Origin of the sequence: Streptomyces sp. NBC_00234 (assembly GCF_036195325.1) — a bacterium.
Taxonomy (GTDB): domain Bacteria; phylum Actinomycetota; class Actinomycetes; order Streptomycetales; family Streptomycetaceae; genus Streptomyces.
On the sequence record NZ_CP108101.1, the window covers coordinates 6,233,759 to 6,349,101 of the forward strand.

The 115,343-nt window shown below is 70.4% G+C and carries 89 protein-coding genes (2 of these 89 running past the window's edge); 40 read left to right on the top strand and 49 right to left on the bottom strand.

Features of this window, described 5'->3' with window-relative positions; translation table 11 throughout:
• On the bottom strand, positions 1 to 738 hold the 5' end (the start) of the coding sequence (locus OG230_RS27450; protein ID WP_328906394.1) for a sensor histidine kinase. The gene continues 2,001 nt to the left of window position 1, outside the view; only the first 738 of its 2,739 coding nucleotides appear in the window; its start codon is at positions 736 to 738; the stop codon falls past the left edge of the window.
• A 369-nt stretch (positions 739 to 1,107) separates the two neighbouring features.
• Between OG230_RS27450 and OG230_RS27455 the strand changes: the two genes are divergently transcribed.
• The 7 genes from OG230_RS27455 to mnhG all read left to right on the top strand — a co-directional run bounded on the left by OG230_RS27455 (position 1,108) and on the right by mnhG (position 8,177).
• On the top strand, positions 1,108 to 1,539 hold the full coding sequence (locus OG230_RS27455) for a (4Fe-4S)-binding protein (RefSeq protein WP_328906395.1): 432 nt from the start codon (positions 1,108 to 1,110) through the stop codon (positions 1,537 to 1,539).
• A gap of 154 nt (positions 1,540 to 1,693) precedes the next feature.
• Entirely contained in the window at positions 1,694 to 4,594 is a 2,901-nt protein-coding gene (locus OG230_RS27460; protein ID WP_328906396.1) for a Na+/H+ antiporter subunit A, read from the top strand.
• Positions 4,591 to 5,211, top strand: a complete 621-nt coding sequence (locus tag OG230_RS27465; RefSeq protein WP_328906397.1) for a Na(+)/H(+) antiporter subunit C — start codon at positions 4,591 to 4,593, stop codon at positions 5,209 to 5,211. Before OG230_RS27460 ends, OG230_RS27465 begins: the two co-directional genes overlap by 4 nt.
• Positions 5,208 to 6,863, top strand: a complete 1,656-nt coding sequence (locus OG230_RS27470) for a Na+/H+ antiporter subunit D (RefSeq protein WP_328906398.1) — start codon at positions 5,208 to 5,210, stop codon at positions 6,861 to 6,863. The genes OG230_RS27465 and OG230_RS27470 overlap by 4 nt, the downstream gene beginning before the upstream one ends.
• Complete coding sequence (locus OG230_RS27475; protein WP_328906399.1) at positions 6,860 to 7,489, top strand: Na+/H+ antiporter subunit E; 630 nt, start codon at positions 6,860 to 6,862, stop codon at positions 7,487 to 7,489. The genes OG230_RS27470 and OG230_RS27475 overlap by 4 nt, the downstream gene beginning before the upstream one ends.
• A complete protein-coding gene (locus OG230_RS27480) occupies positions 7,486 to 7,827 on the top strand; it encodes a monovalent cation/H+ antiporter complex subunit F (protein ID WP_328906400.1) in 342 nt (113 codons plus the stop codon). The genes OG230_RS27475 and OG230_RS27480 overlap by 4 nt, the downstream gene beginning before the upstream one ends.
• The gene (gene mnhG, locus OG230_RS27485; RefSeq protein WP_328906401.1) at positions 7,824 to 8,177 is read left to right on the top strand and encodes a monovalent cation/H(+) antiporter subunit G; all 354 of its coding nucleotides are present in this window, start codon (positions 7,824 to 7,826) and stop codon (positions 8,175 to 8,177) included. The genes OG230_RS27480 and mnhG overlap by 4 nt, the downstream gene beginning before the upstream one ends.
• An 18-nt stretch (positions 8,178 to 8,195) precedes the next feature.
• Here mnhG and OG230_RS27490 read toward each other — a convergent pair whose 3' ends face one another.
• Genes OG230_RS27490 through OG230_RS27505 form a run of 4 tightly spaced genes read right to left on the bottom strand, consistent with a single transcriptional unit; the run spans position 8,196 to position 11,868 of the window.
• On the bottom strand, positions 8,196 to 9,398 hold the full coding sequence (locus tag OG230_RS27490; protein ID WP_328906402.1) for an ABC transporter permease: 1,203 nt from the start codon (positions 9,396 to 9,398) through the stop codon (positions 8,196 to 8,198).
• Positions 9,395 to 10,144, bottom strand: a complete 750-nt coding sequence (locus OG230_RS27495; protein ID WP_328906403.1) for an ABC transporter ATP-binding protein — start codon at positions 10,142 to 10,144, stop codon at positions 9,395 to 9,397. Before OG230_RS27495 ends, OG230_RS27490 begins: the two co-directional genes overlap by 4 nt.
• Positions 10,141 to 11,355: a peptidoglycan-binding protein gene (locus OG230_RS27500; protein WP_328906404.1), complete on the bottom strand. Its 1,215-nt coding sequence runs from the start codon at positions 11,353 to 11,355 to the stop codon at positions 10,141 to 10,143. Before OG230_RS27500 ends, OG230_RS27495 begins: the two co-directional genes overlap by 4 nt.
• Before the next feature lie 3 nt (positions 11,356 to 11,358).
• Positions 11,359 to 11,868 carry a hypothetical protein gene (locus tag OG230_RS27505; protein ID WP_328906405.1) on the bottom strand — a complete coding sequence of 170 codons (510 nt, stop codon included), beginning with the start codon at positions 11,866 to 11,868 and terminating at the stop codon, positions 11,359 to 11,361.
• A 249-nt stretch (positions 11,869 to 12,117) separates the two neighbouring features.
• On the opposite strand from OG230_RS27505, the gene OG230_RS27510 reads away from it, so the two are divergent.
• Entirely contained in the window at positions 12,118 to 12,771 is a 654-nt protein-coding gene (locus OG230_RS27510; protein ID WP_328906406.1) for a response regulator transcription factor, read from the top strand.
• A gap of 11 nt (positions 12,772 to 12,782) precedes the next feature.
• Positions 12,783 to 13,949, top strand: coding sequence for a sensor histidine kinase (locus OG230_RS27515; protein WP_328906407.1), 1,167 nt, complete (start codon positions 12,783 to 12,785; stop codon positions 13,947 to 13,949).
• A 44-nt stretch (positions 13,950 to 13,993) separates the two neighbouring features.
• Here the strand turns inward: OG230_RS27515 and OG230_RS27520 are convergent, their stop codons facing one another.
• Positions 13,994 to 16,159, bottom strand: a complete 2,166-nt coding sequence (locus OG230_RS27520) for an ABC transporter ATP-binding protein (protein WP_328906408.1) — start codon at positions 16,157 to 16,159, stop codon at positions 13,994 to 13,996.
• 86 nt (positions 16,160 to 16,245) lie between these two features.
• Here OG230_RS27520 and OG230_RS27525 point away from each other — a divergent pair, with 86 nt between their 5' ends.
• Positions 16,246 to 18,087 carry a S9 family peptidase gene (locus OG230_RS27525; protein ID WP_328906409.1) on the top strand — a complete coding sequence of 614 codons (1,842 nt, stop codon included), beginning with the start codon at positions 16,246 to 16,248 and terminating at the stop codon, positions 18,085 to 18,087.
• A 37-nt stretch (positions 18,088 to 18,124) separates the two neighbouring features.
• On the opposite strand, the gene OG230_RS27530 is transcribed toward OG230_RS27525, so the two are convergent.
• Both OG230_RS27530 and OG230_RS27535 read right to left on the bottom strand, forming a co-directional pair.
• A complete protein-coding gene (locus OG230_RS27530) occupies positions 18,125 to 19,189 on the bottom strand; it encodes a cupin domain-containing protein (RefSeq protein ID WP_328906410.1) in 1,065 nt (354 codons plus the stop codon).
• A gap of 169 nt (positions 19,190 to 19,358) precedes the next feature.
• Complete coding sequence (locus OG230_RS27535; protein WP_328906411.1) at positions 19,359 to 19,505, bottom strand: hypothetical protein; 147 nt, start codon at positions 19,503 to 19,505, stop codon at positions 19,359 to 19,361.
• Positions 19,506 to 19,785: 280 nt separating this feature from the next.
• Between OG230_RS27535 and OG230_RS27540 the strand changes: the two genes are divergently transcribed.
• Complete coding sequence (locus tag OG230_RS27540; RefSeq protein WP_328906412.1) at positions 19,786 to 20,595, top strand: helix-turn-helix domain-containing protein; 810 nt, start codon at positions 19,786 to 19,788, stop codon at positions 20,593 to 20,595.
• Here OG230_RS27540 and OG230_RS27545 read toward each other — a convergent pair.
• Positions 20,589 to 21,080: a DUF6069 family protein gene (locus tag OG230_RS27545; protein ID WP_328906413.1), complete on the bottom strand. Its 492-nt coding sequence runs from the start codon at positions 21,078 to 21,080 to the stop codon at positions 20,589 to 20,591. The genes OG230_RS27540 and OG230_RS27545 overlap by 7 nt on opposite strands.
• Before the next feature lie 174 nt (positions 21,081 to 21,254).
• On the opposite strand from OG230_RS27545, the gene OG230_RS27550 reads away from it, so the two are divergent.
• Positions 21,255 to 21,989 (top strand): CDP-alcohol phosphatidyltransferase family protein, encoded by a 735-nt coding sequence (locus OG230_RS27550; protein ID WP_328906414.1) that lies wholly within the window; start codon positions 21,255 to 21,257, stop codon positions 21,987 to 21,989.
• Here OG230_RS27550 and OG230_RS27555 read toward each other — a convergent pair.
• Positions 21,958 to 22,404 (bottom strand): adenylyltransferase/cytidyltransferase family protein, encoded by a 447-nt coding sequence (locus OG230_RS27555; protein WP_185297793.1) that lies wholly within the window; start codon positions 22,402 to 22,404, stop codon positions 21,958 to 21,960. The two genes, OG230_RS27550 and OG230_RS27555, sit on opposite strands and share 32 nt — an antisense overlap.
• Positions 22,405 to 22,558: 154 nt before the next feature.
• On the opposite strand from OG230_RS27555, the gene OG230_RS27560 reads away from it, so the two are divergent.
• From OG230_RS27560 to OG230_RS27570, 3 genes are read left to right on the top strand one after another with little or no spacing between them, the layout of a single operon-like run.
• Positions 22,559 to 23,821: a glycosyltransferase gene (locus OG230_RS27560; protein WP_328906415.1), complete on the top strand. Its 1,263-nt coding sequence runs from the start codon at positions 22,559 to 22,561 to the stop codon at positions 23,819 to 23,821.
• A complete protein-coding gene (locus OG230_RS27565; RefSeq protein WP_328906416.1) occupies positions 23,818 to 25,494 on the top strand; it encodes a lipopolysaccharide biosynthesis protein in 1,677 nt (558 codons plus the stop codon). Before OG230_RS27560 ends, OG230_RS27565 begins: the two co-directional genes overlap by 4 nt.
• A complete protein-coding gene (locus OG230_RS27570; RefSeq protein ID WP_328906417.1) occupies positions 25,491 to 26,735 on the top strand; it encodes a hypothetical protein in 1,245 nt (414 codons plus the stop codon). The genes OG230_RS27565 and OG230_RS27570 overlap by 4 nt, the downstream gene beginning before the upstream one ends.
• On the opposite strand, the gene OG230_RS27575 is transcribed toward OG230_RS27570, so the two are convergent.
• The gene (locus OG230_RS27575) at positions 26,704 to 28,167 is read right to left on the bottom strand and encodes a hypothetical protein (RefSeq protein ID WP_328906418.1); all 1,464 of its coding nucleotides are present in this window, start codon (positions 28,165 to 28,167) and stop codon (positions 26,704 to 26,706) included. The two genes, OG230_RS27570 and OG230_RS27575, sit on opposite strands and share 32 nt — an antisense overlap.
• Before the next feature lie 109 nt (positions 28,168 to 28,276).
• Between OG230_RS27575 and OG230_RS27580 the strand changes: the two genes are divergently transcribed.
• On the top strand, positions 28,277 to 29,437 hold the full coding sequence (locus OG230_RS27580; protein ID WP_328906419.1) for a glycosyltransferase: 1,161 nt from the start codon (positions 28,277 to 28,279) through the stop codon (positions 29,435 to 29,437).
• A 1-nt stretch (position 29,438) separates the two neighbouring features.
• Here OG230_RS27580 and OG230_RS27585 read toward each other — a convergent pair whose 3' ends face one another.
• Genes OG230_RS27585 through gmd form a run of 5 tightly spaced genes read right to left on the bottom strand, consistent with a single transcriptional unit; the run spans position 29,439 to position 37,015 of the window.
• Positions 29,439 to 30,266: a glycosyltransferase family 2 protein gene (locus OG230_RS27585; RefSeq protein WP_328906420.1), complete on the bottom strand. Its 828-nt coding sequence runs from the start codon at positions 30,264 to 30,266 to the stop codon at positions 29,439 to 29,441.
• Entirely contained in the window at positions 30,263 to 30,964 is a 702-nt protein-coding gene (locus OG230_RS27590; RefSeq protein WP_328906421.1) for a hypothetical protein, read from the bottom strand. Before OG230_RS27590 ends, OG230_RS27585 begins: the two co-directional genes overlap by 4 nt.
• Complete coding sequence (locus tag OG230_RS27595; protein WP_328906422.1) at positions 30,964 to 33,171, bottom strand: LamG domain-containing protein; 2,208 nt, start codon at positions 33,169 to 33,171, stop codon at positions 30,964 to 30,966. Before OG230_RS27595 ends, OG230_RS27590 begins: the two co-directional genes overlap by 1 nt.
• A 44-nt stretch (positions 33,172 to 33,215) precedes the next feature.
• The gene (locus OG230_RS27600; protein ID WP_328906423.1) at positions 33,216 to 36,005 is read right to left on the bottom strand and encodes a LamG-like jellyroll fold domain-containing protein; all 2,790 of its coding nucleotides are present in this window, start codon (positions 36,003 to 36,005) and stop codon (positions 33,216 to 33,218) included.
• On the bottom strand, positions 36,002 to 37,015 hold the full coding sequence (gene gmd / locus OG230_RS27605; RefSeq protein ID WP_328906424.1) for a GDP-mannose 4,6-dehydratase: 1,014 nt from the start codon (positions 37,013 to 37,015) through the stop codon (positions 36,002 to 36,004). Before gmd ends, OG230_RS27600 begins: the two co-directional genes overlap by 4 nt.
• Positions 37,016 to 37,126: 111 nt before the next feature.
• Between gmd and OG230_RS27610 the strand changes: the two genes are divergently transcribed.
• The gene (locus OG230_RS27610; protein WP_328906425.1) at positions 37,127 to 38,110 is read left to right on the top strand and encodes a GDP-L-fucose synthase family protein; all 984 of its coding nucleotides are present in this window, start codon (positions 37,127 to 37,129) and stop codon (positions 38,108 to 38,110) included.
• A 58-nt stretch (positions 38,111 to 38,168) separates the two neighbouring features.
• Here the strand turns inward: OG230_RS27610 and OG230_RS27615 are convergent, their stop codons facing one another.
• Positions 38,169 to 39,716, bottom strand: a complete 1,548-nt coding sequence (locus OG230_RS27615) for a sugar transferase (RefSeq protein ID WP_328906426.1) — start codon at positions 39,714 to 39,716, stop codon at positions 38,169 to 38,171.
• Positions 39,717 to 40,036: 320 nt separating this feature from the next.
• The gene (locus tag OG230_RS27620; RefSeq protein WP_328906427.1) at positions 40,037 to 40,918 is read right to left on the bottom strand and encodes an alpha/beta hydrolase; all 882 of its coding nucleotides are present in this window, start codon (positions 40,916 to 40,918) and stop codon (positions 40,037 to 40,039) included.
• 154 nt (positions 40,919 to 41,072) lie between these two features.
• Here OG230_RS27620 and OG230_RS27625 point away from each other — a divergent pair, with 154 nt between their 5' ends.
• From OG230_RS27625 to OG230_RS27635, 3 genes are all read left to right on the top strand, one after another.
• The gene (locus OG230_RS27625) at positions 41,073 to 43,154 is read left to right on the top strand and encodes an AfsR/SARP family transcriptional regulator (protein ID WP_328906428.1); all 2,082 of its coding nucleotides are present in this window, start codon (positions 41,073 to 41,075) and stop codon (positions 43,152 to 43,154) included.
• 47 nt (positions 43,155 to 43,201) lie between these two features.
• A protein-coding gene (locus OG230_RS27630; RefSeq protein WP_328906429.1) for an IS5 family transposase occupies positions 43,202 to 44,031 on the top strand; the annotation gives its coding sequence in 2 pieces (ribosomal slippage) (positions 43,202 to 43,538 and positions 43,538 to 44,031; 831 coding nt in all).
• Positions 44,032 to 44,259: 228 nt separating this feature from the next.
• Complete coding sequence (locus OG230_RS27635) at positions 44,260 to 45,384, top strand: NAD(P)/FAD-dependent oxidoreductase (protein ID WP_328906430.1); 1,125 nt, start codon at positions 44,260 to 44,262, stop codon at positions 45,382 to 45,384.
• A gap of 324 nt (positions 45,385 to 45,708) precedes the next feature.
• Here OG230_RS27635 and OG230_RS27640 read toward each other — a convergent pair whose 3' ends face one another.
• Together OG230_RS27640 and OG230_RS27645 are read right to left on the bottom strand one after the other, a co-directional pair.
• Positions 45,709 to 46,905 (bottom strand): glycoside hydrolase family 26 protein, encoded by a 1,197-nt coding sequence (locus tag OG230_RS27640; RefSeq protein ID WP_328906431.1) that lies wholly within the window; start codon positions 46,903 to 46,905, stop codon positions 45,709 to 45,711.
• Between the two features lie 156 nt (positions 46,906 to 47,061).
• Positions 47,062 to 48,345: a cytochrome P450 gene (locus OG230_RS27645; protein WP_328906432.1), complete on the bottom strand. Its 1,284-nt coding sequence runs from the start codon at positions 48,343 to 48,345 to the stop codon at positions 47,062 to 47,064.
• A 161-nt stretch (positions 48,346 to 48,506) separates the two neighbouring features.
• On the opposite strand from OG230_RS27645, the gene OG230_RS27650 reads away from it, so the two are divergent.
• Positions 48,507 to 48,992: a tyrosinase family oxidase copper chaperone gene (locus OG230_RS27650; RefSeq protein WP_328906433.1), complete on the top strand. Its 486-nt coding sequence runs from the start codon at positions 48,507 to 48,509 to the stop codon at positions 48,990 to 48,992.
• A gap of 19 nt (positions 48,993 to 49,011) precedes the next feature.
• Positions 49,012 to 49,872, top strand: coding sequence for a tyrosinase family protein (locus OG230_RS27655; RefSeq protein ID WP_328906434.1), 861 nt, complete (start codon positions 49,012 to 49,014; stop codon positions 49,870 to 49,872).
• 82 nt (positions 49,873 to 49,954) lie between these two features.
• Here OG230_RS27655 and OG230_RS27660 read toward each other — a convergent pair whose 3' ends face one another.
• The 10 genes from OG230_RS27660 to OG230_RS27705 all read right to left on the bottom strand — a co-directional run bounded on the left by OG230_RS27660 (position 49,955) and on the right by OG230_RS27705 (position 61,851).
• Positions 49,955 to 50,278 (bottom strand): chaplin, encoded by a 324-nt coding sequence (locus tag OG230_RS27660; RefSeq protein ID WP_328906435.1) that lies wholly within the window; start codon positions 50,276 to 50,278, stop codon positions 49,955 to 49,957.
• Positions 50,279 to 50,397: 119 nt separating this feature from the next.
• A complete protein-coding gene (locus OG230_RS27665) occupies positions 50,398 to 51,546 on the bottom strand; it encodes a GNAT family N-acetyltransferase (protein ID WP_328906436.1) in 1,149 nt (382 codons plus the stop codon).
• Positions 51,546 to 52,223: a YveK family protein gene (locus OG230_RS27670; protein ID WP_328906437.1), complete on the bottom strand. Its 678-nt coding sequence runs from the start codon at positions 52,221 to 52,223 to the stop codon at positions 51,546 to 51,548. The genes OG230_RS27665 and OG230_RS27670 overlap by 1 nt, the downstream gene beginning before the upstream one ends.
• 61 nt (positions 52,224 to 52,284) lie before the next feature.
• Positions 52,285 to 53,397 carry a glycosyltransferase gene (locus tag OG230_RS27675; protein WP_328906438.1) on the bottom strand — a complete coding sequence of 371 codons (1,113 nt, stop codon included), beginning with the start codon at positions 53,395 to 53,397 and terminating at the stop codon, positions 52,285 to 52,287.
• Positions 53,394 to 54,206 carry a polysaccharide deacetylase family protein gene (locus OG230_RS27680; protein ID WP_328906439.1) on the bottom strand — a complete coding sequence of 271 codons (813 nt, stop codon included), beginning with the start codon at positions 54,204 to 54,206 and terminating at the stop codon, positions 53,394 to 53,396. Before OG230_RS27680 ends, OG230_RS27675 begins: the two co-directional genes overlap by 4 nt.
• Positions 54,196 to 55,977 (bottom strand): murein biosynthesis integral membrane protein MurJ, encoded by a 1,782-nt coding sequence (gene murJ, locus OG230_RS27685; protein ID WP_328906440.1) that lies wholly within the window; start codon positions 55,975 to 55,977, stop codon positions 54,196 to 54,198. Before murJ ends, OG230_RS27680 begins: the two co-directional genes overlap by 11 nt.
• A complete protein-coding gene (locus OG230_RS27690; RefSeq protein ID WP_443051391.1) occupies positions 55,974 to 57,359 on the bottom strand; it encodes an O-antigen ligase family protein in 1,386 nt (461 codons plus the stop codon). Before OG230_RS27690 ends, murJ begins: the two co-directional genes overlap by 4 nt.
• Positions 57,360 to 57,361: 2 nt before the next feature.
• Positions 57,362 to 58,858: an exopolysaccharide biosynthesis polyprenyl glycosylphosphotransferase gene (locus OG230_RS27695; protein ID WP_328906441.1), complete on the bottom strand. Its 1,497-nt coding sequence runs from the start codon at positions 58,856 to 58,858 to the stop codon at positions 57,362 to 57,364.
• A complete protein-coding gene (locus OG230_RS27700; RefSeq protein ID WP_328906442.1) occupies positions 58,855 to 60,000 on the bottom strand; it encodes a glycosyltransferase in 1,146 nt (381 codons plus the stop codon). Before OG230_RS27700 ends, OG230_RS27695 begins: the two co-directional genes overlap by 4 nt.
• 405 nt (positions 60,001 to 60,405) lie before the next feature.
• On the bottom strand, positions 60,406 to 61,851 hold the full coding sequence (locus OG230_RS27705; RefSeq protein ID WP_328906443.1) for an MFS transporter: 1,446 nt from the start codon (positions 61,849 to 61,851) through the stop codon (positions 60,406 to 60,408).
• A gap of 328 nt (positions 61,852 to 62,179) precedes the next feature.
• On the opposite strand from OG230_RS27705, the gene OG230_RS27710 reads away from it, so the two are divergent.
• Positions 62,180 to 64,237 (top strand): phosphocholine-specific phospholipase C, encoded by a 2,058-nt coding sequence (locus tag OG230_RS27710; RefSeq protein WP_328906444.1) that lies wholly within the window; start codon positions 62,180 to 62,182, stop codon positions 64,235 to 64,237.
• Positions 64,238 to 64,285: 48 nt separating this feature from the next.
• Here the strand turns inward: OG230_RS27710 and OG230_RS27715 are convergent, their stop codons facing one another.
• On the bottom strand, positions 64,286 to 66,667 hold the full coding sequence (locus OG230_RS27715; RefSeq protein ID WP_328906445.1) for a discoidin domain-containing protein: 2,382 nt from the start codon (positions 66,665 to 66,667) through the stop codon (positions 64,286 to 64,288).
• A gap of 190 nt (positions 66,668 to 66,857) precedes the next feature.
• Between OG230_RS27715 and OG230_RS27720 the strand changes: the two genes are divergently transcribed.
• The gene (locus tag OG230_RS27720; RefSeq protein WP_328906446.1) at positions 66,858 to 67,109 is read left to right on the top strand and encodes a hypothetical protein; all 252 of its coding nucleotides are present in this window, start codon (positions 66,858 to 66,860) and stop codon (positions 67,107 to 67,109) included.
• 110 nt (positions 67,110 to 67,219) lie between these two features.
• Here OG230_RS27720 and OG230_RS27725 read toward each other — a convergent pair whose 3' ends face one another.
• The gene (locus OG230_RS27725) at positions 67,220 to 67,423 is read right to left on the bottom strand and encodes a cold-shock protein (protein ID WP_037908938.1); all 204 of its coding nucleotides are present in this window, start codon (positions 67,421 to 67,423) and stop codon (positions 67,220 to 67,222) included.
• Positions 67,424 to 67,654: 231 nt separating this feature from the next.
• Positions 67,655 to 68,458, bottom strand: a complete 804-nt coding sequence (locus tag OG230_RS27730; RefSeq protein WP_328906447.1) for an inositol monophosphatase family protein — start codon at positions 68,456 to 68,458, stop codon at positions 67,655 to 67,657.
• Between the two features lie 239 nt (positions 68,459 to 68,697).
• Here OG230_RS27730 and OG230_RS27735 point away from each other — a divergent pair, with 239 nt between their 5' ends.
• A complete protein-coding gene (locus OG230_RS27735; protein WP_328906448.1) occupies positions 68,698 to 69,255 on the top strand; it encodes a GlcG/HbpS family heme-binding protein in 558 nt (185 codons plus the stop codon).
• A gap of 85 nt (positions 69,256 to 69,340) precedes the next feature.
• Here the strand turns inward: OG230_RS27735 and OG230_RS27740 are convergent, their stop codons facing one another.
• Positions 69,341 to 69,934 carry an NADPH-dependent FMN reductase gene (locus OG230_RS27740; RefSeq protein WP_328906449.1) on the bottom strand — a complete coding sequence of 198 codons (594 nt, stop codon included), beginning with the start codon at positions 69,932 to 69,934 and terminating at the stop codon, positions 69,341 to 69,343.
• 112 nt (positions 69,935 to 70,046) lie between these two features.
• Here OG230_RS27740 and OG230_RS27745 point away from each other — a divergent pair, with 112 nt between their 5' ends.
• The 3 genes from OG230_RS27745 (at position 70,047) to OG230_RS27755 (ending at position 73,726) form a co-directional block, all read left to right on the top strand.
• Positions 70,047 to 70,883 (top strand): helix-turn-helix domain-containing protein, encoded by an 837-nt coding sequence (locus OG230_RS27745; RefSeq protein ID WP_328906450.1) that lies wholly within the window; start codon positions 70,047 to 70,049, stop codon positions 70,881 to 70,883.
• Positions 70,884 to 71,127: 244 nt separating this feature from the next.
• The gene (locus OG230_RS27750) at positions 71,128 to 72,519 is read left to right on the top strand and encodes a glycosyltransferase family 4 protein (RefSeq protein ID WP_328906451.1); all 1,392 of its coding nucleotides are present in this window, start codon (positions 71,128 to 71,130) and stop codon (positions 72,517 to 72,519) included.
• A gap of 262 nt (positions 72,520 to 72,781) precedes the next feature.
• Positions 72,782 to 73,726 (top strand): NmrA/HSCARG family protein, encoded by a 945-nt coding sequence (locus OG230_RS27755; protein ID WP_328906452.1) that lies wholly within the window; start codon positions 72,782 to 72,784, stop codon positions 73,724 to 73,726.
• A gap of 146 nt (positions 73,727 to 73,872) precedes the next feature.
• On the opposite strand, the gene OG230_RS27760 is transcribed toward OG230_RS27755, so the two are convergent.
• Positions 73,873 to 75,402 (bottom strand): helix-turn-helix domain-containing protein, encoded by a 1,530-nt coding sequence (locus tag OG230_RS27760; RefSeq protein ID WP_328906453.1) that lies wholly within the window; start codon positions 75,400 to 75,402, stop codon positions 73,873 to 73,875.
• Between the two features lie 168 nt (positions 75,403 to 75,570).
• Positions 75,571 to 76,380 (bottom strand): MBL fold metallo-hydrolase, encoded by an 810-nt coding sequence (locus OG230_RS27765; RefSeq protein WP_328906454.1) that lies wholly within the window; start codon positions 76,378 to 76,380, stop codon positions 75,571 to 75,573.
• Positions 76,381 to 76,692: 312 nt separating this feature from the next.
• On the opposite strand from OG230_RS27765, the gene acnA reads away from it, so the two are divergent.
• A complete protein-coding gene (acnA, locus tag OG230_RS27770; protein WP_328906455.1) occupies positions 76,693 to 79,407 on the top strand; it encodes an aconitate hydratase AcnA in 2,715 nt (904 codons plus the stop codon).
• 87 nt (positions 79,408 to 79,494) lie between these two features.
• Here the strand turns inward: acnA and OG230_RS27775 are convergent, their stop codons facing one another.
• Positions 79,495 to 79,911, bottom strand: a complete 417-nt coding sequence (locus OG230_RS27775; RefSeq protein WP_328906456.1) for an FxLYD domain-containing protein — start codon at positions 79,909 to 79,911, stop codon at positions 79,495 to 79,497.
• 374 nt (positions 79,912 to 80,285) lie between these two features.
• Between OG230_RS27775 and OG230_RS27780 the strand changes: the two genes are divergently transcribed.
• Positions 80,286 to 80,903 (top strand): histidine phosphatase family protein, encoded by a 618-nt coding sequence (locus OG230_RS27780; RefSeq protein ID WP_328906457.1) that lies wholly within the window; start codon positions 80,286 to 80,288, stop codon positions 80,901 to 80,903.
• A 114-nt stretch (positions 80,904 to 81,017) separates the two neighbouring features.
• Here OG230_RS27780 and OG230_RS27785 read toward each other — a convergent pair whose 3' ends face one another.
• Positions 81,018 to 84,872: a GH92 family glycosyl hydrolase gene (locus tag OG230_RS27785; RefSeq protein ID WP_328911555.1), complete on the bottom strand. Its 3,855-nt coding sequence runs from the start codon at positions 84,870 to 84,872 to the stop codon at positions 81,018 to 81,020.
• An 848-nt stretch (positions 84,873 to 85,720) separates the two neighbouring features.
• Between OG230_RS27785 and ngcE the strand changes: the two genes are divergently transcribed.
• The 9 genes from ngcE (at position 85,721) to OG230_RS27830 (ending at position 97,976) form a co-directional block, all read left to right on the top strand.
• On the top strand, positions 85,721 to 87,127 hold the full coding sequence (ngcE, locus tag OG230_RS27790) for an N-acetylglucosamine/diacetylchitobiose ABC transporter substrate-binding protein (RefSeq protein ID WP_328906458.1): 1,407 nt from the start codon (positions 85,721 to 85,723) through the stop codon (positions 87,125 to 87,127).
• Positions 87,128 to 87,134: 7 nt separating this feature from the next.
• Positions 87,135 to 88,190, top strand: a complete 1,056-nt coding sequence (locus OG230_RS27795; protein WP_328906459.1) for a carbohydrate ABC transporter permease — start codon at positions 87,135 to 87,137, stop codon at positions 88,188 to 88,190.
• Complete coding sequence (locus OG230_RS27800; protein ID WP_328906460.1) at positions 88,187 to 89,059, top strand: carbohydrate ABC transporter permease; 873 nt, start codon at positions 88,187 to 88,189, stop codon at positions 89,057 to 89,059. The genes OG230_RS27795 and OG230_RS27800 overlap by 4 nt, the downstream gene beginning before the upstream one ends.
• 265 nt (positions 89,060 to 89,324) lie before the next feature.
• Positions 89,325 to 90,524, top strand: coding sequence for an ROK family transcriptional regulator (locus OG230_RS27805; RefSeq protein WP_328906461.1), 1,200 nt, complete (start codon positions 89,325 to 89,327; stop codon positions 90,522 to 90,524).
• A 120-nt stretch (positions 90,525 to 90,644) separates the two neighbouring features.
• Positions 90,645 to 91,754, top strand: coding sequence for a substrate-binding domain-containing protein (locus tag OG230_RS27810; RefSeq protein WP_328906462.1), 1,110 nt, complete (start codon positions 90,645 to 90,647; stop codon positions 91,752 to 91,754).
• A 287-nt stretch (positions 91,755 to 92,041) separates the two neighbouring features.
• Complete coding sequence (locus OG230_RS27815) at positions 92,042 to 92,830, top strand: ATP-binding cassette domain-containing protein (RefSeq protein WP_328906463.1); 789 nt, start codon at positions 92,042 to 92,044, stop codon at positions 92,828 to 92,830.
• Positions 92,827 to 94,113 (top strand): sugar ABC transporter permease, encoded by a 1,287-nt coding sequence (locus OG230_RS27820; RefSeq protein WP_328906464.1) that lies wholly within the window; start codon positions 92,827 to 92,829, stop codon positions 94,111 to 94,113. The genes OG230_RS27815 and OG230_RS27820 overlap by 4 nt, the downstream gene beginning before the upstream one ends.
• Before the next feature lie 206 nt (positions 94,114 to 94,319).
• Positions 94,320 to 96,233, top strand: coding sequence for a 1-deoxy-D-xylulose-5-phosphate synthase (dxs, locus tag OG230_RS27825; protein ID WP_328906465.1), 1,914 nt, complete (start codon positions 94,320 to 94,322; stop codon positions 96,231 to 96,233).
• A 261-nt stretch (positions 96,234 to 96,494) separates the two neighbouring features.
• On the top strand, positions 96,495 to 97,976 hold the full coding sequence (locus OG230_RS27830) for an amino acid permease (protein WP_328911556.1): 1,482 nt from the start codon (positions 96,495 to 96,497) through the stop codon (positions 97,974 to 97,976).
• Positions 97,977 to 98,066: 90 nt separating this feature from the next.
• On the opposite strand, the gene OG230_RS27835 is transcribed toward OG230_RS27830, so the two are convergent.
• Positions 98,067 to 99,161 carry an LCP family protein gene (locus OG230_RS27835; RefSeq protein ID WP_328906466.1) on the bottom strand — a complete coding sequence of 365 codons (1,095 nt, stop codon included), beginning with the start codon at positions 99,159 to 99,161 and terminating at the stop codon, positions 98,067 to 98,069.
• A gap of 430 nt (positions 99,162 to 99,591) precedes the next feature.
• On the opposite strand from OG230_RS27835, the gene OG230_RS27840 reads away from it, so the two are divergent.
• Positions 99,592 to 100,629, top strand: a complete 1,038-nt coding sequence (locus OG230_RS27840) for a hypothetical protein (protein ID WP_328906467.1) — start codon at positions 99,592 to 99,594, stop codon at positions 100,627 to 100,629.
• Between the two features lie 69 nt (positions 100,630 to 100,698).
• Here the strand turns inward: OG230_RS27840 and OG230_RS27845 are convergent, their stop codons facing one another.
• From OG230_RS27845 to OG230_RS27890, 10 genes are all read right to left on the bottom strand, one after another.
• Complete coding sequence (locus tag OG230_RS27845; RefSeq protein WP_328906468.1) at positions 100,699 to 102,681, bottom strand: glycosyltransferase; 1,983 nt, start codon at positions 102,679 to 102,681, stop codon at positions 100,699 to 100,701.
• Positions 102,678 to 104,315 carry a stealth family protein gene (locus tag OG230_RS27850; protein WP_328906469.1) on the bottom strand — a complete coding sequence of 546 codons (1,638 nt, stop codon included), beginning with the start codon at positions 104,313 to 104,315 and terminating at the stop codon, positions 102,678 to 102,680. The genes OG230_RS27845 and OG230_RS27850 overlap by 4 nt, the downstream gene beginning before the upstream one ends.
• A 92-nt stretch (positions 104,316 to 104,407) precedes the next feature.
• A complete protein-coding gene (locus tag OG230_RS27855) occupies positions 104,408 to 105,430 on the bottom strand; it encodes a Gfo/Idh/MocA family oxidoreductase (RefSeq protein WP_328906470.1) in 1,023 nt (340 codons plus the stop codon).
• Entirely contained in the window at positions 105,427 to 106,554 is a 1,128-nt protein-coding gene (locus OG230_RS27860) for a DegT/DnrJ/EryC1/StrS family aminotransferase (protein ID WP_328906471.1), read from the bottom strand. Before OG230_RS27860 ends, OG230_RS27855 begins: the two co-directional genes overlap by 4 nt.
• Positions 106,555 to 106,563: 9 nt before the next feature.
• A complete protein-coding gene (locus tag OG230_RS27865; protein WP_328906472.1) occupies positions 106,564 to 108,378 on the bottom strand; it encodes a stealth family protein in 1,815 nt (604 codons plus the stop codon).
• A 304-nt stretch (positions 108,379 to 108,682) separates the two neighbouring features.
• Positions 108,683 to 110,812 carry a 3-hydroxyacyl-CoA dehydrogenase NAD-binding domain-containing protein gene (locus OG230_RS27870; protein ID WP_328906473.1) on the bottom strand — a complete coding sequence of 710 codons (2,130 nt, stop codon included), beginning with the start codon at positions 110,810 to 110,812 and terminating at the stop codon, positions 108,683 to 108,685.
• Entirely contained in the window at positions 110,809 to 112,029 is a 1,221-nt protein-coding gene (locus OG230_RS27875) for a thiolase family protein (RefSeq protein ID WP_328906474.1), read from the bottom strand. Before OG230_RS27875 ends, OG230_RS27870 begins: the two co-directional genes overlap by 4 nt.
• A 325-nt stretch (positions 112,030 to 112,354) precedes the next feature.
• Positions 112,355 to 113,629, bottom strand: a complete 1,275-nt coding sequence (locus tag OG230_RS27880) for a ribonuclease D (protein ID WP_328906475.1) — start codon at positions 113,627 to 113,629, stop codon at positions 112,355 to 112,357.
• A 119-nt stretch (positions 113,630 to 113,748) separates the two neighbouring features.
• Positions 113,749 to 114,411, bottom strand: a complete 663-nt coding sequence (locus tag OG230_RS27885) for a helix-turn-helix transcriptional regulator (RefSeq protein ID WP_033300087.1) — start codon at positions 114,409 to 114,411, stop codon at positions 113,749 to 113,751.
• Positions 114,412 to 114,766: 355 nt separating this feature from the next.
• Positions 114,767 to 115,343, bottom strand: partial view of a DUF3000 domain-containing protein gene (locus OG230_RS27890; RefSeq protein WP_328906476.1) — the 3' portion only. Its footprint extends 83 nt past the window's final position; only the last 577 of its 660 coding nucleotides appear in the window; its start codon lies beyond the right edge, outside the window — the gene reads right to left on this strand; it ends in the stop codon at positions 114,767 to 114,769.

The following is a 115,343-nucleotide window of genomic DNA, read 5'->3' on the forward strand; positions in this document are numbered from 1 at the left end:
CTCGGCGCCGAGCTCGACGAACCCCCGGGCGTCCGGGGCGGCCGGACGCAGGATCTCCTTCTCGGCCTGCGTCTTGGCCTTCCAGGCCGCGCTGCCGGTGATCTCCTGCCACATCTCCTGCTCGTCCTGCGGCAGGTAGGGGAGCACCTTGGTGGTGGACTGGAAGGACTGGCCGGAGACCGCCTCGCGGATCTGCTGGAGGTCCTCGGAGCTCAGTCGGCCCTTCGGCCACCCACGGGCCAGGATCGCGTCCGAACGGGAGATCATCTCCTTGGTCCAGAAGAGGTCCACGAGCGGCTGGGACAACGTGGTCACCTGGCCGTTGTCCACGTGGCTGAGCGCGGCGAACAGCTTCAGGTCCACGGCGATCAGGTCGGTGTAGTAGTCGTAGACGGCCTTCTGCCGGTCGCTGCCGCCCTCGTCGACGAGGGCGCGCCGGTCGGGCAGCCGGTCGATCGAGTCCCGGGCCAGACCCACCGCCTCGCGGATCTCGGCCGGGGCGTCCTCGGTGGTCACGTCCGAGAGCGATCTGAAGGTGCGGATCGCCTCGTCGGTCAGCACCCGCTGGCGCCGCAGCGCCTCGGTGGAATCCCCGGGGCGGGCCAGAGCCTCGGCGCTCAGCCGACGCTCCTCCTGCAGGTTGTAGTAGACGATGTTGGACGGCTGTCCGGCCTTCTCGGCCAACTGTCCCTGGGCCGCCTGACGCTGGAAGTCCAGGAATGTCTGGCCACTGGTCACGGCCCAGAGGGCGGCCAGGGCGACACCGGGGACTACGGCCAGTACGAGGAGGGCTGTCCGCAGCGACAGTGTGGTCGAGTCGGTCCGCCGTGACGCGCGCGTGCGCAGGGCAAGCTCCTTGACGTGAGGCCAGCCTCACGACTGGTCAAATCCGGTGAGAACTTCGACACATGGATATTAGTCACACTGCAAAAAAGAAAAGAAAGTGGGCTCACATGTGCAACACGACACGCCCACAACTTCTGCACCAACCTCCCGGGATGTCGGCTTTGCTCAAGTCGCGGGGTGTGGGTTCCGGGGAGAGGCTGGAAGGGTCCGTACGGAAGTGCGGAGCACGGAGCCCCCACGAGCCGCCCCAGGAGATCCGCGGTGACCAGCGAACCGCCCCCGCCCCCTGCGACCAGGTCGTACGACGGTGAAGGCATCACCGTCAGCTACGACGCCCACCGCTGCCTGCACGCGGCCGAATGCGTACGGGGGCTGCCGTCCGTCTTCGAGGTGGGGCGCAAGCCGTGGATCGTGCCGGGGGACGCCTCCGCCGACGAGATCGCCGAGGTCATCCACCGCTGTCCCAGCGGTGCCCTCCAGTACCGCCGCAGCGACGGCCTCCCGGACGAGGTCCCCGATGTGCCGACGCAGGTGTCCCTCCACTCCGACGGCGTACTCCACCTGCGCGGAGACCTCGAAGTGGCCACCCCCGAAGGTCCCCGCCGGGAGACCCGGGTGATGCTGTGCGGCTGCGGCAGGACCGGGAACACCCCGTACTGCGACCACAGCGGGGACTGCGCCCGGCACATTTGACCCTCCCCGCACGGGCCCCGGACGGCAGACGGAAACCGAACCGGAAGCGGACTCGAACCGGGGCGGGCGCGGCGCGGCGTACGGGTGAACAGGGCTGGGCGATATATCTGTAATCAGTGCCCTTTGCCCCGGAACCCGCCCAGGACCCCGCTTCATGACCGCGCTGATCGTCTGCCACTTCGTACTGGCGGCCTGCGCGGGCCCGTTGGTGCGCCGGCTCGGCAGACGGGCGTTCCTCGTGCTCGCGCTGCCCCCGGCCGCCGCGACGGTCTGGGCGGCCTTCCGGTGGGACGGCGCCGCCGACGGGCGATCGGTCACCTGGGCGTGGCAGTGGATCCCGGCGTACGACGTCACGGTGGCCCTGCGGCTGGACGCACTCGCCGAACTCATGGTGCTGCTCGCGGCCGGCATCGGCACCCTGGTCCTGCTCTACTGCGCGTCGTACTTCGCCGACGACGCCCCGGGCCTGGCCGGATTCGCCGGGAACCTGCTCGCCTTCGCGGGCGCCATGCTCGCCCTCGTCCTCGCCGACGACCTGATCACGCTCTATGTGTTCTGGGAACTGACCACGGTCTTCTCCTTCCTGCTCATCGGATACGGCAGCGAGCACAAGCACAACCGCCGTTCGGCGCTCCAGGCCCTGACCGTGACCACGTTCGGCGGCCTCGCGATGCTCGTCGGCTTCCTGATCATCGGTCAGGCGGCGGGCACCTACCGGATCTCCACGATCGTCGCCGATCCGCCCGAACCCACGCTCGCCGTCTCGGTCGCCGTGGTTCTGGTGCTGTGCGGCGCCCTGTCCAAGTCCGCGATCTGGCCGTTCTCCCTGTGGCTGCCGAACGCGATGGCCGCGCCCACCCCGGTCAGCGCCTATCTGCACGCCGCCGCGATGGTCAAGGCCGGGATCTACCTGGTGGCGCGCCTCGCGCCCGGCTTCGCCGACGTCCCGGTCTGGCAGCCCGTCGTGCTCGTGCTCGGCTCCGCGACCATGCTGCTCGGCGGCTGGCGCGCCCTGCGCCTGCACGACCTGAAACTCGTCCTCGCCTACGGAACCGTCAGCCAGCTCGGCTTCCTCACCGTGCTCGCCGGAGCGGGCTACCGCGACGCGGCACTCGCCGCCGCCGTCATGATCCTGGGGCACGCCCTGTTCAAGGCCCCGCTGTTCCTCGTGACCGGCATCGTCGACCACGCCACGGGCACGCGCGATCTGCGAAGACTCTCCGGCGTCGGCCGGGCGCTGCCCCAGGTCTGCGCCGTGGCCGTGCTCGCCGCCGCCTCCATGGCGGCGCTTCCCCCGATGCTGGGCTTCGCCGCCAAGGAGGCGGCCTTCGAAGCCCTGCTGAACGGAGACACGGCGGACCGGTGGGCGCTGGCCGCCACGGTCGTGGGCTCGGCGCTGACCACCGCGTACACCGTACGGTTCGTCTGGGGGGCCTTCGCCCGCAAGCCCGGCGTCGCCGACACCCCCGTACACCGGGTCGGCGCGGCCTTCCTCGCGCCGCCCGCCTTCCTCGCGCTCTGCGGGCTCGTGCTGGGCCCCGGCGTCGGCTGGACCGACCGGCTCCTCGCCGCGTACGCGGACACCTTCCCGCCCACCGCGCACCCGTACCACCTCGCCCTCTGGCACGGCTTCGGCACGGCTCTGCTCCTGTCGGCGCTCGCCTGGGCGGGCGGTGCCGTGCTCTTCGCGCGGCGCTCCACCGTCACCCGGATCTCCCGGCGGATCGCGTGGCCCACGGCGGACAGCGTCTTCGGCCATCTCCTCCTCGGCCTGGAACGCCTGGCCCTCCAGGTCACCGGCTTCGTCCAGCGCGGCTCGCTCTCCGTCTACCTGGCCACCACCCTGGCGGTGGTGCTGGCCGGACAACTGGCCGTCCTCGCCACCGACCGGCCCTGGCGCGGGGCGCCCGCACCGCGGCTGTGGGACGTGCCGCTCCAGGGCGCCGTGGCGGTGCTGACCTGCGGCGCCGCCCTGTTCTGTCTGACGGTGAGCCGCCGGATGAAGGCCGTGGTCCTGGCGGGACTGACCGGCTACGGCGCCGCGCTGCTCTTCGTCGTCCAGGGAGCGCCCGACCTGGCACTCACCCAGTTCTGCGTCGAGACCGTGTCGATGGTCGTGTTCGTCCTTGTCCTGCGCAGGCTGCCGGTGCGCTTCGAGGAGTCGGTCAGTACCTGGCGGCGGGCCGTGCGCATTCCGCTCGCGCTCGCGGCGGCGGCGACCGTCGGCGTGGTCCTCTGGGTCGCGGCAGCGGCACGCACCGCGGAACCGGCGGGCGCCGCGATGGTCGAGGAGGCCGCCGACCACGGGCTGAAGGACGTCGTGGCCACCATCCTCGTCGACCTGCGCGCCTGGGACACGATGGGGGAGTCCGCCGTGCTCGCCGCCGCGGCCGTCGGGGTCACCAGCCTGATCTACCGGCACCGCCGCAGCGAGGGACCGGCGTCGCCGCGGGAGCCGCAGGGCCGCACGGCCTGGTCGCTGTCCGCCTCCCGGCTGACCGGACTGCCCCAGGGCGACGAGGCGGCCCCCGAACGGAGCTGGCTGGCCGCCGGGGCGACGCTCGCGCCCGAACACCGCTCCGTCGTCCTCGAAGTGGTGGCGCGGCTGCTCTTCCACCCCATCCTGATCCTGTCCGTGTACCTGCTGTTCTGCGCCGAGAACATGCCGGGCGGCGGATTCGTCGCCGGGCTCGTCGCCGGGGTCGCCCTCATCACCCGCTATCTGGCGGGTGGCCGGTTCGAACTGGCCGAGGCGGCGCCGCTCCAGCCCGGCCTCTTCACCGGCCTCGGCCTGGTCATCTCCACCGGGGTCGCGCTGCTCGGTCTCGCCAAGGGCACGGTGCTGCTCGCCTGGACGTACCACGGCCGCCTGCCCGTGTTCGGCGACTACCACCTCGGCTCGACGGTGCTCTTCGACTTCGGCGTCTACCTGCTGGTCCTGGGAGTGGTGCTGGACATCGTGCGCGCACTCGGCGCCAAGATCGACCGGCAGATCGAACGGGCCGCCCTCGCCCTGGCCCCGGCGGACAGCCCGGCGGGAGGCACCGGCCGATGACCGTCAGCGCCTCGCTCCTCGTCCCCGCCGTGGTGCTCTGCGCGGTCGGCGGCATCCTGATGCTCACCCGGCCGCTCACCCGCATCCTGCTGGGCGCCGTGATCGCCGGGAACGGCATCAACCTGCTCGTCCTCGCCGCCGGCGGATCGGCCGGCCGGGAGCCCCTGCTCTACGGCGTCCCCCTGTACCAGGTCACCGACCCGCTGCCGCAGGCCATCGCGGTCACCGCCATCGTCATCACCCTCGCCACCACCGCGTTCCTCCTGGCCATGGCGTACCGCAGCCACCAGCTGACCGGCACCGACGAGGTCCACGACGACCTGGAGGACCGGCGCATCGCCCTGCGCACCGAGGTGATGGGGCAACGGGCCCAGCTGCGCGCGGAGTTCCGCGACGGTGCCGAGCCCACCCCGGGGGAGCGCGCCCGCTACCGGGAGGAGCACCGGCGCCTGCGCGCGAAGCTGCGCGCCGACCGTGCGCTGCAGGCCCGCGGCCGGGACGCCTCGGGCAACCTCTGGCACGACGTGCTCGGCGCCGACCCGGAGGACTACGCGGCCGAGCAGGCCGGGCAGCAGGGTGCCGCCCCCGACCGACCCGACCCAGGAGCCACCGGATGAACACGCTCGTCCCGCTGCCGGTGCTGCTGCCGCTCTGCGCCACCGGCCTCAGCCTCGCCTTCGGCACCCGCCTCAAACGCTTCCAGCGCATCATCAGCGTCACCGTGCTCAGCGCGGTGCTCGCGCTCTCGGTCGCCCTGATGATCGCGGCGGACCGCTACGGTCCGCTCTCCGTCCACCTCGGCGACTTCGCCCCGCCGCTCGGCGTCACCCTGGTCGCCGACCGGCTGTCAGGGCTGATGCTCACCGTCTCCTCGGCCGTCACGCTCTGCGTGCTGGTCTACTCCCTCGGCCAGGGCATGGCCGACCGGGACGAGGAGACCCCCGTGGCCGTCTTCCACCCCGCCTACCTGATCCTCGTCGCAGGGGTCTCCTGCACCTTCCTCGCCGGGGATCTGGTCAACCTCTACGTCGGCTTCGAGATCATGCTCGTGGCCAGCTTCGTCCTGCTCACCCTGGGCGGCACAGGGCCCCGCGTCCGCGCGGGTTCCACCTACGTGATCATCTCGCTGTTCTCGTCGATGCTGTTCCTGATCGCCATCGCCGCGACGTACGCCGCGACGGGCACCGCCAACTTCGCCCAGCTGGCCGGCCGGATGACCGACCTCCCGCTCGGTGTGGAGACGCTGATCCACGTCATGCTGCTCACCGTCTTCGCCGTCAAGGCCGCGGTGTTCCCCCTCGCCGCCTGGCTGCCCGACTCCTACCCCACCGCGCCCGCCCCCGTCACCGCCGTCTTCGCCGGCCTCCTCACCAAGGTGGGCGTCTACTGCATGCTCCGTACGGAGACCCTGCTCTTCCCCGGCAACCGGCTCGGGAACCTGCTGATGGTGGCCGCGCTCGCCTCCATGGTCATCGGCATCCTGGGCGCCGTCGCCCAGACCGACCTGAAGCGGGTGCTCTCCTTCACCCTCATCAGCCACATCGGCTACATGGTCTTCGGTATCGGTCTCGCCACCCTGGAGGCGTACGGCGGCGCGATCTTCTACGTCGCCCACCACATCACCGTGCAGACGACGCTGTTCCTCGTCGCGGGGCTCATCGAACGCCGCACCGGCACCACGGAACTCACCCGGATCGGCGGCATCGCCAGGGCCGCCCCGGTGCTCGCCGTCCTCTTCTTCGTGCCCGCGATGAACCTGGCCGGTATCCCGCCGCTGTCCGGGTTCATCGGGAAGCTGGGCCTGATGCGGGCCGGTGTCGCCGACGGCAGCGTCCTGGCCTGGATCCTGGTGGCCGGGTCGGTGCTGACCAGTCTGCTGACGCTCTATGTGATGGCCAAGGTCTGGAACCTGGCGTTCTGGCGGGCCGCCCCGCCCGGTCAGGCGGCCGACGGCACGGTCCTGGAGTCCGACGACGACTCCGACGACGACGATGCCGACGCGGGCCCCGACCGGATGCCGGGCACCGGTGACGAGGGAGTGCGGGGGCGCTACCAGCCGGCCGGCCGCGCCGTGGCGGCCACCCTGCACGGACGGGCGGTCACCACCACGACCCGGCTGCCGCACACGATGACGGCCGCGACCGCGGGAGCCGTCGCCCTCGGGCTGGCGTTCACCGTGCTCGCCGGACCGCTCACCTCGTACACCGACCGGGCGGCGGCCGAACTCCTCGCACGGACCCCCTACGTCCAGGAGGTGCTCGGCCGGTGAAGCGGATGCTCACCCTGTCCTACCGCAACAAGGAACTCCCGCCCTTCAGCTGCGAGTTCGGCGAGCGTCGGCGCGTGCTCGACCTCCCGCTGATCGCCTGGCTCACCCTCATCTGGGTGCTGCTCTGGTCCACGCTGAGCTGGGCGAACGTCATCACCGGGCTCGTCGTGTCGGTGGCCGTGTGTCTGGCCTTCCCGCTGCCGAGGGTCGACCTCGGCCTGAGGCTGCACCCGTGGGGCATCCTCTGCCTCGCCGCGTACCTGCTCTACGACATGTACACCTCGGGGGTGCGCGTCACCCGGCAGATCTTCGACGGGGAGGCCCACCAGGCCGCCGTCATCGGCGTCCCGCTGCGCTGCCGCAGCGATCTGATGCTCGCCGCGACCGCCGTCGCCGTGTCCAACGTGCCGGGCGGCTCCATCGTCGAGGTGCGCCGCGCGACGGCCACCGTCTTCCTGCACGTACTCGACGCGGACCGGCCCGCCGCACTGGACGCGGCGAGACGTTCCGTCTGGCGCATGGAGGAGCTGACGGTACGGGCCTTCGGCACCCCCGACGAGATCGCCCGCGTCGGAGCACCACCGCCCGAAACCACACGCCCCGGCCCCGGGAGGGATACGGCATGAGCGCTCCCGAGACCGTCGACCGGGTCCTGATGACGGCCGCCGTCGTGATGATCGTCGTCGCCGGGATGCTGCTCCTGATCCGCATCCGGCGCGGACCCTCCATGCTCGACCGGGCCATCGCGCTGGATGTGTGCGCCGCCCTGATCATCGCGGGCCTCGGCGCCAAGTCCGCCTTCTCCAGGGACCCGTACTACTTCCCCATCATGATGGTGCTGGCCTTCCTCGGCTTCACCGGCTCGGTGGGCATCGCCCGCTTCATCGCCGTACGCGACCGGCCGGTGCGCCACGGGACTCCTCCGCCTCCCGCTCCCGCCGGAACGAAGGAGGGGACCGGATGAGCCTCTGGCTCCAGATCGTCGACACCACCGGCGCCGTGCTGGTCCTCCTCGGCGCGGCGATCTGTCTGCTCGGCGTCATCGGCATGCTGCGGCTGCCCGATGTCCTGTCGCGCAGCCATGCCGCGACGAAGCCGCAGACCCTCGGCATGCTGCTCGTGCTGATCGGGGTCGGGCTGCGGCTGCGCAGCGGCATGGACCTGGCCACGCTCGGCCTGATCGTCTTCTTCCAGATGATGACCGGCCCGGTCGCCGCCCACCTGGTGGCCCGCTCCGCCTACCGCACGGGCCAGATCGACCACGAACAGCTGCTCTTCGACGAGCTGGACGAGCAGCTGACCGAGGAGCGCTGACCGGGCGGACGCCCGGCATCAGACCGTACTCAGCGCCTCCGTCGGGGTGAGGCGGGCCGCGCGCGAGGCCGGATACAGGCCCGCCACCGTGCCGATCAGGGCGGCTGCGCCGACACCCGCCAGCAGTACGCCGGTCGGCATGACGACGGGCCAGCCCTGGGCCACCGACCAGCCCGCGGTGATCAGCGCGCCCAGCAGTACGCCGACCGCGCCCCCCGAACCCGACAGGGCCACCGACTCGGCGAGGAACTGCAGCCGGATCTGGCCGCGCGCCGCTCCCAGCGAGCGGCGCAGACCGATCTCCGGGCGGCGCTCCAGGACCGAGATCACCATGGTGTTCGCCACCCCGACACCACCGACGAGCAGCGCGACCGCGCCCAGCCCCAGGAACAGCGAGGTGAAGGCCGACTTGGCCGCCAGCTGCGCCTCCAGGGCGTCGGACGGCCGGCTCACCCGCACGTCCTGCGGGCTCTGCGGGTTGGCCGTGGCGGCGAGGACCCCGCGGACCGCCTCGACCGACTCGTCGGCGGAGCGTTCGTAGAGCGTGGTCGGATGCCCGTCGAAGGCGAACAGGGTGCGGGCGGCCTCCCAGCCGACGAGTGCGGACCTGTCGATCTCCGGTGCGAGCGCGACCGGTTGGAGCAGCCCGGTCACGGTGAACCAGCGCTCTCCGATGTACACCTGACGCCCCGTCCGGTCGATGCCCAGACGTTCGGCGGCCACCGAGCCGAGCACGACCGCCGGATAGCGCCCGGTCGCCCCGTTGAGGAAGCTGCCGTCCCTGACCGTGCCGCCGACGGTCGCCAGCAGGTCGTCACGGGCCGCGGCCACCCCGATGCCGCCCCCGGCCAGCGGATCGATGCGGTCGGTGCGGCGCACCGTGACTCCGGACAGCTGGCCGGTGGCCGTGACGGACTCGACCGGTCCGATCCGTTCGACCATCTCCACCGCGTTCAGGGGAAGTTCGGCGTCCTGTCCGAACAGGTCGCGGCCGGGGGACACGGTCAGCAGATTGGTGCCCAGGCGGCTGATCCGGTTCATCAGATCGGCCTGGCCGGCGTTGCTGATCCCGAGCACCGCGACCATCGCCGCGATACCGATGGCGATGCCCAGCGCGGACAGCACCGCCCGGGTCGGCCGGCTGCGGATGCCGACCAGGCCGACGCGCAGGATGTCGGCGGGCAACAGCCTGACCGACGGGGGGAGTTCGGAGGGATTCACCGGGACACCTCCCGCACCGGGGGTTCCGTGGCCGAGTCCTCGCGAATGCGGCCGTCCAGCAGCTCGACCCTGCGCGGGAGTTGGTCCGCGAGAGCGGAGTCGTGCGTGATCACGACGATGGTGGTTCCCTGTGCGTTCAGATCCCGCAGCAGCGACAGAACACCCGCGCCGGCCGCCGAGTCCAGATTCCCGGTCGGCTCGTCGGCCAGGATCACCGAGGGGCGGATGGCGACGGCCCGCGCGATGGCGGTCCGCTGTCGCTCGCCCCCGGACATCTCGTGCGGCTGATGCCAGAGCCGGTGGCCCAGGCCCACCCGGCGCAGGGCGGCGATCGCGAGCGTGCGCCGCCTGCGCGCCGTGATGCCGTGGTAGAGCAGGCCCTCGGCGACGTTGTCGACGGCGGACCGGCCGGGGGAGAGGAAGAACTGCTGGAACACGAAGCCGATCCAGCGCGCACGGACGGCCGACAGCTTCCGGTCGCTCAGTCCGGCCACGTCGTGGCCGCGCAGCAGCACCCGGCCGCTGGACGGCCGGTCCAGGGTGCCCATCAGATGGAGCATGGTCGACTTACCGGAACCGGAACGCCCGACCACGGCCAGGAGTTCACCGGACCGTACGTCGAGACTCGCCTCGCGCAAGGCCCGCACCCCGCCCGGATAGGACTTCGAGACCGCCTCCAGCCTGATCACCGGGGCGTCGTCGCCCGCGCCCGCCCCGCTCGGACGCGCCGCGCCTGCGTCGCTCATGTGCGCGGCACCTCCACCCGCATGCCCTCGGCCAGTCCGCTGCCGGACACCTCGACCTTGCCCTGGGCGAACGCCCCGAGCCGCACGGGAACCAGCCGGCCCCCCGGCGTCTCGACCGCGTACCCGCCCTCGGCGAGCGCCAGCAGGGCCGGGACCGGGACGGCCAGCACGTCTTCACGGCGGTCGCTGGTGAAGTCGACGGAGACCGGGGCGCCGTCCAGCGCACCGACGTCCCCGGGGCGGGAGAGGGTGACCCGGACCGCGATCGTGGCGTCGCGCGTGGCCGTGTCACCGGCGGCGTTCTCGCTGCGGTCGCCGCTCTGCGGGGCGCGGGCGACGGTGCCGACCCGGGTGACCTCGCCCTCGGTGCTCGCCCCGCCCGGCAGCTCGATGCGGACGGTGGCGCCCTTCCGCGCGAGCTGCTGCTGCGCGACCGGCATGTCGACGGTGACGATCCGTTCCGTACCGGAGAGCGTGAGCAGGGGGCCCTCCGCGGGGGCGCCGATGATGCCGAGCGTCTCCGTCACCCGCACGGGGCCCGGCTCGACGAGCGCGTCGCCGGGCGAGACCGTGCCGGTCTCCTCGCGGCCGAGCGCGTCCTGCCAGCGGCGTACGGCGTCGGCGGTGCCCGGTGAGTAGTGGTCGTCGTCGGCGAGCTCGTCGCCGTGGCCGAGCTTCTTGAGGTTGCGTTTGAGCACCCGTACGTCGGGGCCGTCCGCGACGCCCGACGACAGCTCACGGAACAGCGGTGTGCCGCCGTAGAACAGCGGTACGGAGATCCCTTCCACGGCGTACGCCCGGTCGCCGCGCTCCAGGGTGTCACCCACGTCGGGCAGCCAGGTGACCATGGAGCGGCCGGTGCCCGCGACGGTGTACCGGCCGTCGTACCCGAGTGTGCCGTCGACCCGTTGTGTCTGGACCAGGTCCGTCCGGGTCACGGTGGCCGTCGCGGTGCGGGTGGTGGCGGCGCCCGACGCGGAGTCGTCGTCCCTGCCGAGGAGGCCGACGGCCCCGCCGCCCGCCGCCAGGACGACGAGCGCGGCCGTGACGAGGACGACCGGCCGGCGCCGCCGGCGCGGGGGACGCTCGTCCTCGGAGCCTTCGATGTCATCGGTGCCCGTCGACGGCGCCGGCACGTAGCCGTGGCCCGCTCCAGGCGGCCCGGCCGTGAAGACGTCCGTACCGGGCAGTTGTCCGGCCTCGTTGCTCATCCGTCACCCCCCGGCCGAGGGCGAGGCCGTGCCCGCGCCCGCTCCGACGGCCGACCGGCAGGCGGTGATCGCCTCGCGCGCCTCGGGGCTGCCCGCGGCCCCGCTCAGCTGGAGCGGCTTGCCCGGTTCGGGGTCCGCGACATCCAGTCCCTTGCCCCGCAGGCACTCCGCCAGCTCGACGGCCCGGTCCTGGGCCGTGCTGTCGGTGCCGTCCTTCGCCCCGCCGCCGAGCAGCCGCTGACACTCGGCGAGCGCGGCCTGCGTCCTGCTGTCGCCCTTGGTGCCCGCCGGGAGCTGTACGTTCTCCTCGCCCGGGGCCGGGTCGGGGATCTCCACGCCGTTCTCCCGCATGCACCCGGCGAATGCCACGAGCTGGTCCTGACGGCTGCCGGTGGGAGCCGCAGAGGCCGACGAGGTCTTCTCCGGATCGTTCCCGGCACTCGCGACGTCGGGTGAGCCGGAGCCGCCGCCGCACGCGGCGCACGCCAGCGTCAGTACCGCGGCCAGGGCCATCGCCCGCACCCGTCCTCGTCCGCGCCGCCCGGCTGCCCGCCCCGATGCCGTTCCCTGAGTGATGACTGCCACTGTGCTCCGTCCCTTCCTCGCCCCTGCGGGGCTCCGCACGGCCCCGGCGGCTGCCGGTGCCTGCACAGATGTACCGAGGGCGTGGTTGCGCCGCCGTCTCCGACCGTGCATACGGTGGCGAAACACCGGGACGGGTATCACGGAGGTTCCGATGACACGGGTGGACAGGGGACGCGGATGCGGGTGCTGGTGGCGGAGGACGAGGCGATGCTCGCCGAACTGGTCGCGGAGGGCCTGCGGCAGTACGGGATGGCGGTCGATGTCGCCCTGGACGGTGACGCGGCCCTGGAGCGGCTGTTCGTCAACGACTACGACGTCCTCGTCCTCGACCGCGACCTGCCCGGCACGCACGGCGACGACGTCTGCCGGCAGGTCGTCGCCTCTCCCGCCCGTACCCGCATCCTGATGCTCACCGCTGCCGGGCAGACCGGCGACCTGGTGGGGGGCCTCGCCCTCGGCGCCGACGACTATCTCGCCAAGCCGTTCGAGTATCCGGAACTGGTGGCACGGGTCCAGGCGCTGGCCCGCCGCGCCACCCGGGCGGTGCCGCCCGTCCTGGAACGGGCCGGAGTCACGCTCGACATGCCGCGACGGCAGGCGTTCCGTGACGGCCGCTACCTGCGCCTCTCTCCCAAGGAGTTCGCCGTGCTCGAAGTGCTCCTGGCGGCCGACGGCACGGTGGTCAGCGCCGAGGAGCTGCTGGAGCGGGCCTGGGACGAGAACGCCGACCCGTTCACCAGCGCGGTACGGATCACGATGAGCAAGCTCCGAGCGAAACTGGGCGAACCCTCGGTGATCGAGACCGTGCCGGGTAGTGGCTACCGGATCTGAAGGAGCTCGCGATGCCGGAACCCACCGCACCCCCGCGCCGCCGCAGGCGCTCGGTACGGCTCCAACTGACCGCCCTTTACAGCGCGTTGTTCTCCGTCACCGGACTGCTGCTGCTGGGTCTCACGTACATCCTGTTCCGGGAGCGGATCGGCGCGACGACCGTATTCGTCGTACCGAAGAGCGAACTTCCCTCCGGCGCCGTCACCAGACTCACCCCCAGTCAGCTCGCCGCCGTCGCCTCGCGGCTGCGCGACAGCGCGCTGGAACAACTGCTGCTGATGTCGTTGATAGCCCTCGTCGTGATGCTGCTCGTCTCCGTGGCGCTGGGCTGGTGGATCGCGGGGCGGGTGCTGCGCCCCCTGCACACGATCACGGCCGCCGCGCAGCGGCTGTCCGCCGCCAACCTGCATGAGCGGATCTCGCTGGCGGGCCCGGACGACGAGCTCAAGGATCTCGCCGACACCTTCGACGCGCTGATGGACCGGCTGCACGCGGCGTTCGACGCACAGCGCCGCTTCGTGGCCAACGCGTCCCACGAACTGCGCACCCCGCTCGCCGTGCAGCGGGCCGCGATCCAGATCCGGCTGGGCCGGGCGGGTCCGGACGATCTGCCGCGTATCCAGGAGGAGTTGCTGGAGACGAACCGGCGCAGCGAGCGTCTGATCGAGGGGCTGCTCACCCTCGCCACCAGCGACCGGGGCCTGGACCGGCACGAATCGGTCGACGTGGCGCGCGTGGCAGCGGAGGCCGTCGGCCAGTGGCGCCCGGCCGCCGCCGATGCCGGCCTGCGGGTGGAACTCGACCTGCGGCCCCTGCCGGTCGTCGGTGATCCGGTGCTGCTGCACCAACTCGTCTCCAACCTCGTCCAGAACGCCGTCCGTCACAACGTGCCGGACGGCACCCTCTCGCTGACCACCTCGCCGCGGGGCGGGCTCGTCGTCCGCAACACCGGCGCCCTCGTCCCGCCGGCGGAGGTACCGGGACTGCTCGAACCGTTCCGGCGCCTCAGCCGCGCGGGCTCCGGAGCCGGCCTCGGCCTGTCCATCGTCCGCTCGATCGCGCAGGCGCACGGCGGGACGGTCGAACTGGACGCACTGCCCGGCGGCGGACTGGAGGTCCGTGTCCGGCTGGCCACGAGAGCCGCAACCCCCGCCGCCCCCCAGCCGTTGCCGGCATGAGCGGGAACGGGCGAGGCGGAGACCGGCGACGGCGGCCGGGACACCTACCGGCCCGGGGCCCGGTGGCCGTTGCCCGGCCCCTTCGCGGCGAGCGCGGCCTCGATGGCGGCGGCCTTGGCGCCGGCAGCGGCTCCGTTGGCTCCGCCGGCTACGCCACCGGGGCTCCCCGCCCCGTTCTCCCCGGCGGACGCACCGCTGTCCGAGGTGTACGCCGACGCCTGGAGCGCGAAGAGCCGGGCGTACGAGCCGCCCAGCCGCATCAGCTCGTCATGGGTGCCCTGCTCGGCCGGACGGCCGTCCTCGATCAGCAGGATCAGATCGGCGTGCCGCACGGTGGAGAAGCGGTGCGAGATGTACACCGTGGTGCGCCCGTGGGCCAGCTCCCGCAGCCGCGCGAAGAGTTCGTGCTCCGCCTCGGCGTCGAGCGCGGACGTCGGCTCGTCCAGGACCAGCAGCGGGGCGTCGCGCATGAACGCCCGCGCGAGGGCGACCTTCTGCCACTCCCCGCCGGACAGCTCCACCCCGGTGTCGAACCACTTTCCGAGCGCGGTGTCGTACCCCAGGGGAAGACGTTCGGCGAGCGGCGCCGCCCCGCCGCGCCGGGCCGCCTCCGCGATGCGGTCCCGGTCCTCGGCCCGGTTCATGTCGCCCAGCCCGATGTTCTCCGCGAAACTGGCCTGGTAGGAGACGAAGTCCTGGAACATGGCGGCGACATGGCGCCGCAGCTCGTCCGGGTCCAGCTCCCTGATGTCGGTGCCGTCGAGCAGAATGCGCCCCGAGTCGGGCTCGTACAGCCGGCACAGCAGCTTGATCAGCGTCGACTTCCCGGCACCGTTGCGGCCGACGACCGCGAGGGTGGTGCCTGGCGGGATGTCCAGACTGAGACCCGACAGGGCCGGGCGGTCGGCACCCGGATAGCTGAACGTCACGTTCTCCAGCACCACATGGCCGAGCAGCGGCGAGGGCATCGGGGCCGTCGGCCGGCCCGAATCCGCCCCGGCCGGCGGGGCGTGCGTGGGGACGGCGAGCAGTTCGTACAGCTTGCGCAGATAGAGATTGTTCTCGTACATGCTGCTGACACCGCTGAAGATCCCCTGGATGGACGCCTGTACCGAGGTCGCGGCCGAGGTGTAGAGGATCAGGTCACCCAGGCTGAGCCGCCCCTGGGCCGCCTGCACCGCGACGTACAGGAAGGTCAGCGAACCGACCAGGGTGGTCAGCGTCGACCATGCGTTGCCCATGAGATAGCGGGCGACGACGACCCGGCGCAGCCCCCGGTAGGCGGTCGCGCCCAGGAGCCGGAAGCGCTCCGTGAGGAACGGGCCGAGGCCGTAGACCTTGACCTCCTTGGCGTACGCGTCCGTGGACAGCAGCCGCGACAGGTACTCCATGCGGCGACGGATCGGCGAGGACCAGAGCGTCACCATGAAACTGCGCATGCTGTAGCGGGAATCGGAGACGAACGCGGGCACCGGGGCGAGCAGCGCGGCCAGGGCGACGACGGGCCCGAGGCCGAAGAGCAGCCCGACCATGCTCAGGAACGTCACCCCCATCTGGAGCAGGTGGAAGGCCCCGCCGATCATGGTGACGGGGCGGGTCGACGCCTCCTGCTGGGCCTGGCGCAGCAGATCGTACGAACGCGAGTCCTCGAAGAAGGCCAGCGGCAGCCGGCCCGCGTGCTCCATGACCTGGAGCTGCACGCTCTGGGACGCCTTCTCCTGGAGCAGTTGCTGCGCGATGCTCCGCACCGCGGTGGCCAGCGCGCTGAGGGCGTAGATCGCGAACTGGAGCCCCGCCAGCACGGTCAGCGCCCCCACCGTGGTGAGCACCGGCAGATGCAGGGTGGTACCGGGCAGTGGAAGGTCGAGGCCGATCCGGTCCGGCCGGTCGCCGGAGTGGATGGCCGCGCCCTCGACCACCGTGTTCACCAGCAGCCGGCCGGTCATCGCCACGGCGGCGGGAACCAGCCCGATCAGCACGGTCGCCACCCCGAGTGCCGTGGTCAGCAGCGGACTTGCCCGCCACACCAGGGCGATCACCCGGCCCAGACCCAGCACCGTGTCGGCCGCCGAACGGGCCGTCCGGCGCAGCCGCGCCCGTACGCCGCGCGGCGGGCGCGGAGCCTCCGGCTCGGGGAAGTCGGCGGGCCCGGTGAGGCCGCTGCCCCCCGTCGACGCTGCACCGCGCGCCGTGAACACCACCTGCTCCATCAGGACGTCCCTCCCTCTCCGGCGCCGTGTACCGGACTCCGTACCACCGCCCACGCATCCACGACCAGGACAGGACGGGCCCGCCCATGACTCAGCCCCCGCTCATCCCGCGCGCCGTGCTCTTCGGGAACCCGGACCGGATGAGCCCGTCGCTCTCGCCCTGCGGACGGTTCCTCGCCCATCTCGCCCCGGACGGCCGGGGCGTCCTCAACGTGCACGCGGGACCCTGGCGGGAACGGGACTTCCGGCCGGTGACGGCGGACACGGGGCGCGGCGTGCGGGCCTTCGCCTGGTCCGGCGACGGCCGGGGCCTGCTGTACGTGCAGGACCGCGACGGGGACGAGAACACCCACCTGTACGTCGCCGATCCGGCGGGGCGGGAGCCGGTCCGCGACCTCACCCCGTACGAGGGGGTGCAGGCCCGCATCGTCGCCATCGACCCGCGCTTCCCGGACCGGGTCCTGATCGGCCTCAACCTCCGCGACCGGTCCCGGCACGACGCCTACCGGCTCGACCCGGCCACCGGGAAGCTCGAACTCGCCGCCCGTGACGAGGGGTTCACCCGCTGGGTGGCCGACGACCGGCTGCGGGTACGCGGAGCGGTCCGTGCGGAGGAGGACGGCTCCGCCGTGCTGCTCGTCCGCGCGGAGGAGGACGCCCCGTGGCGGGTACTGCACCGCGTCGGCCAGGAGGACGCCCCGGCGCTGCGGCCGTTCGGATTCACCACGGGAGGCCGCCATCTGCTGCTGTTCTCCTCGCTGGGCTCCGACACCGCGAGGCTCCTGCGGCTCGACACCGTGACAGGGGAGTCCGAAGTCCTCTACGAGGACCCGCAGTACGACATCGAAGGGGTCGGCGTGCACCCGGTCACCGGGCTGCCCCAGTTCGTCCTCGTACGGCGCGAACGCAACGACATCGAGGTGCTGGACCCGTCCCTGGCCGCCGACTTCGAGGTGCTGCGGGCCGCCGCTCGCGGGGATGTCACCGTGCTCGGCAGGGACCTGGCGGACCGGCACTGGCTGGTGCAGCACAACGCCGACGACCGGCCGGCCGGCTATCGCGTCCTGCACCGGGAAACGGGCCGGACCGACTTCCTGTTCAGCCACCTCCCGGCTTTGGACGGCCACCGGCTGGCCCGGGTGGAGCCCTTCTCGTTCCGCGCCCGCGACGGACTGCGGGTGCACGGCTACCTCACCTTCCCGCCCGGTGCCGACCGGCCGCTGCCCGCCGTGCTGTGCGTCCACGGCGGACCCTGGACCCGAGATCTGTGGGGCTACCGGTCGGAGGCCCAGTGGCTGGCCAACCGTGGCTACCTGTGCGTCCAGGTCAACTTCCGCGGCTCCACCGGCTACGGCAAGCGGTTCACCAACGCGGGCGACCGCGAGTGGGGCGGCCGGATGCAGGACGACCTCCAGGACGCGGTCCGGCACACCGTCGCGCTCGGCCACACCGACCCGGACCGGGTCGCCGTGTACGGCGGCTCGTACGGGGGGTACGCGGCGCTCGTCGCAGCGGCGTTCACCCCCGACGACTACCGCTGCGCGGTCGCGGTGGCCGCCCCGTCCTCGCTGACCACCTTCATCGAATCCGTACCCGTCACCTGGGGTCCGATGGCGGCCATGCTGCGCCGTCGCGTCGGCTCGCCCGAGACGGAGCGCGATTTCCTGCGGTCCCGGTCTCCGCTGTCCGTCGCGGACCGCATCCGCGTTCCGCTCCTGATCGGCCAGGGGGCGAGGGACCCGCGGGTGCGGAGCGAGGAGTCCGAGCAGCTGGTGGCCGCGCTGCGGCGCAACGGCGTCCCGCATGAGTACCTGCTCTTTCCCGACGAGGGGCACGGCTTCGTGCGGCCCCGGAATCGACTGGCGTTCTACGCGGCGGCCGAACGGTTCCTTGCCCGGCACCTCGGCGGCCGGTACGAGGAGGTCTGACCGCGGGCGGCCGGTCCCGGACACCCGCGGTACGACCTCAGACGAGCGTGAGCAGACCTTCCTGCACCAGTCGGCGGACCAGGACGAGCCGGCCCTCCACATCCAGCGCGCCGGTCACCTGCCGTGCGGTGAACGCCGTCTCGGCGGCGAGCAGATAGCGCAGCTCCGGTTCGATGCGTGCGGGGAGCCGGACGACCTTGCCGTGGAACTCCAGGCTGAGTCCGGAGCCGTCGTGCGACAGCGACCACAGCAGTTCGGCCCTGCGCCGGACCTGGGTGTCCGGGCCCATGGTGCGCAGCCCCTCCAGGTCCAGCAGATGGCCGTCGAGTACCGGCTGCCGTCCGACCAGCGCCCGGCTCGCCGCGCGCTCGACGAGGTCCGCGGGCTGGACCGCCGTCGCGACCGAGGTGAGCAGTCCGGCCAGAGCCGCGGCGGCCTCCTCGCGGAGTCCGGGATCGAGGGCGAAGCCGGGCGGCAGTGATCGCCGGTAGCGCGGATCGCTCTCGATCGCCTGGTCCAGCGCGTCCTTGAGCACCGTCGACCAGAGCACCGGCAGCACGCCGAGCGTGATGTGCAGGGACGCCTCCTCGTTGGAGGTCGCGTCGTGCACGGTGCCCCGCGGCATGTACATCAGGTCGCCGGCTTTCAGATCGAACTCCCGCACCGGGGCCCCGGGCCCGTCCGCGGGCCGCCGGTAGTGCCGGTTCTGCAAGGGCAGCACGTCCGGCGATTCGTACAGCCGCCAGCGCTTCGAGCCCCACACCTGGAGCACGAAGACGTCATGGGTGTCGTAGTGACTCGTCAGTCCCTGCGCACCCGCCGGTGTCAGATAGGCGTTGGCCTGGAAGCCGGCACTGAACTCGCCCGACAGCTTCCGGCACAGCCGCCCCAGCGGCTCCCACCGCTCGTGCAGGAACTTGAAGACAACAGTCGACCCCTTGCGATAGAGGTCGTAGAGAACTTCGAGACCGTTGCTCGGTCCGCCGGGTCCGGAGGCCGCCATTTCCACCAGCGGAATCTCTTGCCCGTTGACCACGACCTTGAGTTCCGAGGAACGCACACTGGACGTCGAAAGAATGTGGTCGACATCGCGGAACGTCAAGGGGTCGGCATAGTAATCAGGATCGTCACGATGGATGACGAGGGGCTTTTTCTCCCAGAATTCACGCTTGAAGTCCAGGGCGTCGAAGGGGGACAGGAGACCGGAGAGGCCGAGCGAAGGCTGCGCCTGGGGCGCAGCCTTCCACCCGCCGTGATCCACGGCCATCAGGTCAGATCACCGGGTCGGACGGGTCATTGTCCGAAATGACCAGCACCGGGTCGGTGGGGTCGTTGTCCGAGATCACGAAATCCGGCGTCGCGATCGGCGACGGTGCGACCTCGATTTCATCCGAATGCAATGAACTGCGGTCTTCCATTTTCCCTCCCGTGTCTTCGAGCGGTGTCATCCAGCAGCCCGGAACGAGTGCTCCGGGGCGGCTCGATATTGGTCAGTCCGAACGGTCGGTGTCAACGCCGTGCCGTGACCTGTCCAATTCGCTTCCCTACCCGTCCAGGGCCGGTGGGTAAGAATTTCCATGACATTTTTTACGCGGCGTTCCGGGACAAATTTCACGTGCGTCCGGGCGGGCGGAGACATCGTTGAAACGTGTGATCGTCTAAACCGGTGGCGGGACCCCACACGGAGGAGGCGGATCGGTGAGTCGTCACGCGAGTCCAGAGCAGCGACGCCGGGCGGTGCTGTCGGTGCTGTCGGGTGACCCGGTGTCCGACGTCGCACGGCGCAACGGCGTCTCGCGTCAGACACTCCACAACTGGCGCAGGAGATACGGCACGGCGGGCGACGCCGGGCTCGCCGACCGCTCGCAGCGACCGCACGCCAGCCCGGCGCGCCTCGACGCCACCGTGGAGGCGCTGATCTGCTCCCTGCGCGAGCAGCACCCGGACTGGGGCGCTCAGCGGTTGAGGGCAGCACTGGACCGGCTCGGCGTCGGGAAGCCGCCCTCGCGGACGACCGTGCACCGGGTGCTCGTACGCAACGGATTCCTGGCCGGCCCCGGCCACCCGGCCACCCCGGTACGCGAGGCGTCCGGCGGGGCCGCCCGGGGCGGGGAGCCGTCCGTCCGGGCTGCGCCGGGGGAGGAGTGGCTGGAGGATCTGCTCGGCGCCGCACGGGAGTTGGTGGACCGGCTGGACCGGGCCCTGGGCGTTCTGGCGGCGGAGGCCGGCCCGGACACCGGGAGTTGCGCGCTGTGCCCGCCCGAGCTTCCGGTGGACCGGGCAGCCGCACCGGGACGGCCCGGCGGCGTACGGGTGTTCCGCACGCCGTCCGTCAGCCTGTTCGCGCAGCCCGGCCCGCACCCCGCGTCAACTATGTACCGGGCCGGTTCCGCCCTTCCGCGGGCTCCCGAACTCGCCAGGCTGGTCTGCTCGTTGACCGAAAGAGCCCCTGAGGGGAGGTCGGTCGGCAGTGGAACCGTCAGGCAGTCACGGAGCCTTGGTCAGTAGCCGTCTCCACGGGCCGCGCTGCGCGCCGCGGCGGTCAGCAGCGAGCCGATGGCGATCCCGATCACGAGATACAGCGTCGCCGAGCCGATCTTGGCGTCCATGGGAAGGGACGTGGTGAACGGCAGCAGCACCAGCACCGCCGTCGCCAGCGTGATGATCCAGGCGAAGAACGTCCCCGGCTGCGGCGTCGCCAGCATCAGCAGATGCAGCAGCCCGGTGGCGGCAAGTGCCGCCAGCGCGGCCCCCATCGCCAGCAGCCCGGTCGACGCGTCGCCCATCATGCCGTCGCCCTCGGGCGCGAAGACGGGCACGCCCAGCACGCCGCGTACCAGCAGCACCCCGACCACGGCGGTCAGCGCGGCGACGACCGCGGTCATCACGCCGCCCGCCCACAGCCGGCCGGCGTCCACGCGCGGCCTGCGCGGCTCCGGGCGGTAGTAGCCGGTCTGCTGCTGCGGCTGCCCGTACCTGTGCTGTTCGTCCACGGCCGGTGTCTCCCCTTTGGTAACCGAATTCCGATCGTGGAACGCGTGACGGGGGAGCGCGAGCGGAGCCGGTCCGTACGGGTGAGAGGGCCCGGGCGGCCCAATGGCGAACAGCGCCCACGGGAGGGATCTCCGCGTGCCATGATGCGGACACCGCTGGACGCTGGGGGGCGTATGGGAAGCACAGGTACGGCGCTGCGCGCATTGCGCGGCGCGCAGAAGACGGCCAAGGGCGTATCGCTGTACTCGCGGTATGTGAACCGGCCCGCAGGGCGGGTGCTGGCGGCGGGGGCCTACCGGGCGGGGTTGTCACCCAACCAAGTCACCCTGATCAGCGCGGCGTTCACCTTCGCCGCGATCCTGGCGGTCGCTCTCGCCGAACCCTCGTGGGCGCTCGGCCTGGCCGTCTGGGCGGGGCTCGCGGTCGGCTTCGCCTTCGACTCGGCGGACGGCCAGCTCGCCCGGCTCACCGGCAGGGGCGGCCCCGACGGTGAATGGCTGGACCATGTCGTCGACTGCGCGAAGATGATCCTGGTCCACACGGCCGTACTGGTCTCGTTCTACCGCTTCGGCGAACTGCCGTCCGAGGGGTGGCTGTTGCTGCCGCTCGGCTTTCTGTTCGTCGCGGTGCTGACCTTCTGCGCGGGACTGCTCCGCGAGCAGCTCGGCAAGGCGGCAGCCGCGGCCCGCCCGGCCCCGGCGGACGGGGCGGCGGCCCCGGTCTCCCGGGTGCGGGCCGTGGCGCTCCTGCCGGCGGACTACGGGGTGTTCTGCCTCGTGTTCCTGCTGTCCGGCGCACCCGACGCCTTCCTGGTCGGGTACGCCGTGCTCGCCGCCGTGCACGCACTGTTCCTCGTGGCGTTCCTCGGCAAGTGGTTCAGGGAGCTGACAGCGCTCCGGGCGGGCTGACCAGGACGTCCAGCGCCCGGCGCAGCTGGGTGCTGGACGTGTGCACGGTGTACGGGAAGTAGACGACCTCCACGCCGACTTCGGCGAAGTCGCGCTCCAGCCGGAGCCCCTTCTCCGTGCCCCGCCAGTCGTCGCCCTTGAAGATCACGTCGAACCGGACCTGCTGCCAGGTCTCGACCTTGTCCGGCACGGTCTCGACGAACGCGGCGTCCACGAAGCGGACGCTCCGGACGATCTCCAGCCGCTCGGGCAGAGGGATCACCGGCTTGTGGCCCTTGGCAAGAGCGGCCATCTCGTCGGAGACCACCCCGGCGACCAGGTAGTCGCACTGACTGCGCGCGTGCCGCAGGATGTTCAGGTGTCCGACATGGAACAAGTCGTACACTCCCGGCGCATATCCGACTCTGTGCACCATCCGCTGTCTCCCCCCGGAAATATCGGTATCGGTGTAGATCTCCAACGACCTTACTGTGAAGAACACTTGTGCAGGCCGTGAACGGATAAGCTCGAACCCGGGGCTGTTCCTTGGGGGGAGCAGTGGCTGTTCCGGGGGGAAGGCGACCGATCCGATGTCCGCTGCCGAAGATCACACGACGTTCGAGGACCGCAGACTGCTGGTGGTCTCGACCAACTACGCACCGGAGCTGACGGGCATCGGCCCGTACGCCACCCAGCTCGCCGAGCACTGGGCCGCGTCGGGGGCCGGGGTCCAGGTGCTCACCGGCATGCCGCACTACCCCTCCTGGCGGCTCGACGAGCGCTACCGGGGGGTCTGGCGGAAGCACGAGACCCGCGCCGGAGTCGACGTGCACCGGCGCAGACACTATGTGCCGCCCCGTCAGACCGCGCTGCGCAGAGCCGCGTTCGAAGCCACGGTGCTGGCCCACGGCCTCCTGTCCCCGCCACCCGGCCGCCCCGACGCCGTGATCGCCCAGATGCCGAGCCTCGCCGGGGGCGTCATCGGCGCCCGCATCGCCCGCCGCCACGGAGTGCCGTACGTCCCCGTCGTCCAGGACCTGATGGGCGCCGCCGCGGCGCAGAGCGGCATCCGGGGCGGCGGCAGGGCGGCGTCCCTCGCCGCGGCGGCCGAGCGGTACGCGCTGCGCGACGCGGCCCTCGTCGGCGTCATCCACGAGACCTTCGTACCCGGCGTCACCGCACTGGGCGTCGACCCGGGCCGCATCCGCATCGTGCCCAACTGGACGCACGTGGAGCCCCCTTCGGCCGACCGCGCGGCAACCCGCGCCCGGCTCGGCTGGCCCGCGGGCACCCCGGTGCTGCTGCACTCCGGGAACATGGGCCTCAAGCAGGGCCTCGACGTCCTCGTCGGCGCGGCCCGGCTCGCACCGGACATCCGGGTCGTCCTGATGGGCGACGGCAACCAGCGCGAGACGCTCCGTGCCCTCGCCGGCCCGCTGCCCAACATCGACTTCCTGCCGCCCGCCGGCGCCGAGGAGTTCACCGACGTCCTCGCCGCCGCCGACGTCCTCGCGGTGACCCAGCGGGCGTCCGTGCTCGACATGAGCGTGCCCTCCAAGCTCACCTCGTACTTCGTCTCCGGGCGGCCCGTCGTCGCCTCCGTCGCCGACGAGGGCGGCACCGCCGACGAGGTACGCCGCTCGGGCGCCGGAGTCCTCGTCGCCCCGGAGGACCCGGCCGCACTCCTCGCGGCCGTACGCAAACTCACCGAGGACGCCACCGCGGCGGACGCCCTGGGCGCACAGGGCCCGCGGTACGTCGCACACCACCTGGGCCGCGAAGCCGGGCTCGCCCGCTTCGACGCCCTGCTCACCGAGGTCCTCGGGAACGCGCAAGGGAGACCACAGCGATGACGCATCCGATCCGCGCCCTGGAGGACCAGGACGAACCGGCGCTGCTGCGGGACCAGTTCCGCCAGCTCCTGCGCTACCGCACCCTCCTCGCCGTAGGCGTCGTCGTCGGGCTCATGGGCGGCGGCTACCTCGCGCTCAGCGGCGAGGAGACCTACACCGCCACCGGCGTGGTGCTCGTCCGCTCCGCCACCGCCGACCCGTTCGCCACCGGCGCTTCGGCGGACAAGGGCATCAACATCGGCTCCGAACGACAGACCGCCGTCAGCGACACCGTGGGCGAACTGGCAGCCAAAGCCCTGGCCGAGGAAGCCGACCCGGTCGACGCCGGTGACCTGTTGGCCGGCCTCCAGGTCACCAACCCGCCCAACACGCTGACCCTGCGCTTCTCCTACACGGGAGACACCCCCGAGCAGGCCAGATCACGCGCGGAGGCCCTCGCCGACGCCTACCTCGAACACCGCAGACAGCGCACCGAGGACAGCATCGAGAACATGGCCGAGGGCTACCGGGCCCAGCTCAAGCCGCTGGAGGAGAAGCGCGACCTGCTGGAGCAGCAGGTCGGCGCGAGCGAAGCCGACGACGTGAGCAGCGCCCGCGCCAACCTGATCGTCTCCATCTCCGAACTCAGCCGCAAGATAAGCGAGTTGCGGGCCCTCGACACGACTCCCGGCTACCTCAACCAGAAGCCCGTCGCGCCGCGGCAGCCCACCGGAGCGGGCCTGCCCCTGCTGCTCGGCCTCGGCGGCGTGGTGGGACTCGCCCTGGGGCTGCTCCTGTCCTGGGTACGCCTCGTCTTCGACCCCGCCGTACGCTCCACCCGCGAGCTCGTCCGCTCCCTCGGCGCCCCGCTGCTCGGCACGCTGCCCCGGGAACGGGGGGCCTCCGACAGCCTCCTCGCCATCGGGCGCAGCGGCAGCAGACTCGCCGAGGAGTACCGGGCCGTGGCGTTCCGCCTGGCCTACGACCCCGCGTTCGCGGAGAGCCGCCGCCTGCTGGTCACGGCGCCGCGCGGGGACAACGCCGCCGCTGCGGGCGCCGCGGCGAATCTGGCCGCGGCCTTCGCCGAGATGGGCCGCGACGTCCTCCTCGTCGAGGCCGACCTGCGTACACCGTCGCTCGCCCGCGAGCTGGGTTCGGCGGCGCACGAGGCCCGGCCGCCCCGCTGGGCCGCCGACGACGACGGCACCTGGCCCTCGGGCAGCCGCTCGAACGTGGACGTGCCGGGCTCCGGTGCCTTCACCCTCGTCGCCGGCCGGCGCGTCGACAACGTCCCCCGGGCCCTGACCTCCGCCCCCGTCGGCCGCATCGTGGCCGAGGGCGACCGCCCCGGCACCGTCGTCATCGTGCTGGCCCCGCCCGTCCTCGCCTACGCCGACGCCGTCGCCCTCGTCGACCGGGTGGAGGGCGTCATGATCGTCTGCGACCCCCGCGAGGTGCACCGCAGCGACGTGGAACGCATCCGCGAGATCATCAGCGCGTCCGGCGGCTCGGTGCTCGGGGTCCTCCTGCACCCGGGCCGCGGACGCCTCGGCGCCAAGGAGCGCAAGAAGTCCCCGAGGCGGCGCAGCGGCCCGGCCGCCAGGCCGGACGGCCACGACGACCCGGAGACCACCGGCGACCCCGCGGAGACGCTCGGCCTGCGTGCCTTCAACGCACCCGCCGGACGCCGGTGAAGTCACGTACCGCGATCGTCTGCTCGGTCGCGGACCAGGGGGTCACCGCCCTCACCAACATCCTGGTGCTGGTGGCGGCGGCCCGGCTCTCCACCGTCGCCGACTTCGCGCGCTTCTCCGCCGTCTACCTCGTCTTCACCGTCCTGCTGGGCGCGTCCGGCGCCTATACCGGGCAGCCCCTGGTGCTGCGACGCACCGAGAGCGACGGCACACGGGGCGCCTGCCGGTCGGCCGTCGTTTTCACCCTGGTCGCCGCCTCGGCGCTCGGCGCGCTCCTCGCCGCCGTCTGTCTGCTCGTCCCGGGGGACACCGCCCGCGCCCTGATGATGCTCGGGCTCGTCCTGCCGGTCGTCCTCGGCCAGGACGCCATGCGCTACGCCTTCTCCACCCTGCGCCTGCCGCATCTCGCACTCGGCAGTGACGCGCTGCGACTGGCCTGTGTACTCGGCTCCCTGGCCGTGCAGCCGTACGGGGCCGGAGCGGCGCGCCTCGTCACGGTCTGGGGGCTCTCCGCGCTCCCCGCCCTGCTGCTCTCCGCCGCGCTGCTGCACCGGCGGACCAGGGGGACCCCCCTGCACGTGCGTCCCCTGGTGAAGCGCGGGCACCTCGGCCGGCGGTTCGTCGTGGAGTTCGGCGTCGGCAACGCGACGGCCCAGCTGTCCGTGCTGGGCCTCGGCGCCGTGGGCAACCCCCTGGTGGTGGGTGCGCTCCGCGGGGCGACCACCCTCTTCGGGCCGCTGAACGTGCTGTACACCTCGGCCACCAGCTTCGGCCCCCCGCTGCTGGGCCGGCTCGGGACCCGGCGGCGACAGGTGCGGGCCACGGCGGCACTGGCCGCGGTCCTCGCGGCGACCGCCGCCCTGTGGGCCACCGCGCTCGCCCTGCTGCCCGACGCGGCGGGACGCCAACTGCTCGGCGACACCTGGCCCACGGCCGCGGCGCTGCTGCCCGCGACCGGCAGCCAGTACGCGGCGATGGCCGTCGGCACCTGCGGGCTGCTCAGCCTGCGGATGCTCGACCCGCGCACCACCCTGTCCATCCAAGTGGTGTTCTCGCTGGCCGCCGTGGCCTTCCTGGCCGGCGGCTACGCCCTGGCCGGTGTCACCGGCGCCGCCTGGGGCCTGTGCCTGGGCTCGGCCTGCAAGGCGGTCGCCACCTGGACGCGCGTGATGCGGCTGCGCGGCGCGGAGACGGCGGACCGGGAGACCGTCAGCGCGAGCGCTGTTCGCTCCGGCTCGTGAAACTGGTGACGAGCAGCAGGCACAGCGCGGCGATGGCGAACTTCCCGGCGGACTGCAGCAGCGGGCCGCGCAGCAGGATGAAGGTGTACCCCGCGACGAGCGGCACCGCGATCGCCAGCACACTGCCGGGCCCGGGCCCCGCCCTGGTCACAGCGACCGCGTACCTGCGGTCCGTACGGGCGGCCCCGTAGCCGATCAGAGCGAGCCCGCCGGCCATCCCGGCGGCACCGAAATCGACCCAGAACTCCGTCCACAGCGGGGCCGAGAGGTTGGTCATCTTCATCCCCATCCACTGACCGACCCGGACCCCCGTGTCCTCGGGCTTGCCGCTCCACACCGCGCGCGGCACGAAGAAGAGCCCGGAGCCCGCCAGTTGGCGGCCGTAGGTGTGCCCCCGGGTGTCGACCCAGGAGATGGTGTTGGCGAACATCACCGTCTGGTCGTAGTCCTTGGTGGCAAGCGGCTCGAAGACGGACGCCGACTGCACCGGCTTGTAGCCCTCGTCGTCGTACCGGAACCGGTCCGCGTACGGGAACAGCACCAGCGCCCCCACCACGCCCATGGCGAGCACCGAGCGGTACATCGCCGCGCTGCTGGGGAACGCGGTGAACAGCAGGGAGACGAGCACGGTGAGGAACCAGTAACGGGCGTTGGAGATAGGGTTGTTCACGATCAGGTTCAGCCCCGCCAGGGCCACCCACACCAGCACCGTCGAAGGCGAGCGCCGGGCCCTTCGGGAGGTCGCCAGACGGCGGGTGTAGAACAGCAGGGCGATGAGGGCGGGGACGGTGCCGAAGCCCTTCAGGAACGCCGACCCCACATTGGACTCGGTGGACACGACACCGCTCTCGGCCACCGTGGCGCTGATCTCCTGCCGGCTGCTGAAGAAGATCGCGGGTCCGCCGAGCTTCAGGATGTAGTAGCCGCCGGCCGCGAAAGCGATCACCACCAGGAGCGCGAGCCGGCCCCGGTGCGCCGTCGGACCGACCCTGCCCCGCGCCCCCGAGCGCCGCCGCAGGGGCCGCCGCGAGGCCAGCAGCGCACCGAGATCGAAGGCGGCGCAGCCCAGCAGGATCAGTGCGATGGCCGACACCAGGTCGGACCGCGGGCCGACCATCGGGGTCGGCGTCTGCCCGATGACGGCCTGGGCGAGCGGCGCCACGCCCATGGCGATGTAGACGAACATCCAGAAGACGCCCTGGAGCAGCCGCCGCCCGGTGGACAGGATCATCGTGGCGAGCCGGGCCCCCGCATAGCAGGTGAGGACGAGCTGCAGCCAGAACGCGTTGTCGCGGACGCCGGTCCCCGGCTGGGCGACGATCACCGCCGGAAGGAAGCAGACCAGGCCGAGGATCATCGGGACCGCGAGAGCCCGGGAGAGCATCGCCCACGACATGGGCTTCGCGACGGACTCGACCTGCACGGACGTCATGCGCTCCCCGCTCCGTGGACCGACCTGTGAACACTCTAACGAATCAACGCACTTGGGGGGATGCCATGACTAGTCTGTGCATAGTCGGCCGAGGTTGAGGGGGACCCTGGTGAAGATCCTGCACGTCGTCACGCTGCACACTCCGGACCACGCGTTCGGTGGCCCGACGAGAGTCGCGCTCAACCTGTCGAAGGTGCAGCGCGCCCACGGCGACGATGCCCGGATCATGGCGCTGGGCGACGGCTTCGAGGGCGAACTCCCCTCCACCGTCGAGGGAGTTCCGGTCCATCTGTTCCAGGCCCGCCATGTGCTCCCCATGTTCGAGGTCAGCGGCATCACCTCCGGTGCGCTGCTGCTGGCCGCGCGCCGCATGATGCGCGGCGCGGACCTCGTACACGTCCATCTGATGCGCGACCTCGTGACCCTGCCCGCCGCCCTGCTCGCCCTGGCCACCCGCACCCCGCTCGTCGTCCAGACGCACGGCATGGTGGACCCGACGGAGAAGCGCGTGGCCCAGCTCACCGACCTGCTCGGGGTCCGCGCGGTGCTGCGCGGCGCCGACGCCGTCCTGTATCTGACGGAACAGGAACGCCTCGACGTGAACGCCGTCGCGGCCCCCGTCCCGCTCACCCGCACCGTACGGCTGGTCAACGGCGTCCGCCCGCAGGAGCGCAAGCCCGCCCGCGAGCCCGGCCGGCCCCCGACGGTGCTCTTCCTCGCCCGCGTCCAGGAGCGCAAGCGCCCGGAGGACTTCGTCGCCGCGATGCCGACGGTCCTGGAGAAACACCCCGACGCGCGCTTCGTCCTGGCGGGCCCGGACACCGGGGCGCTGGCCGGCACCCTCGCACTCGCCCGCAGGCTGGGGGTGACGGACTCGCTCGACCACGTGGGCCCCCTCGGCCACGAGGAGGTCCTCGCCGCCGGACGGCAGGCCGACGTGTACGTACTCCCCTCGATCGAGGAACCCCTGGGCGTCTCCGTCCTCGAAGCGATGTCCGTCGGCACGCCCGTCGTCATCACCCGCACCTGCGGACTCGGCCCCGACGTCGCGCGGGCGGGCGCCGGCCGGGTCGTCGACAGCCGGCCCGGCGAGGACGCCGCCAACGCGGAGAAGGTCGCGCAGGCCGTCCTCGAACTCCTGGAGCCCGGGGCCAACGAGCAGGCCGGAAAGGCCGCCTGGGACCTGGTCGGCGAGCACTTCACCATCGAGGCCGTGACCGGAACCCTCCGGCGGACCTACGAGGACGTGGTCCGCCGGAGTCGCCGGTGACTCACCCGGTGCTTCCCTCACGGGACTTCAGCGCGATCTGCCACCGGTAGAAGCTCATCGCCAGCGCGAAGTCGAACCCCGCCCGCCCGTCCAGGAAGCCCCGTCGGTAGACGTACATGTAGGCGAACGACACGAGGGGCTTGAACGGCGCCTTGTGGAAGAGCTGGCCCTGGCGGGACTTCACCTTCCGCACCTGCTCCTTGACGTCCGGGTGGTGCTCCAGCCACGCCTCCCAGTCCGAGTAGCGGTTGTGCCGCTCGAACCAGGCGGTGACCGGGTCGAGGTCCTGGTGCTCGATCGGGTTGGCCAGCGACCCGCTCGTGGGGGCGACCGGCTGGTAGTGGCCCTCGACCTCGCCGATGCCCGGCGCGTCGAGGTCGCCGACCTCCGGATAGTGACAGCGCGTCCGGTCCGTCAGGGACCGCTTGCGGATGGTGTATCCGTGCCGCAGCCGCTTCCCGGAGAACCAGTAGCCCAGCGGTATGTCGTACGCCGCGGGCTTGTCCGTCGCCGGGTCGGAGAAGATCTCCCGCAGCTCCGCCAGCAGCCCCGGGCTGAGCCGTTCGTCGCCGTCCAGGAGCAGGATCCAGTCGAGGTCGGTGCGGACGTGGTCCAGGCACCACTGCTTCTTGCGGGGATGGCCGCCGTCCCAGGTGTACGTGACCACCTCGGCCCCGCACTCCTGGGCGATCTTCACGGTGTCGTCCGTGCTGTGGGAGTCCACCACGACGACCGCCTCGAAGTGGCCGAGCACCGATTTCACCGCCTCGGCGATGTTCAGCCCCTCGTTCTTCGTGGGGATCGCGACCGCGATCGGCAGCTTGCTCATCCGATGTCTCCTTCGGGCAGCCAGGCATAGCAGCCTGTGGAGGTGAAGGTGCGGGCCGTGCGGGGCACGGTGATCCGCGTCGGCTTCCCGGTGTCGGAGGAGCCCGACTCCAGGCTCTTTCCGGACCCGTCCTCGATCTGCCAGGTGCAGTCCTTGGTCGGGGCGGCCGAGCGGTAGCGGCCCGCCCGGAGGGACTTCTCCGTGTGGGTGCCGTCGGCATAGCCGAGGGCCGCTTCGTCCACCAACTCCTGGTACTGGGTGCACAGATGGGCGACCGCGGGCTTCGCATCGGGGATCTCGTCCGTGACGATCGCCCCGACGGCCGTGTCGCGGTCGACCTTGACGAGGTAGCGGAGCTTGTCGCAGGTCTCCTGCCCGGTCTGGAGCACCGCGGCCGGGTCCATGCCCTCGGGCACCCGGTCGACCAGGAACTCCTTCTGCTTCTTGGTGAAGGAGCCGGTGGCCGGGGTGATCCGGTCGGCGGGCACCTTGGGCGCTTCGCCGGTCTCCTCGGCGGAGGCGTCGGGCCCGGGTTCTTCGGTGGCCCCGGCCGACGGTCCGGCGACGGGGGGCCCGGAGGCCGCGGGGCTCTTGGCACCCGCGGCCTCCGGCCCGTTCCCCTCGGCGGACGAGCCGCAGGCGGCCAGCGCCGCCGTCAGTACGACGACGGCGGCGCCGGCCAGGAACGGATGCTTCATCAGCCCGTCCTCAGGGCGTAGTGCGCGCTGACCTGGGAAGCGCTCAGCGCGGTCGGGTAGACGGCGGTCTCGTCGAGCTGCCCGGCGAGGAAGTTGCTGGTGGGACGGTTCGGCCAACTGCTCAGGTTGTCCCCGCCGACCCGCCAGTACCCCGGGTAGTTGTCGTTGCCGGTGTACAGGAAGTTCGACGCCCGCACCTGCCCGTCCACGTAGAGCGCCATACCTCCGGTGCCCTGGGTGGCGACGACATGGTGCCAGTTGCCGTCGTTGTAGGCCCCGAGCGAGGTGACCGTCCTGGTCCCGCCGCTGTAGACGCCGAACACCAGCCGCCCGTCGTTGCGCATGTACACGTGCCTGTCGTACGAGGAGCTGTTCTGCATGACCCGGTTGCCGAAGCCGATGATCCTCCCGCCCCGGGTGGTGGTGGTCTTGATCCAGGTCTCCACCGAGAACCGGGCGGGCGCCAGGCGCACCTTGTTGCTGTACGCGTAGTCGGCGGTCCCGTCGAATCCGATCGCGGTCGAATCGCCAGCGACGGCGGCCGGGGTCTGCCGGTAGGCGGGCCCGTTGCGCAGGAAGCCGTTGTCCAGACCGGCTCCGGTGTCCGCGGCGAGGGTCGAGGCCCCCTCGTCGTAGCGCCAGTACAGCGAGGCCCCGTCGCTGAGGACCCGCGCCGGATACGCCTCGGCCGTGGCCGCCACCGTCGCGGACTGGGCCGGGGACTTGGCGCTGGTGTTGGTGCCGTCGCTCGCGGTGATCCGGTACGAGTGGGTCTCGCCCGGGGCCACGTCGGTGTCCGTCCACCTCAGCTGCGGCCGGTCCCAGAAGACGGAGTAACCCGTGGTGGTGTGGATGGGGGTGGTCGCCCCGTCCTTGTAGATCCGGTAGGTCAGTTCGCCGTCGTCGGTGTCGAAACTGGTCTGCCAGTTGACGTCGATCTTCCCGGCCGAGACGGTGGACAGGCTGACGTTGGGCACCCACGGGGCGCCGGTGTCGGGACCGTCGGCGAACCGGGTCAGCCCCTGCTGCGCCACGCCGTTGACCGTGGTGAACTCGCCGCCGACCCAGAGGTAGTGACGGCCTCCGCTGTCCGTCTGGGACATCACCCGCGGCCCGACCGGTTCGCCGATGCCGTCGTTGGTGTCCGGGAACCACGGCAGCAGCTTCGGATCGTCGACTGACTGGGCCAGCAGGTGCTTGCGCGGCTGGTCGGGGAACGCGCCCATGCTGGAGCAGTCATGGGCGTGGCTGCCGCTGTACAGCACACCGGAGTGGACCAGTACGGACTGGGTGGCACCCAGGCAGGTGTCGCGCCAGCGCTGCTGGAAGTCGTCCAGATCGATGGCGATCCGGCCGTCGAAGACACCGCCCCCGGTGCCCTCGTTGGCGGTGTAGAACCCGGTGGCGTCCGTGGTCAGGTCCTGCACCGTGGAGGTGTTCGGAATGAAGCCGGGGTAGCTCTTGGTGAGCGCCCCCGTGGTGGCGTCGACCACGGCCAGCGCGTGCGAGGTCGTGCCGTTGACCGTGAAGAAGTCCCCGCCGAGCAGGACGTGCTGCCCGTCCGGCGTCACGTCGACGGCGCGGGCCACCTCGTCCGCGTTCGCCGTCCACGGCAGCAGATCGGCGCCGGTGGTGACCGCCGCGAACTTGTTCCTGGTCTGCCCGTCCACGCTGTTGAAGTCACCGCCCAGATAGACGGTGTCGGTGGTGACGGCCAGGGCCCGTACGGTCGCCGAGACGCCGATCTTGAAGTCCTGGCGCGGGGTGCACGTCGCGGTGTCGATCGCCGCGATGTTGCTGACCCCGACGCCGTTCACCGCCCCGAACTGACCGCCCGCGTACAGGGTGTTGCCGTCCGGGGAGAGCGTCAGCGCCCGTACGGTGGCCGTCCCGGAGGAGAGCGTGAACGACAGGGTGCACCCCGTCGGCGCACCGGTCCCCGCGTCGAACGCGGCGAAGTTCACCGCGGGCTGCTCACCTGTGCCGGGTGCGGCGTCCGGCGGCCGGACGGTGGAGAAGGTGCCTCCCGCGTACACGACACCGTCGGTCGCGGCCATCGACCAGACGATTCCGTTGGTCTGCCAGGTCGTGAGGTCGTCCGCGGTGATCGACACCGGTGGGGTCAGTGCGGCTGCCGGTGAGGCTCCGGCCGCTGTGGCGGTCAGGGCTCCGGTCAGCAGGCACAGCGCGGCGGATGCGGCTCGCATCCGGCCCCGTGGCCCCGCTGATCTCTGCCCCGTACTTCCGTTCATCATTCAGCTCCGAAGGTGAGAACGAGCTGCGGCCGGTAGGCCGCGGATGATGCCTCGCTCGACCAGATGCGCAGACTGTCCGTCCCGCTGCTGGTCAGGGCGAGTGAGTAGGCGGAGCCCAGCGCTCCGCCCAGTGCGGACGCGTTCAGGTCCACCGAGTAGTCGGTGGAGACCGAGGCCGCGTCCGTGATGGTCCCCAGCACGGACGCGGAGAGCGCCGGCCGGGTGTTGTAGGTGACCGCCGACTCGGTCCAGGCGCCGGTGACCGGTACCAGGGTGTGGCTGTCGGTGGAGCCCGCCGTCGAATCCGACGAGGTGCGGAAGTCGAGCCGCGCTCCGGTGAGGACCTGTCCGGGCGGGGCCGCGGGCAGGGTGTAGCGCAGATAGGCCAGATACGGCGTGCTGCCGCGTGAGGCGAGCTGGGTGTCGTTGTACGTGGTGTTCGCCGCCACCCCGTTGACGTACGCGTCCTCGGTCGGCGTGAGGGTGACCGTGGAGCCGGTGGGCGGGGGAGTGCTGTCCGCCAGATCGTGGTGGGCGGCCACCTGGGCGGCGGTCAGTGCCGTCGGGTAGACGGCGGTGTCGTCGACCTGACCGGCGAGGTAGGTGCTCGCGGGCCGGTTCGGCCAGGCGTTGCTCATGGCGTCGCCGCCGACCCGCCAGTAGCCGTTGTACGAGCGGTTCCCGGTCGCCGGATTGGTGCCGACGGCCACTCCGTCCACGTACAGCACCATGCCGGCCGGGCCCTGGGTGGCGACGACATGGTGCCAGTCGCCGTCGTTGTACGAGGCCCCTGTGGTGATGGTGGGCCGGGTGGCGCTGCTCCCGATCTGGACGCCGAAGGCCAGGCGTCCGTTGCTCGTCAGATAGACGAGCTTGTCGGAGATGCTGCTGGTGTGGCCCTGGGCGGTTCCGACGCGGTTGCCGTACCCGACGAGCAGACCGCCGCTCGTCGAGGTGGTGCGGAACCACGTCTCGATGGAGTAGGGGGTGGGCGAGGTGTAGCGGTGCATCCGGTCGCTGTACACGTACTCGTCGCTCCCGTTGAGCGAGAGCGCCGCGGAACCGGCCACGGCAGAGGGGGTGGAGCGGTACGTGGGTGTGTTCCCGTACACCCCTCCGTTGTCGGCGGCCGAGGCATCGGCGGCGAAGGCCCCGCCCGCCTCGTCGTAGCGCCAGTACAGCCCTGCCCCGTCCGCGAGCACCCGTTCCTGGTACGGCGAGGCGGAGGAGGCGGCCGTCACGGAGGCGGTGGCGGACAGTCCGCTGGTGTTGGTGCCGTCGCTCGCCGTGATCCGGTAGCTGTACGTCTGTCCGGCCGTCACGTTCGTGTCGGTGAACGTCAGCTGCGGCCGGCTGTAGAACAGCGAGGAGCCCGTCGTGGTGTGCACGGGAGTGGTCCCGCCGTTGCGGTAGACCCGGTAGGTGAGCAGGCTGTCGTCCAGATCGTGACTCGAACGCCAGCTGACCTTGACCTGACCGGCCCGGGGTGCGGACACACTGACCGCGGGGGCGGCGGGCGCCCCCGTGTCGGGGCGGTCGGCGAACCGGGTCAGGGCCTGCTGCGCCACCCCGTTGACCGTGGTGAACTCGCCGCCCACCCACAGGAAGTCGCGGCCGTCGCGGGTTGCGACGGTCAGGGCCCTGGGGCCGACGGGCTCGCCGATGCCGTCGTTGGTGTCCGGGAGCCAGCCGAGCAGCGCCGGGTCGTCGACGGACTGCGCGGTGAGGTGTTTGCGGGTCTGGTTGGGGAAGCCGCCCATGGTCGAGCAGTCGTGGACGTGACTGCCCGCGTACAGGACGCCCTTGTAGACCCGCAGCGCCTGGGTCGCACCCTGGCAGGTGTCCCGCCAGCGCTGGTCGAAGGAGTCGAGCTCCATGGCCAGCCGGCCGTCGAAGGACGCGCCGCCCCGGCCCTCGCCCGCCGCGTACCAGCCCTCGGAGGCCGAGTCGGTGACGATGTCCTTGATGACGGCGGTCGACGGGATGAAACCGCCGGAGTAGGCGCGGGTCAGTGCGCCGGTGGAGGCGCTGGTCACCGCGAGGGCGTGAGAGTCGGCGCCGCCGACGGTGAAGAAGTCCCCGCCGATCAGCGCGCTCTGCCCGTCCGGGGTCGCTTTCAGCGCCCGGCCCGGGGCGTCCGCATCGGGGTTCCACCCGGTGAGGACCCCGGCGGCGGTGACCGCGCCGAAGAAGCGCCGGGTCTGGCCGTTGACGGACTGGAAGTCGCCGCCCGCGTAGACCGTGCCGTTCGGGGCGACGTCGAGCGCCCGCACGGTCGCGCTGAAGTCGGCCGAGAATCCCGGACGGGTCCGGCAGGTCGCCGTGTCGATGGCGACCAGGCCGTTGGCGCTCGCACCGTTGACCGCGCTGAAGTAACCGCCCGCGTACAGCGTGGACTTGTCGGGCGACACCGCGAGCGCGCGCACGGTCGCCGTACCGCTGCTGCGGGTGAACGAGAGCGAACAGCCGCTCGGCGCACCGGTGGCCGCGTTGAACGCCGCGAAGTTCACGGCGGGCGTCGTGTTGCTCCCGGCGGGAGCGCCGGCCGGACGGACGTTGGAGAACGTGCCGCCCGCGTAGACGACCCCGTTCGCCTCGGCCAGTGCCCAGACGATGCCGTTGGTCTGGTACGTGGACAGGTGGTCGGCGGTGAAGCCGACCGGCGGCGTCAGCGCGGCGGCCGGGGGCGCGACGGCCCCCGCCGCCGACAGCACACCGGAGGCGAGGGCGAGCACCGCGGCGAGCGCACCCCAGCGGCTGCGCCCGATGCGGCCCGGCGCACTCATCGGTGCACCCGGGCGACCGCGCCGCTGAGCTGGTCGTCCAGCCGGCGGATGTCCGCGTCGACCATGATCCTGGCCAGCTCCTGCGACTTCACGGCGGGCTTCCAGCCGAGCAGTTCCTCGGCCTTGGACGCGTCCCCGATCAGCGCGTCGACCTCGCTGGGACGCTCGTACTTCGGGTCGTAGCGCACATGCTCCCGCCAGTCGAGCCCGGCGTGCTCGAAGGCACACTCAAGGAACTGCCGGACGCTGACCCCCTCACCGGTGGCGACCACGTAGTCGTCCGGGGTGTCGCACTGGAGCATCCGCCACATCGCGTCCACGTACTCGGGGGCGTACCCCCAGTCCCGTACGGCGTCGAGATTGCCGAGGTGCAGGCGGTCCTGGAGCCCGGCCTTGATCCGGGCCACCCCCCGGGTGATCTTCCGGGTCACGAAGGTCTCGCCGCGGCGCGGCGACTCGTGGTTGAACAGGATGCCGTTGACCGCGAACATCCCGTACGCCTCGCGGTAGTTGACCGTCGCCCAGTACGCGTACACCTTCGCGACGCTGTACGGGCTGCGCGGGTGGAACGGCGTCCGCTCGTTCTGCGGCGGCGGGTTGGCGCCGAACATCTCGGACGACGAGGCCTGGTAGACCCGGGCGTCGATGCCACTGGCGCGTACGGCCTCCAGGAGCCGGATGGCGCCGAGCCCCGTGACGTCACCGGTGTACAGCGGTGCGTCGAAGGAGACCCTGACGTGCGACTGCGCCCCCAGGTTGTAGACCTCGTCGGGCTGTATGTCGCGCAGCAGGTTCACCAGCGCGACGCCGTCGGCCAGATCCGCGTGGTGGAGCACGAACGAGCGGCCGGCCTCCTCCGGGCCCTGGTAGATGTGGTCGATCCGCTCGGTGTTGAAGCTGGACGAGCGGCGGATCAGGCCATGGACCGTGTACCCCTTCTCGAGCAGCAGCTCGGACAGATACGAACCGTCCTGGCCGGTGACGCCGGTGATCAGCGCGGTCTTCCCCACGGTTCCCCCCTTCTGGTCGCCTGAGAGGCGGTTGTTCACCGAAATTTCGGAGTTTGAGTGTTCTGCGACAAAAGGTCACTGACGCGCAGGGGTCCTGGCAGAATCCGAGCCATGACGACTGATCTCCCCGGCCCTCCCCAGGAATCCGTCCGCCCCCTGCTACGACCCGGCTCCCGCATATTCGTCGCGGGCCACCGCGGTCTGGTCGGCTCGGCGCTGGTGCGCCGCCTCGCGGCCGACGGCCACGAGGTGCTCACCCGCGGCCGAGACCTACTCGATCTGCGCGACAGCGCGCCGACCGAGGCGTATCTGCGCGACGTCCGTCCGGACGCCGTCGTACTGGCCGCCGCCAAAGTGGGCGGGATCATGGCCAACAGCACCTATCCGGTGCAGTTCCTGGAGGACAACCTGCGCATCCAGCTCAGCGTGATCGCCGGGGCGCACGCGGCCGGAACCGAGCGGCTGCTTTTTCTCGGCTCGTCCTGCATCTATCCCAAGCACGCCCCGCAGCCCATCCGCGAGGACTCGCTGCTCACCGGCCCGCTGGAGCCGACGAACGAGGCGTACGCGCTGGCGAAGATCGCCGGAATCACCCAGGTCCGCTCCTACCGCAGGCAGTACGGCGCCGCCTACATCAGCGCCATGCCCACCAACCTCTACGGCCCGGGCGACAACTTCGACCTGGAGACGTCCCACGTCCTGCCCGCCCTGATCCGCCGCTTCCACGAGGCCAAGCGGGACGCCGCTCCCGAGGTGACCCTCTGGGGCTCGGGCAGCCCCCGCCGCGAATTCCTGCACGTCGACGACCTCGCCACCGCCTGTGTCCGGCTGCTGGAGTCGTACGACGGGGAGGACCCCGTGAACATCGGCTGCGGAGACGACCTGACGATCAGAGAACTGGCCGAGACCGTACGTGACGTGACGGAGTATCAGGGACAGATCGCCTGGGACACGTCCAAGCCCGACGGCACCCCGCGCAAGCTCCTGGACGTCTCCCGTCTCACTTCCCTCGGCTTCAAGCCGCAGATCCCGCTGCGCGACGGCATCGCGCGCACCTACGCGTGGTGGCTCGGACAACTGCCCCCGCAGGAATGAGGATTCCGGCCGGTGGCCGGCGTGTTCCCGGGCTCCTCGCATGTGTTCCCCGGCCACGTCAGTAGGCCCCGCGGCCATCGGTGACGGCGCGCACGGTGCGGGCGAGGAGCCCCATGTCCGTGGCCACCGACCAGTTGTCGACGTACCAGAGGTCGAGCGAGACGGTCTCCTGCCAGGACAGGTCCGAACGCCCGCTGACCTGCCACAGGCCGGTCAGACCCGGTTTGACCGTGAGCCGCCGGTGCTCCCGCTCGTCGTAGCGGGACACCTCCTCCGGCAGTGGCGGACGGGGGCCCACCAGCGACATGTCGCCCCTCAGTACGTTGATGAGCTGCGGCAGTTCGTCGAGCGAGGCACGGCGCAGTGCCCGGCCGACCCGGGTCACCCGCGGGTCGCTGCGCATCTTGAACATCGGACCCTCGGCCTCGTTCGCCGCGCTGAGCTGCGCCTTGCGCACCTCGGCGTCCGCCACCATCGTGCGGAACTTCCACATGGTGAAGGGCCTGCTGTGCTGGCCGTGGCGGATCTGGCGATGGAAGACGGGACCCGGCGAGGTGAGCCGGACCGCCATCGCGATCACGAGAAGCAGCGGCGCCAGGGACAGCAGCCCGAAAGCGGCGCCGGCCCGGTCGACCAGGGTCTTGACCGCCGGCTGCGGCCCGCTGCGCAGCGGCGGGGCGATGTGCAGCAGGGTCAGCCCGGCCACGGAGGACAGCCGTACCCGGCTCGCCGCGGTCTCCGACAGCTCCGAGAGCACGCACAGCGGTAGTCCGCTGTCGTGCAGCCCCCATGACAGCCGCCGGAGCCGCTCGTCCGCGAGCTGCGGCCCGGGAGCCACCAGCACGAGATCCGCGTCGTGGGCGAAGGCGCCCCCCAGCACGGTCGAGAGGTCGTCCTCGGCCGGAGTGGCGGCGAGCCGGCCGGGAACCGGCGCCTCGCAGCTCAGCGGGGCGGTCCCCACCGGTATGGCGGCGGCCACCGTGTAGGTGTGGTCCTTACGGGAGTTGAGCAGGTTCACCGCCCGGTCCACGCCCGCCGCGTGGCCGACCACGAGCACGCGGCGCACCGCGAGCCGCCGCCGCGCGGACGACAGCCACTGCCGCAGCCACGCCACGAGGAGCGACACCGCCAGGCCGGGAACCAGGGCCACCACCGCGATCGCCGGGTCGACCGACTCACCGGACACGGTGAGCAGGACGGCGAGAACCCCCACGAGCAGCAGCCAGTCACCGGCGGTGGCCGGGCCGCCCCCGCCGGATCCGGGAAGCCGTTCCGTGTACCGGCCGCGCGCACCGCGTACGGCGGCCCAGGTGACTGCCGAGAGAACCGCCGTGATCAGCGGTGCCGTCTGGCCGCCCAGGTGGTGGACGAGCCAGGCCGGACCCCCCAGGCCGAGCACGTCGGCCAGGACGACGAGCGGCAGATGCCGGCCCGTCCGTTTCCTGCTCCGTGGCCGTTCGGCGTGCGGAGGCTCCGCGGTCGGAGTCCTCCACAGCTGCTCCAGGGCCGCATTCCGGTTCCTGGACGCTGCGGTGCGTGGTCGTGGCGCACCTGCCAGTCCGACGTGCCCGGATATGTCTGTCTCAGGTATTTCGACATGCCCCATGAACCCCCCAGCCCAAGTCGCATCCCCACAAACGGGGCGCATCCGTCGATCCCGTGGACTGACGGATGCGCCCTCGCTCGGTGCACGATATCCACACACGTGCCATTTCGCTGGAGTTCCAGTGAAGTTCAGACAGGTCGGATGGTTCCCATCTCAGCCGGTTCCGGCCGGGAACTCAGCTTCTGTGCACGCCTGTTCGGCTTTCCAGTGGTTCGGCAAGCGCTTGTCCGCCGGACGAACCGGGGCGTAACTGGCCCACTGAGGTGCGGTTTTGGGGGAACGTGAGCAGGAAAGTCCTTGAAGATGTCGCCTGTTGGGAATCAGCGGTCGGCGAGCGCCCGGATCTCCTCGGCGATCGGCTTGGGGTCCTCCTCGGCCATGAAGTGGCCGCAGGAGACCGTGCGGTGCCGGAGGTCGTCGGTCCAGGCGCTCCACAGGCCCTGGGCGTGGTAGCCGAGTGCGGCGCCCCAGTCCTGCTGGAGGACGGTGACCGGCATGGCCAGCTTGTTGCCCGCTTCGCGGTCGGCGGTGTCGTGGTCCACGTCCACGCCGGCCGAGGCCCGGTAGTCCGCGACGATGGAGGGCACAGCCGCCGCGGACGCCGCGAGGTAGTGGTCGCGGACCTCGGCGGGGATCGCGTCCGGGTCCTTCGTCCAGGCGTCGAGGAAGGAGGCGAAGAAGGTGTCGGCGGCCCCCTGGATCATCTCCTCCGGCAGGCCGGGGGCCTGTGCCATCAGGTAGAGGTGGAAGCCGACCGCAGCGGAGACTCCGTGCAGGGCGTCCCACATGTCCAGGGTGGGCAGGGCGTCGAGGAAGAGGGCGCCGGAGACCGTCTCCGGGTGGTCCATCGCGGCGCGGAAGGCGACGAGGGCGCCGCGGTCGTGACCGGCCAGAGCGAACCGGTCGTGTCCCAGCTCGGCGGCGAGGCGCACGACGTCCCGGGCCATGGTCCGCTTCGAGTAGACCTCGGGGCCGGTCTCGGCGGGCTTGTCGCTGGCACCGTAGCCGCGCAGGTCGGGACAGACGACGGTGTGGTCGGTGGCGAGGTCGGCGGCGACGTGCCGCCACATCAGGTGGGTCTGCGGAAAGCCGTGCAGCAGGACGACCGGGGTGCCCGCGCCGCCGACGGCGGCGTTCAGGGTGACGCCGTCGTCGACGCGCACGCGGTGCTCGGTGAAACCGGGGATGCTCGGGGTTGTCACAGAGGCTCCTGTGGTTCGTGGCAGAGTGGACGTTCCGGACCTTGCGGCCCGGGTCTTCCGGGGGCGTCACCCAGGTTGCGGGCCCCGGATCAGCGATCGATGAGCGAACACGCGGTACGCCCGGGGACGGCGCCGCCCGCGAAAGGACCCTGTCGTGGGCGTGCGGTTCGGACTGCTGGGACCGGTGGCAGCCTGGGACGCAGACGGCTCGCCCCTCCCGCTGGGCGCGCCCCGCCACCGGGAGGTGCTCGGACGGCTGCTGGTGGCCCGGGGCCGGGTGGTACCGGTCGGCCGGCTGGTGGCGGACCTGTGGGAGGACGAGCCTCCGGCGGGTGCGGTGGGCGCGGTCCGCACGTTCGTGGCGGCGCTGCGCCGTTCCCTGGAACCCGGCCGCCCTGCCCGGCAGCCGTCCCGGCTGCTGGTCACCGACGGCCCCGGCTACGCACTGCGTGCCGGCCGGGAGGCGGTGGACGCCTGGCGGTTCGAGGACACCTGCGCGCGGGCCGCCGAGGCACCGCCCCACGCGGCCGTCGCCCTCTGGGACCAGGCGCTCGCCCACTGGCGGGGGCCGGTGCTGGCCGACTTTCCCGGCGCCGCGTGGGCCGCCGCCGAACAGGCCCGGCTGGAGGCGCTGCGCCTCGACGCGGTCGAGCGGCGCGCCGACGCCCTGCTGGCCACCGGCGCCGCCCGGGACGCCGTCGCCGACCTGCGCGCCCATGTCGCCGCCCACCCCGGCAGGGAGGACGGCTGGGTCCTGCTGGCCACCGCGCTCGACCGTGCCGGACGGCGCCGTGAGGCGCTGGAGACCCTGAGCCGTGCCCGCGCGGCCCTCGCCGGAGCGAGTGGTCGATACGGGCCCGGAGGCGCCCTGGCCCGCGCCGAGGCCCGCATCCTCGGCAGCACCACCGGCTCCGCGACCGAACCGGCCGGAATGGCCGACGGCGTCTGGGACCGGGCCGCGGCCTCCTGGGACCGCTCGGTGCCCGCCCGGTCCCGGGCCCGGCTGCACGCCACCGCCGGCCTGCTGCGCGACCTCGCGGTGACCGGCGCCGACGGCCTCGGGGAAGCACACCGGCACCGACGGGATCTGGTCACGGCGGCCGAGGCGACCGGCGACGCGGAACTGGCCGCCCGGATCATCGGCTCCTACGACGTCCCGGCGGTGTGGACCCGCGCCGACGACCCCGACGGCGCCGGCGAGCTGTCCCGGTCCGCCGCCCGGTCCGCCGCCCTGCTCGGCCCCGACGGGCCCGCGGCGCTGCGCGCCCGGCTGCTGTCCGTCGTGGCGGTCGAGTCACGGGGCGATGCCGCCGCCGACGCACCGCTCGCCCGTGCGGCCGACGCCCGCGCCACCGAACCGTGGCGGCAACGCGCCGAACGCGCCGCCGAGGAGGCCGTCCGGCTCGCCCGGCGCCTGGGCGACCCCGCGCTCCTGGCCTTCGCCCTCAACGGCGCCTTCATGCAGTCGTTCGCCGACTGCGGGTCGGCTGCCCACCGGGACGCCCTCGGCACCGAACTGACTCGGCTGGGCGTCGACCACCAGTTGTCCGATCACGAGGTGCTGGGCCGCCTCGTCCGCCTCCAGGCGCTCGCCGGACTCGGCGACCTCGCGGAGGCGGACGCCGAGGCCGAGGAGATCGACCGGCTCGCACACCGCAACGAACGGCCGCTCGCCGGAGTCTTCACCGCCTGGTACCGGGCCCTGCGCACCTGCGAGACCGACGGCTGGCCGGCCGCTCGCCCCCAGTACGCGCAGGTCCTGGCACAGACCGCCGACTGCGGCATGCCCGGCCTCACTCAGGGAGCAGCCGTCCTTGTGGCGCTGGTCCCGGTCATGCGGGGTGACGTCCCGCTCGACCCCGAGGACTTCGCCCACCTCGACGCAGGCCCCTACCGGCCATGGCTGGACCCCTTGCTGCTGGCCGCCTCAGGCGCCACCGAACAGGCTCGCCAGGCACTGACGACGGTTCCCCGGCCCCCGCACGACCTCCTCCAGGAGGCGCTGTGGTGCGTGCTCGCCCGTGCTGCCGAGTCCGTGGGGCACCTGCCCGTCCTGCGCCGCGCCCGTGAGGAACTCGCCGCCGCCCGGACGGAGTCCGCCGGCGCCGGCAGCGGCCTGGTCTCCTTCGGCCAGGTCACCCGTCACCTGGAGGCGGCCGACGCGGTCCTCGGCGTGCGGGCCCCTTCGTCCACGGGGACGGCCGAGGACGGCATCCAAGAACTCCTAACGAAATGATCTTCGAGGTGGTTGGATCACTTCGGGAACGTTGATCGGAGTGCGGGGTGGCTCGGTCGAAGCTGTGGGAAGTCGATGACGAGTTGTGGGCGGTGGTCGAGCCGCTGCTCCCCAAGGTTGAGCGCCGGGCCCGGCATCCGGGACGGAAGCGGCATCCGGACCGGCTGGTGTTCCAGGGCGTTTTGTTCGTCCTGCATACCGGGATGGCCTGGGAACACCTGCCGCAGGAGCTCGGCTTCGGCTCGGGCATGACGTGCTGGAGGCGCCTGGCCGAGTGGACCGAGGCGGGCGTGTGGCCCCGGCTTCACGAAGAGCTACTGGCCAAGCTGCGCAGCACGGGCGCCCTGGACTTCTCCCTGGCGGCGGTCGACGGCTCCCACATCAGAGCGTTAAAGGGGGGCCCAAGACGGGACGAAGCCCTGTTGACCGGGGCAGGACGGGCAGCAAGCACCACCTGATCACCGACGCCACCGGCATCCCGCTCGCCGTCACTCTGACCGGTGGGAACCGCAACGATGTCACCCAGCTCATCCCACTGCTCCAGGCAGTGCCGCCCGTGCGGGGCAAGCGCGGCCGGCCTCGACAGCGCCCCGACGTCGTGCTCGGGGACCGCGGCTACGGCCATGACAAGTACCGGCGCCTGGTCCGTGCGCTCGGCGTGAAGCCACTGATCGCGCGACGCGGCACCGAACATGGCTCAGGTCTCGGCACTCAACGCTGGGTTGTCGAGCGTGCCTTCGCCCACCTGCACTGGTTCCGCCGGTTGCGGATCCGCTGGGAGATCCGCGACGACATCCACGAAGCCTTCCTCACGCTGGGATGTGCACTCATCTGCTGGCGACGCCTGTCACAGCTGGCCCTGGTAGCCCTTACCTGACCGATGAGCACGGTCAAGGAACTAGTTGGCTTGCCTCCCATCTTCGCGTGAGGTCACCCTCGACAGTGGGATGAAGCCGTCGGGAAGCACGTCCAGCAGGTTCAGCACGCGGGCTTCCGGGGTAAGACAGGCTGTTCCACAAGGTCAGCCTCACATAGTGGGTTCCGTCGGGCGCCGCGTGCTGGCGGTTGGAGTTTGCTATGCCCGTGATCTGGGGAGGGGGCGTTCGTGCGGATCGGATCCATGAAGCGGCCTGAACGTGTTGCTGTCATCGGAGTGGGCATCCTCGGATCCAGTGTGGGCTGGAACCTGACTCGACACGGCGTCAAGGTGGTCTTCATCGACGCGGGTCAGCCGGGCGAAGGCGTCACCAACTGGTCTTTCTCGTGGGTCAACGCCAGCAACAAGACTGTGCGCAAGTCCTACTTCGACCTGAACGTCGCGAGCATGGCGGCTTACCAAGAGCTCGCCAGAACCATCGGGCCGGACTCGTGGTGGTATCCCCGCGGCCACCTGCGCTGGGCAGACGATCCGGCGGCGGAGGCGAAGCTCCTGGAAACAGCCGAGCTGCTGACCAGCTGGGACTACCGGGTCGAGGTGAGCACGGGGACCGAGGTACGCCGCCGCCTCGAACCTGCTCTCGCCGTGCCCGACGAGGTTCCGGTCGTGTTCTATCCCGACGAAGCCTGGGTGCACGGACGTCATCTCGTCGGCCGCCTGGTCGGCCTGGCCGTCGCAGCCGGCGCCGAGCACCGATTCGGCACTGCGGTCCGTGACATCGGCACCCGTGCCGACGGGGCCATTCGGACAGTCGTTCTGTCCGATGGGAGCCATCTGGACGTCGACGTCGTCGTGAACGCAGCGGGCCCCAGCGCATCCCACGTCGCCGGGCTCGTCGGACGGCATCTGCCGATGCGCTGGGAACCCGGCGCTGTCACGCGGATCGAGTGTGTTCAGGTCCCGGTTCACCGCCCCATGCACGCGCCTCACATTGAGATCCGTCCTGACGGAGATGCTTCGGTGGCTCTCCACAGCCGCGAGATCGACGCGCTCATCGACACCGGCGAAGATCCAGCGGAACTCGCACGGCTGCTCCACGAATCGGCGCGACGCGTCGTTCCCGACCTCGGCAACTCCCGCATCACCCAGACACGGGTATCCAACCGGCCTATCCCAGCCGACGGATTCCCCTCGGTGGGAGCCCTACCCTCTGTGCCGGGCTACTACGAGGCCGTTACCCACAGCGGAATCACGCTCGGGCCGGTCATCGGCGGGCTGCTCGCTGCGGAGATCCTGAGCGGGAAGAGGGATGAGATGCTTGCGGACTTCCGCCCGGAGCGGTTCATCCCGTGACGAACCAAGCCCGGTGCTGGTCGGCCCACTGCCATACGAACCGCTGATCACGATCATGTCCGATCATCCGGCCACGTTGCCGTTGCGACGCCACGCGGCTCGAATCCGTCGCGCTCAGGGGCGATGGGACGCCAGGCAGGATCCAGCGGCTCGTTGCCGCTCGGCAGCGCATGTGTCGGACCGAGCCTTCGCCGCTGCCGGGCCTCAGGGTGACGGACGAGCCTGCCGTCTTCCGGACACCACTTCCTAGCGGGTGATGGGGACGATCCCGTGTCGGAGTTCTAAGGGCGGCGGCCCGGGACGGCCGCCGCCCGACGAACCGACCTAGTAGCGCACGCAGAACTTGCGGTCCGTCACCCAGCGGCCCAGCCAGTCGCTCAGCGGGACGGTGATGCACCACTTCCGGGAGTTCGGCTCGGGCGTGGGGACGGTCGGCGTGGGCTTGTCCGGCTTCGGCGTGGGCCAGGTCGGCCTCGTGGGAGTCGGCGTCGGCGTCGGCGTCGGGTCCGGGTTCTGGTTCTGGGTCAGCATCGTCCGGTACGTCCGGGAGGACTCGGGGTTGTCCGCGCACTGCCACACGCCGTGGGGACAGTAGTCCGTGATCGTCTGGTACACCGGGTCGTGTTTGTCGATCCATTCGAGCATGCGGCGCATGTACTCGGGATTGTCGCCGTTCCGGAACAGGCCCCATTCCGGAAAGGAGATCGGCTTGTTGTGCTCGGCCGCGAAGTCGACGTGTTTCTGGAGACCGTAGGGTCCGTTCACCTGCTCGTCGAAGGTCCGGCCCGGCGGCTGGTCGTAGGAGTCCATTCCGATGATGTCGACCACGTCGTCACCGGGATAGCACTGCGTCCACGGAACCGCGTCCAGGCCCCTGCTGGGCGCGAAGTCGAAACGGAAGTCCTGCCCGGGAACGGCACGCATCGCGGCGACGATGCGTTTCCAGTACGCCTTCCACGACTCGGGGTCCGGACCGCAACGATGCGTGTACGTAGTGCCGTTCATCTCCCAGCCGAGCACGATCACCGTGTCCGGAATACCCAGCCGGACCAGCCGCTCGGCCAGCCTGCGGAAATGGTGGTCGTAGTCACCGGCGGCGCCGGCCCTCAGCAGGGTGCGCACCTCCGCATCGCCGACCCGTTCCTCGTTCCGCTCCTGCATCGGCACGTTGAGGACGAACATCCGGTCCCGGTCCGCCTTCCGCCAGGCCGCCCAGGACCGCAGGAACTCGGGGCTGCCCTCGATGTTCGACCAGAGATCGCCCGGCAGGTAACTGTGCCCCGCCCGCAGCTCGGTGCCGCCCAGCCAGCGCGACAGCTCCTTCGTTCTCCGTACGCCCTCGGGGCCGTAACCGACGTAGGCACCGTGTGCGGTGGTGCCGTCAGGGCCGGGCGCTGCGGGTGGAGCTCCGTCGGTGGTGTCCGATCCGGACGGGAACTGTCCGACGATTCCACCGGCGACGAGGAGACTGAGCGCAGCCGTCCCGACGCAGATATTGATGAGACGGCGCTGTGCGGACACGGCTCCTCCTTCTTTCCGGTCTTTCATCCGACCAGTTCGACAATAAGGAGACATGTTCCGCATTGGGTGGTTCAGGCACTCGGAAGTGGGCCATTCGCGAAGTATCGCGATGTAGGCCGGGCCGTTCGGGTGAAAGCCGTTGTCTGCGGGGGCCGGTCAGCGGCGGTCGAAGGAGAAGGGCAGTGAGCGCACCCGGTTGTCGAAGTTCGAGTCGACCAGCAGGGGGTCCCCGACCGTCGCCGGAATGTCCAGCCGCGTCAGCAGTTCCCCGAAGAGCGCCTTCATCTCCAGCCGGGCCAGATGGGCCCCGATGCAGTGATGCGGGCCGCCCCCGCCGTATCCCAGATGCGGATTGGGGGTGCGGGTGATGTCGAAGACGTCGGGGTCGGTGAACACGGCCTCGTCCCGGTTGGCCGAGGCGTAGAACAGCACGACCTTCTCGCCGGGTCGGTACGTCCGTCCGCCCAGGGAGCACGCGGTCGTGACCGTCCTGCGGAACTGGATGATCGGCGTCGAGTGCCGGACGATCTCGTCGACCGCGCCGTCGATGTACCGGTCGAAGTCCGAGTCCAGGAGCGCCCGCTGCTCCGGGTGATGGGCCAGCAGGTACATCCCGTGCGCGATCGCGTTGCGGGTGGTCTCCACGCCGGCCACGAGCAGCAGCGAGAAGAAGGAGCCGAGCTGGCGGGAGGTCAGTGCCTGCCCGTCCACGTCCGCGCGGACCAGGGCCGAGATGAGGTCGTCCGTGGGATTGCGGCGCCGCTCGCGGGCCAGCTTCGCCATCACCAGCTGCATGCGGGCCAGCGAACGCAGACCGCGCCCGGGAATCCGCAGCCGGGCCCGTCCTTGCCGCCGCACCCCGACGTACTCCGAGGCGTGGTCGATCTGTTGGGAGATCTCGGGCCGGTAGCGCTCCGGGATGCCCATGAGGTCGCAGATGACTTCCAGCGGCAGACGGGAGGGCGCCGAAGGCATGAAGTCGGCGGGGCGCTCCGCGATCACCTCGTCCACCAGGCGGCGGGCCAGCACGCGGATGTTCTCCTCGGCCCCGGCCAGTAGCCGCGGGGTGAAGGCGCGCGAGATGATCCGCCGCAGTGCCGCGTGCTCCTCGCCGTCCATGTTGACCATGGAGTTGCCGAAGACGGCCTTCGCCCAGGCGGCCGGCTCCGGAGTCGTCACCCCCGGGGCGCTGGCGAAGTGCTGGGGCTGCCGGCTGGCCGCCTTGACGTCGGCGTGCTTCACCAGCGCGTAGAACGACTCGCCGGCCCCGGTGCGCGAGCCCGTGCGGGACGTGAACCTCGCCGGAGCGTCCAGTTGCCGCAACAGCGCGAACGCTTCCAGCCGGGCGGGACGCGGCAGCGTCCAGAACGAGGGATCGGCGAGATCCACGTCCTCCAGCCGCAGCGCATGGTCCCTGTTTCCCTGCCTGGGAACACTCATTGCACAACCTCCACATTCCAGGACGGCCATGTTGGCGTGATCCTGGACAAAGGGTGTGATCGGCGCGCCGCTCGGACGAGAACTGTTCCGCCGGTGTCTCGTTGTCAACGTCGGATACGTCATCGCCTCGGAAGAGTGGACGAAAGGCAGGTGTGCCCACCATGGGCCAGACCACGGACACGGGAGGTGCGGGGGCCGGACCGCGCAGGCCGTCCCGCCGGATCGTGCTGCGTACCGCCTTCACGGTGGGAGTGACCGCGGGCACGGCCGCCGTGCTCGCCCCCGTCCTCACGGGAGACTCCGAACCGGTACCCCCGTCGGCGAAGTCCGGTGGCACGGAACCGGAGCGGTTCGCCGAGATGTACCGCGGCCGGGAGATCCGGGGCACCGCGACGGTCATGGCGCCGTTGGGCGGGCCCGGCGGCACGGTCCGCGCCGCGGGCGCCGGAGCGCCTGACGCCGTACCGCACGTCGAGGTACGCGTGGACGGCAGGCCGCTGCACATCATGCGGCGCGCCGACGGCAGTTACGTGAGTCACGCCAACCACTACGAGTCGTTCCCGACGCTGCTGGCCACGGCTCGCGCCGCGGTCGACGAGATCGGGTCCGCACGACTGTCCGCGGTCCCGCCGCGGCACAGCGTCTGAATCGGGAGGACCAGCACGGGTGTACAACCGTAAGAACCAGCGGAATCTCACGCGCACCGAGAAGCGGCGTCTGGTCGGAGCGATCCTGAAACTCAAACGCTCGGGACGGTACGACGAATTCGTCGTCCTGCACCGGGAGTTCTACGTCACCGACGGCGAGGACCGGCCGCGTCCCGCCCATATGACCCCGTCCTTCTTCCCGTGGCACCGCAAGTACCTCCTGGAGTTCGAGGCGGCTCTGCAGGACATCGACCCCGGGGTGTCCGTCCCGTACTGGGACTGGACGACGGACAACACCCCGAGCGCCTCGCTCTGGGCGGAGGACCTGCTCGGCGGCAACGGCAGGGCCGGCGACCGCCAGGTGATGACGGGGCCGTTCGCCTACGGGGCCGGGAACTGGACCGTCAACGACGGGGTCACCGAAAGTCCCTTCCTCACAAGGAACTTCGGCCGACCCTCGTCCCCCGTCACCCTGCCGGGCAAGGACGAGGTGTCCAGGGCGCTCAAGGACCCGGTGTACGACGCCGAGCCGTGGAACAGCGTCAGCACGAGCGGATTCCGCAACCGGATCGAGGGGTGGGGCATCAGAGGTTCGCGCGGAGTGAGCAACCACAACCAGGTACACCGCTGGGTGGGCGGCCTCATGGCGGGCGCCGCCTCGCCGAACGACCCGGTCTTCTGGCTGCACCACGCCTTCATGGACCTGCTCTGGACGCGGTGGCAGAAGGCCCACCCCCGGTCCGCTTACGTCCCCGGCAGGAGGAGCGGGAGTTCCGACCGGGACCGCTCCCGGGTCTTCGGCCTCGACGAGCCCATGCCGCCCTGGGACGTCACGCCTTCGAAGCTCCTTGACCACTCCCGCGTGTACCGCTACGTCTGAGCCGGCCGCCCGGCACATGGAAAAGCGGCTGGGCCTCCCCTCCGGAGCAGGAGGAGGTCCAGCCGCTTTCCGCGGTGCGGAATCAGCCGCCGTAGCCGTAGTCGCCGTGCCCGTGGTCTGCCGGGCCCTCGCCGTAGCCGTAGTCGCCCGGGCCCTCGTGGCCGCCGGAGGCGTTCACGCAGGTGTTGCCGAAGGCCGGGTTGAGCAGCCCGATGACGTTCACGGTGTTGCCGCAGAGGTTGACCGGGACGTGCACAGGCACCTGGACGGCGTTGCCCGAAAGGACACCGGGGGAGTGGGCGGCGACGCCCTGGGCCCCGGCGTCGGCGGCAGCCATGCCGGCGCCGCCGGCGATGAGGGCGCCGGTGCCCGCCATGACAGCGGCTGCCTTCGAGATACGCGACATCAGTTCTCCTTGTGAGGTGGTGAGGTGTGCCACGGAGCGTGGGACCCCGTATGACCTGACAACGTAAAAATCGACAGACGGTAACGGATAGGCACAAAAGTCGTAACCCGGGTGCGGTATCACCGTCCGAGGACAGGGAGTGCGGTAAGCCGGTCGTGCCAGTCGCGAGCAGCGGGGAACCGGGTCTTCACGGTCTCCGCGGCCAGGTCCCGCGCACCCAGCTGCGAGACCCGCAGCCGCAGCAGCGGATCGAGCCCGGAACGGGCCAGCAGCAGACGCTGGTTGACGACGGGGACCGGCTCCCAGTGGTTCTTGTACTGCTCCGAGCCACGCAGCAGGCTCAGCACCCCGCGCCCGGTATCGGCCGCCTGCTGGGCCACTTCGCGCAGCAGCATCGTCGCCACGTCCACCTTCCGCTCCCTGAGCGAGGGGTGGGCCCCGTACAGATATCCACCGGTGAGACGGCCCGACTGGAGCGACATGTTCACCGCCACGACCTCGCCGTCCAGCAGGAACTCCGTGAGGGCGGCGTCGCCGTCACGGACCATCCGCCGGGTGGCCCGCACCAGGTGCGCCGAGAAACGCGGCCTCAGATGCTCGGGGTTGACCCCGCGGCCGGTCCACTGGAGTTCGTGAAGGCGCAGCAGACGGCCCACCGCGCCGGGCACGTCGAGCGCGGGCACGGGGCGGCACTCGACCGACAGCGCGTCGATCTTGCGCAGCTTCGCCCGCACCCGCTGGGCCCGCGATCCCGGCAGCCGCTGGAGCAGCGTGCCGATCGGCTCGGCGGGCAGCTCCATGCAGGTCGAGTCGTCGAGCCGGGTGCGCGCCCCGGTCCACTTCTCGTAAAGGAGTTGGGCCGAGGCGTCGGGCCGCACCTCCCGCAGGTCGATCACCGCGTGTCGCGCCGCCCGGTCGAGCCCGCGCTCCAGGGCCACGAGCGCGTCCTTCGACTGCTCCTCGTCGACGAGCACGTCGAAGAAGTCGGAGATCGCGCCGCCCATCGGCACGAGCAGCGGCATCGGACGGTGTACGAGCATCAGCGGAGCGGCGCCGATCAGCCGGCCGTCGCGGCGGGCCAGGACGATGCGCAGGCGGCCGGTGTTCCCGTACGACAGCCACCACGAGTGCAGCCACGCGTGGCTCTGGAACGGTGTGGCGGTGCGGCAGCGGCGGTGCAGGGCGTCCCAGTCCTCCGCCAGCGCGGCGAACTCCCCGAGGTCGCGGCAGAGCGTGACGGTCAGGCCGTCCCTGCGCCCGGCGCTCATCACACGAGCTCCCGTTCGTCCGCGACGGCCGGCTCGGCCGTCGCGTGCGCCGGAGCCGGTACGTGTGCCTCGGCACTCCTCCTCGACGGACGCGGGCGTACGAGCAGCACGAGACCGCCGAGGAGCCCGCCCGCACTCGCGCCGACGGCCGTCCCCAGCGGGGCGGACGGCGAGACCGGCTCGTCCGGGGGGACGGCGTGGCTGAACTTGATGATCTTCACCCCGGTCTCCTTGGCCACGTGCCCGCTGCTGACGATGACCGCCTCGACGACGGCGTTGGCGATCTCCGCCGCCCGGCGCGGAGATTCGGACGTACCCGTGACGGCGATCATCGGGGAGTCGGGAGAGGTCTCCGACTGCACCTGCGCACGGAGTTCCTTCACGGACTCACCCGCGGCACCGTGCGCGTAGGCGAGGCTGGAGTCGCTGGTCGCGAGCCGGCCGTAGGACTGGGCGAAGCCCAGCGCGGCGGCGGAGTCGGTGCCCTTGTCGGTGACGGCCATGGCATAGCCCGTCGCCGAGTACTGCGGGGTGGCGAGCAGGCCGTAGGAGAGACCGCATGCCGCGCCCAGCAGGACGCAGGCGGGCAGCGGCCACCAACTGGGCAGCTGGGGAAGGGAACGCAGCCGGCTGAACCGTCCGGGGACGGCGGGCCGCTGCTCGGGCGACTCGGTCATGAGAGTGCTCTCTGTCGGAGGAGGGTGGCGAGGAGTACGGGGAGCGGTGACGGACGGACCTTCAACGCCCGCTCAGGGCACGCTCGTAGACGTCCATGAGGTGTCCGCTGCTCCGTCTGATGTCGTAGTGGCCGACGGCCGGGGGCGGCGGCAGCCGCTGCGGTCCCACCCGCAACCGCTGCCGCAGGACCGCCGTCAGCTCCTCGGCGTCGCCCGAGATGCGGGTGGTGCCCGAGGACTGGTCGGCGGGGAGGTCCTCGACGGCGGGGCACGCGGCGTGCAGCACCGGCAGCCCCGCGGCCAGCGCCTCGACGACGGCGAGGCCGAAAGACTCCTCGCGGGAGGTCGAGACGAAGGCGTCCATGGCACTGAGCAGCGCCGGTACGCCGGGGCCCGGGCCGGACCGCCCCGCGTCGCACTCGCCGGGCAGGTGGACCCGGCCGGCCGCGCCGAGCCGCTCCGCGAGAGCGATCAGCCGGCCGCGCTCCGGCCCGTCCCCGGCCAGCAGCAGCCGGGCGCCGGGCAGCGCCGCGACGGCCCGGACCAGGACGTCGAAACGTTTGCCCGGGACGAGCCGGCCGACGCCCCCCACCACGAAGGCGTCGGCGGGAATTCCCAACAGCGCACGGGCGGAGCGCCGTTGCCCCTCGTCGAACCGGAACAGGTCCGCGTCGATCCCGTTGGGCACGAGGTGAATCCGTGCCGCGGGCACACCCCAGTCGCGCAGCCGTCCCGCGACGGTGGACGAGACGGCCACGGTGGCGGAGCCGAGCCGCTCCGTCCTCAGGTAGAGCGCGCGCGTCGAGCGGGTGAGGGGACGCCCCTCGATCTCCGCCGCGCCCAGCGAGTGCTCGGTGGCGATCGTCGCGCGGACCCCGGCCAGCCGGGCGGCGATACGCCCGTAGACGCAGGCCCGGTAGAGATGGGTGTGGACGAGGTCGTACTTTCCCCGCCGTACGAGACCGGCCAGCCTCGGCAGGGCCGCGAGGTCACGGTTCCCCTTCATCCCGAGATCCGTGACGCGTACGCCGTCGGCGCGCAGCCCCTGGGCCACCGCCCCGGGGTTGGTGAGCGTGACGACATCGCACGCAACCGGCAAGTGGCGCAGCAGCAGGCGCAGTTGCTGTTCGGCTCCGCCGATCCCGAGCCCGGTGATGATGTGCAGGGCCCTCATCGGCGTTCACCGGAAGCGGCGGTCGCCGCCCGGGCCAGCCGCTCGGGCGCGGGGTCCGACCGGTGCCGCAGCCGGTGGCGCAGGTCCTTCGCCCCCAGGCGCATCCCACGGTCGGCGTGGCTGATGTGGGTACGGGGCAGGGTGAACGGTCCGAGCAGCGGGCCGGGGTCGATCGCGCAGCCGTAGCCGTATCCCGCCTCGCGCACCGACGCGGCCACCCGCTCGTCGACCGACCCGTACGGATAGCAGAAGCCCTCGGGGGCGGCACCGGTGATGTCGTGCAGCAACTCCCGGCTGTCGCGCGTCTCCTGGCGCAGCGCGGCGTCGTTGAGTGTCGTCAGGTCCCGGTGGAGCAGGCCGTGCGAGCCGATCTCCATCCCCGCGTCGGCGGCGGCCCGGATGTCCTCGGCGGTGAGCAGCGGTTTGAGGGGGCCCGGCCGGTCCCACTCGTTGGAGCCGCCGAGCCGGCCGGGCAGGACGAACACGGTCGCCGAGAAGCCGTGGCGGCGCAGCACCGGCAGGGCCTCCTGGGCGAAGTCGGCGTATCCGTCGTCGAAGGTCAGTCCCACCAGACCGCGACGGCCTTCGGCGTGCGTGCGCAGCAGCGTGCCGATGCCCACGCCGGTGTAGTGCCGGCGCCGCAGCCAGGCCAGCTGCCGGTCGAGCCGCTCGGGGGAGACGGTGATGCCGTAGGGGTCGGTCGTCCGCTCGCACACCGAGTGGTACGTCAGGATCCAGGGCTGGGGACAGGCGGGCGGCCGGAGCCGGGAGGAGCGCGAGTCGGTGGGAGCCGATGGGTCAGCGGCCATGAAGCAACCTCCGTCGGATGAGGGTCAGCAGATGGACGACTTCCGGAGCTCGGAACACGAGCCCGGCCAGGAGGAACAGGACCGGCACGAGGACGCAGCCGCCGGCCACGCTCAGGAGGGGATCGGACACCAGGGGCGCCGCCAGCCACCCCGCGGCCCCGGCCACCGCCGCGGCGGCGGCAAGCCGGACCAGCGAGAGGGTGACCTCCCGGACCCGGATGGTGACCACGCGCGTACCCAGCCCCATGAGGAGCAGCATCGCGGCCGTGCTGATCCCGATGGCGTTGGCCGCCGCGATGCCGTTGACACCGAGCCGGTGGGTCATGGCGAATCCGGCGCCCGTGGTGACGAGCAGACCGGTGCCCATCGCGAAGACCGGGAACCAGGTGGGCCGCCCGGCCGAGAAGTACGGCCGGCTCAGCGCCCCCACGAGGGAGTGGCCGAGGAGCCCGAGCGCGTACACCCGCATGGCATCGGCCGTCGCCCGGGTGTCCAGGGCGTCGAACGCCCCTCGCTGGAAGAGGACTTCGACGATCTGGGGTGCGTATCCGAGGACCATCGCGGTCCCGGCGAGCACGACCAGGCCGGCCAGCGCGAGGTCGCGCTCGACCCGGTCGCGGGCCTTCTCCCGGTCGCCGTTCGCCATGGCCTGGGCGACGACGGGGAAGGTCACCGTGCAGATCATCAGCGAGAGCACCATCGGCATCTGCGCGACCTTCTGCGCGTAGTTCAGATGCGAGATGGCACCGGCCGGCAGCGAGGAGGCGAGGAACCGCTCCACCAGGACCTGCGCCTGACGGCTCACCACGAAGATCACGACGGGGGCCAGGACCGTGGCGCCCAGCAGCGGGGGAGCCGCCCCGGCGAACCGCCGCCTCCCGGCCGTCTGCGGTCCCCGCCCGGTACGTGGCGTCCGCGACGGGACGAGCCGGACGAAGGCGGGGAGCTGGGTCAGGATCATCAGGACACTGCCGACCGCGACACCGGCCGCTGCCGCGCGCACGCCCCAGAGGGAGTGCAGGGCGAAGGTCATGCCGATGATGCCGACGTTGTACGCCACGTAGACACCGGCGGGCGGCAGGAAGCTGCGGTGCGCGCGCAGGGCCGCGCTGAGGTAGCCCGTGATGCCGAAGGTGAGCACGGTGACGGCCGTCATCCGTGTGCAGTCCACGGCGAGCCGGGGATCGCTCAGGCCGGGAGCCAGGATTCCCACGACCCACGGAGCGCCCAGCGCCAGCAGCGCGGCGGCGCAGGCCAGCAGCGCGAACAGCCGGGGCAGGGTGGCCGAGATCAGCTCACGTACGGGGTCGTCCGCCCCAGGGCCCTTCCGCCGCCCGTTGGCCGCCGCCCGGCGGGCCAGCGCATGGCTGAACGCCGGGACGAGCAGCAGGGCCATCCCGTCCTCGATCAGCACGGTGGCGGCCATCTCGGGCACGGTCCAGGCGATCAGGAACGCGTCGCTCGCACCGCTCGCGCCGAAGAGGTGGGCGATGGCCTGGTCGCGTACGAGGCCCAGCACGGCCCCGGCCACGGTCAGCCCGGCGGTGACGGCCGCGGCCCGGGCGAGGAACCGGCCGAGCCCGGGGGTCTCCCCGCTGCGTGCGGGCGCGGGCACCCGGTCCGACGGGGCGGGAGGGCCGGGGGGAGGTTCCGGAAGAGCGGGGGAAGGAGGGCGGGCGGCGGCTTCCGGGAGCGCCTCGGCGGGCGGGCCGAGGACGGACTCCGGGAGCGCCTCGACGGGCGGGCCCGATCCGGTACCGGTGTTGTTCACGCGGCTCGCGCCCTTTCCGGCCCGGTCAGCGCCCACCAGGCGGCCAGACCGATCACGATTCCGGTGAGTACGGTCGAGGGGCCGCCGATGTCCGCGTACAGGAAGTCGACGAGCTGCCAGATCATCAGCCCGGCCGCGACGAGCCCGCAGTCCACGGCCGTCTCCCTGCGCCCCCGGCCGACGACCAGCCGGTGCACCCCGCCGACGAGGACCGCGAGCCAGCTGCCGGCGAGCGCCGTCAGCCCGATCAGCCCCTGCTCGCCGAGGACGAGCAGATACATGTTGTGCGGGGAGAGCAGCGGCTGCTTGCGGAACTCCTGGCCCGCGCCCGCGGTGTCGCTGCCCGCGGAGAGCGCGATCGAGGCGTGCCCGTCGCGGTGCGCGGGGAAGCCCTTGAGGCCGACGCCCGCGGCCGGCTCCTCGCGCCACATGCTCGCCGCGGCTGCCCACATGGTGTACCGGTCGGTGACCGACTGGTCGGGGGTACCGGTCACCTCGGTGATGCTGGTGAGCCGTTGGGAGACCATCTCGGAGCCGATGCCGAAGCCGCCTACGAGGACGACGCCGGTGGCGGTGAGCACGGCGAGGGCGCGAACGGCCGGGCGGGGACCGGTCAGTGCGATGAGGGCGAGCGCCGCGAACGCCGTGGCGATCCACGAGCCCCGGCTGAAGGACAGCACGAGGGCCACGAGCAGCACGACGGTCGCGCCGAGCGCGCAGGGGCGCAGCCACCGGGGGGCGCCCTGGGGCGCGCGGAGCACGTACGCGGAGGTCACGAGCAGACCGAAGGCGACGACCGTGGCCATTCCCATGATGTCGCCGGGGCCGAACGTGCCCACGGCGCGGATGTCCTCGCCCATGTACGAGGCGCCCGAGGCGGTGGCGTACTGGTGAATGCCCGTCACGCCCTGCACGAGCGCGAGGAGCACGAGGGCGCCGACGACGATCCGGAAGCCCTGGGCGTCCCTGATCAGCAGGCACACGGCAGCCGGTACCAGCACGAAGACCTGGAGGTAGCGGACGAACCCCGGCAGCGCGGCCGAGGGGTCGGCGGCGGTGACCGTCGCCACGGCGAAACCGAGCGCCGGCAGACCGAGGACCAGGGCCGCGGCCGGTGTCAGCGGGCGCTGCCGGAGATACAGCAGCCGGACCAGGCAGACCAGGACCGCGAGCCCCGAGGCGAGGTCGGCCGGACGCATGGCCGGGTCGTCGCCGGTCCCCGCGTCCGAGACCGGAAGGGCGAGCAGCAGCACGGTCACGATCAGCGGCAGCAACGGCCACTGCCGCGTCCACCGTCTCGCCCGCGCGGTGCCGGAGACCGTGTGGTCCCGCGGACGCGGAATGGTGGCGACGGCGGCTTCGGCGGTCCGGGTGGCGGCCACGGTCAGCTGCCTCCCGGACGGAACAGGGAACCGGCCGTGCGGGCGAGGACGCATACGTCCTGCCAGAGCGACCAGGTCTCGATGTAGCGGTTGTCGAAGCGGGCCCGGTCCTCGATGGACGTGTCGCCGCGCAGCCCGTGCACCTGGGCCAGTCCCGTGATGCCGACGGGCATCCGGTGGCGGCCTCCGTAGCCGGCGTGCAGACGGCTGAACCTGTCGACGAAGTAGGGGCGTTCGGGGCGCGGTCCGACCAGGCTCATGTCCCCGCGCAGCACGTTCCACAGCTGCGGCAGCTCATCGAGGGAGGTGCGGCGCAGCAGACGGCCGACGCGGCTCATGTTCCGGTCGGCGGACACGTTCCACCGGGTGGCGGACTCGTGCGCGTCGGCCGGCCGGATGGTGCGGAACTTCAGTAGGACGAAGGGCTGTTCGTGCCGTCCGATACGTTCCTGACGGAAAATCACGCCGGGGCCGTCGGAGATCCGGACGGCGAGGGCGCAGACCGCCAGCACCGGTGCCGCCGCGAGCAGGGCGAGCGCGGCCAGCAGGGCGTCCATGGCCCGCTTGGCCGCGTAGGACACCGGCCTGCCGCCTCCGTTGTGCAGGGCGTACGCGGCGAAGCCCCACAGGTGGTCGGGGCGAGCGGCGGCCCGGTGGGGCGTGAAGGCGCCACCGGCGGGACCGTTGATCAGCCACATCCGGCAGCCGTGCCGGGCCAGGAGCGCGAACAGGGCCTCGCCGTCGCGGGCGGCTCCCGGGGCGACGGTGAAGACGGCGTCGCGCACGCTGTTCTGGATGACCGCACGGCCGACGTCCTCCAGGGTGACCAGGACGGGCAGGGGAGCGGTGCCGGGCGGCGGAGTCGCGGAGGCGTCGGCCCCGGGGATCGCGGGATCGACCCGGCCGACCGGCCGGAGTCCGTACTCGGGGTGCTCGTGCAGGGCGGCCGTGACCTGGTGGGCGATCGGGCCGTGGCCCACGACCAGGGCCGACCGGGGGTTGCGGGCCGCCGCGCGGAGCCTCGACCGGTGGGCCAGGGCGCGGGCGGCGCAGCACAGCAGCGTCTGGGTGACGACCGCGAGGCCCAGCGCCGTCCAGCTGATCGCGTGGCGCGGGTCGTACGCGGTGAGGATCTCCGCGGTGGCGAACCACTGGATCAGACCGAGACCGAGGAGCGCGGGCAGTTCGGCCAGGGTGGACGTGGAAAGCCCCGGCCGGTACAGCCCCCGGTGGGCGTGCAGCAGGAGTTGCATCACGACCTGGACCGCGAGGACGGCCGGTGGCCACGGGGTCGCGGGCAGCACGGCCAGTGTGAGCCCCAGGGCCAGCCCGTCGGCGGCCAGCAGCCGTCCCGCGGGCCCGTATCCGCGGAAGCGGCGTCCGGTGCGCCGGGACGGTGCGCGTCCGGTGCCCCGCCGTGGGGGATGGACGGTGGAGGCCGTGGGGGGTTCGGCCGTTGCCTGGGCAGCGCGGGGTGCGGGGGCTCTCTCCGTAGTCATGGCTCGGTGCGCTCTCTCGTCGTGGGCCGGGACAAGCCGACAAGTTCCTGATAAATGCGGTGGACGGCTCCGGCGGTCTTCCGGACGTCGAAAACGGATCGCGTGTGGGTCCGGGCGGTACGGCCCAGCTCGTCCCTCAGCGCCGGATCGGTCAGGAGGGCGGTGAGTGCGGCCGCGAGGGCCGCCGGGTCCTCGGGGGGTACGAGGCAGTGGGCCTCGTGGCCCGGGGGCAGGCTCTCCCTGGCCCCGTTCACGTCGGACATCACGACCGGCCTGCCGCAGGCCATCGCTTCGAGGGGAGCCAGCGCCATTCCTTCCCACCGGGACGGAAGCACGAGCACGTCCGCGGCGTGGATCCACGGGCGGACGTCCTGACTCGCCCCCGTGAACACCACGTCGGCGGGGGCCGCGTCACGCAGCTGCCGCTCGTAGGGTCCGTCGCCGACCAGGACCAGCCGGGCGCCCCTGACGCGCAGCTGCTGCCAGGCCCGCAGCAGCACGTCCTGACCCTTCTGCCGGCTGAGCCTGCCGACGCACACGACCAGCGGCGTCGCCGCGTCCATGCCGCCCGGCAGGGGGAGTGCGGCGCGGGCCGCCGCACGTTCCGCCGGGCCTCCGGGACGGAAGTGCCCGAGGTCGATGCCGTTGTGGATCACCGAGCACCGGGCCGCCGCGATGCCCGCTTCCTGGCCCGTGCGGCGCTCGGACTCGCTGACGCACAGGATGTGGTCGCTCCACCGGGCCCCGAACCGCTCCCACCTGACGGCCAGTTGGGCGGTCCGACCCTCGACGGCCTCGAAGGACCAGGCGTGCGGCTGGAAGACGGTGGGGACACGGCTCCGGACCGCGAGCCGCCCCGCGAGGCCCGCCTTCGCGCTGTGGGCGTGGACGATCTGAGGACGGCACTGCCGGACGAGCCTGCCCGCGGTGGCCACCTCCGTGGCCAGCCCGGGACCGGGGTCGCGTACGGCGGGCCAGGCGAGCACTTCGGCTCCGGCCGCCGCGGCCCCCGCCGCCAGCGGCCCCTGGGGCGGACAGGCCACCACGGGCCGCAGTCCTGCTCCGGCCTGCGCCCTGACGAGGTCCGTGACGACGCGCGCGACTCCGCCCTCCACCGGCTGTACCAGATGGAGAACCGTCAATTCTCTTTCTTCAGAAAAGCTCTTTTGCCGCACGCATGGCTCTCTTCTCACGTGCCCCCCGAAGGACGGGCCCGAAATGGCGCCGACGGCAGGGAATATTAAGGACTGATCAAGTGGGTAAAGCAGAAGTGCACTTTGACAGACAGTTCACCAGAAAACACGCCAGACTCGCTCATAGGGCCGTCTGGGGCACCCCCGTTTGGCAGCTTGCTCTGACCCCCTGTCAGTAACGATCGTGGGCCGCATAAACGCGGCCGACTGGGGATATTTTTACGTTCGCTCATATGCTCGACGAACAGGAATTCCCCCACCTCGTCCATTCGAATGGGGGAAAGGAACAGACGCAGGTCCGGCCCGCACCTGAATCGGTGCGGGCCGGACCTGCGTGATGCGGACGGAGAGGGGTTATGCCTTGACGGATGCGCCGTGGGTGTTCGGCGAGGAGTCCTGCTCCGTCTCCGGCGCGGACCGCCCGCCGCCCCGCATGAGCACCAGGGTGAGCAGCGCCCCGGCGAGTGCGATGACCGCGGCGCCCGTGAAGGCGGAGGCGAAGCCCTCGGTGAGGGCCGGCAGGTCACCGAGCCGGCCGGCGCCCTGGGAGGTGGCCAGTGCGGTGAGCGCGGCCAGCCCGAGAGCCGAGCCGACCTGGTACGTCGTGTTGACGATGCCGGAGGCGAGGCCGGCCTGTTCCTGCGGGGCGCCGGACATGGCGGCCATCATGGCCGGGATGTAGGCGAGCGACATGCCGAGGGCCGCGACGAGCGAGGCCGGCAGCACGTCGATCAGGAAGGTGCCGGTCGGTTCGGCGGCCGACAGCCACAGGAGTCCTGCGGCGAGGACGAGGAGTCCGCCCGCGATGAGGGGCTTGGCGCCGAAGCGGCCGAGGAGCCGTGCGGTGATCGCGGTCATGAAGATCATGAGCAGCACGGTCATGGGGAGCAGGGCCGCACCGCTGGCGAAGGCCCCGTATCCCAGCACCTGCTGGAGGTAGAGGTTGAGGAAGTACCACATCGGGATCCACGCGGCACCGAGCAGGGCCATGGCGACGTTGGCGGCGCCGAGGCCCGGGGTGCGCCAGATACTCAGGGGCATGAGTGGGGTGCGGGCCGAGCGCTGGATCACCAGGAAGAGGGCCAGCAGCACTGCGGCGCCCAGGAGTTGGAGCACGGTCTGGGTGCTGCCCCAGCCGGTTTCGGGGGCGCGGACCAGGGCGAAGACGGCGAGGGCGAGTCCCGCGGTGACGGCGGTCGCGCCGAGGACGTCGACTCCGCCGCGCCTGCCGGGTACGGCGGGCAGGAGGCCGGTGGCGAGGAGGGTGGCGACGCCGATCGGGACGTAGATGATGAACACCCAGGGCCAGCTGGCCCATTCGGTGAAGACGCCGCCCAGGAAGACGCCCGCCGTGCCGCCGGCGGGGGCCGCGGCCCCGTAGAACGCGAGAGCCTTGCCGAGCTCCTTCGGGCTGTGGCCGAAGAGCATCATCAGCAGGGTCATCGAGGCGGGTGCGATGAGGGCGCCGCCGACGCCCTGGACGGCGCGGCCGACGATCTCGGTGGTGGCGTCGCCCGCTGCCGCGGCGACGACCGATCCGGCGATCAGGATCAGCCAGCCGCCCGCGAACACCTTGCGGGCGCCGAGCAGGTCCGACAGCCGGCCGCCGAGGAGCAGCAGGCCGCCGAACGCGATGACGTACGCGTTGAACACCCACTGCAGATCGCCCTGGGAGAAGCCCAGGTCGCGCTGCATCTCGGGGAGGGCCACCCCGATGATCGAGGTGTCCATGATGACCATGAACTGTGCGGTGGCCAGCACGGCGAGTGCCCACCAGCGCCGGGGATCGACGGTTGACATGTCCCTACTCCCTCTGTCGGGGATACCCCAGGGGGGTATGGATGAGTGCTGCGACATGTATACCCCCACCCCGTATATCTGGCAAGCGCGCGACGGGTTTGCCGGGCATGGACTTCTCGGTCGGCTCCATGGACTCTTCGGTGCCCGCCGCCACCCGTACCGGGCCGTCCCCTAAACTGACGCGCCGTCATGAGGCGTCTGTTGCCTGCCGTTCTTGCCGCATACGGCGCCCCGTGGCCCTGACGACGCCCGGACGCCCCTTCAGCCAGCTGCCCTTGGAACCGCCACAGAAGGCTCTGCCCCCGACTCCGAAGAGGTCCTCACCCGCATGCCTGAACTCAATCGCCGCCGCTTCCTGCAGATCGCAGGCGCCACCGCAGGTCTGTCGGCCCTGCAGGACAGCATCGCCCGCGCCGCCGCGATCCCCGCCCGGCGTGTGGCCGGCACCCTGGCCGATGTCGAGCACATCGTCGTGCTGATGCAGGAGAACCGTTCCTTCGACCACTACTTCGGCTCGATGAAGGGCGTACGCGGATTCGGCGATCCGCGTCCCACGGCACTCCCGGGCGGGAAACCGGTCTGGCACCAGCCCGACGGCTCCAAGGAGGTGCTGCCCTACCGTCCGGACGCCGACGACCTCGGCATGCAGTTCATCGCCGGTCTCAACCACGACTGGGCCGGCGGCCACAGGGCCTTCAACAACGGTAAGTACGACCAGTGGATCCCCGCCAAGTCCGCGGGCACCATGGCGTATCTGACCCGTGAGGACATCCCGTTCCACTACGCCCTCGCCGACGCCTTCACGGTCTGCGACGCGTACCACTGCTCCTTCATCGGAGCCACGGACCCCAACCGCTACTACATGCTGACGGGGCACACGGGCAACGACGGCAAGGGCGGCGGCCCCGTCCTCGGCAACGAGGAGGCCGGGTACGGCTGGACGACGTACCCCGAGCGCCTGGAGCAGGCCGGAGTCTCCTGGAAGGTGTACCAGGACATCGGCGACGGCCTGGACGCGGCCGGATCATGGGGCTGGATCGACGACGCCTACCGGGGCAACTACGGTGACAACTCGCTGCTGTACTTCGACAAGTACCGCAACGCCGTGCCCGGCGACCCGCTGTACGACAAGGCCCGCACCGGCACGGACGTATCGAAGGGCGACGGCCTCTTCGACGTGCTGCGCGCCGACGTCGGCGCCGGGAGGCTGCCGCAGGTCTCCTGGATCGCGGCGCCGGAAGCCTTCAGCGAACACCCGAACTGGCCCGCCAACTACGGCGCCTGGTACATATCCCAGGTCCTGGACGCGCTGACCTCCGACCCCGAGGTGTGGAGCAGGACCGCCCTCTTCGTCACCTACGACGAGAACGACGGCTACTTCGACCACCTCGTCCCGCCGTACCCGCCCTCCTCCGCCGCCCAGGGCCTCTCCACCGTGAGCACCGCGCTCGACCACTTCGGCGGGAACATCCGGTACGCCGCCGGTGCCTACGGCCTCGGCCAGCGGGTCCCGATGATCGCCGTCTCGCCCTGGAGCACGGGCGGTTACGTGAACTCGCAGGTCTTCGACCACACATCGATCATCCGGTTCATGGAGCGCCGCTTCGGGGTGAGCGAACCGAACATCTCGCCGTGGCGGCGCGCCGTCTGCGGCGACCTCACCTCGGTCTTCGACTTCGGTCTCAAGGACACGACGCCCGCCGCGCTCCCCGGCACCGAGGGCTACCGCCCGCCGGACGGCGACCGGCACCCCAGCTACGTACCGAAGCCGCCCGCCGTCGGAGCCCTGCCCGTCCAGGAACGGGGCTCGCGCCCCGCCAGGCCGCTGCCGTACACCCTGGTGTCCGACGGCACGGCGATCCCCGCGACGGGCCGGTTCACGCTGTCCTTCGGAGCGGGCGCACAGGCCGGTGCCTGCTTCCACGTCACGTCCCCGAACCGCACCGACGGACCGTGGACGTACACCGCGGAGGCCGGGAAGACACTCTCCGACACCTGGAACACGAGCTACTCGAAGGGCGTGTACGACCTCTGGGTGTACGGCCCCAACGGCTTCCTGCGCACCTTCCGCGGACCCGGCACGACCGCGGGTCCCGAAGTGACCGCACGTCACGACAACGTCGCGGGCACGGTGGTGCTCACCATGACGAACCCGGGCGCCACCGCCGTCAACCTCACCCTGAGCAACGCCTACGGCGGCGCCACGCAGACCTTCAAGGTGGCCAAGGGCGCCACGGTGACCCACACCGCCGATCTGCGGGCGAGCGCGCGCTGGTACGACCTGACCGTCGTCTCCGACGGGAACAGCACCTTCCGGCGACGGTTCGCCGGACACGTCGAGACGGGCGCCCCGGGCGTCAGCGACCCGGCGATCATCACCGGCTGACCGGCGCTCCTGCCCGGGGGCGTCCCCGGGCAGGAGCGGGCCCGGCTCTCAGCCGCGCACCTCGAAGCGGTACAGCGAATAGCCGTACGTCGTCTGCCGTGCGACGCCCCGCATCCGGACATGGCGGGCGGTGACGGGCGCCGGGAGTTCCACGGTGTCGACGCCCGCGGTGGTCCGGCCGCGCCGCTCGGCGACGGTGCGCCACTGCGTACCGTCGTCCGAGACCTGGAGGTCGTAGTCGCGGCCTGCCGCCGCCTCCCAGTCGAGCACGATGCGGCGAACCGGCTGCGGCGCACCGAGGTCGACGGCCAGCCACTCGCTGTCCGTGTACAACGACGCCCAGCGGGTGCCGGGATCCCCGTCGGTCGCGTTCGCCGCCGTGAGGGTGCCGGTCTCCTCCGACGACGCGCTGGTCGCCCGCCCGCGCGCAAGGTCCGGGATGTCGAAGACCTCCACCGACCAGAGGGTCCAGCGGACCCTGCCCGTCTCGCGCCCGCGCACGCGCACGAAGCGTGCCCGGGTGGCCTCGAACGCCAGCGTGTCCCGGCCCGGCCGGCCCAGGTCCCGGCGGCTCGCGGCCGTACGCCACGTGCCGCCGTCGTCCGAGACCTCGATGTCGTACGAACGCCCGTACTCGGGACCCCAGTCGAGCCGCACCCGCTGCACGTCGCGGACCTGTCCCAGGTCCACGCGCAGCCAGGGCCCGCCCTGCTCGGCCCCGCTGGTCCAGCGGGTGACCGGGCTGCCGTCGGTGGCGTTCCCGGCGTACGCCCCGGAGGAGGCGGTCGCGGCGGCCCCGAAGGACACCTGCTCGGGTTCCGGGAGCGTCGGGGTGACCGTGGTCAGACCGGGGCCGAGCGCACCACGCCGCAGCTGTGTGGTGAAGTCGGTGTACGACAGGCTCGCCGCGGCCCCGCTCCACATCTTCTGGCCGAGGATGCCGAACGTCTTCTCCACCAGGCCGTGGACTTCCTGCTGGGTGTACGTGGCGTGCACCAGATCGTTCCAGACCGCCGACATGGCGCCGCGCAGCTGCGGGTGGCCGGGGGTCAGGCTCTCCTGGCCGGGGAAGACATGGGGCGCCCACGAGTCGTACAGGAAACGGCCGTCGAGACCGCGCGGATGGTAGTACGTGGCGAAGGGGACGATGTAGAGCAGGGAGTCGTTGGTGTTGACGATCTCGTAGCCGTCCGCCGTCGCGGCCTTCGGCCCGTACCAGCCGTTGTTCCAGCTGTGAATGGTGACGTCCCGGTCGTACGCGCTCGTGTCCCCGGTCATCTCGCTGAGGCTGCCCCAGGCGCGCGGATGCTTGCCCAGCGAGCGCAGATGGGCGGCCATGCCGTTGAAGTACGCGCGGTAGTGCGACTCCGGACCGGTGTACTCGTCGGCACCGTAATGCACTTCGGGGCTGCGGAACCACGGAGTGAACTCGTCGAAGACCTCCTTCATGAAGGTCATCGTGTCCGGGTTGCCCAGGTCGAGATGGTCGCTGTTGGCACCGCCGAGACCGATGTCGGGGCGCACGCGCACGAAGGAGCGGGCGTGGGCCGGGGCGTCGATCTCCGGGGTGAGGCGCACGGCGTGCAGCGCCGCGGTGTCCTCGAAGGAGTCCCAGTCCGCACGTGCGTAGGAACCGTCGGGAGCGGCGAGACCCTCGAACGCGGGGTTGTCGCTGCGCAGCCTGAAGGCGTCGTACGCCTTGCTCCAGTCGCCCCCGGGCGGGCGTATCTCGTTGTCGTTCAGATGGAGTTGGAGTTCGTTGAGCTTGAACCAGCCCATCACCCGCAGGTAGTCGCGGACGAAGCCGGGCGTGAAGAAGCGCCGGCCGACGTCGAGCATGAAGCCGCGCAGCGCGTAGTCGGGCCAGTCCTGCGCGGTTCCGGCCGGGACGGTGCGGCGCTGTTCGTCACGGAGCAGGATCTGGAGCAGTGACCGGGTTCCGTAGTACACGCCGCTGTACGCGGGGGCGGTGATGGTCACGAGATCCTCGGTGACCTCGAACGCGTATCCCTCCCGCTGGTACCGCTCGCCGCCCCTGTCGTGCCGGGCGCCGGGGTCGAGCCGCAGGAGGACGTCGCCCTCGGCGGTGCTCGCGGTGATACGCGCCGCCGCCGGCCGGATCCCGGTGACGTCGGCGATGTCCTGGGTCAACTGCCGTGCGAGCGGCAGCAGTCGCTGGGCATCCTCCGGGGCGACGACCACCCGTGAGGACCCGGTGAGCCGGAAGACCCCGGTGCCCCCCGCCCACTCCTGCAGAGCGGGCGCGACGACCGGCCGCGGATTGACGCCCTGCACGGACCCGCCCCGGTCCGGGACGCCGTCGGCGGCGTACGCGGAGAGGGCCATGGGGCCGACGGGGAGCGCGGTCGCGGCCATCGCTGTGACGACGCTCCGGCGGGAGGGGCGTGGAAGGGGTGAGCTCTTGCTCATGCGTGGTCCTCCTGGGGGACGCCATGAGGTGGGAGTCGTTCCTGTCAGCAGTGGACTACACCACTTGACCCACCTGTGGGGCAAGAGGATCGACAGACCCCGGCCCACGGACGGGGCCCGCTCCCGATGACGTACCTTCCGGATTCCTGCCATGAGGGCCCCCGCCTCCTACCAGAGACGAGACCGCACCATGTCCGAACCCACCACGGAACCCGCGGACCAGCCACGGCTGCGGCACGTGGGCATCGCCGTCGTCGCCACGGCGGCCGAGCACGAAGCGCTGATGGACCGGATCACGGACGTCCTGTGCCCCGACCCCGATCACGAAGGTCCCTGCGCCCTCCCCTGGGCGATGAGCAGCGTCGACGGCGACTCCCTGTCCCGTCGCAGGCGCCGAAGCCTCCTGGAATCGATCGAGGACACGAATCCGACAGGGGGTTGAACGCGCACTGCCCGAAGAACACATCGGCCTGCCCCGTCCGGAGCGGCCGGGTGCCCGGGCGAGCGGGCCCCGCGGATCTGATGCGCGGAGCCCGCTCGGATCCCGGGCGGTCAGGCGGGGGTGATGTTCTCCGCCTGCGGGCCCTTCTGGCCCTGAGTGACGTCGAAGTTCACCTTCTGGCCTTCCTGGAGCTCGCGGAAGCCCTGGGCGGCGATGTTCGAGTAGTGGGCGAACACGTCAGGGCCACCGCCGTCCTGCTCGATGAAACCGAAGCCCTTTTCCGCGTTGAACCACTTCACGGTTCCACTGGCCATTTTTGTCCTCCAAGCAGACACAGAAATCGGCGCCCGCACCGTACGGGCACCGGAGAGGTGATCGTCTTGGTTCTCAGAGACGTCGAACAGCAGAACGCCCGCGAACTCGCGTTCACGGGCAACCGCACCTTCTGAACCACGACAGCTGGACCCGACGCTACACAGCCGACCGGCCCATACGGTGAGCGACGCCCCGACCGTTGTGGCAGTCACCTGCCAGGAGCAAAAGAATTACGTGGCTTCCCGGCCCCGGATCATCGACATCAGCAGCCCGTGGGTCTCGGCGTCGGCGGCCACGACGAGTCCGCGGCCCCCCGGTCCGGCCGGGGCCCCGTCGATCCCCGTGACCACACAGCCGGCGGCCCGGCACAGCGCGATCCCGGCGGCGAAGTGCACGCTCCCGGACAGGTCGCCGCCATCGGTGACGTACGCGGCGCGTTTGCCCGCCGCGACCCAGGCCACCGCCAGCGTTGTGGACACGACGCGTGGCCGGAACCGCTCGACGAAGCCGGGGTGGGCCAGCAGATCCACCGCCCGGAAGCCGGGAGCGCCCGGGAAGGGCGGGTCCAGATTGACGTCCACCAGGCCGGTGGCCGAGGTGGGCACCAGCGGTGCGTCGGTCCCGTTCCGCCGTACCCGGGCGGTCTCTCCGTCGGTGAAGAAGACTTCGTCGGCGAACGGGTCGGCCACGGCCGCCGCCCCGTCGCGCAGGGCCACGTTGACGGCCACGAGCATGGAGCCGACCGCGTAGTTCAGCGTGCCGCACAGGGGATCGACCAACCACTGGCGCACCGCCCCGGAGGCGCCCTGCTGCCCGCCCTCCTCGCCGAGCACCGCGTCGTCGGGCCGGGCTGCACGGATGACGCCGAGGATCGCCTTCTCGGCCTCGACATCGGCGGTGGTGGCGAAGTCCCCGGCACCCTTGTCGATACGGGTGAGCCGACGGCCGTACATGCCCCGCACCACGTCCGCGCCGGCCCGTACGGCGGCTATCGCGATCTCGGTGTCGTCCCGGCCTGCGTTTGAGGTGATCATGCCTGAAGGCTAGGGCCTGTCGTAGCTGCGGTCAGGCCCGTGACCACCGGGATCCCCCCGTCGGGGAGAAGGCCGCATCATCCGATCGGCTGACCCCCGTGTCGTCCGCCGGGGCAGCCGGGGAGAGCTTGTAGGCCGACCGGTTCGGGCGGGAAACGGGCCCAGGATGGAGTGCAGAGCGGGAACGCAGAGAGCTTCCCGAGCCCCCACCGGGCGTCAGCCCCAAGGAGCCGTTGACCATGAAGAAGATGTCGCTGCGTACCCGCGTTCTGACCGGTACCGTCGCTGCCGCCGCCCTCGGCGCCGGTACGTTCGGCGCCGTTTCCGCCAACGCCGCCACCCCGGCCGCCGCCCCCGGCGCGGCCGTCAAGGCCGACGCGGCCAACAAGAACGTCATGCAGACGAGCCACCTGACGGTCGAGGCCGCCACCGAGGCCGCGCAGGCGACGCTCGACGCCGCGAAGAAGGAGAACCAGCGGGTCTCCGTGGCCGTCGTCGACCGCAACGGCAACACCATCGTGACGCTGCGCGGCGACGGCGCCGGCCCGCAGTCCTACGAGGCGGCCGAAAAGAAGGCGTTCACCGCCGTCTCCTGGAACGCCCCCACGTCCGAGCTGGCCAAGCGCCTGGAGTCGGCCCCGACGCTGAAGGACATCCCCGGCACCCTCTTCCTCGGCGGCGGCGCCCCCGTCACCGCCAAGGGCGCCCCCGTCGCCGGCATCGGTGTGGCCGGTGCCCCCAGCGGCGACCTCGACGAGAAGTTCGCCCAGGCCGGCGTCGCCTCGCTCGCGAAGTAACCCCCAGGACCCCGGCGGCACCCGATCCCCCCGAACGGGTGCCGCCGGCCACTTCCGTACGGCCGGCCGCGTGTCCGGCAGTGGCTCACGCCGGGTACGGAGTGGTGCTGCGCGCCGCCCGGAGCGCGGCCGACCACCAGGCCAGCTGGTCGAGCAGCGTCTTCGCGTACCCCGGGGCCCCGGGGTCGAGGGGCCGGCCGTCCTCCCAGGCAGTGAAGTAGTTCGGGAAGGCGAGACCATCCCGAATCGTCACCGCGTGCAGCTCGGTCAGCACGTTCTCCAGATGCAGCACCGCGTGCCGCCCGCCCGCCGCACCGCCGTAACTGACGAAGGCGACGGGCTTGGCCGTCCACTGGGTGAAATGCCAGTCGATGGCCGCCTTCAACGACGCGGGATAGCTGTGGTTGTACTCCGGGGTGACCACGACGAACGCGTCGGCGCCCTCCAGGGCCGACGTCAGCGCCGCCATCCCGGCGGGACGCGGATAGTCGTCGCCCGCGTACTTCGGCGAGGCCGCCGGCAGCGTCAACGGGATCTCGATGTCCGCCAGATCGACGACCTCCACCTCGAACCCGCCATGAGCACCGGCCTGTTCGGCGACCCATGAGGCCACGGCAGGACCGAACCGCCCTTCGCGGACGCTTCCGACGATGATCAGCAGCTTGCTCTGTCTCTCCATGTCCACCACGATCGGGCCGCACCGCGCACCGGGCCAGGCCGTGTTCAGGCTGGCCCCCGCAGGGCCAGGCTGAGCACTCGGCCGCCCGTGGCCACCGCCGTATGCTCGGTTCATGGGAACGCCGTTGGGGGATTTCATCCGGGCCAAGCGCGACAGCACCCAGCCGGAATCGCTGGGTCTGCCCGATCACGGGCGCCGCCGGTCACCGGGTCTGCGCCGGCTGGATCTCGCCGCGCGCGCCGGCATCAGTGTCGAGTACCTGACCCGCATGGAGCAGGGCCGTGACCGCAACCCCTCGGTGGCGGTGGTGAACGCGCTCGCCGACGCACTCAGCCTCGACCCCTCGGAGCGGACCCACCTCCGCTACCTCGCGAAGATCAGCGGCGGCGTGTGCTCCGCGCACCTCCAGCCGGCCCCGTCGCGCCGCGAGGTCCGTCCGTCGGTCCTGGCGACCCTGCGCCTCCTCGAACCGGGGATCGCCCTCGTGACCAACCGGCTGGGCGACATCCTCGCCCACACCGAAGCCTTCCGTATGGTGACGAGCGGAACGGGAATGCTGGACGGGGACGCCCCGAACCTCACCCGGTACGTCTTCACCGACCCCCGCGCCCGGACGTTCTTCGCCGACTGGGACGACGTCGCGGACGAGCAGGCGTTCGACGTGTGGCTCGGGCCCTCCGTGGAGAACTCCGAGTGGTTCACCGCGGAACTCGCCCCCGCCGCAGGCCCCGACTTCACCCGCCGCCTGAATCGCCATGTGGTTCCCCGACGCGGCGCCATCCGCCTCAACCACACCACCGGCACCGAACTCCACCTCCTCCGCGAAACACTCGAACTCCAGCAGGACGCACAGCAGTTGGTCGTCTATCTCCCGGCGGACGAGAAGACGGCAGAGGCCGTCGACCACCTGCTCCACGGTCCCCGCGGCCTGCTGCGGGCCATCTCGTAACGCGGCCCTGTGTCCGCGGAGTCGCTCGAACGACAGTGCGGCGTGGGGTGACGTAAAAACCCCCTCCGGCCCCTGAACCCTCCGTCCCACGGCCCCGTAGTGATCCTCCGTGGTCACCCCGCACCAGCAGGTCGGTGCCCACGTCCGCGATGTGGCACCGGGGCTCCCTGGGACCGGCGATGACGTTTCGATGCCCTGGTCACCACCGGATGCCTTCCGAGCGCAGCAGAGAAGAGGAACCGGCATGGCAGAGAAGAAGCGCATCCTCGTCGTCTCCGACGAGAGTGGCATGGGGCTCGGCGGCGTTCCCGTGTTCAACCAGCTCCTCACGGTGGGGCTCGCGGAGAACCCGGATCACACGGTGGACCTGCTCTACGTGACGGACAGGCCGCAACCGCACGGAAGGGCGAATGTTCACGCCGTTTCCCCGGTGGCGGGCGAGGACAAGATGCAGACGATACTCAAGGCGGCGCAGCAGAAACCGGAGGATTTCGGCCTCCCGGCCGGCGGCACGGGCACGTACGACATCGTCATCGGGCACAGCCGGTTCTCCGGAGCTGCGGCGTCCGCCATGCAGGCCGCCTGGTATCCGGACGCCGTGCACATGAACTTCCTGCACACCTCTCCCGAGAAGCTGGAGCGAGCCAAGATCACCGATCTGAACGACGAGGAAATGGTTCGGATGCGGACGGCGGCAGGCGAGGCCAAGGTGAAGATCGAGAGGGAGATTCTCCGTACCGCCCACGTCGGCGTCGGTGTCGGCGGAGCACTCACCGAGGACATCCGGCGGATTCAGAAGACGACCGGGGAGGCCAAGAGCTGGCACGATCTCATGCCGGGTGGCGAAACGGTCAAGACCTTCATCCCGCCCTCGCCGACGGATCGGCTCAACGTTCTGCTGATGGGGCGCATGGACGACCCCATGAAGGGAGGCGGCGACGCCCTGGCGGCGGTGAAGCATCTCAACGACGGCGGCGCGAACGTGCATCTCACCGTCCGTGGCGCGAATCCGGACAAGCTCCAGGAGACGCAGGCCGAGGCGGACGTGCTCGCCGGCGGAACGGGAAGGGTCACCGTCAAGCCCTTCACCAAGGTCAAGCAGGACCTGGTCGACGACATGCACGCCAACCATGTGGTGATCATGCCGTCCAAGACCGAGGGCTTCGGCCTCGTCGCCACCGAAGCCGCCGCGCACTGCATCCCGATCCTCGTGAACCGGGACAGTGGCGCGGCCAAGTTCCTCCAGGACCCCGTCCGTGGCGCGGAGCACCTGGGGAGGGACAGCGTGGTCATGACACCCGAGGACGCCTCGCAGCGGCACATCGCCTGGGCGGAGGCCATCGGGAAGGTCCAGGACAACTGGGCGGACCGCAAGGTCGGCGCGTACGAACTGCACAAGGTGCTGAAGAACTACACGTGGGAGAACGCGGGGACGGCCCTGGTCGAAGCGGGAATGGCGGCCAAGGACGGAAACGTGCGCGGCTCGGTGCAACTCCAGTCCGGCAAGCTGGGCATGGCCGAAGCCGCGAAACTCACCTCGCCGAACGCCACCCCGGGACAGCCGTTGAGCCACCAGGCGTCCTCGACCCCCGCGCAGGGACCCTCCACGCTCACGACCAAATCGTTGGGTCTCTGAGCGGACGGGCCCGGCGGGAGTGCGGTGCGGGGCCGGCTCGAAGCTCCGGGCCGCACGACCGGAGCCCGAGCTGCCGGGGGCAGACGCAACAGGGCCGGTCGGGCCCTGGACCGGCGACCCGTCAGGTGGGCTGATTCCGGGAGCACTCGGGAGTGGGTGGCCCTGGAACGTCTCGGCGTGTACGCCGCGGCCGGGCAGTTCGTCGCCGTAGGTTTCGCTATCAGGTTCCTATGGGCGGCTGTGGCAGGAAGAGGTGCTGGCGATGGGCAACAGGCGGATCATCACCGTGTTCGGCGCGACGGGACACCAGGGTGGGGCCGTGGCGCGGGCGGCCCTGGACGACAAGGACAGCGGTTTCGGGGTGCGGGCTGTGACGCGCAGGCCGGATTCGGAGCGCGCCAGAGAGCTCGAAGGTCTCGGTGCTGAGGTGGTCAGGGCAGACATCGATGACGAGGCGAGCCTGGGACCGGCGCTGGAAGGCGCCTATGGCGCCTTCCTGGTCACCAACTTCTGGGAGGACATGTCCGCGGCCCACGAGAAGGATCAGGCGCAGACACTGGCCCGGGCGGCCGGGCATGCAGGCGTGCAGCACGCGATCTGGTCCACGCTGGAGGACACACGCGAGTGCATCCCGCTCGATGACGACCGGATGCCCGTCCTGCAGGGCTCCTACAACGTGCCGCACTTCGACGCCAAGGCGGAGGCCGACCACTTCTTCACCGAAGCCGGTGTTCCCACCACGTTCTTGCGGACCACCTTCTACTGGGAGAACCTGCTGTCCATGTTCGCCCCACAGCGCGGGGAGGACGGAACCTTCGAACTCGTCTACCCCATGGGCGACAGCAGGCTCTCCGGCATCGGCGTCGACGACATCGGCAAGACGGCACTGGCCCTCTTCAAAGGCGGCACCGACTTCATCCCCGCCACGGTCAGCATCGCCGGCGAGCACCTGACGGTCGCCGACATGGCCACCGTCATGACCGACGTGCTGGGCGAACCGGTGCGATACCGGCCCCTGACACCCGACGCCTTCCGCGCGCTCGGATTCCCCGGCGCCGACGAGGCCGGCAACATGTTCCAGTACTACGCCGACTGCGAGCACGCCTTCACCACCGCCCGCGACCTCGACGCCGTCCGCGCGCTCCACCCCGGCCTGCAGGACTTCCGTACCTGGCTGACCGCGCACCGCGACCAGTTCCAGTCCTGACCTGCGCGGCGTCCGCGGGCCGGCCGCGGCACACGGAACAACAGGGATATTTCGACGCCGCGACAGTGCCTATGACACCGCCACACCCCCCGATGTGCATGTGTGCAGCTCACGTGGGGTGTGGCGGAGTGGTCAGGTGTGCAGTCTCAGATGTCCCGGAAGATCTCGATCTGCGCGCCCACCGAGTTGAGCCGTTCCGCCAGGTCCTCGTACCCGCGGTTGATCACGTACACGTTGCGCAGCACCGACGTGCCCTCGGCCGCCATCATCGCGAGCAGGACCACCACCGCCGGACGCAGTGCGGGCGGGCACATCATTTCGGCGGCGCGCCAGCGGGTCGGGCCCTCGACCAGTACGCGGTGCGGGTCGAGGAGCTGGAGCCTGCCGCCGAGGCGGTTGAGGTCGGTCAGGTAGATGGCGCGGTTGTCGTAGACCCAGTCGTGGATCAGCGTCTGGCCGTGCGCGGACGCCGCGATGGCGGCGAAGAACGGCACGTTGTCGATGTTGAGGCCGGGGAACGGCATCGGGTGGATCTTGTCGATCGGCGCCTCCAGTTTGGAGGGCCGGACGGTCAGGTCCACCAGCCGGGTGCGGCCGTTGTCGGCGGCGTACTCCGTCGTACGGTCGCAGTCGACGCCCATCTCCTCCAGCACCGCGAGTTCGATCTCCAGGAACTCGATCGGAACCCGGCGGATCGTCAGCTCCGACTCCGTCACCACCGCGGCGGCCAGCAGGCTCATCGCCTCGACCGGGTCCTCGGACGGGAAGTAGTCGACGTCGACGTCGATCTGCGGCACACCGTGCACGGTCAGCGTCGTGGTGCCGATGCCCTCGACCTCGACACCCAGCGCTTCGAGGAAGAAGCACAGGTCCTGGACCATGTAGTTGGAGGACGCGTTGCGGATGACGGTCGTGCCGTCGTGCCGTGCGGCGGCCAGCAGCGCGTTCTCGGTCACCGTGTCGCCGCGTTCGGTCAGCACGATGGGGCGGCCGGGAGTGACGGAGTGGTCGACCTGCGCGTGGTACAGCCCGTCCGTCGCGGCGATTTCGAGGCCGAACCGGCGCAGCGCGATCATGTGGGGCTCGATGGTCCGCGTACCGAGGTCGCAGCCGCCCGCGTACGGCAGGGTGAACTGGTCGACACGGTGCAGCAGCGGGCCGAGGAACATGATGATGGAACGGGTCCGGCGCGCGGCGTCCGCGTCGATGGCCGCGAGGTCGAGCTGGGCGGGCGGGACGATTTCCAGGTCCACACCGTCGTTGATCCAGCGGGTGCGGACGCCGATGGAGTTCAGCACCTCCAGGAGCCGGAAGACCTCTTCGATGCGCGCGACCCGGCGCAGGACCGTACGGCCCTTGTTCAGGAGCGTGGCGCAGAGCAGTGCGACGCACGCGTTCTTGCTCGTCTTGACGTCGATGGAGCCGGAGAGCCGACGGCCGCCCACCACCCTGAGGTGCATGGGGCCGGCGTAGCCGAGCGACACGATCTCGCTGTCGAGAGCCTCGCCGATACGGGCGATCATCTCAAGGCTGATGTTCTGGTTGCCGCGCTCGATCCGGTTGACCGCGCTCTGACTTGTGCCGAGCGCGTCGGCCAGCTGTGTCTGTGTCCAGCCCCGGTGCTGACGGGCGTCACGGATGAGCTTGCCGATGCGTACGAGGTAGTCGTCTTCCATGCCCGAACGTTATCTCAGATATGAGATGAAGATCGCGCCGGGGGTGTGGTGTCCCGTACCGGCTGTGCGCCGGACCGCGGACGCGCCCCCCTCTCATGGTCCGTCAGGTCTGACGGACCGGCAGGTGGGGCGCGTCCGTTCGGGTCGTCGGAGAGGGGACGGGCGACCTCAGCGCCCGCCGGCCGGTTCGAAGCCGGCCAGCATCTGTTCCAGGGCCGTCTGGTCCGGGCCCACGAAGGGTGCGGAGCCGGCCGCCGAGCCCAGCGTGTCGATCATCCGGCCGGTGAGTCCCGGGGCGGGCGGCAGATGCGTGGAGAGGACGAGTTCCGGCTGCCTGTCCTGCAGCTGCCGGAAGGTTCCGAGGAACCGCTGCTCGTCCACGGTCTGCACCCAGGGGCTGTCCACGGTGGCCCACAGCAGCTGGGCGGCCCGCAGGTCCTCCGAGCCGACCGCGCCGACGTCCGGGGCCTCCGCCAGGTCCGCGCTGGGCAGCGGTCCGCCGAAGCAGTCGGAGCTGAAGCACACTCCGGAGCTGTCGTCGAAGAAGCCGACGGTCGCGGGGTTGTCGAACAGCGGTGGCCGGAAGCCGGTCAGCGTCCGGTCGCCGACGTCCAGCGACTGTCCCGGGTTGAGCAGGAACAGCCGGTCCATCGGCAGTGGCCGTTCGCAGGACATGATCCCGACGGCCAGGAACGTGGTCACGAGGCGCGCCTCGGGCGCCGCGGCCAGCAGGTCGAAGATCCCGCCGGTGTGGTCCCGGTCCGGGTGTGTCAGCCAGATCCAGCGCACATCGGCCGGATCGATGACGGAGGAGAGGGTTTCCAGGAAGTTCCGGTCGGGGAGTCCGAGCCCCGTGTCGACGACGACGGGCTGGGCGGAGTGGAGGACGAAGGCGTTGACGGGGATGTGCCCGATCCCGGGCACTTCGAGGCTGTCGCTGATGACGCTGACGTCGGGACGGACCTTGTGGACGGGCATGGCGGACTCCAGGCCCCCCTGGGCTGGTGATCGCTCGTGGCCTCTCCCGTCCATCCTCTGTCAAGCTCGGCTCCGCCGCCCATCGAAGCGGACCGGGACACGGCGCCCGGGCATGACCGCGCGGCGGCGATGTACTAGAGTTATCTCGACATCGAGATATCTGCCGAGGCGTACCGCAGCCGCCGCACGGTAAGGGTTACCTAACTAAGCCTTACCTTAGCGGATGGTGGGGGCCGTAGGCGGCACCATGCGGCGCCGGCCGCCAATGAGGCGCGGCGCGGTAGTACGCGCACATTGAAGAAGGAGACTGTCGTGTCGGCGAACAGCTTCGACGCCCGCAGCACGCTGCGCGTGGGCGACGAGTCGTACGAGATCTTCAAGCTGGACAAGGTCGAGGGCTCCGCGCGCCTCCCTTACAGCCTGAAGGTGCTGCTGGAGAACCTGCTCCGCACCGAGGACGGCGCGAACATCACCGCCGACCACATCCGGGCGCTGGGCGGATGGGACTCGCAGGCCCAGCCCAGCCAGGAGATCCAGTTCACGCCGGCCCGCGTGATCATGCAGGACTTCACCGGCGTCCCCTGCGTCGTGGACCTCGCCACCATGCGTGAGGCCGTGAAGGAGCTGGGCGGCGACCCGGCGAAGATCAACCCGCTGGCCCCGGCCGAGCTGGTCATCGACCACTCCGTCATCGCCGACAAGTTCGGCACCAACGACGCGTTCGCGCAGAACGTCGAGCTGGAGTACGGCCGCAACAAGGAGCGCTACCAGTTCCTGCGCTGGGGCCAGACGGCCTTCGACGAGTTCAAGGTCGTCCCCCCGGGCACCGGCATCGTCCACCAGGTGAACATCGAGCACCTCGCGCGTACGGTCATGGTCCGCAACGGCCAGGCGTACCCCGACACCCTCGTCGGCACCGACTCGCACACCACGATGGTCAACGGCCTCGGCGTGCTGGGCTGGGGCGTCGGCGGCATCGAGGCCGAGGCCGCGATGCTCGGCCAGCCGGTCTCCATGCTCATCCCGCGCGTCGTGGGCTTCAAGCTGACCGGCGAGCTCCCGGCCGGCACCACCGCCACCGACCTCGTGCTGACCATCACCGAGATGCTCCGCAAGCACGGCGTCGTCGGCAAGTTCGTCGAGTTCTACGGTGAGGGCGTCGCCGCCACCTCCCTCGCGAACCGCGCCACCATCGGCAACATGTCGCCGGAGTTCGGCTCCACCGCCGCGATCTTCCCGATCGACGACGAGACGCTGAAGTACCTCCGTCTGACCGGCCGTGACGCCCAGCAGGTCGCGCTCGTCGAGGCGTACGCCAAGGAGCAGGGCCTCTGGCTGGACCCGGCCGCCGAGCCGGACTTCTCCGAGAAGCTGGAGCTCGACCTCTCCACGGTCGTCCCCTCCATCGCCGGCCCGAAGCGCCCGCAGGACCGCATCGTCCTCGCCAACGCCAAGGCGCAGTTCGCCCAGGACGTCCGCAACTACGTCGCGGACGACGAGGAGTCGGGCAAGGAGTCCTTCCCGGCCTCCGACTCCCCGGCCTCCCACAACGGCGTCCCGACCAACCCGGTCACCGTGACCGCCCCGGACGGCACGACGTACGAGATCGACCACGGCGCCGTCACCGTCGCCGCGATCACCTCCTGCACCAACACCTCGAACCCCTACGTCATGGTCGCCGCGGCGCTCGTGGCGAAGAAGGCGGTCGAGAAGGGCCTGACCCGCAAGCCGTGGGTCAAGACCACCCTCGCCCCGGGCTCGAAGGTCGTCACCGACTACTTCGACAAGGCGGGCCTGACCCCGTACCTCGACAAGGTCGGCTTCAACCTCGTCGGCTACGGCTGCACCACCTGCATCGGCAACTCCGGCCCGCTGCCGGACGAGGTCTCCAAGGCGGTCAACGAGCACGACCTGGCCGTGACCTCGGTGCTCTCCGGCAACCGTAACTTCGAGGGCCGGATCAACCCCGACGTCAAGATGAACTACCTGGCGTCCCCGCCGCTGGTCGTCGCGTACGCCATCGCCGGTTCGATGAAGGTCGACATCACCAAGGACGCCCTCGGCGTCGACCAGGACGGCAAGCCCGTCTACCTCCAGGACATCTGGCCCTCCGAGGCCGAGGTCAACGACGTCGTCGCCAACTCCATCGGCGAGGACATGTTCAACAAGTCCTACCAGGACGTCTTCGCGGGCGACGCCCAGTGGCAGGCGCTCTCGATCCCCACCGGCAACACCTTCGAGTGGGACTCCGAGTCCACCTACGTGCGCAAGCCCCCGTACTTCGAGGGCATGACGATGGAGACGACCCCGGTCGTCGACATCACCGGCGCCCGCGTCCTGGCCAAGCTGGGCGACTCGGTCACCACCGACCACATCTCCCCGGCCGGTGCGATCAAGGCCGACACCCCGGCCGGCAAGTACCTCACGGAGCACGGCATCGAGCGCCGTGACTTCAACTCCTACGGCTCGCGCCGTGGCAACCACGAGGTCATGATCCGCGGCACGTTCGCCAACATCCGCCTGCGCAACCAGATCGCGCCGGGCACCGAGGGCGGCTTCACCCGCGACTTCACCCAGGCCGACGCCCCGGTGTCGTTCATCTACGACACCTCGCAGAACTACCAGGCCGCGGGCACCCCGCTCGTCATCCTGGCGGGCAAGGAGTACGGCTCCGGCTCCTCCCGCGACTGGGCTGCCAAGGGCACCGCGCTCCTGGGCGTCAAGGCCGTCATCGCCGAGTCCTACGAGCGCATCCACCGCTCGAACCTCATCGGCATGGGCGTCCTCCCGCTCCAGTTCCCGGAGGGCCGGACGGCCGAGTCCCTCGGCCTGACCGGCGAGGAGACCTTCTCCTTCACCGGCGTGACCGAGCTGAACAACGGCACCACGCCGACCACGGTCAAGGTCACCACCGACACCGGTGTGGAGTTCGACGGTGTCGTCCGCATCGACACCCCCGGCGAGGCGGACTACTACCGCAACGGCGGCATCCTGCAGTACGTGCTCCGCAGCCTGATCCGCAAGTAGAGCGCACCGCACAGCACCGAGGGCCGCACCCCGTCGTCACGGGGTGCGGCCCTTCGGGCTGTTGCGGGTGGTTCGGAGGGGGGCGGGTCAGCCCACCGACGGGGTGCGGTGCACCTCGGTGATCCGGCATGTCACATGGTCCGGTGCAGTGTCGAGCCCCTGCGCCTTCTTCTTCGCCGTCCGGCCCGGCGCGAGACCGACCACCCCGACGATCCCGTCCGCCACCCGGGTGCCGTCCTCGTCCAGGAACTCCACGGTCACGTAGTAGTCCGCAGCCGCCCCGGAACCGTTCACTATCTCCATCCGGGCGGCCGGCCACGAGGTCACCGAGTCCACCGCGCACCCCGCGATCCGTACGTCCTCCTCGGCGTCCGTGCCCGCGACCGTGGGCGTGGGGTCCGACGTGGAGGTGGCCGTGGGCTCGTCCCCGGGCCGCGCCCCGGCCGTCGGAGACGTGCGCGGCCCCCCGGACGCCGTCACCGCCTTGCCCACGGTGTAGAGCAAGGTCCCCAGGAGAGCCACCACGAGGAGACCGCCCCCGACGGACAGCGCGACGATCAGCCCCGTACTGCTCCCGCGCGATGGCTTGGGTCCGCCCCAGCCGGGTTGTGCCCACGGCTGTTGCTCGTACGGCGGCGGCGGCGGTGGTGGTGGCGGCGCAGGCGTTGGTGATGGTGATGGCGGTGGTGGCGGAAAGCCGTCCGACATGAGATCCCCCCTCGGGAAGTCGTCCAGGACGCCCCACGGTAGGTGATCACCGTCCGGCGTTCCCCGAGGCGGGGGCAATCGGGCCACGCCCCCGTGGCAGGTGCGATCGTGGGCCGGCGCGTTCGCGCACGCGGCAGTCACCGCGTACCGACACAGAGAGCGGAACCACGATGGGCGAGCTGATCCTGATCCGGCACGGAGAGACCGAATGGTCCCGTTCCGGGCAGCACACGAGCTATACCGACCTCCCCCTGACGGACTTCGGGGAGCGGCAGGCCCGTGCGCTCGTCCCGCTGCTGGCCGGCCGGAACATCGCCCTCACCCTGGTCAGCCCCGCCCTGCGGGCCCGCAGCACCGCCGCGCTCGCCGGTCTCGCCGGGGCCCGGGTCACGCCCGAGCTGCGCGAGTGGGACTACGGCGGCTACGAGGGCATCACCACCCGGGAGATCCACCGCACGCGGCCCCTCTGGAACCTGTGGACCGACGGAGTCGATCCCGGCGCCGAGGAACACCCGGGGGAGAGCCCGGCGCAGATCGGGGAGCGGGCCGACCGGGTGCTGGCGGGCGTCCGGTCCGCGCGCGAGCGTACGGGGACAGGTGACATTGCACTGGTGGCGCACTCACACTTCCTGCGCGTGCTGACGGCCCGCTACCTCGGGCTGACCCCGGCCGAGGGCCGCCTCTTCCAGCTCGCCACCGGTGCCGTCTCACGGCTGGGTACGGAGCACGGCCAGCCGGTCGTCACGGCGTTGAACCTGGCGCTCCCCGAGAGCCTCCAGGAGCGCTGACCGGGCAGCCCCGGCCCCGCATGCACGCAGGCCCGCGGAGCCGGCCCGCACGCACCGGCGGCCGGCGCTCCCGAAGGAGCGCCGGCCGCCGGCGGGGGGAGCAGGGGGAGCAGGTCAGGACAGCAGCTCCACCTCCGCGAGCTCCGCCGAGCCGTCCAGCACCAGCCGGTACCTGGCGAAGTCGCCCGGCGTGTGCACCGAGAAGACCCGCGTCTGCTTGTTCCAGGCGAACGACTGGGCGGACCGCTTGTCCAGGTCCTTCCAGGTCGTGCCGTCCGACGAGCCCTGGAGGACCCAGCCGGCCGGCGCCTTGGCCGCCGCGGACGAGGTCAGCGTGTACTGGAGCGCCTTCGTGGCCGAGGCCACCGGCAGGTCCACCGATTCGACCGTGGCCTTCGTGGCCGAGGTGTTGTCGAAGAGTGCGCCGTCGCCCTTCAGTACGTCGCCCTTCGAGGCGGGCACCTTGTCGTCCTGGGTGATCGAGACCGGTGCCGCGTCCTTGCCCGTGCCCCAGGCGGACGGCTTGGACCCCATGTCGAACTCCAGCACACCGCCCTTGGCGAGCAGGTCGTGCGGCAGCGAAGTGCTGGTCCACTTCTTGCCGTTGACCTTCAGGCCCTGGACGTAGATGTTCTTCGCGCTGTTCTTCGGGGCCTTGACCACGAGGTCCTGGCCGTTCTCCAGGTGCACCGTGGTCTTGGTGAAGAGCGGTGAGCCGACCGCGTACTCGCCGCTGCCCATCACGAGTGGGTAGAAGCCGAGCGAGGAGAAGAGGAACCACGCCGACTGCTCGCCGTTGTCCTCGTCGCCGTGGTAGCCCTGCCCGATCTCGCTGCCCGTGTAGAGACGGCCGAGGACCTCGCGGACCTTCTCCTGCGTCTTCCAGGGCTGGGAGGCCGCGTCGTACATGTACGTGGCGTGGTGGGCGACCTGGTTGCTGTGGCCGTACATGCCCATCCGTACGTCGCGGGCCTCCGTCATCTCGTGGATGACGCCCCCGTACGAGCCGGTGAACTCCGGTGCCGCGGTCTCCGGCGTGTCGAAGTACGTGTCCAGCTTCTTGGCGAGACCGTCACGCCCGCCGTAGAGGTTGGCCAGGCCGCGGCTGTCCTGCGGGGCGGTGAAGGCGTAGCCCCAGCCGTTGGTCTCGGTGTAGTCGTAGCCCCAGACCCGCGGGTCGTACTGGTCCGACGGAACCCGCCAGTCGCCCTTGGCGTCCTTGCCCTGGAAGAAGCCGGCCTTGTCGTCGAAGAGCTTGACGTAGTTGCGGGCGCGGTTCAGGAAGTAGTCGGACTCCTCCTTGTAGCGCTCCTTCTTCGTCTTCTTGTAGAGCGCCTTGCCCATCTGCGCGATGCCGTAGTCGTTGAGGTAGCCCTCCAGTGACCAGGAGAGGCCCTCGTGCGTCGCTGTGTTCGCGTAACCGGTGAAGGGTGACGTTTCCATGCCCTTGCGGCCGACTCCGGAGGACGGCGGGACCGCGGTGGCGTTCTTCAGCGCCGCCTCGTACGCCGCTTCCGCGTCGAACTTCACGCCCTTGACGTACGCGTCGGCGAACGCCACGTCCGAACTGGTGCCGGTCATCAGGTCCGCGTAACCCGGCGACGACCAGCGGGAGATCCAGCCGCCGTCCTTGTACTGCTGGACGAATCCGTCCACCATCTCGCCGGCCTTCTTCGGGGTGAGGAAGGAGTAGGCGGGCCAGGTCGTCCGGTAGGTGTCCCAGAAGCCGTTGTTGACGTACACCTTGCCGTCGACGATCTTCGCGCCCGTGTGGGTCGGGGTGTCGGGGCCGGTCTGCGGGGAGAAGGGGCTGGCGTACTTGTGCTTGCCGTCGACCTTCTCGAAGCCCGAGTTCGGGTACAGGTACAACCGGTACAGGCTGGAGTAGAGCGTGGTCAGCTGGTCCGCGTTCGCCCCTTCGACCTCCACCTTGCCCAGGAGGCGGTCCCAGGCGCTGCGCGCCCGGTCCCTGACCTGCTCGAAGGACGTGGACGCCGGGAGCTCCGCGGCGAGGTTCTCCTTCGCCTGGTCCACGCTGATGAGCGAGGTCGCCAGCCGCAGGTTGACCGTACGGTCCTTGCCCGCGTCGAAGCGGAAGTAGCCGGTCACGTCGTCGCCGCCACCGCCGCTCAGCTTGCCGCTGCCGGTGACCGGCGCGTCGAAGACCCCGTACACGAAGAGCCGGGTGGCTCCGGTCGAGCCGCCGCTCTTCACGTCGGAGAAGCCGGTGAAGGAGCCGGTCTCCGGGTCGAGGGTCAGTCCGCCGGCGTTCGAGACGTTGTCGAAGACCATGCTCGCGTCGTCACCGGGATAGGTGAACCGCATCCGGGCCGCGTGGTCGGTGGGCGTCATCTCGGCCTTGAGGCCACTGTCAAATGTCACACCGTAGTAGTGCGGCTTCGCCGTCTCGTTCTCGTGGTGGAACGGCAGCGCGCGCGCCGAGCGCGAGGCGTCCGGAGTGCCCTCCGCTCCCGACGGCATCATCTGGAAGGTCTGGCGGTCACCCATCCAGGGGCTCGGCTCGTGGCTGGCGCTGAACGCCTGCACCTCGGGGAGGTTGTCCTCGTTGTTGCCGCGCGCGTAGTCGTACAGCCAGCTCGTCGAGCCCGCGTTGGTGACCGGCGTCCAGAAGTTGAAGCCATGGGGGACGGCGGTGGCCGGGATGTTGTTGCCGCGCGAGAACCCGCCGCTTGAGTTGGTGCCGCGTGTGGTCAGCGCGTAGTCCGCCAGATGCTCCTTGCGCTTCTCCGGCACCTTCGGGGCGATCTTGATGTCGTCGATCCAGCCCTGGAACTTCGACGGGCCCTTCGGGGAGTCGTACGCCACCAGGACGCGGTCGACGGTCTTGCCCGCCGCGACCGTGCCGATGCGCGAGGCGACCTTGTTCCACTGGTTCACGTACAGCCGCTTGGCGTCGGCCTGGCCCTGCGGGCTGAGCACGCCGCCGTGGCTGTCGGTGGCCTTGAGTCCGCTCAGGTAGGTGCCGTCGGTGAAGGCGAGGTCGACCGCGACATGCGTGGCCGGGTAGTCGAGGTCCGTCTCGCCCATCTGCGGGTAGACGAGGTAGGAGAGCTCGGTGTCCTTCGTGACGGCGGTGTCGACGTCGAAGACCTTGTTGTACGAGTAGGCGTGGCCGTCCGGCTTGTGCGTACCGGCGTAGCGCAGGGCCTTCTTCCCGCTGAATCCCGCACCGGACTTCGCGGTGGGGGAGCCGGACGGGCCGCGGTCGGCCTGGCTGCGCATCTCGTCCGGGGCGGGCACGGAGGTGTCGCCGTCGGAGAACTGGACGTCGGCGAGCTGGAGCGCGTCCGAGGCGCCGTTGTTCTTCGTGATCTCCAGACGGAAGTGCTTGTAGGCCGTATCGGAAGTGAAATCGTATGATTTGGTCTGGAAGCGCTCGGAGAAGGCCTGGTCGGTCCGGGTGTCCAGGTCCTTCCAGGTGGTGCCGTCGGTGGAGCCCTTCAGGATCCAGTCCCGGGGGTCGCGCTCGTCGTGGTCGTTGGCCGAGGTCAGTGCGTAGGTCACGACCTTGACCGGTTCGACCAGATCGAATTCGACCCAGCCGGACGGTGCGAAGGTCAGCCACTTCGTGCCGGATTCGACATCGACGAGATTCTCTTTGACCTCTCCGCTGCCGGTGTTCTCGCCACTGGCGCGCAGGTCCGTCACCTTATCTGTGACATTGCCTGGTATTCCTGCGGTGAATCCGCCGTCGACACCGGATGCCCGCTTCTTTCCGTCAGCCCCGGTTTCCACGGTGTTGCGCCAGTCCGGCTGCTTTTCGTCCGCTTCGAACGAGGTGCTGAACTCGTGGTCGCTCCCGGCCGGTTGGTCCGGAGTGGCGGGCCGGGCGATGGCGGCGGACGGTGCCGTCACGACAAGAAGCGAAGTGGCCGCCAGCAAGGCGACCGCACGCGCTCTCGTATGGACTCTTGTGGCGACCGCATGGACTCTCTTGATCCCGATCATCCGGATCATCCCGAGCGATTCCTCCCCTTTTAAAGGCGATAGACAACGTTGTCATTCATGATTTGCAGGGTCTAGTAGGGAGGCCAGTGCACAGTGGTGTCAAGGGTGTTGCACAAGAAACGGCGCCGGAATCGGCCGTTCTGGGGAAATCGGTACGGTGCGCCGGAGGCGCGCAGGGGTCATAGTGATCCGAACCGGGAGGGCTCAGGTATCCGTGAGGTCTCAACTCGGGAAAGACTGCCGCTCAAACCTGCACTCGATCTTGCTCAGTTGGCGAGAAGTGGACTATACCTGTCGGCGTCTGCACAGCCGTTTTACGCGACTGCGCACTCGGGGGCACGAAGAGGGCTGCGGGGGACGCCGGGGGCGTCCGAAGCCGTACGTTCTCCACCACCCCCACCGCACGAGAAGTTCCGGCATTCCGTTTGACCCAAGCGCAACTGACCGCGGTGGCGGGGCCCTTCGCCTGAGGCGATATCGACGGGTGACCGGTACACCGCCTGAGTCCTGGATGAAGGCGAGGACTTGAGCATGGGATCCACCTCTGCGCAGAGCGACAACGGCGGTCTCGGCCGCCCCGATCTGATCAAGCGGAGCGCGACTGTCGCTCGGGCCGCGGCTACGGCGACCGCTTTTCCGGCATCGCTCGGGTGATCACCATCGGTGCCTCTGAGCGGCTCCGAGGCGACGGCTGAACGACCCGATGTGCATCTCCGCCGACATCGCAGGCGGAGACCAACATCAGGACGCGCTCAAAGAGAAGTGCGGCAAGCACGGGGCCAACCCGGCCCGGCAGCCGAACACGCAGCAAACCCGTAGAGATCCAATTGATCAGTGAGGATGCAGAGATGACCATTCGTGCCGGCTCTCTTGACAGGCGAACGCTCCTGCGCGGGGCGATCGCGACGGCAGCCATGGGTTCGTTCGCGGTTGCGTGTGGCTCTCCCTCCAGCAACGACAACGGTGGCGGCGGCCCGAAGGGCGAGAAGGGTGCCAAGAACCCGTTCGGCGTTGCCAAGAACTCCAAGGTCGAGGCGGCCATCTTCGACGGCGGCTACGGCACCGACTACGTCGAGTTCGTCAACACGGTCATCGGGGCCCAGATCGCCGGCACCAAGGTCGACGTCAAGCCGGTCGTCGACATCGGCCCGGAGCTCCAGCCCCGCTTCGTCGGTGGCAACCCGCCGGACCTCATCGACAACTCCGGTGAGGACCAGATCGGCTTCCTGGGCATTCTCGACCAGCTCGAGGAGCTCGACGACGTCTTCGAGGCCAACACCTACGAGGGCAAGAAGATCGCCGACATCGTCTACCCCGGCGTCAAGGACCCCGGCACGTTCAAGGACAAGTTCGTCGCGCTCAACTACGTGATGACGGTGTACGGCGTCTGGTACTCCAAGACGCTGTTCGAGGCGAACGGCTGGACCCCGCCGAAGACGTGGGACGAGGCGCTCGACCTCGGCCAGGCGGCGAAGAAGAAGGGCAAGTACCTCTTCGTCCACGGCAAGGAAGCGGCGACCTACTACCGGACGCTCCTGATCGACTCGGCGATCAAGGAGGGCGGCGACGAGGTCCGGATCGCGCTGGGGAACCTGGAGAAGGGCTGCTGGTCGCACCCGGCGGTCCAGGGCGTCATCAAGATCATGGAGACCATGGTCAAGGAGAAGATGTTCGTCCCCGGCGGCTCCGGCACCCAGTTCCAGAAGGCGCAGGCGATCTGGAGCAACGACCAGAAGGCGCTGCTCTACCCGTCCGGTGGCTGGATCGAGAACGAGATGAAGGACGCCACCAAGGCCGACTTCCAGATGACCGGTGTTCCGGCGATGACGCTCACGGGCAAGCCGAAGATCCCCTACGAGGCGCTCCGTGCGGCCGCGGGCGAGCCGTTCATCGTTCCCAAGCAGGGCAAGAACCCGGCCGGCGGCAAGGAGGTCCTGCGGGCGATGCTGTCCGAGAAGGCGGCCGCCAACTTCTCCAAGACGAAGCTGGCCCCGACGATCGTCAAGGGCACCGTGCCCGCCGACGGTTACGGCTCCACGGCCCTCGTCTCGCAGACGCAGATGCTCGAGGCCGCGGGCGAGAACATCTTCAACTACACGTTCGTCGAGGCCTACGGCATGAACACCGACCAGCTGGTGCCGTGGAACTCGTTCCTCGCCGGCGACATCGACGGCAAGGGTCTGACCTCGGCTCTGCAGAAGATCTCCGACAAGATCCGGGAAGACGACTCCATCGAGAAGATCAAGGTCAGCTAGTAGCGCGATGAGTGACACGATCACCAAACCCGAACCCACGAGCGGTCGGCTCAAGTCGGCCGCTCGCGGCGGGCGTCCCGGGCGCCGCAAACTCACCTTCGACCGGGTGACGTTCTTCCTCGCGTTCCTTGGTATCCCGCTGGCCGTCTTCATCCTTTTCGTCCTGATGCCGTTCGTCCAGGCGATCTATTGGGCGATGACGGACTGGCGCGGCTTCAGCCCGGACTACAACTTCGTCGGGCTGGACAACTTCATCAAGATGTTCGAGGACGACATCTTTCTGAAGGCGTTGCGCAACGTGGCGCTGCTGGCGGCCGTCGTACCGCTGGTGACGTTGACGCTCGCCCTCGGGGTCGCGGTGGCCATCACGCTGGGCGGGCCCAGCAAGGGCCCGGTCCGGGGGATCCGGGGTGCGTCGTTCTACCGGATCATCTCGTTCTTCCCCTACGTCGTGCCGGCGATCATCGTCGGCCTGATCTGGGCGCAGATGTTCGACCCGAACGCCGGCCTGGTCAACGGCTTCCTCACCAAGATCGGTCTTGACGGCTTCGTGGCGTTCGCCTGGCTGGGCGAGGTCTCGACCGCCATGCCGTCCCTGATGTTCGTCTTCGTCTGGGGACTCGTCGGGTTCTACGCGGTGCTCTTCATCGCCGCGATCAAGGGAGTTCCCGCCGAGCTGTACGAGGCGGCCAGGATCGACGGGGCCGGACGGTTCCGGACCACGATCTCGATCACCCTGCCGGCGATCCGGGACAGTGTGCAGACGGCGTACATCTATCTCGGCATCGCCGCGCTGGACGCGTTCGTCTACGTACAGGCACTGTTGCCGAACGGCGGGCCGGCCAACTCGACCCTGACGATCAGCCAGCGGCTGTTCAACGTCGCCTTTGCGAAGCAGCAGTTCGGATATGCCACCGCGATGGGTGTCGTCCTCGCCGGCGTCACCCTGGTGTTCGCGGCGCTGGTGTTCACCGTCTTCCGCCTGACCGGCGGTGGCGAGGGCAAAGAGAATGCGCGTGGGTTCAAGGCTCGGCGTGCTGGAGCCAAGGGAGGTGCTCAGTGAGCGCCATAGCCGCCGACCGGAAACTGGTCAGAGTCACCGCAAGCAGCGACCGCAGGTTCGCCACGATCTCGCACGTCTTGCTAGTCATATGGTCCGTGGTCGTGATCGTGCCCATGCTGTGGGTACTGATGTCGTCGTTCAAGTCGACCGGCGAGATCCTGTCGTCGCCATTCTCGCTCCCGGACCAATGGAGGGTCGAGAACTACGCGAACGCGTGGACCGACGCGAACATCGGGAAGTACTTCCTGAATTCGGTGATCGTCGTTGTCTCTGCGTTGTTCCTGGTGATGTTGCTGGGTGCGATGTGCGCCTACATCCTGGCCAGGTTCCAGTTCCCCGGGCGCCGGCTGATCTACTACACGATGCTGGCCGGACTGACGTTCCCGGTCTTCCTGGCGATCGTGCCGCTGTTCTTCCAGTTGCAGAACTTCGGGTTGCTGAACACGCGTCTGGGACTGATCCTCACCTACGTCGCGTTCGCGCTGCCGTTCACGGTGTTCTTCCTCTATTCGTTCTTCCGGTCACTGCCGCATGACGTCTACGAGGCCGCGTTGATCGACGGTGCCGGTGACTGGCGGGCGTTCTTCCAGGTCATGCTGCCGATGGCCAGTCCGGGCATGTCTGCGGTGGCGATCTTCAACTTCCTGGGGCTGTGGAACCAGTTCCTGCTGCCGGTGGCGCTCAACACCGACCAGGACATGTGGGTCCTGACCCAGGGGATGGCCGCGTACGCGTCCTCGCAGGTCTACGACGTCGACTACGGTGCGCTGTTCGCGGCGATCGTGGTCACGGTGGTGCCTGTACTGGTCGTGTACGTCATCTTCCAGCGCCGGATTGCCGGTTCGGTGTCACAGGGCACCTTCCGCTGACGCCCACCGTCGCGCCGTACGGCCGGCCGGGTCGCTTCGCCGGTCCGCCGGCCGGCGCCATCACGTAACCGCTGCTTCACCCGTTGCGCACAGAGGTCGGGCCCCGGAGAGACAACTCTCCGGGGCCCGACCTCTGTGTAAGGGGCAGGAGCCGATTTCTGTCAAGGGGTTGACGGCATAGGTATCCTCAGCGGAGCTTTGGAGTTCATAACTTGTACAAGGTTCGGTCACCCAGGGTGACGCGGGCCACGATAAGGGTGGGTCAATGGAGACTCCGGGGTCGCAGACATCTCTGCATCGCGCCAACCTTGAGCGGGTTGTGCGCGCCGTGCGTATGGCGGGTTCGCTCACCCAGGCGGAGATCGCCAGAAGCACCGGCCTCTCCGCGGCCACCGTCTCCAATATCGTTCGCGAGCTGAAGGACAGCGGCACGGTCGAAGTGACGCCGACGTCGGCGGGCGGCCGACGGGCCCGGAGCGTCTCGCTCAGCGGCGACGCGGGCATCGTGGTCGGCGTGGACTTCGGCCATACGCATCTCAGGGTGGCCGTCGGCAACCTGGCCCACCAGGTCCTGGCGGAGGAATCCGAGCCGCTGGACGTCGACGCCTCGTCGGCGCAGGGCTTCGGCCGGGCGGAACAGCTGGTGAACCGGCTGATCGAGAGCACCGGGATCGCTCCGGACAAGGTGATCGGCGTCGGGCTCGGCGTGCCCGGCCCGATCGACGTCGAGTCCGGCACGCTGGGCTCCACCTCGATCCTGCCGGGCTGGACGGGCATCAACCCCAGCGAGGAGCTGGCCGGACGCCTCGGCGTGCCGGTGTACGTCGACAACGACGCCAACCTCGGGGCCCTGGGGGAGCTGGTCTGGGGCAGCGGGCGAGGGGTCAGGGATCTCGCGTACATCAAGGTCGCGAGCGGTGTCGGCGCCGGTCTGGTGATCGACGGTTCCATCTACCGGGGGCCCGGCGGCACGGCCGGCGAGATCGGGCACATCACGCTCGACGAGTCGGGCCCCGTGTGCCGCTGCGGCAACCGCGGCTGCCTGGAGACCTTCGCCGCCGCCCGGTACGTCCTGCCCCTGCTCCAGCCGAGCCACGGGCCCGATCTGACCATGGAGCGCGTGGTCCAGCTGGCCCGGGAGGGCGATCCGGGCTGCCGCCGGGTGATCGGGGACGTGGGACGCCACATCGGCAGCGGTGTCGCCAACCTGTGCAACCTGCTCAACCCGAGCCGGGTGGTGCTCGGAGGGTCCCTCGCGGAGGCGGGGGAGCTGGTGCTGGGGCCGATCCGGGACTCGGTGTCCCGGTACGCCATCCCCAGTGCGGCGCGGCAGCTGTCGGTGCTGCCGGGGGCGCTCGGAGGGCGGGCGGAAGTGCTGGGCGCGCTGGCCCTCGTACTCAATGAGATGGGCGATTCGACCCTTTTGGAGAGCGCGCTCTCCACTGCGACGCCTGCCTTCACTTAGATAACGAATGGCACCGTTGTCATCTCGTTAAGGATTTACTCCTTGACGCTGACGTCGCAGCCGAGTTGACTTCCAGCCACCTCGGCCGCAACGTCGCGGCCTCGTCAGGGAGGTTCGAGAATGAACACGCGTATGCGTCGTGCCGCCGTTGCCGTTGCCGCCACCGCCATGGCTGTCTCGCTTGCCGCTTGCGGCAGCGCCAAGGAGTCCGGCGACAAGGCCAAGGAGACCGAGACGAAGGGCGACGACCTGAAGATAGGTCTGCTCCTTCCCGAGAACCAGACGGCCCGGTACGAGAAGTTCGACAAGCCGATCATCGAGAAGAAGATCAGCGAGCTCACCGGCGGCAAGGCGGAGGTCATCTACGCCAACGCCAAGCAGGACGCCACCCTGCAGTCGCAGCAGGTCGACACCATGATCACGAACAAGGTCGACGCGCTCATCGTCGACGCGGTGGACTCCAAGGCCATCGCCAACGGCGTCAAGAAGGCCAAGGACGCGGGCATCCCCGTCGTCGCCTTCGATCGCCTCGCCGAGGGCCCGATCGACGCCTACACCTCCTTCGACAACGAAGAGGTCGGCCACGTCCAGGGCAAGGCCCTGCTGGAGGCCCTCGGCGACAAGGCCGACGGCGGCACGATCGTGATGATGAACGGCGCGATCACCGACCCGAACGCCGCCCTCTTCAAGAAGGGCGCCAAGGCCGAGCTCGACGGCAAGGTCAAGTACGGCAAGGAGTACGACACCAAGGAGTGGAAGCCGGAGAACGCCAACGCCAACATGGAGGCGGCGATCACGGCTCTCGGCAAGGACAAGATCGTCGGCGTCTACTCCGCCAACGACGGCATGGCGGGCGGCATCATCACCGCCCTCAAGGCCGCCGGTCTCTCCAAGCTCCCGCCGGTCACCGGCCAGGACGCCGAACTCGCCGGTGTGCAGCGCATCGTCGCCGGTGAGCAGTTCATGAGCGTCTACAAGCCGTACGCCCCCGAAGGCGCTGTCGCCGCCGAGATGGCCGTCGCGCTGGCCAAGGGCGAGAAGCTCGACTCGATCGCCACGTCCACGGTGGACAGCCCCACCCAGAAGGCCGTTCCCTCCGTCCTGGTCCCGGTCGTCTCGCTGACCCAGGCCAACATCCAGGACACCGTCCTGAAGGACGGCATCTACACGGTCGACGAGATCTGCACGGCCAAGTACAAGGCCGCCTGCGACAAGCTCGGCCTGAAGTAGGTCCGGCGAGGGTCCGGCCGCCCGGCGGCCGGACCCACGCGGCCGGCCACCGCGATCCCGCGGTGTGAAGCCGCCCCGGCCGCAAGTCAGCTGCTCTGCAAGCGACTTGCGCCCACAAAGCCTGTCCGGTGCCCCGCCCACCAACTGTCCCGCTGCCGGGCGGGGCGCCGGATGGAACTCTTCGGCCCAGCACCTGCTGCGCCACCCGGTTCTCTGCAGTTCTCTTCTGCTCGACCACCGCGCCTTCCCCCAGGCGCGGCATCCCCGCCGGTCAGGCGGCGAAGGAGATGGTTCACGTGTCCGCTACGCCCGTGTTGGCGTTGCGAGGGGTCTCCAAGCGATTCGGTGCCGTCCAGGCGCTCACCGATGTACAGCTTGAGGTCCACGCCGGCGAGGTGGTCGCCCTGGTGGGCGACAACGGCGCCGGTAAATCAACGCTGGTCAAGACGATTGCCGGTGTGCACCCCATCGATGACGGAGTCATCGAGTGGGAAGGCGACGCCGTTCAGATCAACAAGCCGCACGACGCCCAGAACCTGGGCATCGCGACCGTCTATCAGGACCTCGCGCTGTGCGACAACATCGATGTCGTCGGCAACCTCTACCTCGGCCGGGAACTCCGCAAGTTCGGAGTGCTCAACGAGGTCGAGATGGAGCGCCGCTCCCGCGAGCTCCTCAGCACGCTGTCGATCCGCATCCCCAGCGTCCGTATCCCGATCGCCTCGCTCTCCGGCGGTCAGCGCCAGACCGTGGCCATCGCCCGGTCGATGCTCGGTGAGCCCAAGCTCGTCATCCTCGACGAGCCCACGGCGGCCCTCGGCGTGGAGCAGACCGCCCAGGTCCTCGACCTCGTCGAGCGGCTGCGCGAGCGCGGTCACGCGGTCATCCTCATCAGCCACAACATGGCCGATGTGAAGGCCGTCGCCGACAAGGTGGCGGTCCTGAGGCTGGGCCGCAACAACGGTGTCTTCGATGTGAAGACCACCTCGCAGGAAGAGATCATCTCCGCCATCACCGGCGCCACGGAAAACGCCGTGACCCGTCGTGCGGCGCGCAACGCGGAGGTCCAGAAGTGAACACCGACAAGACGGCCGCCCCCGCCGCCCCCGTGGTGAACCCGGACGCCGCCAAGGGCGCGGCCACCGCGGTCGACCCCCGGCTGCTCGTGCGCGAGCAGGGCCTCGGCGGATACCTCACCGAGTTCAAGCGCAAGATGAGCGCCGGTGACCTGGGCTCGATCCCCGTGATCATCGGCCTGGTCATCATCTGCGTGGTCTTCCAGAGCCTGAACTCGGAGTTCCTCTCCGCGAAGAACCTCAGCGACATCGCCGTCGCGATGGTCGCCACCGGCATGATGGCCGTCGGCATCATCTTCGTCCTCCTGCTCGGTGAGATCGACCTGTCGGTCGGCTCGGTCAGCGGCGTCTCCGGCGCACTCGTGGCCGTGCTGAGCGTCACCCAGGGCATGAACGAGTGGCTGGCCGTCTTCGTGGCCATCGCCAGCGGCGCGGTCATCGGCGCGATCCACGGCTTCTTCTTCGCCCGAATAGGCGCCCCCGCCTTCGCCGTCACCCTCGCCGGCCTGCTGTTCTGGCTGGGCTTCATGCTCCAGCTGCTCGGCGACACCGGCACGATCAACCTGGACGGCGACGGCGTCGTCGGCCACCTCACCACGTACTACTTCGCGGACGTCGCCGCCGCGTACGGCCTCGCCGTCGTCGCGGTCGTGGGCTACTTCCTCTCCGCCTTCCTGGACAGCCGCCGCCGCGAGGCCGCGGGTATCCCGGCCAGGCCGCTCACCGACATCGTGGTGCGCACGGCCGTGCTCGCGGTGTTCGCCTTCGCCGCCGCGATCATGTTCAACCAGTACCGGGGCCTGCCCCTGGCCCTGGTCCTCTTCCTCGTGGTCCTGGTGGCGACGGACTTCGTCCTGCGCCGCACGGCCTACGGCCGGAAGATCTTCGCGCTCGGCGGCAGCGTCGAGGCGTCCCGCCGTGCGGGCATCAACGTCACGGCGATCCGGGTCTCGGTGTTCGCCATCGCGGGTACGTTCGCGGCGATCGGCGGTCTGTTCTGGGCCTCCAAGATCGCGGCGGTCAACCAGGGCTCCGGCACCGGCGACCTGCTGATGAACGTCATCGCGGCGGCCGTCATCGGTGGCACCAGCCTCTTCGGCGGACGCGGCCGGACCTGGAACGCCCTGCTCGGCGTCATGGTCATCGTCTCGATCCAGTACGGCCTGTCGCTGGAAGGCATCGCCACCCCGATCAACTACATGATCACCGGCGGCGTGCTCCTCGTCACGGTCGTCATCGACTCCGTCACACGCAAGACCCAGAAGTCGGCGGGTCGCGCCTGACCCGCCCGGCCACGCACGAGCCCGGCATCCTCCGAGGTGCCGGGCTCGTGCGTGCCCGCGTTCCCCATGGTGCGCACGGGTGTGCCATGTCATACGTAACCCGATCGCGTGACACGGAACGCACCGCCCGCTGACCGCGCACGCGGGCGGAACATTAGACTCGTCAGATCGGCACGCTCGACCAGCTCAAACGCAAGGAGGAACGGGTGGATCTGCTGACCCGCATCGGGGGACCGCGCGACCTGGACCGGCTCAGCCTCGAGCAGCTGGAGCAGCTCGCCGGGGAGATCCGTACCTTCCTCGTCGAAGAGGTGTCCAAGACCGGCGGACACCTCGGCCCCAACCTGGGTGTGGTCGAGCTGACCATCGCCCTGCACCGGGTGTTCGAGTCGCCACGGGACAAGGTCCTCTTCGACACCGGCCACCAGAGCTATGTGCACAAGCTGCTCACCGGCCGCCAGGACTTCTCGAAGCTCAAGAGCAAGGGCGGCCTCTCCGGCTACCCCTCCCGGGCCGAGTCCGAGCACGACGTCATCGAGAACTCGCACGCCTCGACCGTGCTCGGCTGGGCCGACGGCCTCGCCAAGGCCAACGAGGTGCTGGAGAAGGACGACCACGTCGTCGCGGTCATCGGGGACGGCGCGCTCACCGGCGGTATGGCCTGGGAGGCGCTGAACAACATCGCCGCCGCCAAGGACCGCCCGCTCGTCATCGTCGTCAACGACAACGAGCGCTCGTACGCCCCGACCATCGGCGGCCTCGCGAACCACCTCGCCACGCTCCGTACGACCGACGGTTACGAACGGTTCCTGGCCCGCGGCAAGGACCTCCTGGAGCGCACTCCCGTCGTCGGGAAGCCGCTGTACGAGACCCTGCACGGCGCCAAGAAGGGCCTCAAGGACTTCATCGCCCCGCAGGGCATGTTCGAGGACCTCGGCCTGAAGTACGTCGGACCGATCGACGGCCACGACATCGAGGCCCTGGAGTCCGCACTCCAGCGGGCCAAGCGCTTCGGCGGCCCCGTCATCGTCCACTGCCTCACGGAGAAGGGCCGCGGCTACACCCCGGCCCTCCAGGACGAGGCCGACCGTTTCCACGCGGTCGGCAAGATCCACCCGGACACCGGCCTGCCGATCTCCACCTCCGGCCTCGACTGGACCTCGGTCTTCGGCGAGGAGATGGTCAAGCTCGGCAAGGAGCGCAAGGACATCGTCGCGATCACCGCGGCCATGCTCCAGCCGGTCGGCCTCGGCAAGTTCGAGGAGGCGTTCCCGGACCGGATCTACGACGTCGGCATCGCCGAGCAGCACGGCGCGGTCTCCGCGGCGGGCCTCGCCACCGGCGGACTGCACCCGGTCTTCGCGGTCTACGCGACCTTCCTCAACCGCGCCTTCGACCAGGTCCTCATGGACGTCGCCCTGCACAAGTGCGGGGTCACCTTCGTCCTGGACCGGGCCGGAGTCACCGGTACGGACGGCGCCTCGCACAACGGCATGTGGGACATGTCGATCCTCCAGTGCGTGCCGACCCTCCGGATCGCCGCCCCGCGCGACGCCGACCAGGTCCGCGCCCAGCTCCGCGAGGCCGTCGACGTCGACGACGCCCCGACGGTGGTCCGCTTCTCCAAGGGCGCGGTCGGCCCGGCGGTCAAGGCCGTCGGCAAGGCCGGCGGCATGGACATCCTGCGCGCGGCCGGCACCCGGCGGCCCGACGTCCTGCTGGTGTCCGTCGGAGCACTCGCCCCGATGTGCCTGGAGATCGCCGGACTGCTGGAGGCCCAGGGCATCTCCACCACGGTGGTCGACCCCCGCTGGGTCAAGCCCGTCGACGAGGCCATGGCCCCGCTCGCCGAGCAGCACCGGGTGGTCGTCACTGTCGAGGACAACAGCCGCGCCGGCGGTGTCGGCTCGGCCATCGCCCAGGCACTGCGCGACGCCGGGGTCGACGTACCGCTGCGCGACTTCGGCATCCCGCCGGTCTTCCTCGACCACGCCTCCCGCAAGGAGGTCATGGCCGAGATCGGACTGACCGCTCCGGACATCGCCCGTCAGGTCACCGGTCTGGTGGCCAAGCTCGACGGCCGGTACGAGAGCCGGGACGCCGAGCCCGCCCGCGACTGACCGCTCCACCGCGTCACCCGTCTGCGCCCCTCGGTCCTGCCGGACCGGGGGGCGCCGTCGTGTCCCGTGCGACCGTCGTCGCGGGGTCCCTCTACTCCGTACGGCCCAGTGGCCTTCGCTCTCCCGGGCCCCATCGGGTGAATCGCCCCGTGCGACCGCCCGCGGGCCGCGCGCCCTCTCGATCATGGCCGTGAATCGGGTAACGCGAGGGCCCCGGCGACGGACGAGACGAACGATCACGGAGGCAGACCGGTGAGCACAATGTTCCGGACGAAAACGGTCGAACAGTCGATCAGGGACACGGAGGAACCGGAGCACAAACTCAGGAAATCCCTCTCGGCGCTGGACCTGACGGTCTTCGGCGTCGGGGTCATCATCGGCACCGGCATCTTCGTCCTCACGGGCAAGGTGGCCAAGGAGACGGCCGGCCCCGCCACCGCGCTCGCCTTCGTCGCCGCCGGCATCGTCTGCGCCCTGGCCGCGCTCTGCTACGCGGAGTTCGCCTCCACCGTCCCGGTGGCCGGGTCCGCGTACACCTTCGCCTACGCCTCACTCGGCGAACTGGTCGCCTGGATCATCGGCTGGGACCTGATCCTGGAGTTCGCGCTGGGTACGGCCGTGGTGGCGGTGGGCTGGTCGGGCTACGTCCGCTCGCTGATGGACAACGTCGGCTGGACGATGCCCGAGGCGCTCTCGGGGCCCGATGTGGCCGACGGGTTCGGCTTCGACATCCTGGCCTTCGCGCTGGTCCTGATCCTCACGGTCATCCTGGTGCTCGGCATGAAGCTGTCCGCACGGGTCACCACGGTCGTCGTCGCCATCAAGGTGACGGTGGTCCTGATCGTGATCGTCGCGGGCTCGTTCTTCATCAACACCGACAACTACTCGCCGTTCATCCCGGACGCCGTGAAGCAGCCCGCCGGTTCGGGCCTGGACGCGCCGCTGGTCCAGCTGATGTTCGGTTACGAGCCCACGGACTTCGGCATCATGGGTATCTTCACCGCCGCCTCCGTCGTCTTCTTCGCCTTCATCGGCTTCGACGTCGTGGCCACCGCCGCCGAGGAGACCAAGGTCCCCCAGCGGGACATGCCGCGCGGCATCCTGGGCTCGCTCCTGATCTGCACCGTGCTCTACGTGGCCGTGTCCATCGTCGTCACCGGAATGCAGCACTACAGCGAGCTGTCGGTGAGCGCCCCGCTCGCCGACGCGTTCAAGGCGGTAGGACACCCCTTCTACGCCGGTGTCATCAGCTTCGGCGCGGCGGTCGGCCTCACCACGGTCTGCATGATCCTGCTGCTCGGTCAGACGCGCGTGTTCTTCGCGATGAGCCGGGACGGCCTGCTCCCGCGGTTCTTCTCCGTGACGCACCCGCGGTTCGGAACGCCGTACCGGCCGACGATCCTGCTCGGTGTGATCATCGCGATCGTCGCGGGCTTCACCAGCATCAACGAACTGGCGACGCTGGTGAACATCGGCACGCTCTTCGCGTTCGTCATCGTCGCCCTGGGCGTGCTCGTCCTGCGCCGCACCCGGCCCGATCTGCACCGCGCCTTCCGCACCCCGTGGGTCCCGCTCGTCCCGATCCTCTCGGTGGCCGCTTCGGTCTGGCTGATGCTCAACCTGCCGGCCGAGACCTGGGTGCGGTTCGGGGTCTGGATGGTGATCGGCATCGCCGTCTACTTCGTGTACGGGCGGAAGCACAGCCGGGTGCCGGACAACACGGCGGAGAAGCCCGTCAGTTGAGCGGTGGCCGCGTAGGGCCGTGGTGTGGGGCCGTGACGGGGAGGCGCGCTGTGCGCGCCCCTCGCTACGGCCCCACACCGCCGTCCGGCCTCAGCCGCCGGTGGCCGGGGACTTCTTCGCGGACTCCGGAATCGTCGCGTCCTCGCGGATCGCCTTCCAGAGCGTGCCGGCCTGCGGCTCGGACGCCACGACCCGGTTGGGGTCCTGCTTGTCGTACGCGACCGGCAGCATGATCGTCTCCATCGAGGACGGGTCGACGCCGTTCATCGAACGCGCGAAGTCGGTGAGCGACTTGAGGGAGGCGAGTCCCTCGTCGGTCGTCAGCGACTTGGTCGCGGAACTCGCGATCTTGTACGTCGTCGTCGGGCTGCCCAGCAGGTCCTGCGACTTGATCTCGCTCAGCAGCGCCATCATGAACTGCTGCTGGAGGCCGATGCGTCCGAGGTCGCTGCCGTCACCGATGCCGTGCCGCGTACGGACGTAGGCGAGGGACTCGGTGCCGTCGAGCTTGTGCGGGCCGGCGGTCAGGTTCAGCCCCGACGCCTTGTCGTCGATGTCCTGCGGGACGTCCACCGTGACGCCGCCTATGGCGTCGACGAGGTCCTTGAACCCGGCGAAGTTGATCTCCAGGTAGTGGTCGATCCGGACCCCGGACATCTTCTCGACGGTCTTGACCACACAGGCCGGACCGGCCAGCGAGTACACGGAGTTGAACATCACGCGGTTCGCGGAGGACATCGTCGAACCGTCGGCCTTGGTGCACTCGGGCCGGGTCACCAGGGTGTCGCGCGGGATGGACACGGCGACAGCCTGCGTACGGCCCTCGGGGATGTGCACCACCATCGCGGTGTCGGAACGCGCGCCGCCGACACTGCCGCCGCCACCGAGCTCCTTGTTCTCGGCCCCGGCACGCGAGTCCGAACCGAGGACGAGGAGGTTCTGACCGGAGGTCGGGAGCTTCTCGGGACGGTCCTCACCGAGAGCCTTGTTGATGTCGACGCCCTTGATGTTGCCGTCGAGGCTGCTGTACATCCAGTACACCGTGCCGCCGCCGGCGAGCAGGAGAACGAGGAAGATCCCGAGGGCGATCTTGAGGCCGCGGCGGCGCTTGCGCGGCTTGGGTGCCCGCCTGGATCGGGGCTCTTCCGATATGGGCGATCCGGTGTCGGAGGTCTGGTCTGTCATGGGCTCGTCTGGTTCTTCCGTCGGGACGCGCTGAGTGCGTGCGAGAGGAGAGGAATAGGTGGCGCGGGGTCCATGCGTCCCCAAGTCGGCCGGTGAGGTGTCGCGCTTCGCCCCGGGCATGATTCGTGCCTCGAAGTCGCATTGTGCGACAGGAATCACCCGGAAAGCGACCCCTATCAAGTATTATTGTGACACTAGTTGTTGCTGTTAAGGCGAAACTAGTCACTCAACAAGGCCACATGGGACTCCGCCCAACGCCGTTCGGCACCGGAGAAGGCATTCAGTGGAGAACGGTCGGGAAACGATGAGTTTGCGTACTGGGCGTAGGCGTGCGGGAGCTCCTTCCGGGGGGATCTCTTCCGGAACGGACCAGGACGTCGCATTCGTCCCGGAAGCAATCGCCGCGGCTCCCCGCACGGCGGGGTGGCTCATGTCGGCCCCGGACGGCCGTCTCACCGCGTACGCCGCCGCCAGGACCGGGGGAGTCGTGCGATGGACGGAATCCACCGCGCACCGCAGCGGATGGACCGGACCTGAACTCCTGCTCCCCGACCCCGGGGTGCTCCCGTACCTCTCGCCCGCGCGCGGTGGCGAAGGGTTCGTCGACCTCTTCGGCCTTCGGCGCAGAGGGGCAGGCCCCCAGGCGCCGCTGGAGATCGTGTACGCCTCGCAGTACCAGACCGGCCGTCCCATGACCGGATGGCACTCGATCGGCAACCCGCACGGCAACGACGCGGTGAAGGCGGCGGCCATCGGCGCTCCGGTCGCGGTCGTCGACGGCGACGCCCTCCACGTATTCGTCCGCAACGCCGACCGTGGTGTGTCCACCCGCAGACGCGACGCCTCGGGAGGCTGGGGCAAGTGGACGGCGCTGCCGTGCAAGCGCGTGCGCGACGGAATTTCCGCCGTCGTCACCGGCTCCGGCCGCATCGAGCTCTTCATACCCGCCGACAAGGGCGTCTACGTCTGGCGACAGCAGACCCCGGGGAGTGCGCTCGACCGCGCCCCCAACCTGGTCTTCATCGCGCGCGCCGAGACGGCTTCCGGCACCGAGTCCTACGAGGACCGGATCACCCACTTCTGGCGGGACGAGGCATCCGGCCAGGTAGTGGCCTACCGCGTACCGTCGGCCGGTGACCCGGACGGCACGCCCACGCCGCTGGAGGGCGGCTCGGGGCGCGGCCCCCTCGCCCTCACCCGTTGCCTCGTCGACGGCTACGACTGCACCGTGCTGGCCCAGGCCGAGGAGACGGGAACCCTCGCTCTCACCGCCTATCCGACGGAGATGGAATCCGCCGGAGCCTGGTGGGCGGACACTCGTGAACCATGTGACGGTGTACCGGCACTCGCCCGGGACCGGGTGGGCCGGCTGGTCGTCGCCGTGATCGGCCAGGACGGCCGGATGAAGGTCACCAGACAGCGTTCCGACCAGCAGGGAATGGCCCTGGAAGGCTGGCTCCGGCTGTGAGCCGGTGCCCGCTGTCGAGGTCCGGATCCCTCGTCCGTCCGGAAGCCGGGTCGTCTTCATGAGGCGCCGCTACTCGCCCTTCTCGGAGACGCGGATCGACAGCTCGGTACCGGCCGTGTAGTAGGGCTTCACCATCACCGGGGGACCGTCGCTGCTCGACACCACGGTGTTGGGGTAGGCGAACACGCTCTTCACGTCCACCACGTCCGTCAGGAAGCGGCCCAGCCGCGCCACCACCGGATCGTAGCGACGGCCCACCCACAGGTCCCACAGCTCGTGGCGGCCGACCAACTGCTCGGCCAGATCGGCCGCCGGCAGGACGAACGAGAAGTCGGCGCCGCCCGAGGAACTGCCCGGAAGCCAGAAGCCCGACTCCTCGACACCCCGTCGGCGCATCAACAGCAGGGGCTCGGCATCGCCGAAGTCGCTGCCGTAGAGCAGCCCCCGCAGATGGATCGCCCCGTCGTTGACCCAGACCTCCGTGGCCTCAGCGTGACGCTCCCGCGTCCAGGTGCGCAGGACGAGGTGCCCGCTCTCCGAGGCGTAGGGCAGCTGGACGACGGTGCCCGCGGGCCCGCTGGCCACCGGGCGGAAGCCGCGCAGGTCGAGGATGCCGGGCCGGACCTTCGCGGGCTTGCCCTCACCCGAGTCGAGATGGACGTCCCAACGGCCTTCGGTCAGCTCGCCCGGGTCGGGCGGGATGACCGCCTCGTACAGATGCGGGTCAAGGCCCCCGGCGGGGAGAAGAGCAAGCCTGATGGGCCGTTCGTTCCGCGCCGCCTTGCGTTTGCGCAGCACCAGTTCGAGGTCCTTGCGGCCCCCGCGCACACCTTCCAGACGCAGGCTGATCAGCCCGTCCTCGTTCACCGCGCAGGACACCGTGACCTCTGCCGCGGGGCGGCTCTCCCGGCGAGTGCGACGGGCCAGTCTGATGACGTTCTCGAACCGTCCGGCCGACGCCTCCGGGCCGTAGGCCCGTGCATCCTCCATCGCCTGGTGCCCCATCACGGCACGCTCGGGGGCGTCACCGATCAGCCGCAGCAGCGCGGCGGCGAAGCTCTCGATGTCGTCGACCGGCGTGAGCAGGCCGTTGACCTCGTGGCGGACGATCTCCTGAGGGCCTCCCGGGCAGGAGGTGGACACGACAGGCAGTCCGCAGCGCATCGCCTCGGCCAGCGCGATGCCGAAGGATTCACGGTCCGACGATCCGGCAGCGATGGCCGAGGCGGCCCAGTGCGCCTCCAGCCGTGGCTCCTCCATCATCAGGAACACGTGGTTGTACAGGTCGAGTTCGGCGACCAGTGCGCGCAGCTGACCGTACTCGGGGCCGGTCCCGAAGATCCGCAAGCTCCAGTCGGGGTGTTGGCCGACGACCCGCGCGAACGCCTGGATGAGCAGATCGAAACGCTTCTCGGGAACCAGCCTCCCGGCAGCCATCACCACCTTGGAGTGCCCGTCGGCCGGACGCACCCGGGGATGGGGCACGCAGTCGGGATGGGCGTACACGGCGATCTCGCCCGGCAGACCCGCCTCCGTCACGGCCAGGGCTTCGGCGGCGCTGGGCACGACGACCGCGTCCAGCCTGCCCAGCCCGGCCCAGGCGCGACTCTGCTCCTGGGCGGACAGCACGGTGCTCAACTGGTGCAGCTGTCCCAGACGCAGTGCCCTCGGCCGGCCCCAGCGCGACACATAGGCGGCCAGTTCGAGACTCGTGCCGACCACCACCTGCGCCTGGCTGCCGAGCAGGTACTCCTCGACCTTGTCGTCCGTCAGCTGGCTGTAACGCCAGGACATCTCCTGTGTGCGCGGAATGATCCGTGACGGCGTGAGTCTGCGTATGTCCTGCTTGTCCGGTCGTCGGCCCTCCCGCAGATCGAGCAGCGAGACCACCCGTACCCCGTGCGCGGGAGCGATGGCGGCTCGGTCGAGCCACCGGAACACGGAGACGATCCGGACGTCGTGCGTGTCGGCGAGCGCGGCGGCGAGATTGAGCACGGCACGGGTGGAGCCGTCCGCCGCATAGGCGTTCTGAATGAGGAATTCGATCTTCATCGCGATGCCGCGGATTTCTCGTACGGGCTGGGAAGCGGAAAGTACGCCTCGAAGAAGGGATGGATCAAGGCTTCCTGATCGGCTACGTCGTCCTCGGTCGTGAAGGAGTCGTTCACACAGAAGACGGCGGCGTCACGACGCTTGAGCAGCCGTTCCAGTTTTTTGGAGAGCTGCACCATCGAGAGGTGGAGATACGCGTACGGAATGCTGTCGGGAACTCCGCGCCCCGTGAAGTACGAGTAGTACGGATACATGCACGTGCCGACGTCGATATCGGTCCGGCTGCGGAATCGTGCCGCCGCGGTGGCCCGGAACACCTCCGCGAACTCCCGCTCCATTTCCTCCAGCACGCTGCGCCGCAGCGGCACCGGGGTGTGCTTCATCGCGTCGATGATCGTGCGGCCGAACCGGCCCTCCAGCAGTGCGCGGACGTTCTTGCGGGCAACCTCGTGCGGGAGGTCCTCGGGCTGGACGGGGCCCATCGGGATGCGGACGTTGTCCGGGTAGTACTTCGAGGCCCCGTTGGGCAGGAAGAACTCGTGCGGGGTGATCGGTCTGCCGACGAACACATCGTCGTTGAAGTGGATGAAGTGCTCCGCCAGACCGGGCACCCGGTGCAACTGGGCGCTGATCGCATGGGAGTTGAAGACGGGAAGTCGGTCCGTCTCACGGAAGATCTCCCGGTGCGAGACCACGGTGATGCCCTCGGCCGCCTCATTGAGCCAGTGCGGGACCTGGTCGTCGGTGACCAGGAAGATGTGCCGCACCCAGGGGGCGTACATGTGCAGAGAGCGCATCGAGTAGAGCAGCTCGTCGCGGTTGATGTAGCGGCCGGCGCTGGCCGATTCCTCGTGGAACACGTCACCGGACGCCTCGGCCCGCCGCCGCTGCCAGGCCGGGTCGTCGCTGTCCACCCACGTGTACACGACGTCGATGGGGAAGGTGATCTCGTCGGCGCCGGTACAGACGAACTCCTGACGGGTCGGCAGCCCCGTCTGCTCCGCCTTGCGTCCCCAGCGACGCTGCTTGGACGCCACTTCGGCCTGCGGCGGCGCGAGCCGCGAGAAGCGGTGCGGTGATACGAGGGTCATCTCTCCCCGTACCGGGAGGTAGCTCGCCCCCCGGTTGATCCGGGGCGGCAGCAGACGGCCCTCCTCCTCACGCCAGAACTCGATGTCGCAGCCGAATTCCGCCCCGTACACCAGGCTGCCCGACGGGTCGGCCTGGAACCAGATGGCCCGCAGCACATCGACGGTTTCCAGACCCTGCCAGGACGCCTCGCGCGATCCGAGGTTCAGCAGCTCGCTGGTGCGCTGGACCGGCACCTTGCGCTGGATGTACCCCGGGCTGCTGTTGAACAGCGAGCGCAGCGTCTGTGAGACCCGGCCCCGGTGGATGTCCTGGACCCCGATCGCGGACGACGTGTCCTCGGTTCCGGGCACCACGAAGTGCTCGACGCCGGCCTGGGTCAGTGCGGTGGACACCAACTGCAGGTGTTGGGCGCGGACCGCCAACGGGGTCAGGCCGGGCTGGACGTGCGCCAGGCGCCGGTGCATGCCCACACGGATCTCGTGCAGGCCCGGTGGAAGCGAGCGCTGAGGCGGGTCGATCGTGGCATTGATCGGGTGGATCACCGAATACTCCAGAACATGAGTGCGTCCTCAAGACGCTGGAACGACTCCGCGCGGCCCGGGGGCCGCACAGTGGCCCCCGGGCGCGAGCAGGGTCAGACGGCGGCCGTCTGCAGCCCGGGTGCCAGGTGGACCCCGGTCCGGGTCGTCGCCGATTCGAGTACGGCTTCCGCCACCGCGACGGTCCCGGTCGCCTGCTCCAGGGTGACGATGTCGGCCTCCTTGCCGAGTACGGCGTCACGGAAGGTCTCGTGCTCGACGAGCAGTGGTTCGCGCTTGACGATCGCGTACCGGGTGACGTCTCCCTCGGAGACACCGCGGAACTGCCGGAGTCCCTCCCACTCGGTGGCCTGCGAGCCGTTCGCGTAGAACCAGAGGTCCGCGGTGAGGGTGTCGGCCACGAAGCAGCCGTGCTCACCCGTCACGATGGTGACGCGTTCCTTCAGCGGGGACAGCCAGTTCACGAGGTGGCTGGTGACGGCGCCCGACGACAGGTGGCCGACGAAGGCCACCATGTCCTCATGGGTCCGGCCGCTGCGTGAGACCGTCGCCGAACTGACCGACTCGTAGCGGCTGTTGGTGAGCCACGCGGTCAGATCGATGTCGTGGGTCGCCAGGTCGTACACCACGCCGACATCGGCGATCCGGGCAGGGAACGGCCCCTGGCGGCGCGTCACCACCTGGTACACATCGCCGAGTTCGCCGAGGTCCAGGCGCGTGCGGAGTTCACGCAACGCGGGGTTGAACCGCTCGATGTGGCCGACTCCGGCCACCAGCCCACGCTCGCGGAACGCGCTGGTGATGATCTCCGCGGACCGTACGGAGGGTGCGATCGGCTTCTCGATCAGGGCGTGGATGCCACGCTCGGCCAGATCCAGCGCCACTTCCTCGTGCAGGGCGGTGGGGCAGGCGACGACCGCGTAGTCGATCCCCTGGTCGGCGAGTTCCGCGACCGAACGGACGACGGGCACCGTGCCGGGGGCGCTGTCCGCGTCGGCCACCGGGTCGGCCACCGCGACCAGTTCGACACCCTCGAGTGCGTGCAGGACGCGGGCGTGGTTGCGGCCCATGGAGCCCAGGCCGATGAGCCCGGCCCGCAGCAGCTTCTGCTCACTCATGCCCGGCCCCCCACGACCTCGTTGACGGTGGCGGTCAGACGGTCGAGCTCCTCCGGTGTGAGCATGGGGTGCACCGGGATGGACAGCGCCTCGGCAGCGGCCCGCTCGGTCTCCGGCAGGTCTCCGACGGCGTACCCCAGCACCTTCTCACCGGTCTGGAACGGCTTGAGGCGGTGCACCGGCGTCGGGTAGTAGACGGCGTTGCCGATTCCCCTCTCCTGCAGCTCGCGGGAGACGGTGTCACGGTCCTTGCCGCTGTCCGCACCGATCCGGACCGTGTACTGGTGGTAGACGTGCTTGGCGCCTTCGGCGACCGGCGGGGTGGTGACACCGCGGAGGCCGGCGTCGAGCGCCGCCGCGTTGGCACGGCGCCGCTCGGTCCACGTGTCCAGGCTGCGGAGCTGCACCCGCCCGATCGCCGCGGCGACATCGGTCATGCGGACGTTGAAGCCGACCGTCTCGTTGGCGTACCGCTGCTCCATACCCTGGTTGCGCAGCAGCCGCAGGGTGCGGGCAGTCCCGGCGTCCCCCGTGGTGATCATGCCGCCCTCGAGGCTGTGCATGTTCTTGGTCGGGTAGAAGCTGAAGCAGGCCGCCGCGCCGAAGGCACCCACCGGGGTACCCCCCAGAGCGGCGGCATGGGCCTGGGCCGCGTCTTCGACGACAGCGATGCCGTGCCGCTCGGCCAGCTCGGTGAGCGCGGCCATCGGGGCAGGGTGCCCGTAGAGGTGAACGGGCATGACCGCGGCCGTACGCGGAGTGATGGCAGCCGCGACCGCCGACGGGTCGAGGCAGAAGCTGTCGCGCTCGATGTCCGCGAAGACCGGCGTGGCGCCGACGAGGCGGACGGCGTTGGCCGTTGCCGCGAACGTGAAGGAGGGAACGATCACTTCGTCACCGGGGCCGATGCCGAGTGCCATCAGCGACAGGTGCAGAGCACTGGTGCCGGAGTTGACGGCGACGCAGTGCCTGCCGTCGACGAAGGAGGAGAACTCCTCCTCGAAGGCTGCCACTTCGGGGCCCTGGACGACCATGCCGCTGCGCAGTACGCGCACCGCGGCTTCGATCTCGTCCTCTCCGATCACCGGAGCTGCTGCGCGGATCATGCGCTGGTCAGTAGTCATCGTTCCACTTCACAAAGGTCGGGGTACTTGGTGCTGCTGGGACCGGTCGGCATCCACCTGGATGCCCGCCGGCTGCGGGGTGACCGGTCCGGAATGCTCATAGGGGCTGGGTACGGGGAAGTAGCTCTCCAGAAATGTCTTGAGCATCGCGGTACGCGCCTCGGCCGTCCCCGGGTCGTCGACCGTGTCGTTGATGCAGAAGGTGTGGTAGTCGCGCTGGGCGAGCAGCCGGTTGAGGTGCCGTCCGGTGTTGGGCGCGGCCAGGTCGAGGTAGGTGTAGCGGATCTTGCCCGTGACCGAGCGGGTCGTCTGCTGCCCGTAGTAGTGGTGCAGAGAAGAGGTGATCGACAGGTCGTTCGGGCTCCGGAAATGCGAGTGCTGCGTCTGGTGGTGCTCGACCGGGTAGCGCTCCTCGATCTCCTGGAGGATGTCGCGGCGCAACGAGTGCGGCACGTGCTTCATCTTCCTGGTCAGCACACGGTCGAAGCTGCCGGCGATGACGACACGGTTGTTCTTCGCAGCGATCTCCGAGGGCGGATCCTGTGGTGACGGAGGGGTCATCGGAACCAGCGCGTTGGACGGGAAGTACTTCGACAGCCCGTTGGCGTGGAAGAACTCCGCCGGGGTGACGCTGCGTCCGAGAAAGACGTCGTCGTTGAAGTACAGAAAGTGGTCGGAGAGTCCGGGGATGTGATGCAGCTGGCTCTCGATGGCATGCGAGTTGAAGGTCGGCAGCGCCGTCGCGTCGCTGAAGATGTCCCGGTGGTGGACGACCTTGATGCGCGGATGGGCGCTGTTGAGCCAGGCCGGTACCTGTCCGTCGGTGACCAGGTAGATCGTCCGCAGCCACGGGGCGAACTGGTGGAGCGAGCGCAGTGAGTAGCGCAGTTCGTCGCGGCTGGTGAAGCGCGCCGCACTCACGGCCTGCTCGTGGTAGTCGGTCCTCCCGAGAGCGGTCGCCCGGCGGCGGATCCACTCGGGATCGGCCCCGTCCACCCACGTGTAGACGGCGTCCACGGGGAAGGTGACCTCGTCCGGCAGGGAGAGCGTGAATTCCGAGCGCGTATGGACCTGCGGCGCGGTGTCCACGGCGCCGCTGATCGGTCCTGTGAAGTGGCTGACCGGCACCTGCACCGGGCGCTCGGTGGCCACCACCGCGGTCGCGGTGAGATTGGGGACCGGTGCGATCAGCAGGCCGTTGTCCTCGGACCAGTACTCGATGGCGCAGGCGTGATTGGGGCCGAGCGTCCAGCGGCCGTTGGGGTCGGTGAGCAGCCACCAGATACGGAGGATCGTTTCTCCGTCGAGCTGCGACCACGATGCGCGCAGATCCGCGTGGGCCGGGCGGCCCCCCTCCGTGCCACCCGCCAGGAGCGCGTCGGCGGAGAAGGAGCTCACCCTCAGGGCGCGTTCGGCGCGGGCACGCTCGCTCGCGGGTACCGCGACGGCGGTCATGGTGACGGAGTTGCCGCGGACGCAGAAGTACGGGATGCCGTGCCGCTCCAGCACGTCGCACACGCGCAGCAGGTTGGTCGCCCTGGCGACGGACGGGGTGAGGCCGTCGGTGATCTCGGCCGTGCGGAGTTTGCGTCCGTACCAGACGAGCTTCACGCCCGGCCGCCGTGCGTCCCGGCGGAGGCGCTTGTTCAGGCGCAGACTCGCATGCTTGCGTACCAGGCGCCAGACGCTGCCCAGGCCGGCGAGACCGTGCTGCAGGAGGAGGCGGCTGTTGGCCGGGAGAAGCCTGACGAGCCGTTGTCTCGCCGCGTGAGGGAGCGCGCGCCGATAGAGGCGCAGCAAAGTGGACGTTTCGGGATTGCCCATCGCTCGTCTACCTCTGTCCCCCCGCTCGGCCTCTCGGCGAGCAACCAGTACGCGTAACAGCGCCGTGCTTGCCCGCTCGGTTCGGCGGAGTGTGGGGGTGGGGCGTCCACCGTGCGTGCGACCGAGTGAAGCAAGCGTGACGTAGAGGTGAAGATTAACAAGAAACTAAGGGCGGGTCTGCCGAATATAAGTTCCGATCCGGCTACGATTCGGACCTTTTTGAACACAAAGGCGGACCGCACGAAAGATTCGTGCGGTCCGCCGGGATTCCGCTTGTGTGCTTGTTGTGAAGGTGGATCAGGTGTTACGCGGGAACGCTGGCCACGCCCGCCGCCAGGAACTTCTTGCCGTTGACGCGCTCCGAGACGCCCGCCCGGTCCAGGTACGGCGTGATGCCGCCCAGGTGGAAGGGCCAGCCCGCGCCGGTGATCAGGCAGAGGTCGATGTCCTGGGCCTCGGCGACGACGCCCTCGTCCAGCATCAGGCCGATCTCCTGCGCCACCGCGTCCAGGACGCGGTCACGGGCCTGCTCCTCCGTCAGGACGGTGTCGCCCTGCTTCAGGAGTGCGGCGACCTCCGGGTCCAGCTCCGGCTTGCCGGAGTCGTAGACGTAGAAGCCGCGCTTGCCGGCCTTCACGACCGCGGCCAGGTTCTCGGAGACCGTGAAGCGCTCCGGGAAGGCGCGGTTCAGGGTCTCGGAGACGTGGAGGCCGATGGCCGGGCCGACCAGCTCCAGGAGGACCAGCGGGGACATCGGCAGACCGAGGGGCTCGACGGCCTTCTCGGCGACGGCGACCGGGGTGCCCTCGTCGATGACGTTCTGGATCTCGCCCATGAAGCGGGTCAGGATGCGGTTGACGACGAACGCCGGGGCGTCCTTCACCAGGACCGCGGTCTTCTTCAGCTTCCGCGCGACACCGAAGGCCGTGGCCAGCGAGGCGTCGTCGGTCTGCTCGCCGCGGACGATCTCCAGCAGCGGCAGGATCGCGACCGGGTTGAAGAAGTGGAAGCCGACGACCCGCTCGGGGTTCTTCAGCTTCGACGCCATCTCGGTGACCGAGAGGGACGAGGTGTTCGTGGCGAGGATCGCGTGCGCCGGGGCGACCGCCTCGACCTCCGCGAACACCTGCTGCTTGACGCCGATCTCCTCGAAGACGGCCTCGATGATGAAGTCGGCGTCGGAGAAGCCCTCGGCCTTGTCCAGCACACCGGAGACCAGACCCTTGAGGCGGTTCGCCTTGTCCTGGTTGATGCGGCCCTTGCCGAGCAGCTTCTCGATCTCGGCGTGGACATAGCCCACACCCTTGTCGACCCGCGCCTGGTCGATGTCCGTGAGGACGACCGGCACCTCCAGGCGACGCAGGAAGAGCAGGGCGAGCTGGCTGGCCATCAGGCCAGCGCCCACCACGCCGACCTTGGTGACCGGACGGGCCAGCGACTTGTCCGGAGCGCCGGCCGGGCGCTTGGCGCGCTTCTGGACCAGGTTGAAGGCGTAGATGCCGGAGCGCAGCTCGCCGCCCATGATCAGGTCCGCGAGGGCCTGGTCCTCGGCGTCGAAGCCGGCGCCCAGGTCGCCGTCCTTGGCCGCCGCGATGATGTCCAGCGCGCGGTACGCGGCCGGGGCCGCACCGTGCACCTTGGAGTCGGCGATGGCCCGGCCGCGGGCGACGGCCTGGTCCCAGGCGTCACCGCGGTCGACCTCGGGGCGCTCCACCGTGACCGTGCCGTTGAGCACGGACGCGGTCCAGATCAGCGACTGCTCCAGGAAGTCCGCGCCGTCGAAGAGCGCGTCGGCGATCCCGAGCTCGAAGACCTGCTTGCCCTTGAGCTGACGGTTCTGGTTCAGCGAGTTCTCGATGATCACCGACACGGCGCGGTCGGCGCCGATCAGGTTGGGAAGCAGCGCGCAGCCGCCCCATCCGGGAACCAGGCCGAGGAAGACCTCGGGCAGCGAGAAGGCGGGGAGCGCCTTGGAGACGGTGCGGTACGAGCAGTGCAGACCGACCTCGACACCGCCGCCCATCGCCGCGCCGTTGTAGTACGCGAACGTCGGGACGGCGAGGGAGGACAGACGGCGGAAGACGTCGTGGCCGCCCTTGCCGATGGCCAGCGCGTCCTTGTGCTCCTTCAGGAGCTCGACGCCCTTGAGGTCGGCGCCGACCGCGAAGATGAACGGCTTGCCGGTGAGGCCGATGCCGGTGATCGCGCCGTCGGCGGCCTCCTTCTCGACCTGGTCGATGGCGGCGTTCAGGTTCGCCAGCGACTGCGGTCCGAAGGTGGTCGGCTTGGTGTGGTCCAGGCCGTTGTCCAGCGTGATGAGGGCGAAGCGGCCCGCACCGGCCGGAAGGTCCAGGTGGCGTACGTGCGCCTGGGTGACGACCTCGCCGGGGAACAGCTCGGCCGCACCCTTCAGAAGCTCAGTGGTGGAGCTCACTTGTTGCCTCCGTTGAAGTTCGGGTTCTCCCAGACGACCGTCGCGCCCATGCCGAAGCCGACGCACATGGTCGTCAGGCCGTAGCGGACCTCGGGCTGCTCCTCGAACTGGCGGGCCAGCTGAGTCATCAGACGCACACCGGAGGAGGCCAGCGGGTGACCGTAGGCGATGGCGCCGCCGTACTGGTTCACGCGGGCGTCGTCGTCGGCGATGCCGTAGTGCTCCAGGAAGGCGAGCACCTGCACGGCGAACGCCTCGTTGATCTCGAAGAGACCGATGTCGGAGATGGAGAGACCCGCCTTGGACAGGGCCTTCTCGGTCGCCGGGATCGGGCCGTAGCCCATGACCTCCGGCTCGACGCCCGCGAAGGCGTACGAGACGAGGCGCATCTTGACCGGGAGGCCCAGCTCGCGCGCGACGTCCTCGGCGGCGAGCAGCGAGGCGGTGGCGCCGTCGTTGAGACCTGCGGCGTTACCGGCCGTCACGCGGCCGTGGGCGCGGAACGGGGTCTTCAGACCGGCCAGGGACTCCATCGTGGTGCCCGGACGCATCGGCTCGTCGGCGGTGACCAGGCCCCAGCCCGTCTCGCCCGCCTCGGCGTTGGTGCGGCGCACGGAGACCGGCACCAGGTCCTGCTGGATCTTGCCGTCGGCGTACGCCTTGGCGGCCTTCTCCTGCGAACGCACCGCGTACTCGTCGGCGCGCTGCTTGGTGATCGTGGGGTACCGGTCGTGCAGGTTCTCCGCGGTCATGCCCATGAACAGGGCGGACTCGTCGACCAGCTTCTCCGACACGAAGCGCGGGTTCGGGTCCACGCCCTCGCCCATCGGGTGGCGGCCCATGTGCTCGACACCACCGGCGACGACGACGTCGTACGCGCCGAAGGCGATGGAACCGGCCGTCGAGGTGACGGCGGTCAGGGCGCCCGCACACATGCGGTCGATCGAGTAACCGGGAACCGACTGCGGCAGACCGGCCAGGATTCCGGCGGTGCGGCCGAGGGTGAGGCCCTGGTCGCCGATCTGGGTGGTCGCGGCGATGGCGACCTCGTCGATCTTGGCGGGGTCCAGGTCCGGGTTGCGGCGCAGCAGCTCCCGGATGGCCTTCACGACGAGATCGTCGGCGCGGGTCTCGTGGTAGATGCCCTTCGGGCCCGCTTTGCCGAACGGGGTGCGGACGCCGTCGACGAAGACGACGTCCCGGATGGTACGAGGCACGGTGGCTCTCCTCCAGGGTGCGGGATGGCACTGCTGCGGGGCGCGCTCGGAAAAGTGCGCCGCCTCCCTCATGCTACTTGCGGGTAACCAGACTGCCCACCCCTCACGACGGGAGCGGCGAAGGTCACACGCCGGGATGCTTCCGGCGGTCACGGGCAGTGATCATCCGTCGCCTCGGCCCCCCTGTCGCGCGACGCCGTCAACCTGGCGTGATTTCGCTCCTCGTCGACGGGCGATCGGCGCGTTCCCGTACCCGCCCGCAACAGCGGACACCCCCGGCCGTCGGCCGGGGGTGTCGGGTGTCCAAGGGGGTGGGTGGGTGGGATCAGGCGCCGGTGCTCAGGGCCCGCATCAGGAGCGGGGCGACCTGCTCGATCTGCCAGCGTCGGGCCCCGTAACCGGCGAGGGTGTCCTCCAGCGAGGACGCCGTCATGCTCTGCGGGGGCTCCCAGCAGACCCGGCGCACGGTGTCCGGCGTGATCAGGTTCTCCTGCGGCATGTTCAGCCGCTCGGCGAGCTCCGACACGGCGGTGCGGGCCGCCGAGAGGCGGGCCGCGGCGGCCGGGTCCTTGTCCGCCCAGGAACGGGGCGGCGGCGGACCCGCGAGCTGCTGGCCCGGCTGCGGGAGCTCCGACTCCGGCAGCGCCCGCGCCCGGTCGACGGCCGCCTGCCACTGTTCCAGCTGGCGGCGGCCCATGCGGTGACCGAAGCCGGGCAGCGCCATCAGGGCCTGCACGGTGAGGGGGAGCGCCAGCGCGGCCTCCACGATCGCGCCGTCGCCGAGGACCTTGCCGGGGGAGATGTCACGGCGCTGCGCGACCTGGTCGCGGGTGGTCCACAGCTCCCGTACGACCGCCATCTGGCGACGGCGGCGCACCTTGTGCATGCCGGACGTACGGCGCCACGGGTCCTTGCGCGGGGGAGCGGGCGGCGCCGAGGCGATCGCCTCGAACTCCTCCTGTGCCCACTCCAGCTTGCCCTGCCGGTCCAGCTCGTCCTCCAGGGCGTCGCGGAGGTCGATCAGCAGCTCGACGTCGAGAGCGGCGTAGCGCAGCCAGGGGTCGGGAAGGGGGCGGGTGGACCAGTCGACGGCGGAGTGCCCCTTCTCCAGCGCGTAACCCAGCACGTTCTCGACCATGGCGCCCAGGCCGACGCGCGGGAAGCCCGCGAGCCGTCCGGCGAGCTCGGTGTCGAAGAGCCCGGTGGGGATCATGCCTATTTCGCGCAGGCAGGGAAGGTCCTGGGTGGCGGCGTGCAGAATCCACTCGCTGCCGGACAGGGCCGCGCCGAGATCCGACAGGTCGGGGCAGCCGACCGGGTCGATCAGCGCGCTGCCGGCGCCTTCGCGGCGCAGCTGTACGAGGTAGGCACGCTGCCCGTAGCGGTACCCCGAGGCACGCTCGGCGTCGACGGCCACGGGGCCGGTGCCCGCACCGAAGGCGGACACCACCTGGGCCAGGGCGTCGTCGGACGCCACCACCGGGGGAATGCCCTCGCGCGGTTCGAGCAAGGGGATCGGCGCCGGGGCGACGTCGTCCGGGGGAGCGCCCCCGGTGGTTCGCAGTGAAGTGTCTTCTGCGGTCTCTTGGGCGTCGGTCACCTGTCAAGGGTATCTGTGTATGTACAGCGCCCGTCGACGGAATGATCCGTCGACGGGCGCTGATGCACGTATTCCAGCCGGGGCCGCATCGGTGCACGTGGCGGCCGGGGGATGGGCGGTCAGTGGATGATGCCCGTCCGCAGGGCCACGGCGACCATTCCTGCGCGGTCTCCGGTGCCGAGCTTGCGGGCGATGCGGGCGAGATGGGACTTGACGGTCAGGGCGGAGAGGCCCATCGAGACGCCGATGGCCTTGTTGGACTGGCCTTCGGCGACCAGGCGGAGCACCTCCACCTCGCGGCCTGACAGTTCGCGGTAGCCGCCCGGGTGGCTCGGGGAACCGGGAGGCCGACGGTGCATACGGGCAGCATTGGCGCCGATCGGTGCGACGCCGGGACGGGTGGGGTGGCCGATGTTCGTACGGGTGCCGGTGACGACGTAGCCCTTCACGCCGCCCGCGAGGGCGTTGCGCACGGCACCGATGTCGTCGGCGGCGGAGAGGGCAAGGCCGTTCGGCCAGCCCGCGGCTCGGGTCTCGGACAGCAGGGTCAGCCCGGAACCATCGGGCAGGTGGACGTCGGCAACGCAGATGTCGCGCGGGTTGCCGACGCGGGGACGGGCCTCCGCGATGGATGACGCCTCGATGACGTCTCGAACTCCGAGTGCCCACAGATGACGGGTGACGGTGGAGCGGACACGGGGATCGGCGACGACGACCATGGCCGTCGGCTTGTTCGGGCGGTAGGCGACCAGGCTTGCGGGCTGCTCGAGGAGAACGGACACCAGGCCTCCTGGGGAGTGGCGGACGGGCCGGCTCGGGGATGAAGCCGGGGCGAACCGTGCTTGAAGGGTCATTGACCTCTTCGGCAGCAGACCCGTCCTCCTTTAGAGGAAGATCACGATTTGGTGAGTAACAATTCGGGCAAATAGGACGCGCGATCGATTGTACGAAAAGAGAGCCGGTGAATGTGCGATCAATGTGACGCAGCGTGACGAAATCTCGGCCCCGCGTCGTCGCGGAACCGAGGACCTCCGTTATCGCGGAACCGAGGACCGGCGTCGTCGCGGAACCTCGGCCCGCATGATGTGCGACCCCGGGCCCGCAGGGTGATCGTGATCAAGCCCGGGGCCCGCGCCGCTACGAGACCTGGGGCCCGCGCCGCTGGGGCAGCGTCACCACCGCCGCGTCGGAGACACCCGACGGCGGCAGCCCGGCGATCTGGCAGAGCAGATCGCCCCACGCCACCAGGTGCGCCGCCGCGTCCGGCACCCCGCCGCGCCCCTCGCGCGGCGTCCAGGAGGCCCGGATCTCGATCTGGGTCGCGGGACGGCGCGAGGAGAGCGCACCGAAGTAGTGCGACCCGGCGCGCGTGACGGTGCCGCCGGCCTCCCCGTACGACAGGCCGCGCGCGTCGAGCGCACCCGTCAGCCAGGACCAGCACACCTCGGGCAGCAGCGGATCGGCCGCCATCTCCGGCTCCAGCTCGGCCCGGACGAGCGTCACCAGCCGGAAGGTGCCCTGCCAGGCATCGTGCCCGGACGGGTCGTGAAGGAGTACCAGACGGCCGTCGGCGAGATCGTCCTCGCCGTCGACGACCGCGGCCTCCAGCGCGTACGCGTGCGGAGCGAGACGCTGGGGCGGCCTCGTCGGCTCCACCTCGAGTTCGGGGCGGAGCCGCGCCGAGCGCAACGCGTCGACCGCCGACCGGAACGCG

Excerpts from the sequence above, each read along its gene's own strand:
- OG230_RS27460 (WP_328906396.1), top strand. The coding sequence starts at position 1,694 with ATGACCGCGCTGATCGTCTGCCACTTCGTACTGGCGGCCTGCGCGGGC.
- OG230_RS27465 (WP_328906397.1), top strand. The coding sequence starts at position 4,591 with ATGACCGTCAGCGCCTCGCTCCTCGTCCCCGCCGTGGTGCTCTGCGCG.
- OG230_RS27470 (WP_328906398.1), top strand. The coding sequence starts at position 5,208 with ATGAACACGCTCGTCCCGCTGCCGGTGCTGCTGCCGCTCTGCGCCACC.
- OG230_RS27480 (WP_328906400.1), top strand. The coding sequence starts at position 7,486 with ATGAGCGCTCCCGAGACCGTCGACCGGGTCCTGATGACGGCCGCCGTC.
- mnhG (WP_328906401.1), top strand. The coding sequence starts at position 7,824 with ATGAGCCTCTGGCTCCAGATCGTCGACACCACCGGCGCCGTGCTGGTC.
- OG230_RS27495 (WP_328906403.1), bottom strand. The coding sequence starts at position 10,144 with ATGAGCGACGCAGGCGCGGCGCGTCCGAGCGGGGCGGGCGCGGGCGAC.
- OG230_RS27500 (WP_328906404.1), bottom strand. The coding sequence starts at position 11,355 with ATGAGCAACGAGGCCGGACAACTGCCCGGTACGGACGTCTTCACGGCC.
- OG230_RS27505 (WP_328906405.1), bottom strand. The coding sequence starts at position 11,868 with ATGGCCCTGGCCGCGGTACTGACGCTGGCGTGCGCCGCGTGCGGCGGC.
- OG230_RS27510 (WP_328906406.1), top strand. The coding sequence starts at position 12,118 with ATGCGGGTGCTGGTGGCGGAGGACGAGGCGATGCTCGCCGAACTGGTC.
- OG230_RS27515 (WP_328906407.1), top strand. The coding sequence starts at position 12,783 with ATGCCGGAACCCACCGCACCCCCGCGCCGCCGCAGGCGCTCGGTACGG.
- OG230_RS27520 (WP_328906408.1), bottom strand. The coding sequence starts at position 16,159 with ATGGAGCAGGTGGTGTTCACGGCGCGCGGTGCAGCGTCGACGGGGGGC.
- OG230_RS27525 (WP_328906409.1), top strand. The coding sequence starts at position 16,246 with ATGACTCAGCCCCCGCTCATCCCGCGCGCCGTGCTCTTCGGGAACCCG.
- OG230_RS27535 (WP_328906411.1), bottom strand. The coding sequence starts at position 19,505 with ATGGAAGACCGCAGTTCATTGCATTCGGATGAAATCGAGGTCGCACCG.
- OG230_RS27550 (WP_328906414.1), top strand. The coding sequence starts at position 21,255 with ATGGGAAGCACAGGTACGGCGCTGCGCGCATTGCGCGGCGCGCAGAAG.
- OG230_RS27555 (WP_185297793.1), bottom strand. The coding sequence starts at position 22,404 with ATGGTGCACAGAGTCGGATATGCGCCGGGAGTGTACGACTTGTTCCAT.
- OG230_RS27560 (WP_328906415.1), top strand. The coding sequence starts at position 22,559 with ATGTCCGCTGCCGAAGATCACACGACGTTCGAGGACCGCAGACTGCTG.
- OG230_RS27565 (WP_328906416.1), top strand. The coding sequence starts at position 23,818 with ATGACGCATCCGATCCGCGCCCTGGAGGACCAGGACGAACCGGCGCTG.
- OG230_RS27575 (WP_328906418.1), bottom strand. The coding sequence starts at position 28,167 with ATGACGTCCGTGCAGGTCGAGTCCGTCGCGAAGCCCATGTCGTGGGCG.
- OG230_RS27585 (WP_328906420.1), bottom strand. The coding sequence starts at position 30,266 with ATGAGCAAGCTGCCGATCGCGGTCGCGATCCCCACGAAGAACGAGGGG.
- OG230_RS27590 (WP_328906421.1), bottom strand. The coding sequence starts at position 30,964 with ATGAAGCATCCGTTCCTGGCCGGCGCCGCCGTCGTCGTACTGACGGCG.
- OG230_RS27595 (WP_328906422.1), bottom strand. The coding sequence starts at position 33,171 with ATGCGAGCCGCATCCGCCGCGCTGTGCCTGCTGACCGGAGCCCTGACC.
- OG230_RS27600 (WP_328906423.1), bottom strand. The coding sequence starts at position 36,005 with ATGAGTGCGCCGGGCCGCATCGGGCGCAGCCGCTGGGGTGCGCTCGCC.
- OG230_RS27610 (WP_328906425.1), top strand. The coding sequence starts at position 37,127 with ATGACGACTGATCTCCCCGGCCCTCCCCAGGAATCCGTCCGCCCCCTG.
- OG230_RS27615 (WP_328906426.1), bottom strand. The coding sequence starts at position 39,716 with ATGGGGCATGTCGAAATACCTGAGACAGACATATCCGGGCACGTCGGA.
- OG230_RS27645 (WP_328906432.1), bottom strand. The coding sequence starts at position 48,345 with ATGAGTGTTCCCAGGCAGGGAAACAGGGACCATGCGCTGCGGCTGGAG.
- OG230_RS27650 (WP_328906433.1), top strand. The coding sequence starts at position 48,507 with ATGGGCCAGACCACGGACACGGGAGGTGCGGGGGCCGGACCGCGCAGG.
- OG230_RS27660 (WP_328906435.1), bottom strand. The coding sequence starts at position 50,278 with ATGTCGCGTATCTCGAAGGCAGCCGCTGTCATGGCGGGCACCGGCGCC.
- OG230_RS27665 (WP_328906436.1), bottom strand. The coding sequence starts at position 51,546 with ATGAGCGCCGGGCGCAGGGACGGCCTGACCGTCACGCTCTGCCGCGAC.
- OG230_RS27670 (WP_328906437.1), bottom strand. The coding sequence starts at position 52,223 with ATGACCGAGTCGCCCGAGCAGCGGCCCGCCGTCCCCGGACGGTTCAGC.
- OG230_RS27675 (WP_328906438.1), bottom strand. The coding sequence starts at position 53,397 with ATGAGGGCCCTGCACATCATCACCGGGCTCGGGATCGGCGGAGCCGAA.
- OG230_RS27680 (WP_328906439.1), bottom strand. The coding sequence starts at position 54,206 with ATGGCCGCTGACCCATCGGCTCCCACCGACTCGCGCTCCTCCCGGCTC.
- OG230_RS27695 (WP_328906441.1), bottom strand. The coding sequence starts at position 58,858 with ATGACTACGGAGAGAGCCCCCGCACCCCGCGCTGCCCAGGCAACGGCC.
- OG230_RS27705 (WP_328906443.1), bottom strand. The coding sequence starts at position 61,851 with ATGTCAACCGTCGATCCCCGGCGCTGGTGGGCACTCGCCGTGCTGGCC.
- OG230_RS27710 (WP_328906444.1), top strand. The coding sequence starts at position 62,180 with ATGCCTGAACTCAATCGCCGCCGCTTCCTGCAGATCGCAGGCGCCACC.
- OG230_RS27715 (WP_328906445.1), bottom strand. The coding sequence starts at position 66,667 with ATGAGCAAGAGCTCACCCCTTCCACGCCCCTCCCGCCGGAGCGTCGTC.
- OG230_RS27720 (WP_328906446.1), top strand. The coding sequence starts at position 66,858 with ATGTCCGAACCCACCACGGAACCCGCGGACCAGCCACGGCTGCGGCAC.
- OG230_RS27725 (WP_037908938.1), bottom strand. The coding sequence starts at position 67,423 with ATGGCCAGTGGAACCGTGAAGTGGTTCAACGCGGAAAAGGGCTTCGGT.
- OG230_RS27730 (WP_328906447.1), bottom strand. The coding sequence starts at position 68,458 with ATGATCACCTCAAACGCAGGCCGGGACGACACCGAGATCGCGATAGCC.
- OG230_RS27735 (WP_328906448.1), top strand. The coding sequence starts at position 68,698 with ATGAAGAAGATGTCGCTGCGTACCCGCGTTCTGACCGGTACCGTCGCT.
- OG230_RS27740 (WP_328906449.1), bottom strand. The coding sequence starts at position 69,934 with ATGGAGAGACAGAGCAAGCTGCTGATCATCGTCGGAAGCGTCCGCGAA.
- OG230_RS27745 (WP_328906450.1), top strand. The coding sequence starts at position 70,047 with ATGGGAACGCCGTTGGGGGATTTCATCCGGGCCAAGCGCGACAGCACC.
- OG230_RS27750 (WP_328906451.1), top strand. The coding sequence starts at position 71,128 with ATGGCAGAGAAGAAGCGCATCCTCGTCGTCTCCGACGAGAGTGGCATG.
- OG230_RS27755 (WP_328906452.1), top strand. The coding sequence starts at position 72,782 with ATGGGCAACAGGCGGATCATCACCGTGTTCGGCGCGACGGGACACCAG.
- OG230_RS27760 (WP_328906453.1), bottom strand. The coding sequence starts at position 75,402 with ATGGAAGACGACTACCTCGTACGCATCGGCAAGCTCATCCGTGACGCC.
- OG230_RS27765 (WP_328906454.1), bottom strand. The coding sequence starts at position 76,380 with ATGCCCGTCCACAAGGTCCGTCCCGACGTCAGCGTCATCAGCGACAGC.
- OG230_RS27780 (WP_328906457.1), top strand. The coding sequence starts at position 80,286 with ATGGGCGAGCTGATCCTGATCCGGCACGGAGAGACCGAATGGTCCCGT.
- OG230_RS27785 (WP_328911555.1), bottom strand. The coding sequence starts at position 84,872 with ATGATCGGGATCAAGAGAGTCCATGCGGTCGCCACAAGAGTCCATACG.
- ngcE (WP_328906458.1), top strand. The coding sequence starts at position 85,721 with ATGACCATTCGTGCCGGCTCTCTTGACAGGCGAACGCTCCTGCGCGGG.
- OG230_RS27795 (WP_328906459.1), top strand. The coding sequence starts at position 87,135 with ATGAGTGACACGATCACCAAACCCGAACCCACGAGCGGTCGGCTCAAG.
- OG230_RS27805 (WP_328906461.1), top strand. The coding sequence starts at position 89,325 with ATGGAGACTCCGGGGTCGCAGACATCTCTGCATCGCGCCAACCTTGAG.
- OG230_RS27810 (WP_328906462.1), top strand. The coding sequence starts at position 90,645 with ATGAACACGCGTATGCGTCGTGCCGCCGTTGCCGTTGCCGCCACCGCC.
- OG230_RS27815 (WP_328906463.1), top strand. The coding sequence starts at position 92,042 with ATGGTTCACGTGTCCGCTACGCCCGTGTTGGCGTTGCGAGGGGTCTCC.
- OG230_RS27830 (WP_328911556.1), top strand. The coding sequence starts at position 96,495 with ATGTTCCGGACGAAAACGGTCGAACAGTCGATCAGGGACACGGAGGAA.
- OG230_RS27835 (WP_328906466.1), bottom strand. The coding sequence starts at position 99,161 with ATGACAGACCAGACCTCCGACACCGGATCGCCCATATCGGAAGAGCCC.
- OG230_RS27840 (WP_328906467.1), top strand. The coding sequence starts at position 99,592 with ATGTCGGCCCCGGACGGCCGTCTCACCGCGTACGCCGCCGCCAGGACC.
- OG230_RS27845 (WP_328906468.1), bottom strand. The coding sequence starts at position 102,681 with ATGAAGATCGAATTCCTCATTCAGAACGCCTATGCGGCGGACGGCTCC.
- OG230_RS27855 (WP_328906470.1), bottom strand. The coding sequence starts at position 105,430 with ATGAGTGAGCAGAAGCTGCTGCGGGCCGGGCTCATCGGCCTGGGCTCC.
- OG230_RS27860 (WP_328906471.1), bottom strand. The coding sequence starts at position 106,554 with ATGACTACTGACCAGCGCATGATCCGCGCAGCAGCTCCGGTGATCGGA.
- OG230_RS27865 (WP_328906472.1), bottom strand. The coding sequence starts at position 108,378 with ATGGGCAATCCCGAAACGTCCACTTTGCTGCGCCTCTATCGGCGCGCG.